The sequence below is a fragment of the Nitratireductor sp. L15S-10 genome (assembly GCF_045011005.1).
Classification (GTDB): domain Bacteria; phylum Pseudomonadota; class Alphaproteobacteria; order Rhizobiales; family Rhizobiaceae; genus Nitratireductor.
In genome coordinates this window covers 1,961,531-2,073,258 of the sequence record NZ_CP120674.1, presented here as the reverse complement: position 1 = coordinate 2,073,258, position 111,728 = coordinate 1,961,531, and the positions used below count along the sequence as shown (strand labels likewise).

Annotated in this window: 117 protein-coding genes and 4 tRNA genes (2 of these 121 running past the window's edge); 35 read left to right on the top strand and 86 right to left on the bottom strand. The window is 58.7% G+C overall.

The features are described from left to right. On the bottom strand, positions 1–294 hold the start of the coding sequence (locus P2W41_RS09935; RefSeq protein ID WP_404933040.1) for a hypothetical protein. Its footprint begins 369 nt before the window's first position; only the first 294 of its 663 coding nucleotides appear in the window; the start codon lies at positions 292–294; its stop codon lies off the left edge, out of view. Positions 295–450: 156 nt separating this feature from the next. On the opposite strand from P2W41_RS09935, the gene P2W41_RS09930 reads away from it, so the two are divergent. The 3 genes from P2W41_RS09930 to P2W41_RS09920 all read left to right on the top strand — a co-directional run bounded on the left by P2W41_RS09930 (position 451) and on the right by P2W41_RS09920 (position 2,970). Next, positions 451–720: a DUF4212 domain-containing protein gene (locus P2W41_RS09930; protein ID WP_292895741.1), complete on the top strand. Its 270-nt coding sequence runs from the start codon at positions 451–453 to the stop codon at positions 718–720. Between the two features lie 12 nt (positions 721–732). Next, positions 733–2,544, top strand: a complete 1,812-nt coding sequence (locus tag P2W41_RS09925) for a sodium:solute symporter family protein (RefSeq protein WP_404933039.1) — start codon at positions 733–735, stop codon at positions 2,542–2,544. 78 nt (positions 2,545–2,622) lie between these two features. Beyond that, complete coding sequence (locus P2W41_RS09920) at positions 2,623–2,970, top strand: hypothetical protein (RefSeq protein ID WP_404933038.1); 348 nt, start codon at positions 2,623–2,625, stop codon at positions 2,968–2,970. 27 nt (positions 2,971–2,997) lie between these two features. Here P2W41_RS09920 and P2W41_RS09915 read toward each other — a convergent pair whose 3' ends face one another. The 37 genes from P2W41_RS09915 to rpsL all read right to left on the bottom strand — a co-directional run bounded on the left by P2W41_RS09915 (position 2,998) and on the right by rpsL (position 27,843). Continuing rightward, a complete protein-coding gene (locus P2W41_RS09915) occupies positions 2,998–3,789 on the bottom strand; it encodes an ATP12 family chaperone protein (protein WP_292895744.1) in 792 nt (263 codons plus the stop codon). Between the two features lie 32 nt (positions 3,790–3,821). Further along, entirely contained in the window at positions 3,822–4,748 is a 927-nt protein-coding gene (locus P2W41_RS09910) for a DMT family transporter (RefSeq protein WP_404933037.1), read from the bottom strand. Continuing rightward, a complete protein-coding gene (locus tag P2W41_RS09905) occupies positions 4,745–5,731 on the bottom strand; it encodes an RluA family pseudouridine synthase (RefSeq protein WP_292895746.1) in 987 nt (328 codons plus the stop codon). Before P2W41_RS09905 ends, P2W41_RS09910 begins: the two co-directional genes overlap by 4 nt. A 27-nt stretch (positions 5,732–5,758) precedes the next feature. Further along, on the bottom strand, positions 5,759–6,136 hold the full coding sequence (gene crcB / locus P2W41_RS09900; protein WP_292895747.1) for a fluoride efflux transporter CrcB: 378 nt from the start codon (positions 6,134–6,136) through the stop codon (positions 5,759–5,761). 46 nt (positions 6,137–6,182) lie between these two features. Continuing rightward, the gene (locus P2W41_RS09895) at positions 6,183–7,496 is read right to left on the bottom strand and encodes a replication-associated recombination protein A (RefSeq protein ID WP_292895748.1); all 1,314 of its coding nucleotides are present in this window, start codon (positions 7,494–7,496) and stop codon (positions 6,183–6,185) included. A gap of 23 nt (positions 7,497–7,519) precedes the next feature. Beyond that, positions 7,520–9,013, bottom strand: coding sequence for a DegQ family serine endoprotease (locus P2W41_RS09890; RefSeq protein WP_404933036.1), 1,494 nt, complete (start codon positions 9,011–9,013; stop codon positions 7,520–7,522). Between the two features lie 179 nt (positions 9,014–9,192). Next, on the bottom strand, positions 9,193–9,624 hold the full coding sequence (gene rplQ, locus P2W41_RS09885) for a 50S ribosomal protein L17 (RefSeq protein WP_292895750.1): 432 nt from the start codon (positions 9,622–9,624) through the stop codon (positions 9,193–9,195). A 50-nt stretch (positions 9,625–9,674) separates the two neighbouring features. After that, positions 9,675–10,685, bottom strand: coding sequence for a DNA-directed RNA polymerase subunit alpha (locus tag P2W41_RS09880; RefSeq protein WP_229446824.1), 1,011 nt, complete (start codon positions 10,683–10,685; stop codon positions 9,675–9,677). Positions 10,686–10,780: 95 nt separating this feature from the next. Further along, entirely contained in the window at positions 10,781–11,170 is a 390-nt protein-coding gene (gene rpsK, locus P2W41_RS09875) for a 30S ribosomal protein S11 (RefSeq protein ID WP_007009537.1), read from the bottom strand. Between the two features lie 135 nt (positions 11,171–11,305). Continuing rightward, positions 11,306–11,674: a 30S ribosomal protein S13 gene (gene rpsM, locus P2W41_RS09870; protein ID WP_292900164.1), complete on the bottom strand. Its 369-nt coding sequence runs from the start codon at positions 11,672–11,674 to the stop codon at positions 11,306–11,308. A gap of 199 nt (positions 11,675–11,873) precedes the next feature. Beyond that, entirely contained in the window at positions 11,874–12,458 is a 585-nt protein-coding gene (locus tag P2W41_RS09865) for an adenylate kinase (RefSeq protein WP_292895751.1), read from the bottom strand. Then, a complete protein-coding gene (secY, locus tag P2W41_RS09860) occupies positions 12,455–13,795 on the bottom strand; it encodes a preprotein translocase subunit SecY (protein WP_229446823.1) in 1,341 nt (446 codons plus the stop codon). Before secY ends, P2W41_RS09865 begins: the two co-directional genes overlap by 4 nt. Positions 13,796–13,929: 134 nt before the next feature. Then, on the bottom strand, positions 13,930–14,406 hold the full coding sequence (rplO, locus tag P2W41_RS09855) for a 50S ribosomal protein L15 (protein ID WP_292895752.1): 477 nt from the start codon (positions 14,404–14,406) through the stop codon (positions 13,930–13,932). Positions 14,407–14,425: 19 nt separating this feature from the next. Next, positions 14,426–14,626: a 50S ribosomal protein L30 gene (gene rpmD, locus P2W41_RS09850; RefSeq protein ID WP_007009532.1), complete on the bottom strand. Its 201-nt coding sequence runs from the start codon at positions 14,624–14,626 to the stop codon at positions 14,426–14,428. A 66-nt stretch (positions 14,627–14,692) separates the two neighbouring features. Beyond that, complete coding sequence (gene rpsE / locus P2W41_RS09845) at positions 14,693–15,250, bottom strand: 30S ribosomal protein S5 (RefSeq protein ID WP_292895753.1); 558 nt, start codon at positions 15,248–15,250, stop codon at positions 14,693–14,695. Between the two features lie 81 nt (positions 15,251–15,331). Beyond that, positions 15,332–15,691 carry a 50S ribosomal protein L18 gene (gene rplR, locus P2W41_RS09840; RefSeq protein ID WP_007009530.1) on the bottom strand — a complete coding sequence of 120 codons (360 nt, stop codon included), beginning with the start codon at positions 15,689–15,691 and terminating at the stop codon, positions 15,332–15,334. An 11-nt stretch (positions 15,692–15,702) separates the two neighbouring features. Continuing rightward, positions 15,703–16,236 carry a 50S ribosomal protein L6 gene (gene rplF / locus P2W41_RS09835; RefSeq protein WP_007009529.1) on the bottom strand — a complete coding sequence of 178 codons (534 nt, stop codon included), beginning with the start codon at positions 16,234–16,236 and terminating at the stop codon, positions 15,703–15,705. Between the two features lie 38 nt (positions 16,237–16,274). Beyond that, positions 16,275–16,673 carry a 30S ribosomal protein S8 gene (rpsH, locus tag P2W41_RS09830; RefSeq protein WP_229446819.1) on the bottom strand — a complete coding sequence of 133 codons (399 nt, stop codon included), beginning with the start codon at positions 16,671–16,673 and terminating at the stop codon, positions 16,275–16,277. Positions 16,674–16,685: 12 nt separating this feature from the next. Then, positions 16,686–16,991 (bottom strand): 30S ribosomal protein S14, encoded by a 306-nt coding sequence (gene rpsN, locus P2W41_RS09825; protein ID WP_007009526.1) that lies wholly within the window; start codon positions 16,989–16,991, stop codon positions 16,686–16,688. A gap of 27 nt (positions 16,992–17,018) precedes the next feature. Next, positions 17,019–17,576 carry a 50S ribosomal protein L5 gene (gene rplE, locus P2W41_RS09820; RefSeq protein WP_065815256.1) on the bottom strand — a complete coding sequence of 186 codons (558 nt, stop codon included), beginning with the start codon at positions 17,574–17,576 and terminating at the stop codon, positions 17,019–17,021. Beyond that, complete coding sequence (rplX, locus tag P2W41_RS09815; protein ID WP_007009524.1) at positions 17,569–17,883, bottom strand: 50S ribosomal protein L24; 315 nt, start codon at positions 17,881–17,883, stop codon at positions 17,569–17,571. The genes rplE and rplX overlap by 8 nt, the downstream gene beginning before the upstream one ends. Positions 17,884–17,895: 12 nt before the next feature. Then, on the bottom strand, positions 17,896–18,264 hold the full coding sequence (gene rplN / locus P2W41_RS09810; RefSeq protein ID WP_007009523.1) for a 50S ribosomal protein L14: 369 nt from the start codon (positions 18,262–18,264) through the stop codon (positions 17,896–17,898). 65 nt (positions 18,265–18,329) lie between these two features. Then, positions 18,330–18,572 (bottom strand): 30S ribosomal protein S17, encoded by a 243-nt coding sequence (gene rpsQ / locus P2W41_RS09805; RefSeq protein ID WP_223020755.1) that lies wholly within the window; start codon positions 18,570–18,572, stop codon positions 18,330–18,332. A gap of 11 nt (positions 18,573–18,583) precedes the next feature. Beyond that, on the bottom strand, positions 18,584–18,784 hold the full coding sequence (gene rpmC / locus P2W41_RS09800; RefSeq protein ID WP_007009521.1) for a 50S ribosomal protein L29: 201 nt from the start codon (positions 18,782–18,784) through the stop codon (positions 18,584–18,586). A gap of 14 nt (positions 18,785–18,798) precedes the next feature. Beyond that, complete coding sequence (rplP, locus tag P2W41_RS09795; RefSeq protein ID WP_007009520.1) at positions 18,799–19,212, bottom strand: 50S ribosomal protein L16; 414 nt, start codon at positions 19,210–19,212, stop codon at positions 18,799–18,801. 20 nt (positions 19,213–19,232) lie between these two features. Further along, positions 19,233–19,940 (bottom strand): 30S ribosomal protein S3, encoded by a 708-nt coding sequence (rpsC, locus tag P2W41_RS09790; RefSeq protein ID WP_223020757.1) that lies wholly within the window; start codon positions 19,938–19,940, stop codon positions 19,233–19,235. Then, a complete protein-coding gene (rplV, locus tag P2W41_RS09785) occupies positions 19,940–20,329 on the bottom strand; it encodes a 50S ribosomal protein L22 (RefSeq protein ID WP_007009518.1) in 390 nt (129 codons plus the stop codon). Before rplV ends, rpsC begins: the two co-directional genes overlap by 1 nt. A gap of 2 nt (positions 20,330–20,331) precedes the next feature. Then, positions 20,332–20,610, bottom strand: coding sequence for a 30S ribosomal protein S19 (gene rpsS / locus P2W41_RS09780; protein WP_009452531.1), 279 nt, complete (start codon positions 20,608–20,610; stop codon positions 20,332–20,334). A 16-nt stretch (positions 20,611–20,626) separates the two neighbouring features. Continuing rightward, positions 20,627–21,463 carry a 50S ribosomal protein L2 gene (gene rplB, locus P2W41_RS09775; RefSeq protein WP_292895762.1) on the bottom strand — a complete coding sequence of 279 codons (837 nt, stop codon included), beginning with the start codon at positions 21,461–21,463 and terminating at the stop codon, positions 20,627–20,629. Between the two features lie 21 nt (positions 21,464–21,484). After that, the gene (locus tag P2W41_RS09770; protein ID WP_007009515.1) at positions 21,485–21,778 is read right to left on the bottom strand and encodes a 50S ribosomal protein L23; all 294 of its coding nucleotides are present in this window, start codon (positions 21,776–21,778) and stop codon (positions 21,485–21,487) included. After that, positions 21,775–22,395 (bottom strand): 50S ribosomal protein L4, encoded by a 621-nt coding sequence (gene rplD / locus P2W41_RS09765; protein WP_229446814.1) that lies wholly within the window; start codon positions 22,393–22,395, stop codon positions 21,775–21,777. Before rplD ends, P2W41_RS09770 begins: the two co-directional genes overlap by 4 nt. Beyond that, on the bottom strand, positions 22,395–23,117 hold the full coding sequence (gene rplC, locus P2W41_RS09760; protein ID WP_007009512.1) for a 50S ribosomal protein L3: 723 nt from the start codon (positions 23,115–23,117) through the stop codon (positions 22,395–22,397). The genes rplD and rplC overlap by 1 nt, the downstream gene beginning before the upstream one ends. Before the next feature lie 84 nt (positions 23,118–23,201). Then, positions 23,202–23,510: a 30S ribosomal protein S10 gene (gene rpsJ, locus P2W41_RS09755; RefSeq protein ID WP_007009511.1), complete on the bottom strand. Its 309-nt coding sequence runs from the start codon at positions 23,508–23,510 to the stop codon at positions 23,202–23,204. A 61-nt stretch (positions 23,511–23,571) separates the two neighbouring features. Next, positions 23,572–24,747, bottom strand: coding sequence for an elongation factor Tu (gene tuf, locus P2W41_RS09750; RefSeq protein ID WP_292895767.1), 1,176 nt, complete (start codon positions 24,745–24,747; stop codon positions 23,572–23,574). Between the two features lie 75 nt (positions 24,748–24,822). Then, positions 24,823–26,913, bottom strand: a complete 2,091-nt coding sequence (gene fusA / locus P2W41_RS09745) for an elongation factor G (RefSeq protein ID WP_292895769.1) — start codon at positions 26,911–26,913, stop codon at positions 24,823–24,825. A gap of 27 nt (positions 26,914–26,940) precedes the next feature. Beyond that, positions 26,941–27,411 (bottom strand): 30S ribosomal protein S7, encoded by a 471-nt coding sequence (gene rpsG, locus P2W41_RS09740; protein WP_229450910.1) that lies wholly within the window; start codon positions 27,409–27,411, stop codon positions 26,941–26,943. Between the two features lie 60 nt (positions 27,412–27,471). Further along, a complete protein-coding gene (gene rpsL, locus P2W41_RS09735; RefSeq protein ID WP_292895774.1) occupies positions 27,472–27,843 on the bottom strand; it encodes a 30S ribosomal protein S12 in 372 nt (123 codons plus the stop codon). A gap of 464 nt (positions 27,844–28,307) precedes the next feature. On the opposite strand from rpsL, the gene P2W41_RS09730 reads away from it, so the two are divergent. Then, positions 28,308–28,589 (top strand): transcriptional regulator, encoded by a 282-nt coding sequence (locus P2W41_RS09730; protein ID WP_292895776.1) that lies wholly within the window; start codon positions 28,308–28,310, stop codon positions 28,587–28,589. 122 nt (positions 28,590–28,711) lie between these two features. Here P2W41_RS09730 and P2W41_RS09725 read toward each other — a convergent pair whose 3' ends face one another. From P2W41_RS09725 to P2W41_RS09665, 13 genes are all read right to left on the bottom strand, one after another. Further along, positions 28,712–29,809: an esterase-like activity of phytase family protein gene (locus P2W41_RS09725; protein WP_404933034.1), complete on the bottom strand. Its 1,098-nt coding sequence runs from the start codon at positions 29,807–29,809 to the stop codon at positions 28,712–28,714. A 147-nt stretch (positions 29,810–29,956) separates the two neighbouring features. After that, positions 29,957–34,156, bottom strand: a complete 4,200-nt coding sequence (gene rpoC / locus P2W41_RS09720) for a DNA-directed RNA polymerase subunit beta' (RefSeq protein ID WP_292895780.1) — start codon at positions 34,154–34,156, stop codon at positions 29,957–29,959. 151 nt (positions 34,157–34,307) lie between these two features. Next, on the bottom strand, positions 34,308–38,447 hold the full coding sequence (gene rpoB / locus P2W41_RS09715; protein WP_404933033.1) for a DNA-directed RNA polymerase subunit beta: 4,140 nt from the start codon (positions 38,445–38,447) through the stop codon (positions 34,308–34,310). Between the two features lie 181 nt (positions 38,448–38,628). Next, on the bottom strand, positions 38,629–39,006 hold the full coding sequence (gene rplL, locus P2W41_RS09710) for a 50S ribosomal protein L7/L12 (protein ID WP_229450906.1): 378 nt from the start codon (positions 39,004–39,006) through the stop codon (positions 38,629–38,631). Positions 39,007–39,057: 51 nt separating this feature from the next. Beyond that, on the bottom strand, positions 39,058–39,576 hold the full coding sequence (rplJ, locus tag P2W41_RS09705) for a 50S ribosomal protein L10 (RefSeq protein ID WP_292895783.1): 519 nt from the start codon (positions 39,574–39,576) through the stop codon (positions 39,058–39,060). A gap of 343 nt (positions 39,577–39,919) precedes the next feature. Next, a complete protein-coding gene (gene rplA, locus P2W41_RS09700; RefSeq protein WP_292895785.1) occupies positions 39,920–40,624 on the bottom strand; it encodes a 50S ribosomal protein L1 in 705 nt (234 codons plus the stop codon). A 4-nt stretch (positions 40,625–40,628) separates the two neighbouring features. Then, positions 40,629–41,057, bottom strand: a complete 429-nt coding sequence (gene rplK / locus P2W41_RS09695; RefSeq protein ID WP_065815247.1) for a 50S ribosomal protein L11 — start codon at positions 41,055–41,057, stop codon at positions 40,629–40,631. 137 nt (positions 41,058–41,194) lie between these two features. Beyond that, positions 41,195–41,722 (bottom strand): transcription termination/antitermination protein NusG, encoded by a 528-nt coding sequence (gene nusG, locus P2W41_RS09690; protein WP_229450902.1) that lies wholly within the window; start codon positions 41,720–41,722, stop codon positions 41,195–41,197. A 29-nt stretch (positions 41,723–41,751) separates the two neighbouring features. After that, positions 41,752–41,955 (bottom strand): preprotein translocase subunit SecE, encoded by a 204-nt coding sequence (gene secE / locus P2W41_RS09685; protein WP_007010606.1) that lies wholly within the window; start codon positions 41,953–41,955, stop codon positions 41,752–41,754. Between the two features lie 301 nt (positions 41,956–42,256). Continuing rightward, positions 42,257–42,332, bottom strand: a tRNA-Trp gene (locus P2W41_RS09680). A gap of 461 nt (positions 42,333–42,793) precedes the next feature. Beyond that, positions 42,794–43,969 carry an elongation factor Tu gene (gene tuf, locus P2W41_RS09675; RefSeq protein WP_292895767.1) on the bottom strand — a complete coding sequence of 392 codons (1,176 nt, stop codon included), beginning with the start codon at positions 43,967–43,969 and terminating at the stop codon, positions 42,794–42,796. A gap of 224 nt (positions 43,970–44,193) precedes the next feature. Further along, positions 44,194–44,267 (bottom strand) — tRNA-Gly (locus tag P2W41_RS09670). Positions 44,268–44,297: 30 nt separating this feature from the next. After that, positions 44,298–44,382: transfer RNA gene (locus P2W41_RS09665), tRNA-Tyr, on the bottom strand. Positions 44,383–44,566: 184 nt separating this feature from the next. On the opposite strand from P2W41_RS09665, the gene P2W41_RS09660 reads away from it, so the two are divergent. Together P2W41_RS09660 and P2W41_RS09655 are read left to right on the top strand one after the other, a co-directional pair. Next, complete coding sequence (locus P2W41_RS09660) at positions 44,567–45,421, top strand: RNA methyltransferase (RefSeq protein WP_292895792.1); 855 nt, start codon at positions 44,567–44,569, stop codon at positions 45,419–45,421. Positions 45,422–45,469: 48 nt separating this feature from the next. After that, complete coding sequence (locus tag P2W41_RS09655) at positions 45,470–45,928, top strand: nuclear transport factor 2 family protein (RefSeq protein WP_404933032.1); 459 nt, start codon at positions 45,470–45,472, stop codon at positions 45,926–45,928. Positions 45,929–46,040: 112 nt separating this feature from the next. Here the strand turns inward: P2W41_RS09655 and P2W41_RS09650 are convergent. Continuing rightward, positions 46,041–46,116 (bottom strand) — tRNA-Thr (locus P2W41_RS09650). A gap of 160 nt (positions 46,117–46,276) precedes the next feature. Between P2W41_RS09650 and P2W41_RS09645 the strand changes: the two genes are divergently transcribed. Both P2W41_RS09645 and P2W41_RS09640 read left to right on the top strand, forming a co-directional pair. Continuing rightward, positions 46,277–47,050 (top strand): NAD kinase, encoded by a 774-nt coding sequence (locus P2W41_RS09645; protein ID WP_292895796.1) that lies wholly within the window; start codon positions 46,277–46,279, stop codon positions 47,048–47,050. A gap of 164 nt (positions 47,051–47,214) precedes the next feature. Further along, positions 47,215–48,615: a DEAD/DEAH box helicase gene (locus P2W41_RS09640; RefSeq protein WP_404934957.1), complete on the top strand. Its 1,401-nt coding sequence runs from the start codon at positions 47,215–47,217 to the stop codon at positions 48,613–48,615. 75 nt (positions 48,616–48,690) lie between these two features. Here P2W41_RS09640 and P2W41_RS09635 read toward each other — a convergent pair whose 3' ends face one another. The 8 genes from P2W41_RS09635 to P2W41_RS09600 all read right to left on the bottom strand — a co-directional run bounded on the left by P2W41_RS09635 (position 48,691) and on the right by P2W41_RS09600 (position 56,143). Continuing rightward, positions 48,691–48,957, bottom strand: a complete 267-nt coding sequence (locus P2W41_RS09635; protein WP_404933031.1) for a TfoX/Sxy family protein — start codon at positions 48,955–48,957, stop codon at positions 48,691–48,693. Between the two features lie 70 nt (positions 48,958–49,027). Continuing rightward, entirely contained in the window at positions 49,028–49,408 is a 381-nt protein-coding gene (gene sufA / locus P2W41_RS09630; protein ID WP_292895800.1) for a Fe-S cluster assembly scaffold SufA, read from the bottom strand. Between the two features lie 89 nt (positions 49,409–49,497). Beyond that, positions 49,498–49,896: an SUF system Fe-S cluster assembly protein gene (locus tag P2W41_RS09625; protein ID WP_404933030.1), complete on the bottom strand. Its 399-nt coding sequence runs from the start codon at positions 49,894–49,896 to the stop codon at positions 49,498–49,500. 5 nt (positions 49,897–49,901) lie between these two features. Then, a complete protein-coding gene (locus P2W41_RS09620) occupies positions 49,902–51,143 on the bottom strand; it encodes a cysteine desulfurase (RefSeq protein WP_292895804.1) in 1,242 nt (413 codons plus the stop codon). Between the two features lie 56 nt (positions 51,144–51,199). Continuing rightward, positions 51,200–52,471, bottom strand: coding sequence for a Fe-S cluster assembly protein SufD (gene sufD, locus P2W41_RS09615; RefSeq protein WP_404933029.1), 1,272 nt, complete (start codon positions 52,469–52,471; stop codon positions 51,200–51,202). 9 nt (positions 52,472–52,480) lie between these two features. Beyond that, positions 52,481–53,236 (bottom strand): Fe-S cluster assembly ATPase SufC, encoded by a 756-nt coding sequence (gene sufC / locus P2W41_RS09610; protein WP_292895808.1) that lies wholly within the window; start codon positions 53,234–53,236, stop codon positions 52,481–52,483. Between the two features lie 27 nt (positions 53,237–53,263). Next, a complete protein-coding gene (sufB, locus tag P2W41_RS09605) occupies positions 53,264–54,787 on the bottom strand; it encodes a Fe-S cluster assembly protein SufB (RefSeq protein ID WP_292895809.1) in 1,524 nt (507 codons plus the stop codon). Positions 54,788–54,967: 180 nt separating this feature from the next. Beyond that, entirely contained in the window at positions 54,968–56,143 is a 1,176-nt protein-coding gene (locus P2W41_RS09600; protein WP_292895811.1) for a cysteine desulfurase family protein, read from the bottom strand. Positions 56,144–56,404: 261 nt separating this feature from the next. On the opposite strand from P2W41_RS09600, the gene P2W41_RS09595 reads away from it, so the two are divergent. Both P2W41_RS09595 and tyrS read left to right on the top strand, forming a co-directional pair. Next, on the top strand, positions 56,405–57,079 hold the full coding sequence (locus P2W41_RS09595) for an alpha/beta hydrolase (protein WP_223004011.1): 675 nt from the start codon (positions 56,405–56,407) through the stop codon (positions 57,077–57,079). 64 nt (positions 57,080–57,143) lie between these two features. Then, positions 57,144–58,397: a tyrosine--tRNA ligase gene (gene tyrS / locus P2W41_RS09590; RefSeq protein WP_292895813.1), complete on the top strand. Its 1,254-nt coding sequence runs from the start codon at positions 57,144–57,146 to the stop codon at positions 58,395–58,397. Positions 58,398–58,454: 57 nt separating this feature from the next. On the opposite strand, the gene P2W41_RS09585 is transcribed toward tyrS, so the two are convergent. Next, a complete protein-coding gene (locus P2W41_RS09585) occupies positions 58,455–61,826 on the bottom strand; it encodes a DUF3971 domain-containing protein (RefSeq protein ID WP_404933028.1) in 3,372 nt (1,123 codons plus the stop codon). A 94-nt stretch (positions 61,827–61,920) separates the two neighbouring features. Here P2W41_RS09585 and P2W41_RS09580 point away from each other — a divergent pair, with 94 nt between their 5' ends. Then, positions 61,921–62,403 carry a peroxiredoxin gene (locus P2W41_RS09580; protein ID WP_404933026.1) on the top strand — a complete coding sequence of 161 codons (483 nt, stop codon included), beginning with the start codon at positions 61,921–61,923 and terminating at the stop codon, positions 62,401–62,403. Positions 62,404–62,581: 178 nt separating this feature from the next. After that, on the top strand, positions 62,582–63,880 hold the full coding sequence (locus tag P2W41_RS09575) for a M23 family metallopeptidase (protein ID WP_292895819.1): 1,299 nt from the start codon (positions 62,582–62,584) through the stop codon (positions 63,878–63,880). Between the two features lie 64 nt (positions 63,881–63,944). Here the strand turns inward: P2W41_RS09575 and prfB are convergent. From prfB to P2W41_RS09560, 3 genes are all read right to left on the bottom strand, one after another. Continuing rightward, positions 63,945–65,076 (bottom strand): peptide chain release factor 2 gene (prfB, locus tag P2W41_RS09570; RefSeq protein ID WP_292895821.1). Its coding sequence is split into 2 segments (ribosomal slippage): positions 63,945–65,006 and positions 65,008–65,076, totalling 1,131 coding nucleotides; the frame shifts between segments, so codons are not numbered across the junction. 119 nt (positions 65,077–65,195) lie between these two features. Further along, positions 65,196–67,652 carry a penicillin-binding protein 1A gene (locus tag P2W41_RS09565; protein ID WP_292895823.1) on the bottom strand — a complete coding sequence of 819 codons (2,457 nt, stop codon included), beginning with the start codon at positions 67,650–67,652 and terminating at the stop codon, positions 65,196–65,198. A 326-nt stretch (positions 67,653–67,978) separates the two neighbouring features. Further along, positions 67,979–69,202 carry an N-acetylmuramoyl-L-alanine amidase gene (locus P2W41_RS09560; RefSeq protein ID WP_404933024.1) on the bottom strand — a complete coding sequence of 408 codons (1,224 nt, stop codon included), beginning with the start codon at positions 69,200–69,202 and terminating at the stop codon, positions 67,979–67,981. 632 nt (positions 69,203–69,834) lie between these two features. Here P2W41_RS09560 and P2W41_RS09555 point away from each other — a divergent pair. The 7 genes from P2W41_RS09555 to aat all read left to right on the top strand — a co-directional run bounded on the left by P2W41_RS09555 (position 69,835) and on the right by aat (position 78,117). Continuing rightward, positions 69,835–72,576, top strand: a complete 2,742-nt coding sequence (locus P2W41_RS09555) for an Rne/Rng family ribonuclease (protein ID WP_404933023.1) — start codon at positions 69,835–69,837, stop codon at positions 72,574–72,576. Positions 72,577–72,815: 239 nt separating this feature from the next. After that, a complete protein-coding gene (locus P2W41_RS09550) occupies positions 72,816–74,186 on the top strand; it encodes a M48 family metalloprotease (RefSeq protein WP_404933022.1) in 1,371 nt (456 codons plus the stop codon). Positions 74,187–74,269: 83 nt separating this feature from the next. Next, the gene (locus tag P2W41_RS09545) at positions 74,270–75,037 is read left to right on the top strand and encodes a DsbA family protein (RefSeq protein ID WP_404933021.1); all 768 of its coding nucleotides are present in this window, start codon (positions 74,270–74,272) and stop codon (positions 75,035–75,037) included. Between the two features lie 119 nt (positions 75,038–75,156). Continuing rightward, a complete protein-coding gene (gene aroQ, locus P2W41_RS09540; RefSeq protein ID WP_404933020.1) occupies positions 75,157–75,600 on the top strand; it encodes a type II 3-dehydroquinate dehydratase in 444 nt (147 codons plus the stop codon). Between the two features lie 21 nt (positions 75,601–75,621). Next, positions 75,622–76,089 (top strand): acetyl-CoA carboxylase biotin carboxyl carrier protein, encoded by a 468-nt coding sequence (gene accB, locus P2W41_RS09535; protein ID WP_292895833.1) that lies wholly within the window; start codon positions 75,622–75,624, stop codon positions 76,087–76,089. A 16-nt stretch (positions 76,090–76,105) separates the two neighbouring features. Then, positions 76,106–77,449 (top strand): acetyl-CoA carboxylase biotin carboxylase subunit, encoded by a 1,344-nt coding sequence (gene accC / locus P2W41_RS09530; protein ID WP_292895835.1) that lies wholly within the window; start codon positions 76,106–76,108, stop codon positions 77,447–77,449. Positions 77,450–77,496: 47 nt separating this feature from the next. Next, positions 77,497–78,117, top strand: a complete 621-nt coding sequence (aat, locus tag P2W41_RS09525) for a leucyl/phenylalanyl-tRNA--protein transferase (protein ID WP_292895837.1) — start codon at positions 77,497–77,499, stop codon at positions 78,115–78,117. Positions 78,118–78,120: 3 nt separating this feature from the next. Here the strand turns inward: aat and P2W41_RS09520 are convergent, their stop codons facing one another. From P2W41_RS09520 to gatB, 5 genes are all read right to left on the bottom strand, one after another. Continuing rightward, positions 78,121–78,501, bottom strand: coding sequence for a DUF2155 domain-containing protein (locus P2W41_RS09520; protein ID WP_246637983.1), 381 nt, complete (start codon positions 78,499–78,501; stop codon positions 78,121–78,123). A gap of 258 nt (positions 78,502–78,759) precedes the next feature. Next, on the bottom strand, positions 78,760–79,158 hold the full coding sequence (locus tag P2W41_RS09515) for an NADH:ubiquinone oxidoreductase subunit NDUFA12 (RefSeq protein ID WP_292895839.1): 399 nt from the start codon (positions 79,156–79,158) through the stop codon (positions 78,760–78,762). Positions 79,159–79,260: 102 nt separating this feature from the next. After that, positions 79,261–79,746 (bottom strand): GNAT family N-acetyltransferase, encoded by a 486-nt coding sequence (locus tag P2W41_RS09510; protein WP_404933019.1) that lies wholly within the window; start codon positions 79,744–79,746, stop codon positions 79,261–79,263. After that, positions 79,746–80,240: an N-acetyltransferase gene (locus P2W41_RS09505; RefSeq protein WP_292895842.1), complete on the bottom strand. Its 495-nt coding sequence runs from the start codon at positions 80,238–80,240 to the stop codon at positions 79,746–79,748. The genes P2W41_RS09510 and P2W41_RS09505 overlap by 1 nt, the downstream gene beginning before the upstream one ends. A gap of 7 nt (positions 80,241–80,247) precedes the next feature. Then, positions 80,248–81,750: an Asp-tRNA(Asn)/Glu-tRNA(Gln) amidotransferase subunit GatB gene (gene gatB / locus P2W41_RS09500; protein ID WP_404933018.1), complete on the bottom strand. Its 1,503-nt coding sequence runs from the start codon at positions 81,748–81,750 to the stop codon at positions 80,248–80,250. A 289-nt stretch (positions 81,751–82,039) separates the two neighbouring features. Between gatB and P2W41_RS09495 the strand changes: the two genes are divergently transcribed. Beyond that, a complete protein-coding gene (locus tag P2W41_RS09495) occupies positions 82,040–82,297 on the top strand; it encodes a YjhX family toxin (protein ID WP_292900174.1) in 258 nt (85 codons plus the stop codon). 35 nt (positions 82,298–82,332) lie between these two features. Here the strand turns inward: P2W41_RS09495 and P2W41_RS09490 are convergent, their stop codons facing one another. Both P2W41_RS09490 and P2W41_RS09485 read right to left on the bottom strand, forming a co-directional pair. Next, positions 82,333–82,764, bottom strand: coding sequence for a CBS domain-containing protein (locus P2W41_RS09490; RefSeq protein WP_292895846.1), 432 nt, complete (start codon positions 82,762–82,764; stop codon positions 82,333–82,335). 97 nt (positions 82,765–82,861) lie between these two features. Beyond that, a complete protein-coding gene (locus tag P2W41_RS09485) occupies positions 82,862–83,611 on the bottom strand; it encodes a rhomboid family intramembrane serine protease (RefSeq protein WP_404933017.1) in 750 nt (249 codons plus the stop codon). A gap of 336 nt (positions 83,612–83,947) precedes the next feature. On the opposite strand from P2W41_RS09485, the gene P2W41_RS09480 reads away from it, so the two are divergent. The 3 genes from P2W41_RS09480 (at position 83,948) to P2W41_RS09470 (ending at position 86,428) form a co-directional block, all read left to right on the top strand. Further along, positions 83,948–84,586, top strand: coding sequence for a PAS domain-containing protein (locus P2W41_RS09480; RefSeq protein WP_292895850.1), 639 nt, complete (start codon positions 83,948–83,950; stop codon positions 84,584–84,586). A gap of 92 nt (positions 84,587–84,678) precedes the next feature. Next, on the top strand, positions 84,679–85,296 hold the full coding sequence (locus P2W41_RS09475; RefSeq protein ID WP_292895852.1) for a PilZ domain-containing protein: 618 nt from the start codon (positions 84,679–84,681) through the stop codon (positions 85,294–85,296). Between the two features lie 517 nt (positions 85,297–85,813). Beyond that, positions 85,814–86,428 carry a transglutaminase-like cysteine peptidase gene (locus tag P2W41_RS09470; RefSeq protein WP_292895854.1) on the top strand — a complete coding sequence of 205 codons (615 nt, stop codon included), beginning with the start codon at positions 85,814–85,816 and terminating at the stop codon, positions 86,426–86,428. A 199-nt stretch (positions 86,429–86,627) separates the two neighbouring features. Here the strand turns inward: P2W41_RS09470 and P2W41_RS09465 are convergent, their stop codons facing one another. Further along, a complete protein-coding gene (locus P2W41_RS09465) occupies positions 86,628–87,155 on the bottom strand; it encodes a gamma carbonic anhydrase family protein (protein WP_404933016.1) in 528 nt (175 codons plus the stop codon). Positions 87,156–87,319: 164 nt separating this feature from the next. On the opposite strand from P2W41_RS09465, the gene P2W41_RS09460 reads away from it, so the two are divergent. Further along, positions 87,320–88,105: a hypothetical protein gene (locus P2W41_RS09460; RefSeq protein WP_404933015.1), complete on the top strand. Its 786-nt coding sequence runs from the start codon at positions 87,320–87,322 to the stop codon at positions 88,103–88,105. 88 nt (positions 88,106–88,193) lie between these two features. Here the strand turns inward: P2W41_RS09460 and P2W41_RS09455 are convergent, their stop codons facing one another. Further along, the gene (locus P2W41_RS09455) at positions 88,194–88,400 is read right to left on the bottom strand and encodes a DUF3126 family protein (protein ID WP_007008028.1); all 207 of its coding nucleotides are present in this window, start codon (positions 88,398–88,400) and stop codon (positions 88,194–88,196) included. A gap of 307 nt (positions 88,401–88,707) precedes the next feature. After that, positions 88,708–89,544, bottom strand: a complete 837-nt coding sequence (gene cysE / locus P2W41_RS09450) for a serine O-acetyltransferase (protein WP_404933014.1) — start codon at positions 89,542–89,544, stop codon at positions 88,708–88,710. A gap of 214 nt (positions 89,545–89,758) precedes the next feature. Here cysE and P2W41_RS09445 point away from each other — a divergent pair, with 214 nt between their 5' ends. After that, on the top strand, positions 89,759–90,559 hold the full coding sequence (locus tag P2W41_RS09445) for an enoyl-CoA hydratase/isomerase family protein (protein WP_404933013.1): 801 nt from the start codon (positions 89,759–89,761) through the stop codon (positions 90,557–90,559). 4 nt (positions 90,560–90,563) lie between these two features. Here the strand turns inward: P2W41_RS09445 and P2W41_RS09440 are convergent, their stop codons facing one another. The 4 genes from P2W41_RS09440 to P2W41_RS09425 all read right to left on the bottom strand — a co-directional run bounded on the left by P2W41_RS09440 (position 90,564) and on the right by P2W41_RS09425 (position 93,344). Continuing rightward, complete coding sequence (locus tag P2W41_RS09440) at positions 90,564–91,433, bottom strand: alpha/beta fold hydrolase (RefSeq protein WP_404933012.1); 870 nt, start codon at positions 91,431–91,433, stop codon at positions 90,564–90,566. Next, positions 91,420–92,184, bottom strand: coding sequence for an alpha/beta fold hydrolase (locus P2W41_RS09435; protein ID WP_404933011.1), 765 nt, complete (start codon positions 92,182–92,184; stop codon positions 91,420–91,422). The genes P2W41_RS09440 and P2W41_RS09435 overlap by 14 nt, the downstream gene beginning before the upstream one ends. Positions 92,185–92,207: 23 nt before the next feature. Then, positions 92,208–92,501: a DUF192 domain-containing protein gene (locus P2W41_RS09430; RefSeq protein ID WP_404934956.1), complete on the bottom strand. Its 294-nt coding sequence runs from the start codon at positions 92,499–92,501 to the stop codon at positions 92,208–92,210. Positions 92,502–92,747: 246 nt separating this feature from the next. Next, positions 92,748–93,344 (bottom strand): cold-shock protein, encoded by a 597-nt coding sequence (locus P2W41_RS09425; RefSeq protein WP_292895870.1) that lies wholly within the window; start codon positions 93,342–93,344, stop codon positions 92,748–92,750. A gap of 226 nt (positions 93,345–93,570) precedes the next feature. Here P2W41_RS09425 and gloA point away from each other — a divergent pair, with 226 nt between their 5' ends. Both gloA and P2W41_RS09415 read left to right on the top strand, forming a co-directional pair. Further along, positions 93,571–94,011: a lactoylglutathione lyase gene (gloA, locus tag P2W41_RS09420; protein ID WP_292895872.1), complete on the top strand. Its 441-nt coding sequence runs from the start codon at positions 93,571–93,573 to the stop codon at positions 94,009–94,011. A 112-nt stretch (positions 94,012–94,123) separates the two neighbouring features. Then, positions 94,124–95,656, top strand: a complete 1,533-nt coding sequence (locus P2W41_RS09415) for an acyl-CoA carboxylase subunit beta (protein WP_292895874.1) — start codon at positions 94,124–94,126, stop codon at positions 95,654–95,656. A gap of 31 nt (positions 95,657–95,687) precedes the next feature. On the opposite strand, the gene P2W41_RS09410 is transcribed toward P2W41_RS09415, so the two are convergent. Further along, entirely contained in the window at positions 95,688–96,026 is a 339-nt protein-coding gene (locus P2W41_RS09410; protein WP_292900177.1) for a hypothetical protein, read from the bottom strand. A gap of 242 nt (positions 96,027–96,268) precedes the next feature. Here P2W41_RS09410 and pncB point away from each other — a divergent pair, with 242 nt between their 5' ends. Further along, the gene (gene pncB, locus P2W41_RS09405; RefSeq protein WP_292895876.1) at positions 96,269–97,573 is read left to right on the top strand and encodes a nicotinate phosphoribosyltransferase; all 1,305 of its coding nucleotides are present in this window, start codon (positions 96,269–96,271) and stop codon (positions 97,571–97,573) included. Positions 97,574–97,621: 48 nt separating this feature from the next. Here pncB and cckA read toward each other — a convergent pair whose 3' ends face one another. Beyond that, entirely contained in the window at positions 97,622–100,204 is a 2,583-nt protein-coding gene (cckA, locus tag P2W41_RS09400; RefSeq protein ID WP_404933010.1) for a cell cycle histidine kinase CckA, read from the bottom strand. A gap of 241 nt (positions 100,205–100,445) precedes the next feature. Between cckA and P2W41_RS09395 the strand changes: the two genes are divergently transcribed. Beyond that, a complete protein-coding gene (locus P2W41_RS09395) occupies positions 100,446–101,309 on the top strand; it encodes a flagellar biosynthetic protein FliO (protein ID WP_292895880.1) in 864 nt (287 codons plus the stop codon). A gap of 123 nt (positions 101,310–101,432) precedes the next feature. Here the strand turns inward: P2W41_RS09395 and dksA are convergent, their stop codons facing one another. Continuing rightward, positions 101,433–101,849 (bottom strand): RNA polymerase-binding protein DksA, encoded by a 417-nt coding sequence (gene dksA, locus P2W41_RS09390; protein ID WP_223020818.1) that lies wholly within the window; start codon positions 101,847–101,849, stop codon positions 101,433–101,435. Positions 101,850–102,114: 265 nt separating this feature from the next. On the opposite strand from dksA, the gene P2W41_RS09385 reads away from it, so the two are divergent. The 4 genes from P2W41_RS09385 (at position 102,115) to P2W41_RS09370 (ending at position 105,974) form a co-directional block, all read left to right on the top strand. Continuing rightward, positions 102,115–102,621, top strand: coding sequence for a histidine phosphatase family protein (locus P2W41_RS09385; protein WP_292895883.1), 507 nt, complete (start codon positions 102,115–102,117; stop codon positions 102,619–102,621). A 70-nt stretch (positions 102,622–102,691) separates the two neighbouring features. Further along, a complete protein-coding gene (locus tag P2W41_RS09380; protein ID WP_404933009.1) occupies positions 102,692–104,173 on the top strand; it encodes a YcjX family protein in 1,482 nt (493 codons plus the stop codon). Beyond that, the gene (locus P2W41_RS09375) at positions 104,170–105,228 is read left to right on the top strand and encodes a YcjF family protein (protein WP_404933008.1); all 1,059 of its coding nucleotides are present in this window, start codon (positions 104,170–104,172) and stop codon (positions 105,226–105,228) included. The genes P2W41_RS09380 and P2W41_RS09375 overlap by 4 nt, the downstream gene beginning before the upstream one ends. A 200-nt stretch (positions 105,229–105,428) precedes the next feature. After that, complete coding sequence (locus P2W41_RS09370; protein ID WP_404933007.1) at positions 105,429–105,974, top strand: hypothetical protein; 546 nt, start codon at positions 105,429–105,431, stop codon at positions 105,972–105,974. A gap of 63 nt (positions 105,975–106,037) precedes the next feature. On the opposite strand, the gene folK is transcribed toward P2W41_RS09370, so the two are convergent. The 3 genes from folK to folP are packed head-to-tail and all read right to left on the bottom strand — an operon-like array spanning position 106,038 to position 107,760. Continuing rightward, complete coding sequence (gene folK, locus P2W41_RS09365; protein WP_404933006.1) at positions 106,038–106,547, bottom strand: 2-amino-4-hydroxy-6-hydroxymethyldihydropteridine diphosphokinase; 510 nt, start codon at positions 106,545–106,547, stop codon at positions 106,038–106,040. A 1-nt stretch (position 106,548) separates the two neighbouring features. Beyond that, a complete protein-coding gene (gene folB / locus P2W41_RS09360; RefSeq protein WP_229449254.1) occupies positions 106,549–106,908 on the bottom strand; it encodes a dihydroneopterin aldolase in 360 nt (119 codons plus the stop codon). A gap of 15 nt (positions 106,909–106,923) precedes the next feature. Beyond that, positions 106,924–107,760 carry a dihydropteroate synthase gene (gene folP, locus P2W41_RS09355; RefSeq protein WP_404933005.1) on the bottom strand — a complete coding sequence of 279 codons (837 nt, stop codon included), beginning with the start codon at positions 107,758–107,760 and terminating at the stop codon, positions 106,924–106,926. Positions 107,761–107,912: 152 nt separating this feature from the next. On the opposite strand from folP, the gene P2W41_RS09350 reads away from it, so the two are divergent. Further along, entirely contained in the window at positions 107,913–108,527 is a 615-nt protein-coding gene (locus P2W41_RS09350) for a DUF922 domain-containing Zn-dependent protease (protein ID WP_404933004.1), read from the top strand. Between the two features lie 40 nt (positions 108,528–108,567). On the opposite strand, the gene P2W41_RS09345 is transcribed toward P2W41_RS09350, so the two are convergent. Next, positions 108,568–108,888, bottom strand: a complete 321-nt coding sequence (locus P2W41_RS09345) for a 2Fe-2S iron-sulfur cluster-binding protein (RefSeq protein WP_292895895.1) — start codon at positions 108,886–108,888, stop codon at positions 108,568–108,570. A 149-nt stretch (positions 108,889–109,037) separates the two neighbouring features. Next, positions 109,038–109,391 carry an Hpt domain-containing protein gene (locus P2W41_RS09340; protein WP_404933003.1) on the bottom strand — a complete coding sequence of 118 codons (354 nt, stop codon included), beginning with the start codon at positions 109,389–109,391 and terminating at the stop codon, positions 109,038–109,040. A gap of 269 nt (positions 109,392–109,660) precedes the next feature. Here P2W41_RS09340 and P2W41_RS09335 point away from each other — a divergent pair, with 269 nt between their 5' ends. Then, positions 109,661–111,728, top strand: the start of a protein-coding gene (locus tag P2W41_RS09335; RefSeq protein ID WP_292895899.1) for a hypothetical protein. 2,738 nt of this gene lie beyond the right edge of the window; 2,068 of the gene's 4,806 nt are visible here — the first part of the coding sequence; it begins with the start codon at positions 109,661–109,663; its stop codon lies off the right edge, out of view.

The following is a 111,728-nucleotide window of genomic DNA, read 5'->3' as shown; positions in this document are numbered from 1 at the left end:
AACCTTCGCGACGGTGTGAAGCGTGAGATCGGAGAGGCAGGCCGCGAAGACATGAAGTTTGGCCACGTTGATGGACTGGACGAAGACATCATCCTCGAACATCGACGGATAGCGCGTACCCATGCGCGCCTTCAGATAGCCGTAGAGCTTTTTCTGAGCGACAAACGAGGAACGCGTGGCAATGAAGGTGCAAAGCGCGTCCACCGTATCAATCGGCGCGTGGTCCCGTTTGAGCGTCAGTCTTGCCGCCGCTTCACGCAGAAACGCTACCCCCCTGGTCCACGCAATCCCCATAAGACATATCCTCCTGTCATACGACCAATGTCTCGATTTTCATTGCTCAGAAGATGCCCAATGCTTGAGACATGCCATTGTGATTCCTAATCCATAGAACCGCAATGGCGGCAGTTAACGACTTTCGTCGCTGACGTTTTTAGGGAGGAGGACACCATGTCCGCTAATGACGCAGGTGATGTGAGGGATCGTTACTGGGCCAAAACCAGGAACCTGACTATCGTGGTTCTGGCCTTGTGGGCTTTCTTCTCACTTGTCGTTCCAGCAATGGTTTCGACACTCAACGAATTCACATTTCTTGGCTTCCCCTTCGGCTTCTACATGATCGCCCAGGGTTCGCTGATCGCCTTCGTCGTCATCATCTGGGTGCAGAACTGGCGCCAGGATGCCATCGACGACGAGTTCGGCTTCGGCGAAGAAGAATAGGGAGGAACCGGCATGGCTTTGATTCAGGGACGGTTCATCGATAATATCGGCCGGGTGTATGCGATATACACCGGTGGGTTCCTTGCCTTCATCCTGTTGATGGCGGTTCTGGAACAATTAGGCGTGGGGGCCGACACGATCGGCATCCTGTTCGTCGCCTTCACCATCGCGATCTACGCCCTTATCGGGTGGCTTTCGCGCACCATGGAAGTGGACGCCTATTATGTAGCCGGGCGGCAGGTTCCCGCCGTTTATAACGGCATGGCGACCGCGGCCGACTGGATGTCTGGCGCATCGTTTGTCGCCCTTGCCGGCGGCGTCTATTTCGGCGGTTACGGCTATATGGCCTTCATCGTCGGCTGGACCGGTGGCTATGTTCTCGTCAACTCGCTGATGGCGCCTTATCTGCGCAAGTTCGGCTGCTACACGGTCCCGGACTTTATCGGCACCCGATATGGCGGCAATCTTGCGCGCCTGTGCGCCGTGATCGTTCTGGTCGTGGCATCCTTCACCTATGTGACGGCACAGATCAACGCAACCGGCACCATCGCCGCGCGCGCGCTTCACATTCCATTCTCTTATGGTGTCTGGTTCGGCCTTCTGGGCATCCTGTTATGTTCCATGCTCGGTGGCATGCGCGCCGTCACGTGGACGCAGGTGGCGCAGTACATCGTGCTGATCATTGCCTATCTGGTTCCGGTGATCTGGATGTCGAATGCCCAGGGATTCGGTCTCATCCCGCATTTCACCTATGGCGAAGCGGCAGCAAACATGGCGAATTTCGAGGCCCAGTACGGCCTGAACCCGCCAGCCGAAGCCATACCCGGCCTCTCAGTGCTCACAACCCCGCATACCGGCCCGGTGGGTGACTATGCAGAATGGAAGTTCATCACACTCGCGCTGTGCATGATGTGCGGAACGGCTTCCCTGCCCCACATTCTGATGCGCTATTTCACAACCCCGACCGTGCGGTCGGCGCGCAAATCCGTGGCATGGTCGCTGCTGTTCATTTTCCTTCTGTACTTTACGGCACCGGCACTGGCGACACTCACCAAACTGCAGCTTCTTGATCCGAACCTGCCAACTGCCATCATCGGCAAGCCATTTGAAGAGGTGGCGTCGCTGGCATGGATTCAGAACTGGTCAAGTGTGGGCTTCCTTGCGATTGCCGACCAGAACGCTGACGGCATATTGCAGCTCAACGAGTTCTTCATGCGGCCTGACATCGTTGTGCTTGCGACACCAGAGATCGCGGGGCTTCCCTATGTGATTTCCGGCCTGGTGGCAGCCGGCGGCATGGCAGCAGCCATGTCAACCGCCGACGGTCTGCTTCTGGCGATCGCCAACGCGCTCAGCCACGATCTCTATTACAAGATGATCGATCCGAAAGCGGATACGGCGGTTCGGCTCATCGTTGCCCGCATCCTGCTCGTCGGCATCGGTGCCCTGGGCGCCCTGATCGCTTCGCTGCAGCTAACGGGCATCCTTGGTGCCGTGGCCTGGGCATTCTGCTTTGCCTGTTCCGGCCTTTTCTTCCCGCTCGCCCTCGGTGTGTGGTGGAAACGGGCGAACAGGCCTGGCGCGGTCGCCGGGATGGCCGCGGGCTTCATCGCAGGCAGCCTTTACCTCTATTATGTCTACACTGGCGGAACGCCCTGGTTCGGTCTCGACCATCTGCGCTTCGGCATAGTCGGCATGGCGGTGAGCCTGGTTGCCATGGTTGTGGTAACGCTGCTCACACCAGCACCGGATGAAGAAATCCAGCGCATGGTGGAAGAAACCCGTGTGCCGACAGGCCCGGCTATCCTTTCGGACAAGCACTGACCACGTTATGGTCGCATATCGGGGGCGGGATAACCCGCCCCCGAATCGTGTCCTGGGAGAGACTTGATGCAGGAAAGCATGGCTGCATTTCCAATCTGGGTATTGGTACTGGACTACGTATTGGGCGTCGTCATGTGGACGCTGATCGGGCGTGCTGCCATGGGCATTTTCCTGCCCGAAGACTCCAGCTTTTTCTTCATGCGCTTTTTCGTGCGCGTTACCAATCCGATACTGAAGCTGTTTCGGCCCATCACGCCGGGTTTCCTGCTGGAACCGCTGGTGCCAGTCTACGTCGCCTGGTTCTTCTTCATGATCCGGTTTTATTTGATGCCCTGGCTGCTTGGATACTCGGTCATGGGCATGCTCTCGTTCCCACTGGAAAGCGAAATCGCCGGCGTCATCTATCAGATGTTTGGGGGACGGTAGCCCCTGGCGAGAGCCCTGCTACCCGCATCAATCGAGCGCGGCCAGAAGCTTTGCGGCGGCCATCATGTCCCGTTCGCGAAAGGCGCGGCGCTGTGCAGCCTCGCCATCCTCTCCCCACATCGAGATGTTCCAGTCTTCGTCCACATGGGCGGCCTTCCACGCGGCCCGGGGGTCGAGTGCGCCGGCATCAACCGCAAGTGCCAGCAGCGCCGATCCCATCAAAGTGGTCATCACGTGCAGAGCGGCAAGCCGGAAGGGCTCGTTTTTCTGGCGTAGATAGGCGCTGACAGCGGCAACTGCCTCTCGGGGTTGCTCCACATGGATCACCCCCTCCGCCAGCACGAAATGCGCGCCGATATGTTCCTGAGCCCAGTCCAGAACCGGATCCCAGGCCTCTGCCTGCAATGCCACCAGTCGCTCCGGAGAAGCTGCACGGTAACAGACAAGATCGCCTGTGCTGTAGCGCAGAACATCCTCCAATACAGCCTGGCTGTGAACGGCAACGCCGTCTATCGCCGTGTTGACGAGCCGCGTCACAGGCATCGTTGCCGGGTCGATATGCTCACCCTGCGCCTCGTATTCCGCAGCCACCAGCAGCGCTGTCGCCTCGTTGGGCAGAAGAACAGCGCCTGCCCCCGGGGTTCGGACTGTCTTGCCGTCGAGCCGAACCGCAAAACCACCCACCTCCTCGGCATTTACCGACACTTCCTTGTAGAACCGTCTGGGTAATGGTTTGCGAATGGTGCTCTGGGCTCGGCGGATCGGGTCGAGCTCCGCCGGGGTTTTTCCACTTTCAAGATCGTTCAAAAGGTCACGCATGGGCCTACATATAGTGTGTGTTTGTCTTTTCGCTATGCGGGTACGACGCGACGGCGCGGCCGATTGACCACGGTCAGTCCAAGCGCGATCAGACAGAGAGCCAGAAGGATTTTGATGGTCAGGGGTTCGCCCAAAAGGAGGCCGCCCGACATAACGCCAAAGACAGGCGTCAGGAATGCGAAACTGGAGAGCCCCGATGCCGGGTAACGACGCATCAGCCAGAACCAGACCAGATAGGTGAAGGAGACAACGAACACCGCCTGAAAAACCAGCGCGCCGGTTGCCAGAGCGCTTACCTCACGCAAAAGCGCCCCACCGAAAGGGATGAACGGAATAGTGACAACGGCAGAGACGGACAGCTGATAGAGCAGTGTCTTTTCCGCTCCCGCATTGGACAGGCTGGACTGCTTGATAACGACAATCGTTGCAGCCCATGCAATGCCTGCGACAAGACACAGAACATCGCCAAAGAGCGCATCGGGTCCCGGCAGGCTGAGACTGTCCGAGAAGACAAGCACGACGCCTGCAAAGGCAAGAAGAAGCCCGCCAACTTTCAGCGCCGACATCTTTTCGCCTAGGAAGAAGTGGCCGCCAAGCAGCACCCAGAACGGCATGGTGTTGAGCATCAGGGCTCCGCGAGCCGCTGATGTATAATCGAGGCCGAAGAAGACGAGGATGAATTCAAATCCGAACAGAAGGCCCGCCAGAACTCCGGGCCACAGAGTTCCGTCGCGCTCGAACAGGCGAATGCCACGATAGCGGCACCACAGAAAGACGAGCAGTGTGGCCACGGCTGACCGCAGAAACATGGACAACATCGGGTTGAAACCGATATTGGCCAGCTTGATGGCAACCTGATTGACGCCCCATGTCAGGGTCAGACCGAGCATGATGATGGTGGCGAACGCGTCAATTGCATCGTGGCGGCCGGAAGTCGAACCGGGAGAGAGGGCCGTCATGTGCCCTCCTCTGCGGATGCTTCATCAAACCCGAGAAGGTTCCAGCTCTGGCGCATATGGGGAGACAGCGGCGCCGTCACATCGATCTTGCCACCACCAGGGTTCGGAATGATGATGCGGCGCGCATGCAGATGCAGGCGCTTCTGGATGCCGCCGGGAAACTCCCAGTTCTGGTCCGCCTCAAAATATTTGGGATCACCGATGATCGGGCACCCGATATGAGCTGCGTGAACACGAAGCTGGTGCGTGCGGCCCGTATAGGGTTCCATCTCCAGCCAAGAGAGCTCAGACCCCGCACGCTCCACCACACGATAGTTCGAGACCGCGTGATCGGAATCCGGTTCGCCATGTTTGACCACACGCATGCGGTCTCCCTCCGGCGTCTGCTCCTTTGCAAGCCAGGTAGAGATGCGCGCCTCATCCCTGTTGGGTACACCCTTCACGAGTGCCCAATAGGTCTTTTTTGTATCGCGAGCGCGAAAAGCTTCGGCGAGCCGCATGGCCGCCTGGCGGGTACGCGCCACCACAAGCACGCCCGACGTGTCACGGTCGAGGCGATGCACCAGGCGCGGCTTCTCGCCCTTCTTGTTGCGGAGCGCTTCCAGCATGCCATCCACGTGGCGGTTCACGCCCGAACCACCCTGAACGGCAAGGCCGGCCGGCTTGTTGAACACAAAAACCTTGGGGTCTTCGTAAAGCAGCATCTGTGAAAGCGCTTCGGCATCGCCGGTATTGCGCAGGCTGTGGGCGGTGGCCTGTCCATCGCCCTTGCGGTCCACATCGAGAGGAGGCACGCGCACCACCTGCCCTGGCTCAAGACGGGTATCGGCCTTGGCGCGGCTGCCACTCACGCGGATCTGGCCGGAGCGCAGGAGCTTTTGCAAATGGCCGAAACCGAGGCCTGGGAAATGCGTCTTGAACCAACGGTCAAGCCGCATACCACCTTCGTCCCTGTCCACTTCGATCTGCTGTACGCCAGCCATTTCACCTATCCATTAAAAATCATCGCCTCAGGCGAAATGCCGAACCAGATAAAGCCCCGCGAACAGTGCGGCTATGGCGCCGCAGACGCTCAAGAGCACATAAGATGCGGCCAGAAACCCCTCGCCCCGTTCCCATAAAACGGCAACATCGAGCGAAAAGGCCGAAAACGTCGTGAACCCACCGAGCAGCCCTGTCGCCATGAACAGTCGCAATTCCGGCGAAGCGCCTGCCCGTCGTGCAAGCCACTCGACGAACACCCCCATCACGAACGAGCCGACCAGATTGACCGTCAGCGTTCCCCAGGGAAAGGCAGCCCCAAGCAACCGCATGGCAGCAAGGCCGGTCAGATGTCTCAGGCTGGCACCGATTGCCCCGCCGGCAGCAACGATCAGCAGATGGTTCATGTCGCCCTTTTCGCAGAAGTTGCGCAAAAATCAACAAGCGTTGACATCACGGCTCTCCCCGCTCCTTGCGCAGCCGCGCCCAATAGTCCAGCCGCTTGCGAACCTCCCGTTCGAAACCGCGCTCCGGCGGGTCGTAATAGCGCCTGCGCCCCATCTCTTCGGGAAAGTAGTTTTGCCCGGAGAACGCATCCGGCTGATCGTGATCATATGCATAACCGGCCCCGTAACCGGTCTCTTTCATGAGTTTGGTCGGCGCGTTGAGGATGTGCTTCGGTGGAAGCAGAGACCCATTGGCCTTCGCATCGGCAAAGGCCTGCTTGAAAGCGGTGTAGACGCCATTCGATTTCGGTGCCGTCGCCAGATAGACACACGCTTGCGCCAGAGCGAGCTCGCCCTCCGGCGATCCGAGATACTCGTAGGCGTCCTTGGCCGCGTTGGCGATGACAAGAGCCTGCGGGTCGGCAAGACCGATGTCTTCCACAGCCATGCGCACCAGCCTGCGGCCGATATAAAGCGGCGTCTCGCCCGCATCGAACATGCGGCAAAGATAATAGAGCGCGGCGTCGGGATCGGATCCGCGCACGGATTTGTGCAGGGCGGAAATCAGATTGTAGTGCCCATCCTGCCCCTTGTCGTAGACGGGCGCACGGCGCTGGGCGACACGCTGCAGCCCCTCCGCATCGAATACCTCGCCTTCACGAGCGGCACGCCACACTTCCTCGGCAAGCGTCAGCGAAGCACGTCCGTCACCATCGGCCATGCGTACCAAAACCGCCCGCGCTTCTTCATCCAGTGGCAGAGGTTTTTCTTCCAGCGCTTCAGCGCGTTCGAGCAGGCGCGAGAGGCTCTCGGACCCAAGTGTGTTGAAATTCAGCACACGCGCCCGCGACAAGAGAGCGGCGTTGAGCTCAAAAGACGGGTTTTCCGTCGTCGCTCCGACGAGCACGACAGTGCCATCCTCCATCACCGGCAAAAAGGAATCCTGCTGCGAGCGATTGAAGCGATGGATTTCGTCGACGAACAAAAGCGTCTGCCGCCCCTGACTTCGCCTGAGACGGGCCGCCTCGAACACCTTCTTCAAGTCGGCAACGCCTGAGAAGATCGCCGAGATCTGCTCGAAGGCCAGATCCGTTTCACCCGCCAGAAGGCGCGCGACGGTGGTCTTGCCGGTACCCGGTGGGCCCCAGAAGATGAGTGATCCCAACGAGCGGCTTGCGATCATCCGGGTGAGAACCCCGTCGGGGCCTGTCAGGTGCTCCTGCCCCACCACCTCTTCGAGCTTTTGTGGACGCAGGCGATCAGCCAGCGGGCGGCTGACGCGCAAGCCGCTTTCATCGGGATTGGAAAAGAGATCACTCATCGGTTATTCATCGAACAGGCAGATCAGAAGCGCAGGCGCTGACGCAGTATGCGCCCGTCCCGCTCAACGGCAAAGGCCCAGCGGCGGCTTGTATCGCCCGCGACGACCCGCATCGTCTCCACATCCTCAATGTCGATACCATTGACTTCACGGATAATATCGCCCGGGCGCAAACCTACGCTGGCCGCGGGTGAACGCCGGTCGACCTCCAGAACGACGACCCCCTTCTTGTTCAGGGGCAGTTTCAGACGCTGGGCGAGACGCGGTTCGAGGGTGGCGACCGCCGCTCCGGCAAATGGCCCCCGCCCTTCAAGCGTGATAGGCGTCGGTCCATCGCCATCGGACAGGCGCTCGAGCTCGAAGCCCAGTTCCAGCGTCTGCCCGTCGCGCAAAACGCCAATAACACCTTCTTCCTCGAGCGGATGCGTGACGAGGCGATACTCAAGCGCATCGGGATGTTGAATATCAGCGCCATCCATGGCGACCACCACGTCGCCGGGACGCAGACCGGCGCGCTCGGCAGGACTGTCCGGTGCCACTTCACGGACCAGTGCGCCAACGGGACGATCCATGCCAAGCGCCTCGGCAATCTGCGCCGTTACCGGATCGAAGGACGCACCGAAGAAGGGCCGCTCAAAGGTCTCCGCACCAGAAAGAGCTGCGTTCACCACCGCTCGCACCATGTTGGCAGGAATTGCAAAACCGATGCCGATGGAACCGCCGCTGCGGCTGACAATGGCCGTATTGATGCCGATAACCTGGCCGCGCATGTCGATCAGTGCACCGCCGGAATTGCCGGGGTTGATGGCCGCATCGGTCTGGATGAAGAAACCGAAATCGGACACGCCCACATGACTGCGCGCGAGCGCTGAAACGATGCCGCTGGTTGTTGTCTGGCCGACACCGAAGGGATTGCCGATGGCAAGCACGAGGTCACCCACTTCCAGACGGTCGGAATCCCCCAATCCAACGGCCGGAAAGGCTTCATCGCCGGAAATCTTCAGGACCGCGAGATCGAGCGCCTTGTCCTTCAGCAGGATCTCGCTTTCAAACTCCCGCCCGTCAGCAAGCGCAACTTTGACCTCATCGGCATCGCTGATGACGTGATTGTTGGTCACGATCACGCCGCTCGGGTCGACAAGCACGCCGGAGCCGAGGGAAGAACGCACCCGCGGCGGCATCTGCGGACGGCCAAAAAACTGTTCGAAGAATGGATCGCCCATGAAAGGCGAACGCACCTGAACGGTGGAAGAAGCGTAGACGTTCACCACGGCAGGCGAAGTTTCCTTGACCAGCGGCGCGAAGGACAACTGAATATCGGCCCGTCCGAACGGAACCCGGCGCTCTGTCCCCCCATCCCGTGGGATAGCGAGCTCGTTGCGCGCATCCCCACTTAACAGATCGGACAGAAATCCGCGCAGGGTCCCCCCCTCATCCTGCTGCGCCTGAACCGAGCCCGTTAAAACGGTCCCGGCAAAAGACGCCAAAAGAACGACGCTTAGGAAAACAGAACGCATCCGCATATGCCTGGCCTCTATCCGATTCTCGAAAATGCAAATGATTGAGCACTGACGCAAAAAGCTTTTCTCAGAGCATTGTGCACATTGAAAGGCTCTGCCCTAGGAAGAACAGAAACTGCGCAACAAAAAAGGGGCCACGGAGCCCCTTTTTCAAGAACGTTCAAGGCAAGCCGGAATTACGCGGCTTCCGCCTCTTCGTTGCCGCCCTCGGCTTCAACACGCGCACGGTCTGCAGCGCCCTTCGCCTCGACATCGCGGTCGACGAACTCGATGACAGCCATCGGTGCATTGTCGCCATGGCGGAAGCCCGCCTTCATGATGCGGGTGTAGCCGCCGTTGCGCTCAGCGTAGCGCGGAGCAAGCGTGTCGAACAGGCGCTTGACCAGGCTTTCGTCGCGAATGGCCGAAATGGCCTGCCGACGGGCGTGCAGGTCGCCGCGCTTGCCGAGCGTCACCAGCTTCTCCACGATCGGGCGAAGTTCTTTCGCCTTGGGCAGAGTGGTGACGATCTGTTCATGTTCGATCAGTGAAGCCGCCATGTTGGCAAAAAGCGCCTTGCGGTGGCTTGCCGTCCTGTTCAGCTTGCGGCCGGATTTTCCGTGACGCATGGCCTTTCTCCTTCAATCCCCGTCGCCCGAACCTTGCGGGCTTTGCGGGCCTAGTATTGGTCTTCGTAGCGCTTGGCGAGTTCTTCGATGTTTTCCGGCGGCCAGTCCTCGACATCCATGCCGAGGTGGAGCCCCATCGAAGCCAGCACTTCCTTGATTTCGTTGAGCGACTTGCGGCCGAAATTCGGCGTGCGCAGCATCTCGGCTTCCGTCTTCTGGATCAGGTCGCCGATGTAAACGATGTTGTCGTTCTTCAGGCAGTTTGCAGAGCGAACCGAAAGCTCCAGCTCGTCCACCTTCTTGAGAAGTGCCGGATTGAAGGCAAGCTCGGCCACCTGTTCAGCGGGCTGCTCCTTCTGCGGCTCTTCGAAGTTGACGAACAGCGCAAGCTGGTCCTGCAGGATGCGTGCAGCGAAAGCCACTGCGTCCTCGCCCGTCACCGAACCGTTGGTCTCGATGGTCATGGTAAGCTTGTCATAGTCGAGAACCTGGCCCTCGCGGGTGTTTTCGACCTTGTAGGAGACCTTCTTTACCGGCGAGTAAAGGCTGTCGACCGGGATCAGACCGATGGGCGCATCTTCGGCACGGTTGCGCTCGGCCGGCACATAGCCCTTGCCGTTGTCGACCGTGAATTCCATGCGGATTTCCGCTCCCTCGTCCAGCGTGCACAGCACGTGGTCGGGGTTGAGAACCTCCACATCGCCAACAGTCTGGATATCGCCAGCCGTCACGGTGCCGGGTCCCTGCTTGCGCACAACCATGCGCTTGGGTCCCTCGCCCTCCATCGACAGCGCGATTTCCTTGATGTTCAGGACGATGTCCGTCACATCTTCGCGCACGCCGGGGATCGACGAGAATTCGTGCAGAACACCGTCAATCTGCACGGCGGTCACAGCCGCGCCGCGCAGTGACGAAAGCAGCACGCGCCGCAGCGCATTGCCGAGCGTCAGACCAAAGCCACGCTCAAGAGGCTCAGCCACCAGCGTGGTGACCGTGCGGCCCTTGGACGAAAACTCGACCTTGTTCGGCTTGATAAGCTCTTGCCAGTTCTTCTGGATCATTCCGGGTTCCTTCCGTTACCCCGCCACCATCCATTCGTGACGGGCGCTCTGGAAACCACAGAGGAGCGCCATAACGCTCTTGCGGAAAACTCTGATTAAACGCGGCGCTTCTTGCGTGGACGGCAACCATTGTGCGGGATCGGCGTCACATCGCGAATGGAGGTGATGGTGAAGCCAGCAGCCTGCAGCGCGCGAAGCGCGGACTCGCGACCCGAACCAGGGCCGGAAACCTCGACTTCAAGCGTGCGCATGCCATGTTCGGCAGCCTTGCGCGCGCAATCTTCCGCAGCAACCTGGGCGGCAAACGGCGTCGACTTGCGCGAGCCCTTGAAACCCTGTGCGCCTGCAGACGACCAGGCAATCGCATTGCCCTGCGCATCCGTGATGGTGATCATCGTGTTGTTGAAGCTCGAATTGACATGAGCAACACCCGACGAGATATTCTTGCGTTCACGACGCCGAACGCGTGCGGCTTCCTTAGCCATATTGTTCCTTTCAGTCGATCTCTACACCGCCGTAGCACCAGCGGCTCCACCTGGAGAAGCGAATAGTGGTTAGCGAGTAGCGAGTAGAAACAAGATCGGCTTCTATTCGCTATTCGCTATTCGCTACTCACTCAATTACTTCTTCTTGCCGGCGATTGCCTTGGCGGGGCCCTTGCGGGTGCGCGCATTGGTGTGCGTGCGCTGGCCGCGGACCGGAAGCGAACGACGGTGACGCAGGCCGCGGTAGCAGCCCAGATCCATCAGACGCTTGATGTTCATCGAAACTTCGCGGCGAAGATCACCCTCAACGCGCAGATCGCGGTCGATCGTCTCGCGGATGGCGAGGATCTCGGCATCGGTGAGCTCGCTGACGCGACGCTCAGCCGGAATGTTCACCTGCTTCACGATATCCCCGGCGGTCTTCGGACCGATGCCGTGGATGTACTGAAGCGCAATCACGACGCGCTTGTTAGTCGGAATATTGACGCCTGCAATACGGGCCATCTTCTTCTCCATGTGAGCCGGTCTCCCGGCGCTTCGTTTACCCGCGTCCGGTGGAGGCCGGCCCTTGCGGGAGATGATTGTTCCTACAAACAAGAAGGCCGAGCCTGATGGCCCGACCAACGATTCGTTCGATCAGGAGACCGAGTGGCATTAATCGATAAACACCACACAGTCAAGCGCTGCCGGAAAAAGCGAAGGTTCAAAGCGAAGCGAGAACCTGCTCGATCTCCACTGTCACCTCGTCGATCGACTTCATTCCATCGACCCGCCGCAGGAAACCCTTGGCATGGTAATAGCCGATGAGCGCTGCAGTCTTCTTGTAATATTCGCGCAATCGCTCGTCGAAGACCGCCGCATTGTCATCCTTGCGCGGTGCCTGACCGGCAGCTATGGCATCCTGCGCGCGCTTTTCGATGCGCCCCACCAAAGCGGCGTCATCGACAACCAGCTCAATCGTCGCGTCAAGCTTGACCTCACGTTCAGCCAGCATCGCCTCAACGGCATCAGCCTGTGCAAGGGTGCGTGGATATCCGTCGAGAATAAAACCGTTCGAGCAATCCGGCTGATCAATTCGCTCCGCCACGATTGCGTTCACGATCTCGTCGGACACCAGCTCCCCGGCATCCATCACCGCTTTCGCGCGTTTGCCAACTTCCGTTCCGGCCGCAACCGCGGCCCGCAACATGTCACCTGTGGAGAGTTGCGGAACGCCGTGCTTCTCGACCAGCCGCTGGGCCTGCGTGCCCTTACCCGCTCCCGGCGGTCCAAGAAGTATAAGCCTCATCGTCCCCTCTTACCCCCACGCAATTTGGATTTCTTGATCAGCCCTTCGTACTGATGGGCAATGAGATGTCCCTGCATCTGGGCAACCGTGTCGAGCGTAACGCTCACCACGATCAGAAGCGACGTGCCGCCAAGATAGAAGGGAACGCCGGTAGCCGAAATCAGGAACTCAGGCAGAAGGCAGATCAAGACAAGATAAATGGCACCGATAACGGTGATACGCGTCAACACATAGTCGATATATTCAGCCGTGCGCTCACCGGGGCGATAGCCCGGAATGAAGCCCGAATGCTTCTTCAACTGATCGGCTGTGTCCTTTGGATTGAACACGATGGCCGTGTAAAAGAACGCGAAGAAAGCAATGAGCGCAGCATAGAGGAACATGAACAGCGGCTGACCGTGACCGAGCGAGGCCAGCATGGTAGATGCCCAGCCAGGGAGCTGTGTCGTATCGGAAAAACCGGCGACAGTCGCAGGCAGCAGGAGCAGCGACGACGCGAAGATCGGCGGGATAACGCCAGCGGTGTTGAGCTTTAGCGGCAGGTGTGAGGTATCGCCCTGGAACATGCGGTTGCCGACCTGGCGCTTGGGGTACTGGATCAGCAAGCGGCGCTGGGCGCGTTCGAAAAACACGATCACGGCAATGACCGCCACAACCAGAACGATGATCGCAAGGATCAGGCCGGTCGACAGAGCGCCGGTGCGACCAAGCTCAAGCGTACCGCCAATGGCCGAAGGCAGACCAGCGACAATACCGGAGAAAATGATGAGCGAGATGCCGTTGCCGATGCCACGAGCGGTGATCTGCTCGCCAAGCCACATCAGGAACATGGTGCCGCCAACCAGCGTGATGACGGCCGAAATACGGAAGAACCAGCCCGGATCGGCAACAATGTTCGCGCCGCCCTCCAGCCCCACGGCGATGCCATAAGCCTGAACTGTCGCAAGAATGACAGTGCCATAACGGGTATACTGGTTGATGACCTTGCGGCCCTGCTCGCCTTCCTTCTTGAGCTGTTCAAGCGACGGAACGACCGACGTCATGAGCTGCATGATGATGGAGGCGGAAATGTAAGGCATGATGCCGAGGGCGAAAATCGCCATACGCTCTACCGCGCCGCCGGCAAACATGTTGAACATGCCCAGCACGCCGCCAGACTGCTGCTGGAAGGCCTGAGCAAAAGCATCAGGATTGATGCCCGGCATCGGGATGTAGGTACCAAGTCGGTACACCAGCAACGCGCCGAGCGTGAACCAGATGCGCTTCTTGAGATCCTCGGCCTTCGCGAAGGCCGCGAAATTGAGATTGGACGCAAGCTGTTCCGCTGCCGATGCCATGAAGTATTCTCCGCTTCGTCGTGCCCCTCGCAGATATCCGAATCGACACGGGCGCACGTTGTCGAAAACCCGAAATAGGGTCTGACAGGCATAGATGCAAGCGGCGGACAATCGCCCGCCGCTTGTGGATCAGATTACTCGGCCTTGGCCGCTGCTTCGAGCAGCTTGACCGTTCCGCCGGCCTTCTCGATCTTTTCGACGGCGGCTTTGGAGGCGCCGGCAACTTCGAGCGTAACCTTTGTCTTCAGTTCACCGTCGCTGAGGACGCGAACACCATCCTTCGCGCGGCGAAGAACACCGGCAGCCACAAGCGCAGCCACATCGATGACGGCTTTGCCGTCAAGCTTCTTGGCGTCGATCGCGGCCTGGATGCGGCCAAGCGACACTTCATTGAAGTCGTTGCCGAAGATGTTCTTGAAGCCGCGCTTGGGCAGGCGCCGATAGAGCGGCATCTGACCACCCTCGAAGCCGTTGATTGACACGCCTGAGCGTGACTTCTGGCCCTTTACGCCGCGACCACCGGTCTTGCCGGTACCCGAACCGATGCCACGCCCTACGCGCTTGCGCGACTTGGTGGCGCCTTCTTTATCCCTGAGTTCATTCAGTTTCATAATATCGCTCCTGGGATCCTCAGGCCTCGTCCACGACGCGGACGAGATGCTGCACCGACGCGATCATACCGCGCACGGACGGTGTGTCCTCGAGCGTGGAACGGCGGTGCATCTTGTTCAAACCAAGGCCGATCAGCGTCTGACGCTGGCTGGCCGGGCGGCGAATCGGGCTGCCGATCTGTTCAACGGTGACCGTCTTGCCCTTCTTCTTCTCTGCCATTTTCATCAATCCTTGCAAACCTGGCGATCAAAGCCCGTCAGTAAACGGGCCGACCTGCCGTGATCCTTATTCCTCGCTGCCTGCAGCAGCGCCGCGGCGCTGCTGGAGCGTGGAATATTTAATGCCGCGCTGGGCAGCAACGTCCTTGGGATGCAACTGATGCTTCAGGGCATCGAAAGTGGCACGAACCATGTTGTAGGGGTTCGAGGAACCGAGCGATTTGGCCACCACGTCCTGAACGCCGAGGGTCTCGAACACAGCACGCATCGGACCACCGGCGATGATGCCGGTACCGGGCTTGGCGGCACGCAGGAGAACACGACCGGCGCCATGACGGCCCGAAACATCGTGATGCAGCGTACGGCCCCCGCGCAGCGGAACGAAAACCATGTCGCGCTTGGCACTTTCGGTCGCCTTGCGGATGGCCTCCGGCACCTCACGGGCCTTGCCATGACCGAAGCCGACGCGGCCCTTCTGGTCGCCGACCACGACGAGTGCGGCGAAACCGAAACGACGGCCGCCCTTCACCACCTTGGCGACGCGATTGATATGTACAAGCTTGTCGACGAATTCGCTATCGCGCTCTTCGCGGTCGCGACGATCGTCCCTACGTCCTTGTGCCATTGCCCTTTTCCTTGTTCTTTTCCGGAAGCACGGGGTTGAAAATGATAATCCGGGCGCTCCGTTTAGAAGCGCCCGAACAGTTTAGAACTTCAGACCACCCTCACGGGCGGCATCGGCAAGAGCCTTGACGCGACCGTGGAAGAGGTAAGGACCGCGGTCAAAGACCACTTCCTCTACGCCTGCCTTCTTGGCCCGCTCTGCAACCAGCTTGCCAACGGCTGCAGCAGCAGCGGAATCGGCGCCGGTCTTGATCTGGCCTTTGAGATCCTTGTCGAGGGTCGAAGCAGCCGCGAGCGTATGGCCCTTGGCGTCGTCGATAACCTGAACGTAGATGTTCTTGGAGGAACGGTAGACCGAAAGACGGGGCTGGCCATTGGAGACTGCCTTGATCTTCCGGCGAACACGTCCCGCACGCCGCTTGACGGAGACTTTCGAGACCATGGTTCGAGTTCCTACTTCTTCTTGCCTTCTTTGCGAACGATCGTCTCGTCCGCATATTTGACGCCCTTGCCCTTATACGGCTCGGGGCCACGCTTCTTGCGAATCTCGGCCGCAACCTGACCAACGACCTGCTTGTCGATGCCTGCGATCACGATCTCGGTGGGCTTCGGACAGCTGATGCTGATTCCTTCCGGAGCCTCGTAAATCACTTCGTGGCTGTAGCCAAGCGAAAGCTGCAGGTTTTTTCCCTGCATCGCGGCACGATAACCAACGCCGTTGATCTCAAGACGCTTTTCGAAACCATCCTTCACACCCTGAAGGATGTTTGCGATCTGCGTGCGCGACATACCCCATTTGGAGCGCGCGTCCTTGGACTGGTCGCGCGGGTCGACAGCGATCGCGTCATTCTCGAGCTTCACCAGAACCTCGTCGTTGACGACGAACTTCAGTTCACCCTTCGGCCCCTTCGCCGTCACGGTCTGGCCCTCGACCTGAGCGGTGACGCCCTGCGGAACCGGGACCGGCTTTTTGCCAATGCGAGACATTTGTCTGCCCTCGTTCTTTGCGTGTGCCTGCTGCCGGATCAGAAGATCTGGCAGAGCACCTCGCCGCCCACATTCTGTTCGCGCGCCTCATGATCGGCCATCACGCCCTTGGGCGTCGAAAGGATGGCGATACCAAGACCATTGGCGACCTGCGGGATGGATTTCACCGACACATACACGCGACGGCCCGGCTTCGAAACACGCGCAATCTCGCGGATCACGGAGCCACCTTCGGCGTATTTGAGTTCGATTTCGATCTCGGACTTGCCATTGTCGTAGTCGACCTGGCTGTAGTCGCGGATATACCCTTCGGCCTTGAGAACATCGAGCACACGGGCGCGCAGACGCGAAGCCGGGGTAGAAACCTTCGGCTTGTTACGGCCGATGGCGTTGCGGATACGGGTCAGCATATCGCCGAGCGGATCATTCACGGACATCGTTCTTACCCCTTACCAGCTCGACTTGACCAGGCCCGGGATCAACCCGTTATTGCCCAGTTCACGCAATGCAACACGCGACATCTTCAGCTTGCGATAATACGCACGCGGACGTCCGGTCACATCGCAGCGGTTGCGAATGCGAGTCTTGGACGAGTTGCGCGGGAGAGCAGCAAGCTTGAGCTGCGCCTGGAAGCGCTCCTCGATGGGCTTGGACTGATCCTTGACGATCGCCTTCAGCTCTGCGCGCTTGGCAGCGTAGCGATCGACCATCTTGCGTCGACGCTTGTTCTTTTCGACTGCGCTGACTTTTGCCATTTAAAGTGTCCTTCTTCTCGCCTGCCGTTACTGCCGGAACGGGAAGTTAAAGGCCTTGAGCAAGGCCCGCGCTTCGTCGTCGGTTTTTGCAGTCGTACAAACGATGATGTCCATTCCCCAGATCTGATCTACCTGATCGTAATTGATCTCGGGGAACACGATATGCTCCTTCAGGCCCATGGCGAAGTTGCCACGTCCGTCAAAGCTCTTCGGGTTCAGACCGCGGAAATCGCGGACGCGCGGTAGCGCGATCGTCACGAGGCGGTCCAGAAATTCATACATACGGTCCTTGCGGAGCGTCACCTTGGCGCCGAGCGGCATGCCCTCACGCACCTTGAAGCCGGCAATCGACTTCGAAGCACGCGTGATGACCGGCTTCTGACCGGCGATCTTGGCGAGATCCTCAGCAGCCGAGGTCGGCTTTTTGGAATCGCCCGTCGCCTCACCAACACCCATGTTGATGACGATCTTGTCGATGCGCGGCACCTGCATCTCATTGTCGTACTTGAAAGTATCGAGGAGTTCCTTGCGGATCACCTCATCATACTTCTTCTTCCAGCGCGGCTGGTACTGAGCATTAGCCATCGATCAATTCTCCAGAGCGCTTCGCCACGCGCACCTTCTTGCCGTCTTCCTGGACCTTGAAGCCAACGCGGGTCGGCTTGCCATCCTTCGGGTCGGCCAGCGCCAGGTTCGACAGGTGGATTGGCGCTTCCTTCGTAATGATACCGCCCTCTGCCTGGGCGGACTGCTTCTGATGGCGGCGAACCAGGTTGACACCGCGCACGAGCGCCTTGTCTTCCTTTGGCATCACCTTCACCACTTCGCCGGTACGGCCCTTGTCCTTGCCGGCGAGAACGACGACATTGTCGCCTTTTTTAATCTTCTGCATATCCCCGGCCTCCTAGAGCACTTCCGGCGCGAGTGAAATGATTTTCATGTGGTTTTTGGCGCGAAGCTCGCGCGGAACCGGTCCGAAAATACGCGTGCCAACGGGCTCTTTCTTGTTGTCGACGAGAACGGCTGCGTTCTTGTCGAAACGGATGACGCTGCCGTCAGCGCGGCGAATATCCTTCGCCGTACGCACAACAACCGCCTTCATCACGTCGCCCTTCTTCACGCGGCCGCGCGGGATCGCCTCTTTCACGGAGACGACAATGATGTCGCCCACGGAGGCATACTTCCGCTTCGAACCGCCAAGCACCTTGATGCACATGACACGACGGGCGCCGGAATTATCCGCCACATCGAGGTTTGTTTGCATCTGAATCATGACTGGCCGCCTTCTCGTTCAATGGAAAGCGGTTCAGATACTCCGCTTTCCGGCAATTTCAATGTTTATTGTGCCTGGGCGTCTTTAAGGACGACCCAATTCTTGTCCTTCGAAATCGGCGCGGTCTCCTGAATCATGACCACATCGCCGACCTTGCACGCATTCTCTTCGTCATGCGCCTTGTACTTCTTGGACATACGCACCGTCTTTTTCATCATCGGATGGGTAAAGCGACGCTCGACGCGGACGACAACAGTCTTGTCGTTCTTGTCGCTCACCACGGTGCCCTGCAAAACGCGCTTTGGCATGTTCGCTGTCCTCAGGCCTTGCTGCCGGCCGACTTCTCGGCCGCGATTGTCTTGATGCGCGCAATATCCCTACGGATTTCTTTCACGCGCGCGGTTTTTTCGAGCTGTCCGGTCGCTTTCTGGAAGCGGAGGTTGAACTGCTCTTTCTTGAGTTTTGTCAGCTCGTCGGTGAGCTGGTCCGGCGTCATCGCCCTGACATCAACAGCCTTCATAGCGTTCGCCTTTCCTACTCTGCAATACGCTGCACGAAGCGCGTCTTGACCGGCAGCTTTGCAGCGCCCAGACGCAGCGCCTCACGCGCAATGTCTGCACCAACGCCATCGATCTCAAACATGACGCGGCCGGGCTTAACACGGCAGGCCCAATAGTCAACGGAGCCTTTGCCCTTACCCATACGAACCTCGGTCGGTTTCGAAGTGACCGGGAGGTCCGGGAAAATGCGGATCCAGACGCGACCCTGACGCTTCATGTAGCGGGTGATCGCGCGGCGGGCCGCTTCAATCTGGCGCGCGGTAACGCGCTCCGGCTCGAGAGCCTTCAGACCGAAGGACCCGAAGTTGAGTTCCGTGCCGCCCTTGGCAGCGCCGTGGATACGGCCCTTGAACTGCTTGCGGAACTTTGTGCGCTTTGGTTGCAGCATCGTTCTCTACTCCAAAATTCCTAAGCGTTCTCGCGACGCCGGTTGCTGCTACCGCCCTGGTCACCCTCGGTGGCACGGCGTTCGGAAGCCATCGGGTCATGCTCGAGGATCTCGCCTTTGAACACCCAGACTTTCACACCGCAAATGCCATAAGCGGTCTTTGCTTCGGCCGTGCCGTAGTCGACATCGGCGCGCAGCGTGTGCAGCGGAACACGGCCCTCGCGGTACCATTCCATACGGGCGATTTCCGCACCGCCGAGACGACCCGCACAATTGATGCGGATACCCTCGGCACCGAGACGCATGGCCGACTGAACGGCACGCTTCATGGCGCGGCGGAACGCGACGCGGCGCTCCAACTGCTGAGCGATCGACTGAGCGATCAGTGTGGCATCGATCTCCGGCTTGCGGACCTCGACGATGTTCAGATGCGTTTCCGCATTCGTCATCTGCGAGACCTTGCGGCGCAGCTTCTCGATGTCCGCACCCTTCTTGCCGATGATAAGGCCCGGACGCGCAGAGTGAATGGTCACGCGGCACTTCTTGTGGGGACGCTCGATCACGACCTTCGAGATGGCAGCCTGCTTGAGCTCCTTCTCGATATAGTTACGGATCTTGAAATCCTCGTGCAGAAGATCGCCGTATTCGCCATCATTGGCGTACCAACGAGAGTCCCACGTGCGGTTGATACCGAGACGGAACCCGATCGGATTAATTTTCTGACCCATCAGGCGGCCTCCACTTTCTCTTCCACTTCACGCACGACAATCGTCAGATGCGAAAATGGCTTCTCGATGCGGCTGGCGCGGCCACGGCCACGCGCATGGAACCGCTTCATCACGATCGACTTGCCGACATGGGCTTCGGCCACGACCAGCGCATCCACGTCCAGGTCGTGATTGTTTTCCGCATTCGCAATTGCCGATTCCAGCGTCTTCTTGACAGTCTCGGCGATCCGCTTGCGCGAAAACTCCAGGTCGGCGAGCGCGGTCGCCACCTTCTTGCCGCGGATCATCGCAGCAACGAGGTTCAGCTTCTGCGGGCTGACGCGGATCGTGCGCAATACGGCACGGGCCTCATTGTCAGCAAGCCTGCGCGGCGCTTTGGCCTTGCCCATTGTTATTTCCTCTTTGCCTTCTTGTCCGCCCCATGGCCGTAATAGGTGCGGGTCGGAGCAAATTCACCAAACTTGTGACCGACCATCTCCTCGGAGACGGAAACGGGAATGTGTTTCTGGCCGTTGTAAACACCGAAGGTCAAACCCACGAACTGGGGCAGAATGGTGGAGCGACGGCTCCACATCTTGATGACCTCGTTACGGCCGCTATCGCGCACCTTCTCGGCCTTCTTCAGAAGATAGCCGTCGACGAAGGGGCCTTTCCAGACTGAACGGGACACTTGCCGCTACCTTTCCTTAGCTCTTGCGCTTGTGGCGCGAGCGCATGATGAACTTGTCGGTCGACTTGTTCGACCGGGTCTTCATGCCCTTTGTGGGTTTGCCCCAGGGCGACACAGGGTGACGGCCACCGGAGGTACGGCCCTCACCACCACCATGGGGGTGATCGACCGGGTTCATGACGACACCGCGGTTGTGCGGGCGTTTGCCCATCCAGCGCTTACGACCGGCCTTGCCCAGGCTGACATTGCCATGGTCCGGGTTGGACACGGCGCCGACGGTTGCAAAGCAGCGACCAGAGACCAGGCGTTGTTCGCCCGAATTAAGGCGAAGGATCGCCATGCCCTGATCACGACCGACGAGCTGAACATAAGCGCCGGCAGAGCGTGCGATCTGTCCGCCCTTTTCGGGCTTCATCTCGACGTTGTGCACGATCGTGCCGATCGGCATTGCCGAAAGAGGCATCGCATTGCCCGGCTTTACGTCGACCGCCTTGTCGCTGGCGATGATCTTGTCGCCGGCAGCCAGGCGCTGCGGAGCCAGAATATAAGACAGCTCGCCATCTTCGTAACGCACCAGCGCGATGAACGCGGTACGGTTCGGATCGTACTCGATACGCTCCACCGTCGCCGAGATATCAAGCTTGCGACGCTTGAAGTCGATCAGACGATAAGTGCGCTTGTGACCGCCGCCCTGGAAACGAGCGGTGATGCGACCCGTGTTGTTGCGGCCGCCCTTGCCCGTCAGACCCTGGGTCAGGCCCTTCACGGGCTTGCCCTTGTGAAGGCCGGAGCGGTCAACGATGACCAGCTGGCGCTGGCCTGGGGTTACCGGTTTAAACTTCTTCAGTGCCATTGTCTCTTCCTCGCCGCCCGATTAGAGGCCAGTCGCGATGTCGATGGAATGACCTTCGGCCAGCGTGACGATCGCTTTCTTCACGTCGCTCTGGCGGCCAATCGTTCCGCGAAAACGCTTCACCTTGCCCTTGCGAACAAGCGTGTTGACACCGGTCACCTTGACGCCGAAGAGCGCCTCGACAGCAGCCTTAATTTCCGGCTTCGTCGCCTTGCGGTCCACATTGAAGACCACCTGGTTGTTTTCCGACGCCATTGTCGATTTCTCGGTGATCGCCGGGCTGACGATCACGTCATAGTGGCGAAGCTCCGTCATTTGAAACGCTCCTCAAGGGCCTCGACGGCGGCCTTGGAAAGGACCAGCGTGCCGCGGCGCAGAATGTCGTAAACATTGATGCCCTGCACCGGCAGAACGTCGATGTTGGCGATGTTTTGAGCAGCACGCTTGAAGCCGGCATCGACTTCCGCGCCGCCGATCAGCAGAGCGTTGCTCAGGCCGAGCTTGGCGAAGCTCTCCACCAGGGACTTCGTCTTGCCGTCAGCGAGGGCCAGATCATCGATAATGATAAGGCTGGAGTCCTTCGCCTTGGCCGACAGAGCGTGCTTCAGACCGAGCGCACGGACCTTCTTGGGAAGATCGTGGCTATGGTCGCGAACGACCGGGCCATGAGCACGGCCACCGCCGCGGAACTGCGGTACACGAGCCGACGAGTGACGGGCGCGGCCCGTACCTTTCTGGCGGTACATCTTTGCACCGGTACGCGCAATCTCGGAGCGTCCCTTGGTCTTGTGCGTGCCCTGCTGCTTCTTGGCGAGCTGCCAGCGCACGACGCGGTGCAGGATATCTTCGCGGGGATCAAGTCCGAAAATCTCGTCGGAGATCTTCAGCTTACCGGCATCCTTGCCTGCGAGGGTCGTAACTTTAATGTCCATTATTCAGCCCCCTCAGTGGCGGCAGCTTCTTCAGCCTTTGCAGCGCCATTGCTACGGATAGCGGCCGGCATCGGCACGTTGTCTGGCAGCGGAGCCTTGACGGCGTCGCGCACTGTAATCCAGGCGCCCTTGGAACCGGGAACGGCACCGCGAACGAGGATAAGACCGCGCTCGGTATCCGTGGACACGATTTCCAGGTTCTGCGTGGTCACGCGGTGCGCGCCCATGTGTCCGGCCATCTTCTTGCCCTTGAACACCTTGCCGGGATCCTGGCGCTGACCGGTTGAACCATGCGAGCGGTGCGAGACCGAGTTACCATGGGTTGCACGGCCGCCACCGAAATTGTGACGCTTCATGACACCCTGGAAGCCCTTACCGATCGAGGTGCCCGTCACATCGACCTTCTGGCCGGGGACGAAATGCTCGACCGTGATCTCTGCGCCGACATCCAGAAGGTTGTCGGGCGACACACGAAATTCGGCCACCTTGGCCTTCGGCTCGACGGAAGCGGTCGCGAAATGGCCGCGCAACGCTTTCGACGTGTTCTTCACCTTGGCCAGTCCAACGCCAAGCTGAACAGCCGTGTAGCCGTTCTTCTCCTCGGTACGCTGCGCAACGACCTGACAGTTCTCCATGCGCAGAACCGTCACGGGCACATGCTCGCCCGCTTCGTTGTAGACGCGTGTCATACCGATCTTTTGTGCGATAACACCTGAACGCATCGGTTCGATTTCCTTTCGGGGTTCCCAGCCCCTCACCCGTTTTCACGGTCAGAGGCTCGGGTTCCTGACTTTTTGTCTTGCGCCCTAGAGCTTGATCTCGACATCCACACCAGCAGCGAGGTCGAGCTTCATCAGCGCGTCGACCGTCTGCGGCGTCGGATCGACAATATCGAGCAGCCGCTTGTGGGTGCGCATCTCGAACTGCTCGCGGCTCTTCTTGTCGATATGAGGAGACCGGTTAACAGTAAACTTCTCGATGCGCGTGGGCAGCGGCACCGGGCCGCGCACGTTCGCGCCCGTGCGTTTTGCCGTAGACACGATTTCCCGCGTCGAGGCATCAAGAACGCGATGATCAAACGCCTTGAGGCGGATACGGATATTCTGTCCGTTCATGTGTCACTTCCTTGTTCCGCTGCGACGCGGGTAACCGCGCCGCGCCGGAAGGTTGCCGTTCTTACTCAGTGATCGATGCGACGATGCCGGCACCGACGGTGCGGCCGCCTTCACGGATAGCGAAGCGCAGCTTCTCTTCCATGGCGATCGGCACGATCAGCTCGACGTCGACCGTCACATTGTCGCCCGGCATCACCATTTCCGTGCCTTCCGGAAGGTGAACGATGCCCGTCACGTCCGTCGTACGGAAGTAGAACTGCGGGCGGTAGTTCGTGAAGAACGGCGTATGACGGCCGCCCTCTTCCTTCGTCAGGATGTAGGCTTCTGCCTTGAACTTCGTGTGCGGCGTCACCGAACCGGGCTTGGCCAGAACCTGACCGCGCTCAACGCCCTCACGCTCGACACCGCGCAGAAGCGCACCGATGTTGTCGCCGGCCTGACCCTGGTCGAGAAGCTTGCGGAACATCTCAACGCCCGTGCAGGTCGTCTTCGTCGTCGGACGGATGCCGACGATCTCGATTTCCTCGCCGACCTTGATGATGCCGCGCTCGACGCGACCCGTAACAACCGTGCCGCGGCCCGAAATCGAGAACACGTCCTCGATCGGCATCAGGAACGGCTGGTCAACCGGACGCTCGGGCGTCGGAATGTAGGCGTCAACCTCGGCCATCAGCTTGCGGATCGCGTCCTCGCCGATCTCCTTGTTGGAGTCTTCAAGAGCAGCAAGCGCCGAACCCTTCACGATCGGAATGTCGTCGCCCGGGAAATCGTAGGACGAAAGAAGCTCGCGAACCTCAAGCTCAACAAGCTCCAGAAGCTCTTCATCGTCAACCTGGTCCACCTTGTTCAGGAAAACCACGATCGCCGGAACGCCAACCTGGCGGGCAAGAAGAATGTGCTCGCGCGTCTGCGGCATCGGGCCATCGGCAGCCGAAACAACCAGGATCGCGCCGTCCATCTGAGCCGCACCCGTGATCATGTTCTTCACATAGTCGGCGTGGCCGGGGCAGTCCACGTGCGCGTAGTGACGCGCATCCGTCTCATACTCCACATGCGCCGTCGAAATCGTGATCCCGCGCGCCTTCTCTTCCGGTGCGCCATCAATCTGGTCATAGGCGCGGAACTCGCCGAAATACTTCGTGATCGCTGCCGTCAATGACGTCTTGCCGTGGTCAACGTGACCAATCGTGCCGATGTTCACATGCGGCTTCGTACGCTCAAATTTACCTTTGGCCATGTGAGCTCTCCATTCCTTGTGCCCGTTCGGGCTCTTTCAACTGTCGATAATCCGTAACGAACGTGTCTGAGCGGATTACGCGTATTTCTTCTGGATCTCCTGCGCCACCGCGCTGGGAACCGGCTCGTAGTGATCGAACTGCATCGTGTACTGGGCGCGGCCCTGAGACATCGAACGCAGCGTATCGACGTATTTGAACATGTTGGCCAGCGGCACCATGGCGTTGATAACCGTGGCGATACCGCGTGCTTCCTGGCCCTGAATCTGGCCACGACGCCCGTTCAGGTCACCAATGATGCTGCCCACATACTCTTCCGGCGTCACGACTTCGACCTTCATGATCGGCTCGAGCAGCTGAGCGCCAGCTTTCTGGGCGCCTTCACGGAATGCCGCGCGAGCGGCGATTTCGAAGGCGAGAACCGAGGAGTCAACGTCGTGATAGGCACCATCGATCAGCGTGGCTTTCACGCCGAGCATCGGGAAGCCTGCAACCGGACCGGAAGAAAGAACGCTCTCGATGCCCTTCTGGACGCCGGGAATGTATTCCTTCGGGACCGAACCGCCGACGATCTTGGATTCGAACTCGAATTCCTCGCTCTCGGTGTTCGGCGCGAACACGATCTTGACGCGGGCGAACTGACCCGAACCACCGGACTGCTTCTTGTGCGTGTAGTCGATTTCGGCTTCGCGGGTGATCGTCTCGCGGTATGCAACCTGCGGAGCGCCCACATTGGCCTCAACCTTGAATTCACGCTTCAGGCGGTCGACGATGATGTCGAGGTGAAGCTCGCCCATGCCGGCGATAATGGTCTGACCGGATTCCTCGTCGGACTTGACGCGGAAGGACGGATCCTCGGCTGCCAGACGATTGAGCGCGAGGCCCATCTTTTCCTGGTCGCCCTTGGTCTTCGGCTCGATGGCGATCTGGATCACCGGATCGGGGAACTCCATGCGCTCGAGAATGACCGGCTTGGTCGGATCGCAAAGCGTGTCGCCCGTCGTGGTCTCCTTGAGGCCGGCCAGGGCGACGATGTCGCCTGCGTAAGCCACTTCGAGATCGGAACGCGAATTGGAATGCATCTGCAGCATACGGCCAATACGCTCGCGCTTGTCCTTCACCGTGTTGGCGAGTGACGCACCCTTGTTCAGCACACCCGAATAGATGCGGCAGAAGGTGAGCGAGCCAACGAACGGATCGTTCATGATCTTGAAGGCCAGCATGGAGACAGGCTCTTCGTCAGACGACTTGCGAGCAATCTCTGCTTCGGTCTTGGGGTCGATGCCCTTGATCGACGGTACGTCCATCGGAGACGGCAGGAAGTCGACGACGGCGTCGAGCAGCGGCTGCACACCCTTGTTCTTGAAGGCAGAGCCACAGAACATCGGGAAGAACTTGACCTCGATCGTGCCCTTGCGGATCAGCTTGCGGATCTCGTCATTCGACGGCATCTCGCCTTCGAGGTAACGCTCCATCGCGGCTTCGTCCATCTCGACAGCCGCCTCGATGAGAGCCTCGCGATACTCCTCCGCCTTCTCCTGAAGATCGGCAGGAATGTCGACCACGTCCCAGGCAGCGCCGAGGTTTTCGGACTGCCAGACAAGCGCCTTCATCTCGATGAGGTCCACGACACCGGCAAAATCGTTCTCGGCGCCAATCGGGAGCTGCATCACGACAGCCTGCGCACCAAGACGGGTCTTGACCATCTCCGCCGAACGGTAGAAGTCGGCGCCGATCTTGTCCATCTTGTTACAGAAGATCATGCGCGGCACGCGATACTTGTCAGCCTGACGCCAAACGGTTTCCGTCTGCGGCTCCACACCGGCATTTGCATCGAGCAGCGCAACGGCGCCGTCGAGAACGCGCAGCGAACGCTCAACCTCAATGGTGAAGTCGACGTGCCCGGGCGTGTCGATGATATTGAAGCGGCGCTTCTTGCCGTCACGGCCTTCCCAGAAGGTGGTCGTGGCAGCAGACGTGATCGTAATCCCGCGCTCCTGCTCCTGCTCCATCCAGTCCATCGTCGCAGCGCCGTCATGCACTTCGCCGATCTTGTGAGACTTGCCGGTGTAGAAAAGAATGCGCTCGGTCGTCGTCGTCTTGCCGGCGTCGATATGCGCCATGATACCGAAGTTGCGGTAGTCTTCGAGCTTATATTCGCGGGACATCGTCGTGTACCTCTTCGATCCGTAAGGCTACCAGCGGTAGTGCGAGAACGCGCGGTTGGCTTCAGCCATCTTGTGCGTGTCTTCGCGCTTCTTGACGGCAGTGCCGCGATTGTTGGCTGCATCGAGCAACTCGCCGGAAAGGCGATCGACCATGGTCGTCTCGTTGCGCTTGCGTGCCGCAGAAATCAGCCAGCGGATGGCCAGCGCCTGACGACGCTCGGGACGAACATCGACCGGCACCTGGTAGGTCGCACCACCAACACGGCGCGAGCGAACCTCAACGTGCGGAGCAACATTCTCCAGCGCCTGGTGGAACACACCCACAGGCTCCTGCTTCAGCTTCTCTTCCACCTGCTCGAATGCACCGTAAACGATACGCTCGGCAGCGGATTTTTTACCATCAAGCATGATGGCATTCATGAATTTCGTAACAACCGTGTCACCGAATTTCGGATCGGGGTTGATCTCTCGCTTTTCTGCGCGATGGCGTCGGGACATGTTTTTCGTCTCTTACCTTCGAAGGCCCGGCTCAAAAACAAAGCGCCGAAGCCGGGAAACCTACTTCGGACGCTTGGCGCCGTATTTGGAACGACGCTGCTTGCGGTTCTTGACACCCTGCGTGTCGAGCACACCACGGATAATGTGGTAGCGCACACCCGGAAGGTCCTTCACACGGCCGCCGCGGATCATCACCACGGAGTGCTCCTGAAGATTATGCCCCTCACCCGGGATATAACCGATGACCTCAAACCCGTTGGCGAGGCGGATCTTTGCCACCTTACGCATAGCCGAGTTCGGCTTCTTCGGCGTCGTTGTGTAAACGCGCGTACAAACGCCCCGCTTCTGCGGGTTGGCCTGCATGGCCGGAACCTTATTGCGCTTAACCGGCGCAACGCGCGGCTTGCGGATCAACTGGTTAACGGTAGGCATCAAACCTTCCCTTGTTACAATTCCGTGTCTCAAGCCCGAGGGCCGCTTCAAGAACAGTCTGCGTTCATGCATAAATCCGGGCTGCAAACCGCATCAACGGTCTTGCCCGGACATACAGCAGAGGAAGCGTTTCCGCTTCATGCGCCGCAAATTCTGTCGCTCGCAAAAACGAACCCTGTTTGAGACCTGATCCAGGGCGCGTCGCCCCGAAAGAAAAAGCCTCACATCGGCTCGGACGAAGCGGGTATTACTCGCATGTCGGTTAACCGTCAACCCCACCCGCCCAAATATCTGGCGCACAGACGTGCATTGAAGCACTTGCTTGTCACGACGACAGATTATTGCTCCATCAGGCCGGTTTTCGAAGCGAAACCACACCATGCCTCTGTCATTCTAACAGGCTCCGTGCGAAAAACAGGCTCGCAACCGGGGCCCACGCTGCCCTGCAAGAATCAGGAAAGACTATGGACGAATCTGAAGAGCGGGCAGTCACCATCATCACCGGTCGTGTCTGGCGCGAGAAGGGCGAGGAAAGCGAAGGCGTTCACATCATGCTGCTTGCTCCCGATGACGATACCGCGGTGCGACTCGCGCTGGAAGCCCTCGCTCGCGAAGGCTATGCGGAAGCTGAGCTTGATCGCATCGGTGACATGGAAGGCGAGCCCGACGAGGAGCCACATCTCTCAGCCTGGCAGGGGGCGCTTGAAGGCGAAATCGCGATCGTTACGTTTGACGAACCAATTTAGGTGCTTGCAGTCGGGTGTGATCGCATGACAGCCAAAGGCGTAGGAAAGCAGTTGCCGCGTTGAAGCAGCACCCGAAAAGGCCCGGCTCATGCCCGGGCCTTTTCGGCAGGCAAAGCTTTATTTCAGTTTAGCCCCGGCTCCAGCGTAAACACGACAAACTGCGTGAACTGTCCGTTGGGATTGAAGTTGTTGTCGGAGGCCATCACGAGGGTCTGTTTGCCGCCAACCTCCGGCCCCTCGGTGATCGCTTCGATATTGTCCACGTCGAGACCGAAATCCCCTTCGCCGATCGTCAGGACATGCGTCTTCCTGAGTGTCGCAACGTCAACATCAAGGTCGGCAATTCTTTCTGCGCCGAGAATGTCGCTCGCACCCGCCGTCTCCACAAGATAAAGATTGATTTCGTTACCTGCCCCCAGCGCAAAGGAACGCTCGACCGCAAGAAACCGGCCGGCGTCGATCTCCAGGATCTCCGTCAGGCCGTTGTCGTTGTAGTAGGGCTCCGTGTCCGACTTCCGGTGGATCGGGCCGGTTTCGTAGACATACTCGGCGACCGGTTCCCCGCTTTCCACGTCAAAACCCAGGATGCGCGACAGGCTTCCCGCTTCAGGCGTCGCCTTTGGCCCGTCCTGTGCAAGCGCATTTTCGGTCGCCACCCAGGCAGTCTTTCCGTCGACGGAAAGCGCCAGCCCTTCAAATGCCAGATTGTTGCGGATGCCGCGTTCACCGGCAGCATCCGGCAGGTATGCTCCAGGGATCGTAAAGCTGCGCTTGAACGCGCCGTCCGCTCTGGCTTCGTAGAGCGCCGGATTGCCCGCGGCGTCGCGCTCGCTCGACCAGAACACGCTCTGCCGCGTACCGTCGAAGCGGATCGCTTCCGGATCGATGGTCTTGGGTGCGAACGGCGCGCCATCCTCTCCCTGGAGCACATGGCTCGAGATAATGTCCGCCCCCTTCACGCCGTCTTCCTCGATCAGAAGCTTCAGCCGATAGAAACGCGCCGGTGCTTTCTCCGACCGGTCATCAGAAATCGCATAAAACACCTCCGTCTCCGCATCGTAATCGAGACCCGATATGCCACCGAATTCGATGCCGGAAATCATGAGGCCGCTGGGAAGGACGATTTCGCCGAGAAAGGCTGGCTTTATCACGGCGTCTGCGTGGGCGAGAGACTGCGCCAAAATGGACATTGTTGCAGCGAAAACTAGCTTCCTGAACATGAGATCTTCTCCATAAACCGGGCGAAAGGGGCGCCCGGGGGTCTCATGATCCGGTTGGGTAACAGGCACGCGACAACGCCGGTGGATCGACCAAAGAAAAGCCGGGCACAGGGCCCGGCTTTGCATTTTTGAGATGAGCGCTGCCGATTACTCGGCGGGGCTCGTCGTCATGTCGGCGATCATAGGATCGGCTATTTCGGCACCGGAGCTCTTGCGTCGCTCGTCCAGGATCAGATCGTCGCGCGAACGTGCGATGCGGCGAACCTGGCTCATGGCGCCACCCGTACCGGCCGGGATAAGGCGACCCACGATGACGTTTTCCTTCAGGCCCTGCAGCGTGTCGATCTTGCCGGCTACAGCCGCCTCGGTCAGCACGCGGGTGGTCTCCTGGAAGGAGGCCGCGGAAATGAAGGACGGCGTCTGCAGAGATGCCTTGGTGATGCCGAGCAGAACCGGCTGACCTTCGGCTGGCTTCTTGCCCTCTTCCACCAGGCGCTCGTTGATCTCCTCGAACTCGACCGAGTCAACATGGTCGCCCGGAATATAGGTCGAATCGCCCTGTGTCGTAATCTCGACCTTCTGCAGCATCTGGCGAACGATCACCTCGATGTGCTTGTCGTTGATCAACACGCCCTGCAAACGATAGACCTCCTGGATTTCGTTGACCAGGTAAGAAGCCAGAGCCTCCACGCCCTTGATCGCCAGAATGTCATGCGGTGCCGGATTACCGTCGAGGATGAAATCGCCCTTTTCGATCTGGTCACCATCCTGGAGATGGAACGGCTTGCCCTTGGGAATGAGATATTCCGCGGGCTCCAGTGTCGAGTCATGCGGCTCGATGACGATACGGCGCTTGTTCTTGTAGTCCCTACCGAAACGGATCGTGCCATCGATCTCGGCAATGATGGCGTGATCCTTCGGACGACGCGCCTCGAACAGCTCTGCCACACGCGGCAGACCACCGGTAATGTCCTTGGTGCGCGCGCTCTCGGTCGGAATACGGGCAATCACGTCGCCCGGCTTGACCTTGGAGCCCGGCTCAACGGACAGAACCGTTTCAACCGACATAAGGAAGCGTGCATCGCCACCACGGGCGAGCTTTGCCACCTTGCCCTTGGAATCGAGCACCGTCAGCGCCGGCTTCAGGTCCGCACCGCGCGGCGTCGACCGCCAATCGATGACCTCGCGCTTGGTGATACCGGTCGACTCATCGGCTGTTTCCTGAACGGAAACGCCATCCACCAGATCCTCGAACGCCACGGTGCCTTCCACTTCGGTGAGCATCGGACGGGTGTAAGGATCCCACTCGGCGATGCGCTGACCGCGCTTGACCTTGTCGCCCTCGTCGATGAAGAGCCGCGAACCGTAGGTAAGGCGGTGGCTTGCACGCTCCTCGCCGTTCTCGTCAAGGATCAGAACCGCCATGTTGCGGCCCATCACGATGAGATCGCCTTCAGAGTTGCGCACCACATTGCGGTTGCGGATCTTGACGGTGCCCTCAAAGGACGCCTCCAGGAACGACTGGTCAACCACCTGCGCCGTTCCGCCCATGTGGAAGGTACGCATGGTGAGCTGGGTGCCCGGTTCGCCGATGGACTGGGCCGCAATAACGCCGACCGCCTCACCGATGTTGACCGGCGTGCCGCGCGCCAGATCGCGCCCATAACAAACCGCACATACGCCGCTGCGAACCTCACAGGTAAGCGCGGAGCGGATACGCACCGTCTGGATGCCCGCTTTCTCGATCGCTTCAACATCGCGTTCATCGATCAGGCGCCCTGCCGAAACGATGACTTCATCGGTAGCCGGATTGATGATGTCGTCGAGAGCCGTACGGCCAAGGACACGCTGACCGATGGAGGCAACCACCTGCCCTGCGTCCACGATGGGCTGCATGGTCAGGCCCTTCTCGGTGCCGCAATCAGGCACGGTGACAATGCAGTCCTGTGCAACATCGACGAGACGACGAGTCAGGTAGCCCGAGTTTGCTGTCTTCAAGGCAGTGTCGGCCAGACCCTTACGGGCGCCGTGGGTGGAGTTGAAGTACTCCATCACGGTCAGGCCTTCCTTGAAGTTCGAGATGATCGGCGTCTCGATGATGGAGCCATCCGGTCGGGCCATGAGGCCACGCATACCGGCAAGCTGACGCATCTGCGCCGGCGAACCGCGGGCACCGGAGTGCGACATCATGTAAACCGAGTTCATCGGCTTCTGGCGGCCGTCTTCATTGAACTCGACTGCCTTGATGCGCTTCATCATCTCGTCGGCGACCTTCTCCGAGCACTTGGCCCAGGCGTCGACGACCTTGTTGTACTTCTCGCCCTGCGTGATCAGGCCGTCATTGTACTGCTGCTCATATTCCTTGGCGAGCGCCTCGGTCTCGGCCACCAGCTTTTCCTTGGTGTCCGGAATGACCATGTCGTCCTTGCCGAAGGAAATACCTGCGCGGCAGGCATGGCTAAAGCCGAGCTGCATCACGCGGTCACAGAAGATGACTGTCTCTTTCTGACCGCAGTGACGATAGACCGTGTCGATCATCTTGGAGATGTTCTTCTTGGTCAGTTCCTGATTGCAGATGTCGAAGGGCACGTTGTGGTTCTTCGGCAGAAGCTCGCCAACAATCATGCGTCCGGGCGTCGTCTCATGGATCTGCGAGACGGGATTGCCATCCGCATCGACGGTCTTAAACCGCCCCTTGATCTTGGTGTGCAGCGTGACGACCTTGTTCTCCAGAGCATGGTGCAGTTCGCCCATGTCGGCAAAGACCATGCCCTCACCCGGCTCGTTCTGGTTCATGATGGACAGATAGTAGAGTCCGAGAACCATGTCCTGCGACGGCACGATGATCGGTGCGCCGGAGGCCGGGTGCAGGATGTTGTTGGTCGACATCATGAGCACACGCGCTTCAAGCTGGGCTTCCAGCGAAAGCGGCACGTGAACAGCCATCTGATCACCGTCGAAGTCGGCGTTGAATGCCGTGCAGACCAGCGGGTGAAGCTGGATCGCCTTGCCTTCGATCAGCACGGGCTCGAACGCCTGGATGCCCAGACGGTGCAGCGTCGGCGCGCGGTTCAGAAGAACGGGATGCTCGCGGATAACCTCATCGAGGATATCCCACACCTCTGGCTTTTCCTTCTCGACCAGCTTCTTCGCCTGCTTGACGGTGGACGAGTAGCCTTTTGCATCAAGACGCGCATAGATAAACGGCTTGAAGAGCTCAAGCGCCATCTTCTTCGGCAGGCCGCACTGGTGCAGCTTGAGCTCGGGTCCGGTCACGATCACCGAACGGCCAGAGTAATCGACGCGCTTGCCGAGCAGGTTCTGACGGAACCGGCCCTGCTTGCCCTTCAACATGTCGGAGAGCGACTTCAGCGGACGCTTGTTGGCACCGGTGATAACGCGCCCACGGCGACCGTTGTCGAACAGTGCGTCGACGGCCTCCTGAAGCATGCGCTTCTCGTTGCGAATGATGATGCCCGGCGCGCGCAGCTCGATAAGGCGCTTCAGACGGTTGTTTCGGTTGATCACACGACGATAAAGGTCGTTGAGATCGGAGGTCGCGAAGCGGCCGCCATCCAGCGGCACCAGTGGACGCAGATCCGGCGGAATGACCGGGACGATCTTCATGATCATCCACTCAGGGCGATTACCGGACTCGAGGAAGTTCTCGACCACCTTGAGACGCTTCAGAAGCTTCTTCTGCTTCAGCTCGGATGTTGTGGATGCGAGCTCCGAACGCAGATCACCGGCGATCTTGTCGAGGTCCATCGATTCCAGAAGGTGATGAATAGCCTCGGCACCGATCATGGCGGTGAACTGGTCCTCGCCATACTCGTCAACCGCAATCAGATACTCTTCTTCGGAAAGGAGCTGGTTTTCCTTGAGCGCCGTCAGCCCCGGTTCGGTCACGATGTAGTTCTCGAAATAGAGAACGCGCTCGATGTCCTTCAGGGTCATGTCGAGCAGCGTGCCGATGCGCGAAGGCAGCGACTTCAGAAACCAGATATGAGCGACAGGTGCTGCCAGCTCGATATGGCCCATACGCTCGCGACGAACACGTGACAGCGTGACTTCCACGCCGCACTTCTCGCAGATGACGCCCTTGTACTTCATGCGCTTGTACTTGCCGCAGAGGCACTCATAGTCCTTGATGGGACCGAAGATGCGCGCGCAGAAGAGACCGTCACGCTCAGGCTTGAACGTACGATAGTTGATGGTCTCGGGCTTTTTGATCTCGCCATACGACCAGGACAGAATTTTCTCGGGGCTAGCCAGAGAAATCCTGATCGAGTCGAAAGTCTGTGCCGGCGCCTGAGGGTTGAAAAGATTCATGACCTCTTGGTTCATGCCGATCTCCTTTTCGGGACGCCTTGTCCCTTTTAAACTTCGGTGAAGACTGCCGCCGCGTGTCCCACCGGTTCAAATGCTTGGCCGCTAAGCTGCCTTGCGAACGACGATTGCGTGTCGCGAGAGTGTACCCCGCGACACGCGATAACGCTTATTCCGCAGCGTCGGGCAGTTGCTCTGTCTCGCCGGTGTCAATGCGGGAGTTTTCGAGCTCCACATTGAGACCAAGAGAGCGCATTTCCTTGACGAGAACATTGAAGCTCTCCGGAATGCCCGCCTCGAACGTATCGTCGCCGCGCACGATGGCTTCATAAACCTTGGTACGGCCCGCCACGTCATCCGACTTCACGGTCAGCATTTCCTGCAGCGTGTAGGCAGCGCCATAAGCTTCCAGCGCCCAGACCTCCATCTCACCGAAACGCTGTCCGCCGAACTGCGCCTTACCGCCCAGCGGCTGCTGGGTCACGAGCGAATACGGTCCAATCGAACGGGCGTGGATCTTGTCGTCCACCAGGTGGTGCAGCTTCAGCATGTAGATGTAGCCGACAGTGACCTGACGATCGAACGGCTCACCCGTACGCCCGTCGTAAAGTGTCACCTGCCCGCTCGTCTGCATGCCTGCCTGTTCCAGCATGATGTTGACGTCAGCCTCATGCGCGCCGTCGAAGACAGGCGTTGCGATGGACACGCCGCGACGCATCTGCTCGCCAAGGCGAACAATGCTCTCATCGTCGTACTGACGTACCGGCTCGTTACGGTCGTTGTCCGGAATGATCGACTCGATCGTCTGGCGCAGCGGCTTGATGTCTCCGCTCTCCTTATAACTGTCGATCAGATCTCCGATCTGCTGCCCCATGCCGGCACACGCCCAGCCCAGATGGGTCTCCAGAATCTGGCCGACGTTCATGCGGCTCGGCACACCCAGTGGGTTGAGCACGATATCCACATGCTGGCCATCTTCAAGAAACGGCATATCCTCGACCGGCACGATGCGCGAAACCACACCCTTGTTACCGTGACGGCCAGCCATCTTGTCGCCGGGCTGCATCTTGCGCTTCACGGCAACGAAGACCTTGACCATCTTCATGACGCCGGGCGGCATCTCGTCGCCGCGCTGCACCTTTTCGACCTTGTCCATGAAGCGCTGTTCAAGCGCCTTCTTCGACTCGTCATACTGGGCACGCATGGCTTCGAGAGCTTCCTGAAGCTTCTCGTCCTCGACAGCAAACTGCCACCACTGCGAACGCGGATACTCGTCCAGAACCTCGGCGGAAAGGGTCGCCCCCTTCTTGAAGCCTTTCGGCCCAGCGATCGCCTGCTTGCCCTCGAGCATTTCGGCGAGACGCGCATAGACGTTGCGATCCAGAATCGACTGCTCGTCGTCGCGGTCCTTGGCAAGGCGTTCGATTTCCTCGCGCTCGATGGCCATCGCACGCTCGTCCTTCTCGACGCCGTGACGGTTGAAGACGCGCACCTCGACGACCGTTCCGTACGTGCCGGGTGGCATGCGCATGGACGTGTCGCGAACATCCGAAGCCTTCTCACCGAAGATGGCGCGCAATAGCTTTTCTTCCGGCGTCATCGGGCTTTCGCCCTTCGGTGTGATCTTGCCAACCAGAATGTCGCCCGGCTGAACTTCGGCACCGATATAGGTGATGCCGGCTTCGTCGAGGTTCTTCAGCGCTTCTTCCGAAACGTTCGGAATGTCACGCGTGATTTCTTCCGGTCCAAGCTTCGTATCACGCGCCATCACCTCGAATTCCTCGATGTGAATGGAAGTGAAGACGTCATCGCGAACGATACGCTCGGACAGGAGGATGGAATCCTCGTAGTTGTAGCCGTTCCAGGGCATGAACGCGACGAGCACGTTCCGGCCAAGTGCGAGATCGCCCAGATCCGTAGAAGGACCGTCCGCGATGATATCGCCCTTGTTGACCCGGTCGCCCACGCGCACCAGCGGACGCTGGTTGACGCAGGTGTTCTGGTTCGAACGCTGGAACTTCATCAGGCGGTAGATGTCAACGCCCGAACGCGATGCGTCCACGTCTTCCGTCGCACGGATAACGATACGGGTCGCATCCACCTGATCGACGACACCGGTCCGGCGGGCAGCAATCGCAGCACCGGAATCGCGCGCAACGATCGGCTCCATGCCGGTGCCGACGAACGGCGCCTCGGCACGCACCAGAGGCACGGCCTGACGCTGCATGTTCGAACCCATGAGAGCGCGGTTGGCGTCGTCGTTTTCCAGGAACGGGATGAGTGCTGCCGCAACCGACACAAGCTGTTTCGGCGACACGTCCATCAGGTCGACATTCTCACGCGGTGCCATCATCACTTCGCCGGCATGGCGGCAGATAACGAACTCATCCGTGAAGCTGCCATCCTCGCCGATGGAAGCGTTGGCCTGAGCAACGTAGTGCTTGGCCTCTTCCATTGCGGACAGGTAGACAACGTCCTGGGTCACCTTGCCGTCGACAATCTTGCGATACGGGCTCTCGATGAAACCGTATTTGTTGACGCGGGCGAATGTGGCGAGCGAGTTGATCAGACCGATATTCGGGCCTTCCGGCGTCTCAATCGGGCAGATACGGCCATAGTGGGTCGGGTGCACGTCGCGCACCTCAAAGCCAGCACGCTCACGCGTCAGACCGCCCGGTCCAAGTGCCGAAAGACGACGCTTGTGGGTGATCTCTGACAGCGGGTTGGTCTGGTCCATGAACTGCGAGAGCTGCGAGGAACCGAAGAACTCGCGCACGGCGGCAGCAGCCGGCTTGGCGTTGATCAGGTCCTGCGGCATCACCGTGTCTATCTCGATCGAGGACATACGCTCCTTGATCGCACGCTCCATGCGCAGGAGGCCGACACGGTACTGGTTTTCCATCAGCTCGCCGACGGAACGCACACGGCGGTTGCCGAGATTGTCGATGTCGTCGATCTCGCCCTTGCCATCGCGCAGCTCGACAAGCGTCTTGACCACGGCAACGATGTCTTCCTTGCGCAGAACGCGCACGGTGTCTTCCGCGTCCAGTTCGAGACGCATGTTCATCTTGACGCGGCCAACGGCCGAAAGGTCGTAGCGCTCGGCATCGAAGAACAGCGAATGGAACATCGCTTCCGCCGTTTCGAGCGTGGGCGGCTCGCCCGGACGCATGACACGATAGATGTCGAACAGCGCATCCTGGCGGGACTCGTTCTTGTCGGCAGCAAGCGTGTTGCGGATGTAGCCGCCAACATTAACGTGGTCGATGTCGAGAAAATGCACTTCGGTCGCGCCCGTCTCGAGCAGAACCTTCAGCGTCTTCTCATCGATCTCGTCACCGGCCTCGAGGAAAATCTCGCCCGTTTCCGGATTGACGATGTCTTCCGCCAGATAATTGCCCAGCAGGTCGTCTTCCGTCGCACGAATGGCCTTCAGGCCCTTCTCGGCGAGCTGCTTTGCCTGACGCGCCGTGATCTTTTTGCCAGCCTCAACGACAACCTCGCCGCTGTCGGCGTCGATCAGGTCCGTCGTGGCTTTCAGACCCTTGAACCGATCAACCGAGTAGGGAACACGCCAATTGTCACCATCGCGCACATAGGTGAGCTGATCGTAGAAGGTGGACAGGATCTCTTCAGCATCCATGCCAAGCGCCATCAGAAGCGACGTCGCTGGCAGTTTGCGGCGGCGGTCGATGCGCGCATGGACAATGTCCTTGGCATCAAACTCGATGTCGAGCCAGGAACCGCGATACGGGATCACACGCGCGGCAAACAGAAGCTTGCCCGACGAATGCGACTTGCCTTTGTCGTGGTCGAAGAACACACCCGGCGAACGGTGCATCTGCGAGACGATAACGCGCTCGGTGCCATTGACGATAAAGGTGCCATTGGACGTCATGAGCGGCATATCGCCCATATAGACGTCCTGCTCCTTGATGTCCTTGATTGACTTGGCGCCGGTGTCCTCATCGACATCAAAGACGATCAGGCGCAACGTCACCTTGAGCGGCGCAGCGAAGGTCAGATCGCGCTGCCGGCACTCGTCAACATCGAACTTGGGATCCTCGAATTCGTACTTCACGAATTCAAGCATCGCCGTTCCGGCGAAGTCCGAAATCGGGAAAACCGACTTGAACACCGCCTGCAGCCCCTCGTCAGGACGCCCGCCCTCGGGCTCCTCGACCATCAGGAACTGGTCATAGGATGCCTTCTGAACCTCGATAAGGTTCGGCATCTCCGCAACTTCCGGAATCTTTCCGAAGAACTTGCGTACCCGCCTGCGACCATTAAACGTTTGGGTCTCGGCCATCGTCGCTCCTTGCCCTGCCTGGCTTGCATGCACCACGTGAACCGCCGTTCCGGCGGTCAATCCAAACGGATAAAAACCCGTTTCCTGAAAGCCGCTTGCGGCCTACAGGAAAGAGGTTTGGATTCCGTCTTCAGTGTTCCGGCCCGCACAGATCGGAAATCCGTGCGGCCCGGACGCCGAATTACTTCAGCTCAACCTTGGCGCCAGCGCCTTCGAGCTGCTCTTTGATCTTCTCGGCTTCGTCCTTGGACACGCCTTCCTTGATCGCCTTCGGAGCGGACTCAACGAGGTCCTTGGCTTCCTTCAGGCCGAGACCCGTGATGCCGCGAACTTCCTTGATGACGTTGATCTTCTGGGCGCCTGCATCGGCGAGAACGACGTCGAATTCGGTCTTCTCTTCGGCAGCTTCGCCACCGGCAGCACCGCCTGCAGCAGCGGCAACAGCCACCGGAGCAGCAGCGGAGACGCCCCACTTCTCTTCAAGCATCTTCGAAAGCTCAGCCGCCTCGAGGACGGTAAGGCTCGACAGGTCTTCAACGATCTTAGCAAGATCAGCCATTGTACATTTCCTTTTGTGTTCGAACTGTGTTGTTGGTCTTGAGGACCGGCATCACGCCGCCTCGTCCTTCTTGGAATAGGCGCCGAAGACGCGCGCGAGCTGACCCGCGGGCGCGTTGACGACCTGTGCGATCCGGGTAGCCGGCGTCGAAATCATGCCGACCAGCTTCGCCCTGAGCTCGTCCAGCGACGGCAGCGAGGCGAGTGCCTTCACACCGTCGGCGTCGAGCGCGGTCTCACCCATGGCACCGCCGAGAATGACAAGCCTGTCATTGCCCTTGGCGAAGTCATTGGCGACCCTAGGAGCGACAACCGGATCGTCCGAATAGGCAATCAGGGTCTGGCCTTCGAAAAGGGCCTGAATGCCTTCGGACGGGGTTCCCTGAAGGGCGATTTTGGCGAGACGGTTTTTCGCAACCTTGACTGTGCCACCTGCGCCGCGCATCTTCGAACGAAGATCGTTCATCTGTGCGACGGTCAGACCGGCATAGTGGGCCACGACGACCGAACCGGTGTTGCTGAACACCTGATTCAGATCCGCGACGAATTCGCGTTTTTCCGCTCTGTCCACTGCCTTCTCCATTTGACGGAAAGTCCCGAAAGACGCATCCGCCGGTTTGCCTTTTGCCGCAGGGCATCCGCAAACTCGGATCACCCAAGCGACGCTCGAGGATCCTGTCCCCTTTCGCCAACCGGAATTCCGGCATCGGACAAAAGGCCAACACGGTTCGAACCTTCAAACGGGGCAAGCCCCGGTCTCCGGTCCCACCCGTCTCATGCAGACCCCGAAAAGGGATTAAGGCGAACCGCCTGCAATCTCGGACAGGATGTTCCGGAAGTTTCCTTCCGGCTTCCACACCCGAGGGTGCGGAAAGTCTTGGGGAAGGCGCCAGAGCGCCCTCCCCGAAATCTTATCAGGACGCAGCCGTCAGGCTCGCCACATCAATGCGCAGGCCAGGGCCCATGGTCGAGGTGATGGCAACCTTCTTCAGGTAGTTGCCCTTGGCACCCGCCGGCTTCGCCTTGATCACGGCATCCGCAAAAGCGCGTACATTCTCAGCGATGGCCTTGGCATCAAAAGAAGCCTTGCCGACGCCGGCATGCACGATACCGGCCTTCTCGACGCGGAACTCGACAGCGCCGCCCTTGGAAGCCTTGACCGCAGCCGTAACGTCCGGCGTCACGGTGCCAACCTTCGGGTTCGGCATCAGGCCACGCGGACCGAGCACCTTACCGAGACGACCGACCAGCGGCATCATGTCCGGCGTCGCGATACAGCGATCGAAATCGATCTCGCCCTTCTGGACGATCTCCACCAGATCCTCGGCACCGACGATGTCGGCACCGGCAGCCTTGGCCTCATCTGCCTTGTCGCCCTTGGCGAACACGGCAACGCGAACCGTACGGCCCGTGCCGTTCGGCAGATTGACGACGCCGCGAACCATCTGGTCCGCATGACGCGGGTCGACGCCGAGGTTCATCGCGATCTCGATGGTCTCGTCGAACTTCGCGGTTGCACGGTCCTTCAGAAGCGCAACGGCCTCATCGAGAGCGTATTCCTTGTCACGGTCGATGCCTTCGCGCGCCTTTGCGATGCGCTTGGAAAGTTTCGTCGCCATATCGTCAGCCCTCCACTTCCAGGCCCATGGAACGCGCGGAACCCTCGACCATGCGCATGGCCGCATCGACGTCGTTCGCGTTCAGGTCTTTCATTTTGGCTTCTGCGATTTCACGCACCTTGTCGCGCGAAATCTTGCCAGCAACCGACTTGCCCGGCTCCTTGGAACCCGACTTCAGGTTGATCGCCTTCTTGAGGAAGTAGCTCACCGGCGGAGTCTTCATCGTGAAGGTGAAAGACTTGTCCTGATAGTAGGTCACGACGACCGGGATCGGCGACCCCTTCTCCATCTCCTGGGTCTGCGCATTGAATGCCTTGCAGAACTCCATGATGTTGATGCCACGCTGACCAAGCGCAGGACCGATCGGGGGCGACGGCGTCGCCGAACCCGCGGGAACCTGAAGCTTGAGCAGGCCTGCAACTTTCTTAGCCATATCTCATCTGCCTTGTCGTTCACGCCGACCATCCTGCAAAGGATCGGCCGGCACCTGCAGTTTGGTGGTCCGGAAATCAGCAGCCGGCTAAGCCACCCTTCCCTTCCACCGACGAAGCCCCTCAAAGGGCAACACGGTCAGCCCTTTTCGACCTGACCGAATTCCAGATCGACGGGCACGGCCCGTCCAAAAATCGAAACCTCGACCTTGAGTCGCGAGCGCTCCTCGTCCACTTCCTGAACGGAACCGTTGAACGAAGCAAAGGGGCCGTCGGCCACACGCACCTGTTCGCCGATTTCGAAGGTGACCGAGGGCTTGGGGCGTTCAACACCCTCCTGAACCTGGGTCAGGATGCGCTCGGCCTCCGCCTCGGTGATCGGCACCGGCTTGGAATCGCCAAGAAAGCCGGTCACTTTCGGCGTGTTCTTGATCATCGAGAAGACGGCATCGGTGAGCTGCGCCTTGACGAGAACATAGCCGGGGAAAAACTTGCGCTCGGCATCGACCTTGCGGCCACGGCGCACTTCCACCACCTTCTCGGTCGGAACGACAACCTGCTCGATCTTGCCGGTCAGCCCTTTCTGGCGGGCCTGCTCCTCAATGGATTCGGCAACCTTCTTCTCAAAGTTGGAATAGGCGTGGACGATGTACCAACGCGCAGTCATTTCAATCGCACTCCGTCAATCGTCCAGTGTCAGGCGCCAATGCCAAGGATGAGCTCGATACCGTAGGCCATGAGCTGGTCGGCAGCGAAGAAGAAAATCGCCGCCAGTGTGGCGAATGCGATGACCATCACTGTAGAGATCAGTGTCTCACGCCGCGAGGGCCACGTTACTTTCGCGGTTTCGGACCGAACCTGCTGAAGAAACGTGAAAGGATTCGTGGTTTTCGACGCCATATGCCGCTCTTGGTTCTGAAGCCTGGCAAGCCAGGTTATTTATTGTCCCCGATCGGATCGGGAGAGATGCAAGGGGCTGACAAAGCCGCCCCAAAAGCCGCGGAAGAAACATAAAAACCGAATCGATTCTCATATTCCACCCATACGACAAAGGCGCGTAAAGCCGCTTTCCCGGCTCCACGCACCGCGTGTCTGTTTGACCTACATAGAACCGAAGTCCGATTCTTGCAAGCCCCCACTGGAGATTGTGGCTGCAAGCCGCCCAAAAGGCGATCCGGTCCGGTTCTTCAATGCGATGTCCTGGCAGGGGCAGAGGGGCTCGAACCCCCGACCTGCGGTTTTGGAGACCGCCGCTCTACCAACTGAGCTATACCCCTATCGGCGCCCTTATTGCCCAAACGCATTTTCAGTTCAAGAAGTAGTTTGCCTTCATTCGCCGAAAACCTCACTTTTTTCGCGGACTTTTCAACGCGCAGCTTTTGTTCGCTCCCGTGCCTGGGGCGTTTTCAAAGATACAGCGTTTTTCAGGCGGCGTGCCGCATTTGCGGTGGAGATTTTTGAAACTGACGCACTTCCCATCCGGTGCGCGATATCCGGGACCGCCCTTACAGCCGCACCCTTTGCACGGCGGGCGTTCGGGACAGTTTCGCGCCGCCGATACCTGCGGCAGGCCCGCAAACACGAAAACGATCAACAGGCCAAGAAGCACTCTCGCCATTGTCCCTCACCCTTCAGTCCCCTCACCCTTCAGGCACAAAAAACGGGGCGCTGTATCCAGCGCCCCGCCTGAAAATCATAGGTGTCGCCATCGTCATTTGTGACAATGGCTCCTGCCTGATCACTCAGTGATCGATGCGACGATGCCGGCACCGACGGTGCGGCCGCCTTCACGGATAGCGAAGCGCAGCTTCTCTTCCATGGCGATCGGCACGATCAGCTCGACGTCGACCGTCACATTGTCGCCCGGCATCACCATTTCCGTGCCTTCCGGAAGGTGAACGATGCCCGTCACGTCCGTCGTACGGAAGTAGAACTGCGGGCGGTAGTTCGTGAAGAACGGCGTATGACGGCCGCCCTCTTCCTTCGTCAGGATGTAGGCTTCTGCCTTGAACTTCGTGTGCGGCGTCACCGAACCGGGCTTGGCCAGAACCTGACCGCGCTCAACGCCCTCACGCTCGACACCGCGCAGAAGCGCACCGATGTTGTCGCCGGCCTGACCCTGGTCGAGAAGCTTGCGGAACATCTCAACGCCCGTGCAGGTCGTCTTCGTCGTCGGACGGATGCCGACGATCTCGATTTCCTCGCCGACCTTGATGATGCCGCGCTCGACGCGACCCGTAACAACCGTGCCGCGGCCCGAAATCGAGAACACGTCCTCGATCGGCATCAGGAACGGCTGGTCAACCGGACGCTCGGGCGTCGGAATGTAGGCGTCAACCTCGGCCATCAGCTTGCGGATCGCGTCCTCGCCGATCTCCTTGTTGGAGTCTTCAAGAGCAGCAAGCGCCGAACCCTTCACGATCGGAATGTCGTCGCCCGGGAAATCGTAGGACGAAAGAAGCTCGCGAACCTCAAGCTCAACAAGCTCCAGAAGCTCTTCATCGTCAACCTGGTCCACCTTGTTCAGGAAAACCACGATCGCCGGAACGCCAACCTGGCGGGCAAGAAGAATGTGCTCGCGCGTCTGCGGCATCGGGCCATCGGCAGCCGAAACAACCAGGATCGCGCCGTCCATCTGAGCCGCACCCGTGATCATGTTCTTCACATAGTCGGCGTGGCCGGGGCAGTCCACGTGCGCGTAGTGACGCGCATCCGTCTCATACTCCACATGCGCCGTCGAAATCGTGATCCCGCGCGCCTTCTCTTCCGGTGCGCCATCAATCTGGTCATAGGCGCGGAACTCGCCGAAATACTTCGTGATCGCTGCCGTCAATGACGTCTTGCCGTGGTCAACGTGACCAATCGTGCCGATGTTCACATGCGGCTTCGTACGCTCAAATTTACCTTTGGCCATTGCAACTTCCTTTGGCGCCGTGGATGCGTTTGGGTTTTAGATGCGGGGCGATTACCGACAAAGTCGATAAATTACAAGCCCCTTTACCATCTCAGGGGTCATCGCGCGCCTTTTGGCTGCGCAAACGCCACGAAGCCACCCGCTGCGGCTGAACATTCTCGCCGATGCCAAGAGAGACAGGCAACGCAAAGACGTTCAAACGAAGTCGAAAACACGGAGTAAGCTGGAGCGGGTAGCGGGAATCGAACCCGCATATTCAGCTTGGAAGGCTGCTGCTCTACCATTGAGCTATACCCGCCGGGTTCGCTTCGCTGGCTCTGATCGACGGTGGTGGAGGGGGCTGGATTCGAACCAGCGTACGCATAGCGAACGGATTTACAGTCCGTCTCCTTTAACCACTCGGACACCCCTCCGTTTCCGTCGGAGCTTCAGCGACGTGGCGGAATTTCGAAAGGCAAATCGCCCTGCTCCGTTCCGCGATGCGCCTTATGACGAGGCCGCTCACCGGTGTCAACCGCCTGTCGCAATTCTTCGTCGAAAAACTTTCATCCTGTAAATCCGGTTTCCAGAATGCCGCCGCCGGACTATAGAAACGCCATGAGCGACGATCAAAATTCCAGAACCCCGAAAGACAGCCATTATGCCCGCCTGCGGCGCGCGCACAGAGAGCGCGCCGCGCAGAAGCGCGGAGGAAAAGCCCCTGTTCACGCCGACATCAATACCGACGATGGCATTGTCCGCCTCTACGGCCTCCATACCGTTCGCGCAGCTCTCGAAAACCCGCAACGTCGAATCAGGCGCCTCTATGTCACCCGAAACGCTTCCGCGCGTCTGGAACTGAATGACCTGACGTCCCTGCCCTTTCCGGTCGAAACGGTCGAACCGCGCGAGATTGACCGGCTTGTCGGGCCTGATGCGGTCCATCAGGGGGTGCTCCTGGAAGCCGAGCCTCTGAGCCACAAGCCGCTTCGGGATCTGGACGGGGCCGCTCTCGTCCTCGTGCTTGATCAGGTCACGGATCCGCACAATGTCGGCGCCATCATGCGTTCTGCCGTGGCTTTCGGCGTGAACGCCCTGGTGACGACTGCGCGCCACAGCCCGGCCGAATCCGGCGTTCTTGCCAAGGCAGCCTCCGGCGCGCTCGAACATATCGACCATCTGACGGTCCGCAATCTCGCCGAGGCACTCGAGGAGCTTTCCCAGGCCGGATTTCAGACAATTGGGCTCGATTCCGAAGGCCCCGAGCCGCTGGAAAACACGTTCCAGGCGGACCGGATCGCTCTGGTGCTGGGGGCAGAAGGAAAAGGCCTTCGGCAAAAAACCCGTGAAACCGTCTCCGCCCTGGCGCGCCTGGACATGCCTGGAGCCATCAGATCGTTGAATGTGTCGAATGCGGCCGCGGTCTCACTCTACGCTGCCTGCAGGCATCTGAACATCATTTCAGGCGGATGAAACCCTGGCATCGGTGCGGGATTTCCGTATTGCCCCGTTGCCGATAGAATGGCGGCGTTGACAGAACACAATCGTACGGGACTGGGGATGCCAATGAGGCTGCACCGCTTACAGTTGATCATTGCCGCCATGGCCTTGACCGTCTCCCAATCCCTGGGTGAGGAGAACAAGGTCCTGGCAGGTTGGTTCGATGCCCTGCGCACCGCGGACCAGCAGGCGCTCTCCGACCTGTTGTCCGATGATGCTCTGATCATTCTCAACGACATCGGAATTGAACAGACAAAGGAAGAATTTCTCGAATCCATCGACGCGTGGGAGGAAGCCACTGGTAACGGCTCCGGCATCCGTTATCGTGTAGACGAGGAAACGAACGATGAAGCAGTCGTCACCGTCTGCTATGATTTTCCCAGCAACTCCGTTCTCACGAACGAACGGTTTATCATCAGGGAAGCAAAGATAAAGGAAAGCCGTCAGACCCAGATCGGCGAGAGCTGCGACGAATTCTAAGCGACCTGCTTCTAGGCGTTCTGCTGCGCACCGCTGCTTTCGGCACGAGGTTGTCACCCATGTCCTGGGTACGATCTGTTACCCATGTCTCCGGGCCGGACAACGGAAAGGATGGTGCCCCCGGACGGACTCGAACCGCCGACCCCCTGATTACAAATCAGGTGCTCTACCAACTGAGCTACAAGGGCATCCGGCGCTCCGTTAGCACAAAGTGCGCGAGAGTAAAATCAAAACTGGCATCGACCATATACGATCCCCACATGAATGCGAGTTCGATTGCCTTTGCAGGCGAACCTTCACGTGCTAACCGATAGCAGCCCGCCGCTAATCCAAGGCAGTCCGATTGCCATGACCCAACAACCAATGGCCCTCGCCTTCGTTTCCGCCGACACCGACAATGCCCGGGAAGCGGCGAAGCGGTTGTCAGCGCTCTACGGCCAGGAACGCCCCGAGGACGCCGACGTCATCGTGGCGCTCGGCGGTGATGGCTTCATGCTGCATATACTCCGTGAAACGATGGGAGCGGGAAAGCGCATCTATGGGATGAATCGCGGCTCGATCGGCTTTTTGATGAACGAATACCGTGAGAACGGTTTACGAGAGCGGGTCGCCGCAGCAATTCCTGAAACCGTACGCCCCCTCCAGATGGAGGCTCTGGACGCCGATGGCAACAAGGTCAGGGCAGTTGCCGTCAACGAGGTTTCACTTCTGCGTCAGTCTTACCAGGCGGCCAAGATCCGGATTGCCATCGATGACAAGGTACGCCTCGAAGAGCTGATATGTGACGGCGTAATGGTTGCAACGCCCGCCGGCTCCACAGCCTATAATCTTTCCGCGCACGGCCCAATCCTTCCGCTTGATGCGCCGCTTCTTGCACTCACTCCGGTCAGTCCGTTTCGTCCGCGCCGCTGGCGTGGCGCACTGCTCTCCAACCAGGCGACCGTGCGTTTTGACATTCTCGAGCCTGAAAAGCGGCCGGTGAATGCGGTCGCCGACCATACCGAGATCAAGTCGGTCGTGTCAGTCATGGTTCGCGAATCGCACGAGGAAACCGTTACCGTGCTGTTCGACGAAAGCCATTCGTGGAACGAACGCATCCTTTCCGAGCAGTTCCGTTACTGAACAATAGCTGACTTTACGGCAAGTGATCTGTTGACATCGAACGCTCCAAGCCGTACGCCCTCGAGGGATTCGAGGTTCCAAGGCCTCACAAGGCGGCACTACGCCGCAGAAACAAAGACAGCCGAAACGTGCCAGCAGAAGAACAAGACACCGCTCAGGAAGCGTTGACATTTTCCGATCTGGGTCTGTCCCAGAAGGTCCTCTCCGCCGTGGCCGATGCGGGCTACACGCAACCCACACCGATCCAGGCAGGCGCAATACCGCATGCTCTGGGCGGCAAGGATGTTCTGGGGATTGCTCAGACGGGCACCGGAAAGACAGCATCCTTCGTCCTGCCCATGCTTACGCGACTGGAGCGCGGACGCGCCAGGGCACGCATGCCCCGGACACTCATTCTGGAACCGACACGGGAACTCGCCGCGCAGGTCGAGGAGAATTTTGTCAAATATGGCAAAAACCACCGGCTCAACATCGCGCTTCTGATCGGTGGCGTTTCATTCGACGAGCAGGAGAAAAAGCTGGAGCGCGGCGCCGATGTGCTGATCGCAACACCTGGTCGCCTTCTTGATCACTTCGAGCGCGGAAAACTGCTTCTGACGGGTGTCGAGATTCTTGTTATCGACGAGGCAGACCGTATGCTCGACATGGGCTTCATCCCCGACATCGAGCGCATCTGCAAGCTGATACCCTTCACACGGCAGACCCTCTTCTTCTCGGCCACCATGCCGCCTGAGATCACCAAGCTCACCGAGCAGTTTCTACAGGCGCCGGTGCGTGTCGAGGTCTCGCGCCCGGCGACCACCGCCACGAACATCACCCAGCGTTTTGTCAAATGCGGCGCGAAGCCCTGGGAGAAACGCGAGCGCCTGCGGTCGCTGATCGATTCTCAGGGCGACACGCTGAAGAACGCGATCATCTTCTGCAACCGCAAGAGTGAAGTGGCGACGCTCTTCCGCTCTCTCGTTCGTCACGAGTATGACGCCGGCGCGCTCCATGGAGACATGGATCAGCGTGCGCGAATGACGATGCTGGAGAACTTCCGCAAGGGCAATCTGAAGCTGCTCGTCGCGTCTGACGTTGCCGCGCGCGGACTCGATATCCCCGCTGTGAGCCACGTGTTCAATTTCGACATTCCCACCCACGCCGATGACTATGTGCACCGGATCGGCCGTACCGGTCGTGCAGGCCGCGAGGGCGCTGCCTTCACGCTGATCACCAAGGCTGATCGCAAATACATGGATTCAATCGAAAAACTGATTGGCCAGGAAGTCGAATGGCTGGACGGTGATTTGTCCACATTGCGCGCGGACGAAAGTGCCGACGACGACAAGCGCGGCCGCGGAACAAAGCGCAGTGGGAAAGCCGATACGGCAGGGGACGAGAGAAAGTCCTCCGGAAAGAAATCGCGCAAGCGCGACATCAAATCCGAAAACGCCGAACGCAAGGCGAAACAGGACAAGCCGGAGCAGCCCAAAGAGCAGCGTCGCCATCAACGCGAGGACGACACAACAGTCGGCTTCGGTGAGGATGTGCCCGCTTTCATGAAGATCCCGGTGAAGACCTGAATCAGAGCTGCATCATTCGATAAACAACGCCGTTGCCGGTATTTTCCTGCAGCGGCTTTTTTTTTACGAGACGAGCTACTTTTTCCCGCTTCGCACGCTCGCCTCGAAGGCGCGGTGAGCCCAGAGCGTCATTTCATCAGGATCATCAATCGCGCTCTCAGGGATCGACCAGTAAGGCATGGCGACTGGTCCGCGCCCTCTCCCGCCGACAGGTATCCATTGCCTGGAACCACTGGTCAGGAACATCGGGACGGTCTGGGCGTCAGCCTTCAGCAATATCTCGCCATTGACCTGCAATGCGAAGACGATGCCCTGATGGTAAATTCCCTTGCCGCCGAACATGGGTCGGATCGTAACCGGGCCAAGGCCCGCAAACATATCACGTATGGCGTCGTCGTCCACAGAGAGTCTGTCAGGCAGTACCGCGCGCTTCGGCAAGCGCCTTCAGGTCTGCAGGCTTCAACTCGATGGACTCGCCGCAACCACAGGCCGATGTCTGGTTGGGATTGTTGAACGTGAAGCCGGTGCGAAGCTTGGTGACCTCGAAGTCAAGCTCGGTGCCAAGCAGAAAAAGGGCAGCCTCCGGGGCGACATAAACATGCGCACCCTCATGTTCCACATGGTCATCCTTGGGGTCCGCCTCGGTGACGAGGTCCACCGTGTATTCCATGCCCGCGCAGCCGCCCTTCTTGATGCCGACGCGCACACCGATCGCGCCTTCACGGACGGCAACGATCTCGCGTACGCGGCTAGCAGCCGCGTCGGTCATGGTCATCACTTGAAATCGGCTCATCAAATTCTCCATTCACGGCGAGTGAAAGGCTCGCGGAAAGGTTCTCTTCTCAAGATGGGCAAGAACGCGCAGCGTTGCAAGTGCAGACCTCAGTACCAGCCAACGGCGAACTGGGCTTCCTCGGACATGCGATCGGGTGTCCAGGGCGGATCGAAAACCATCGTCACTTCAACGTCGCTGACACCTTCTACCGTGCTTACGGCATTTTGGACCCAGCCGGGCATTTCTCCGGCCACCGGGCAGCCCGGAGCGGTCAGTGTCATGTCGATTTTTACCGAGCGGTCATCCTCGATATCGACTTTGTAGATCAGGCCGAGCTCATAGATGTCGGCAGGGATTTCGGGGTCGTAGACGGTCTTCAGCGCGCTGACGATGTCATCTGTCAGGCGTGCAAGCTCTTCCTGCGGAATGGACGACGTCCTGGCTTCCGTTTCCTGCGGGGCCGTGGTCCCGGCCGTCTGCTCGGTATCCTGCGGTGTTTCAGTCATCTTGTTCACCCGAAAAAACGCCGCGCTTTCTCAAGCGCTTCAGCGAGGGCGTCGACCTCCTCGCGTGTGTTGTACATGCCGAACGATGCACGGCATGTGGAGGTCACGCCAAAATGTTTCAAGAGCGGCTGCGCGCAATGCGTCCCGGCTCTGACGGCAACGCCGGCCCGGTCTATCACCATTGACACGTCGTGCGCATGGATGCCCTGAAGCTCAAAAGAGACTATAGCCCCTTTGCCCGGAGCATTGCCGAAAATACGCAGTGAGTTGATGCGGCCAAGCTGCTCATGCGCGTAGCGCACAAGGTCCGCCTCATAAGCTGCGATCGCCTCCCGGCCAATGCCTTCGATATAGTCCAGTGCCGCGCCAAGCCCGATGGCCTGCACGATCGGCGGCGTGCCCGCCTCGAAGCGGTGCGGCGGATCATTGTAAGTGACATTGTCGAGTGTCACATCCTCAATCATCTCTCCGCCGCCCTGGAAGGGCCGCATGGCCGCAAGGCGATCTTTCTTGCCGTAGAGCACGCCAATGCCCGAAGGACCGTAGAGCTTGTGCCCGGTGCAGACATAGAAATCGCAATCGAGCGCCTGCACGTCGACCGGGAGATGAACGGCCCCCTGGCTGCCATCGACGAGAACCGGAATGCCACGCTCATGCGCGATCTGGATGATCTCTTTGAGAGGTGTGACCGTGCCGAGAACATTCGACATATGCGTGATCGCGACAAGCCGCGTGCGGTCGGTCAGCGTCTTCTCGAAAGCCTCGACCGTGAGCGCGCCTTCCTCATCGACCGGGATCCAGGAAAGCCTGGCGCCATGGCGCTCGCGCAAAAAATGCCATGGCACGATATTGGAGTGATGCTCCATGATCGACAGAACGATTTCATCGCCCTCGCCGATATTGGGCATCGCATGGCCGTAGGCGACGGTGTTGATCGCCTCGGTGGCCGACTTGGTGAAAATGATCTGATCGGTGCTCTCCGCATTCAGGAAGCGCCGAACCGTTTCACGCGCCTTTTCATAGGCGTCCGTGGCAGCGTTCGAGAGAAAGTGCAGGCCGCGATGAACATTGGCGTATTCATTGCTGTAGGCATGCGTAATCGCATCGATGACCGCCTGCGGTTTCTGCGCCGATGCGCCGTTGTCGAGATAAACGAGCGGTTTGCCGTAAACCTCGCGCGCAAGGATGGGGAAATCCCGGCGAACGGCCTCAACGTCATAACGCATAGTTTCGACCTTCTGGTCCATTTCGAACCCCGCGTGCCCGCCCTTCTTCCAGAAAGGCGGGCGTGAGTGGTTTAGAATTAGCCGTGCTCGGCGAACCAGTCGACCAGCCGGGCCTCCAGCGCCTCGATCACGGTTTCGTCCTCGAGCTCCTCGATCACCTCGGCGACGAACGCCTTGACCAGCAGACCGCGTGCGGTTTTCTCGTCGATGCCGCGCGCCATCAGGTAGAAGAGATGCTCTTTCTCAATATCGGTCACTGTCGCGCCGTGGCCGCACGCCACATCGTCGGCGAAGATCTCGAGTTCCGGCTTGGAAGAGAACCCGCCATCATCGGACAGCAACAGCGTGTTGCAGGCCATCTTGGCATCGGTCTTCTGGGCGACCTTCGCAACGCGGATCTGGCCCTGGAACACGCCATTGGCCTTGCCCGTGACAACATTGCGGAAGGTCTCGGTGGAAACCGTGTCGGGTGCCAGGTGATCGAGCACCATGGTCACATCGCAATGGGTCTCACCGCCAAGCAGGTTCACGCCGCGAAGCCTGAACTCGGAGCCCTCGCCCCGCGCTGCAACCTTGACCTCCTGACGAACCAGCCTGCCGCCACTGTTGAGGATGAAGAGCGTAAGGCTCGCATCCTTGCCCAACGAAGCGGTGAACTGGCCAAGATAGGCCGCATCGTCCGGCTGCTCCTGAAGCAGAATCCAGAACACATGCGCGCCATCGGCGACATCCAGGTGGGTGACGGAAGAAGCAAGCGCATCGCCAACACCGGTCTGACGCTCAATAATGGTCGCCTTTGAGCCGGCTGCCGCGTTGACCACGAAACGGCCATGCACCTGACCGCCCGCATGGATATTCTGAAGCTCGACAGGACGATCGAGCTCAGCACCTTCGGCAATGTCGAGCCAGTAGCCATCCGAAACAAAGGCCGCATTGATCGCACCGACTGCATCGAATCGGTCGGAGGGCGTCAGCCATTCGGCAGACAGTGCGCCTTCCTGAAGCTTGTCGGCGAGCGTGGCAACGGTGAGCCCTTCGGGTCCCGCCGGGCGACCATGTGAGGCGCCGTTCAGCACCGGCAGAATGAGCGCGTTTTCGATCAGCGGCGCAACGGCCTCGGCATTGGCGACCGGCTTGAAATCCGGAACCACGGAAAGAAGCCGGCGCAGATCCGTGTAGTGCCAGGCTTCGACACGGCGCGTGGGCAGGCCCTGCTTGAGAAGCTCGAGTGCCTCATCGCGACGGACGGTGACGTCGGCATCACCCGGCAGGTCGGAAAAACGGCTGGAATAGCCGTTGACCAGCGCCGTCTCGGCCTCCGTCAGCGTGTTTTGAGCATGAAGGTTCATCTCATCACCTCAAGCGGCTGCGTCAATGACGCCGGCATATCCGTTCTTCTCCAGCTCCAGCGCCAGATCCTTGTCGCCAGACTTGATGACCTGGCCGCGGTAGAGAACGTGAACCGTGTCCGGAACGATGTAGTCGAGAAGGCGCTGGTAATGGGTGATCACCAGCACGGCGCGATCAGGCGAACGCAGGGCGTTTACGCCATCGGCAACAATCTTCAGCGCATCGATGTCGAGGCCGGAATCGGTCTCGTCAAGAACGCAGAGTTTTGGCTCCAGAAGCTTCATCTGCAGGATTTCAGCCCGCTTCTTCTCGCCACCGGAGAAGCCGACGTTGAGCGGACGCTTGAGCATGTCCATGCTCATCTCCAGCTCGTCGGCGGCAGCACGAACCCGCTTCAGCATCTCAGGGATCTTCAGCTCTTCCTCGCCGCGCGCCTTGCGCTGTGCATTGATGGCGGTCTTGAGGAACTCCATCGTGGCAACGCCCGGGATTTCGAGCGGGTACTGGAAAGCGAGAAAAATGCCGGCGGCAGCACGCTCGGCCGGGTCCATCTCCAGAATGGACTCACCATTGTAGAGGATCTCGCCCTCGGTCACCTCGTAATCGTCACGACCGGCAAGGATGTAAGACAGCGTCGACTTGCCGGAGCCGTTCGGCCCCATGATCGCGGCCACTTCGCCGGCCTTCACAGACAGGTTGAGGCCACGGATGATCTCGGTGCCATCCTCGGCGATGCGGGCGTGCAGGTTTTTGATCTCAAGCATGATTTTTTCCAAACAAATGCGCCGGCCTCAGCCGACCGAACCTTCAAGCGAAATACCGATGAGCTTCTGCGCCTCGACGGCGAACTCCATCGGCAACTCCTGGATGACGTCCTTGACGAAGCCGTTGACGATGAGCGCGATCGCCTCCTCCTCGGGAATGCCGCGCTGCATGACGTAGAACAGCTGATCCTCGGAAATCTTCGACGTAGTCGCCTCGTGCTCGAACTGCGCGGTGGCGTTCTTCGCCTCGATGTAAGGCACCGTGTGCGCGCCGCAGTCATTGCCGATCAGCAGGCTGTCGCACTGGGTGAAGTTGCGGGCGTTGGCCGCCTTGCGGTGGGCCGAAACCTGTCCCCGATAGGTGTTCTGGGAATGGCCGGCGGAAATGCCCTTGGAGATGATGCGGCTCGACGTGTTCTTGCCCAGATGCAGCATCTTGGTGCCGGAATCTATCTGTTGATGGCCGTTGGAAACGGCAATCGAGTAGAACTCGCCGCGGCTGTTGTCGCCACGCAGGATGCAGGACGGGTATTTCCAGGTAATCGCCGAACCGGTCTCGACCTGGGTCCAGGAGATCTTGGAGTTTTTGCCCCTGCAGTCGCCGCGCTTGGTGACGAAGTTGTAGATGCCGCCCTTGCCCTCGGAATCGCCCGGATACCAGTTCTGGACCGTGGAGTACTTGATCTCCGCATCGTCCAGCGCAATGAGCTCGACCACGGCTGCGTGCAACTGGTTCTCGTCGCGCTGCGGCGCGGTGCAGCCTTCCAGATAGGACACATATGCACCCTCTTCCGCGATGATCAGCGTACGCTCGAACTGACCGGTATTTCGCTCGTTGATGCGGAAATAGGTTGATAATTCCATCGGGCAGCGTACGCCCTTCGGCACATACACGAAGGAACCATCCGTGAAGACGGCAGAGTTCAGCGCAGCATAGTAATTGTCCGATACCGGTACGACCGAGCCCAGATATTTCTGGATCAGCTCGGGATGCTCGCGGATCGCCTCGGAGATCGAGCAGAAAATCACGCCGGCCTTGGCAAGCTCTTCCTTGAACGTGGTCACGACCGACACGGAATCGAACACCGCATCAACCGCCACACGTCCGGAGCTATAGACATTGTCGCTCGGGTTTTCTTCCAGTTCGCTTGGCTCGCCCTGCTTGCGCACGCCGGCGAGAATTTCCTGCTCCCTCAAGGGGATACCAAGCTTTTCATAGGTCTTGAGCAACTCCGGATCGACTTCGTCCAGCGACTTCGGGCCGGTCTGATTTTTCGGCGCTGCATAGTAGTGCAGATCCTGAAAATCGATCTTCGGATAGCTGACCCGCGCCCAGCTCGGCTCTACCATGGCCTGCCACCGCTTGTAGGCGTTCAGGCGCCACTCCGTCATCCATTCCGGCTCTTCCTTCTTGGCCGAAATGAAACGGATGATGTCTTCATTCAGGCCTTTGGGCGCCAGATCGCTTTCGATAAGCGTCTCAAAACCATATTTATACTGGTCCACATCGATCATGCGGACCTGATCAATCGTCTCCTGCACGGCAGGCATATGCGTTCTCCATCCATGCCGGGGTCAAGGCCCGGCCGTCTTCAAATTTGCACACCCTGATTGCCTTGTGGCAAACCTGATGTAGTGCTTCGGAGCGGACGTTTCATCCGGTCACATATTAAATATGTGTCTTTTTCTCCATTTTTATTCTCTTCACCCTCGATTTTTCCTTTTGCCGCTTCACGCGGCTTTCATCCCGGCCTTCGGAGAGCTCTTCCTCCGTGTGGCGATATTGGCCAAAACACTGTCAAACAATGCCAGATCATCTTCAGTGGTCGAGTGACCAATGGAGACCCTCAGCGCGCTTGCCTCGTTCCCCAGCCCCATAGCTTCAAGGACATGGCTTGGCCCAACCCGTCCGGATGAACATGCAGACCCCGCAGAAAGCGCCACACCGCCCAGATCAAAAGCTATCTGGGCTGTTTCGGCTTTCATGCCGGGAATGGAAAAGAAACTGGTATTCGCAACACGATTTACATCCCGTCCGTGAATCACGGCATCCGGTATACGTTTCAAAACGGCGCTCTCGAAGCGATCCCGCATCTCGGCCATGAGATCGACACGCTCCAGGTTTCCAAGAGCCTCCGCCGCAGCCGCGCCAAAACCGGCATTGGCGGCGAGATTCTCGGTTCCCGCCCGATGCCCTTTTTCCTGACCGCCACCGACGATCAGCGCCCGCGGCATCATCAGGTCGGCATTCCCGACCACTGCTCCCGCTCCCTTGGGACCGCCGATCTTGTGCGACGATAAAATAAAATAATCAGCGTAACCGGCGGAAATATCCAGAGGAATACGGCCCACGGCCTGTACTGCATCAAAGATCGTCGTGGCGCCATTCGCCTTGGCCAGACGTCCGATTTCCTCAATAGGCTGAATGACGCCCGTTTCGTTGTTCACCGCATGTACGGCAACCAGCGGCAGACCTGCATCGCGATCATGCCCAGCCAGCAGAGAGTTCAACGCGCCAAGATCTATCAATCCATCAGATTGAACAGGTATGATCTTGATTTGATTACATGAAAACCGGCCACCCTTCAAAAAACACGGATGATCCGCAGCACTGACATAAAGCTTTGAAAAGCCGAGTGGTGCGCGTCCCATGGTCCAGTAGGGTGTGAGAAGCATCGCTGCCGCCTCGGTCGCGCCAGAGGTAAAGACAACATCCTCCGCCCGCGCGCCAACGAGACGGGCCACATGCGTGCGAGCCTGTTCCAGTATGCGCCTGGCTTCCCTGCCCTCGGTATGAACGGAAGATGGATTCCCCGGCATGGACAGCGCGTCAAGCACAGCCGCCCTTGCGCGCTCGGTGAGCGGCGCACTGGCATTGAAGTCGAGATATGCTCGAGTTGCCGACATTGATCTTGCGCTTTTCTCCGCGAATCCGCTGTCTGCTTCACGTCATTGAGGCCAAACTTGCCCACCTTGACGTAATTTCCTTGAATTTTCAGGGCGAGCCGTCCTATTTACCCGGCTTGCCGATATGATGGTTGCTTACGCGCCATCAATTTTGAACAATTCTAAACTAGCTTCTATGGAGGCGTCGGCGTCGCGTCAAGGGTTAAGGGGCATCGTTCCCCGTGGAACCTGAAATGCTGCGGCGCCCAATGTGGAGTACTCATGCCTGAGGTCATTTTTGCCGGGCCTGCCGGACGTCTGGAAGGACGATATCAGCCGTCGAAGGAAAAGAACGCTCCGATCGCGCTCATCCTGCATCCGCATCCGCATTTCGGCGGCACGATGAACAACAAGATCGTCTACGATCTTTTCTACATGTTCCAAAGCCGGGGTTTCACCACACTGCGTTTTAACTTCCGTGGCATCGGCCGCAGCCAGGGAGCATTCGATCACGGCACCGGGGAGCTCTCCGATGCAGCCGCGGCGCTCGACTGGGTTCAGTCGCTGCATCCCGATTCGAAAAATTGCTGGATCGCGGGCTACTCCTTCGGTGCCTGGATCGGCATGCAGCTCCTGATGCGCCGTCCCGAGATCGAAGGCTTCATGTCCATCTCGCCGCAGCCAAACCTGTACGACTTCTCCTTCCTCGCGCCTTGCCCATCCTCGGGCCTGATCATTCATGGCGACGCCGACAAGGTTGCACCGCCTGCCGACGTTCAGGGCCTCGTTGACAAACTGCAGTCTCAAAAGGGTATCACCATTACGCAGAAGACCATGCCTGGCGTGAACCACTTCTACACCGATCACGTCGACGAACTGATTGGCGAGTGCTCGGATTATCTTGACCGCCGACTGCGCGGTGAACTTTCCGAGCCCCGCCCCAAACGCCTGAAGTAAACCGTTCTGCGGATACGGCATGCTGTATCGCCGCATCCGCCAAAATCAAAGAGCCTGAAAGACCATGACCGCCTTCAAATCCGACTTCCTGCGCACGCTCAGCGAACGCGGGTTCATTCACCAGACGTCTGACGATGCTGGTCTCGATGAACTCTTTCGGAACGAGACGGTAACGGCCTATATCGGCTTCGACCCCACGGCGCCCAGCCTGCATGCAGGCGGGCTTATCCAGATCATGATGTTGCACTGGCTGCAACAGACAGGGCACCGCCCGATTGCACTGATGGGCGGCGGCACGGGCATGATCGGCGACCCGTCTTTCAAGGACGAGGCGCGCAAGCTGATGACGCCGGAGACGATCGCCGAGAACATTTCCGGCATCAAGAAGGTGTTTTCAAACTACCTCACCTTCGGCGAGGGACCACAGGACGCACTGATGGTCAACAACGCCGACTGGCTTCTGGGCATTAACTATGTCGAGTTCCTGCGTGATGTGGGCCGCCATTTCTCGGTCAACCGAATGCTGTCATTCGATTCCGTGAAACTGCGCCTCGATCGTGAACAGTCTCTCTCTTTCCTAGAATTCAACTACATGATCCTCCAGGCATACGACTATGTGGAGCTGAACAAGCGGCTCGGTTGCCGCCTGCAGATGGGTGGCTCCGATCAGTGGGGCAACATCATCAACGGCATCGATCTCGGCCACCGCATGGGCACGCCGCAGCTCTACGCCCTCACCTCGCCGCTCCTGACCACCGCGTCGGGCGCCAAGATGGGCAAGAGTGCCGAGGGCGCCGTCTGGCTCAACCCGGAGATGCTGGGTGCATATGATTTCTGGCAGTACTGGCGCAACACCGAGGATGCAGATGTCGAGCGCTTCCTGAAACTTTACACCACCATGCCGTTGGACGAGATTGCGCGGCTCGGCGCGCTACAGGGCGCCGAACTCAACGAAGCCAAGAAAATCCTGGCAACCGAAGTGACAGCGATGCTTCACGGCCGCGATGATGCTGAAGAAGCAGCGGAGACCGCGCGCAAGACGTTCGAGGAAGGGGCGCTGGCGCAGACGCTTCCCACAATAGAAGTGGAACGCTCCGCCCTCGAGGATGGGATCGGTGTGCTCTCGCTCTTTGTGACGGCAGGATTGGCCGCGTCCAACGGCGAAGCTCGCCGTCACGTAAAGGGCGGAGCCGTGCGTCTGAACGACCAGCCCGTGAGCGATGACCGACAGGCCGTGACCATCGACAACCTCACAGAGGAAGGCGTAGTGAAACTCTCCCTCGGGAAGAAAAAACACGTGCTTTTGCGTCCGGTCTAGATCGACGCTGTTTAACGCTTCAGAACATTACGGTGCGCCCAGCCGGGCGCACTTTTTTTATCGAAATTCAAATATCTGCCGGAAAATTCCGGGGGCGATGGCCGAGATGGGATTTACTTCCATCTGAGGCTCGGCGAGCTTGCCATACAGTCGATAGGTAATTCCGATCAGTCCGCGATCACGACCGTTTCCAAGGATCTCGCCAAACACCGGTATTTCGCCAAAGATGCGGTTCAGACCGTAGAGTGGCATGAACGTTCCAGTGATCGCAATGTTGTCGTTCGCATCGAACAGCGTCCCCTGGAAGGTCGTGCCGATCAACGGCCCGCGCAGAACACCATCTCTCAACTCCAGTCGCCCCGGACTTTTCAGCACCGTGGCATAGCCGCGTTCAAAGCTGATTCTATTGGCGTCCACCTCGCCATTGCTTTCGGTTGCAGAGACAAGCGAGCGCAGACGGGTTTCATTGACGATAAAAAAGTTTTCTGCCGACACACGGCCACTCAATACACCGCCCTTGCCCTCGCTCAGCGACAGCGCCATCTGCCCGCCTTCCATGTTCTCGTAAAAGTCGACAAAACGCATGACAGCGCCGGCGTCCGACGAATTGGCGGTGATACCGCTTGGGGCACGCGTCAAAGTCACCTTCCCGCCGGACGCCGTTGTGGCCGACATGTCAAGACGGCCCGAGTTCTGCGCGGCAGACGTGTAGTTCAGGATTACATCCCGCAAAACCGCACCGCCGAAACCGGTCACGCTGGCAAGTTTCGCGTCAAGTGTAACGCCGGCGCTAGCCCCTGCTCCGCTTCCGCTATCGGTAGCGCCCCGCCCGGTTGCAAGATAATGCTTGATCATCGCGCGCCCATCCAATGATGCACCACGCACGGTTACCTTGTAGTTCCTGCCCGACCGGTCGACAGAGACAGAAAAATCGTCGCCCCGGTTCAGTCTTGCCTTGTCGAACCGGGCGCTGGAGAGCTCGCCGCCAGCAATAGTAAGGCGCCCTTCGGCTGAAAATGTCTCTCCGGTCAGTCTAAAGTTCGTCAGTTCCATCGACGACGGCGTTTCTTCGAGAATGAAGGACGCCTTCGCAGGGATTCCCGCACCCTTGCTCCAGTTGATCCATGGAAGCGTCAACCGCGCCTTATCCAGCTTTATGGTGAGCGCCTTGCGCCCATCGGCGAGCTCGGAATAGTCCACCGTCATGGGCCCGGAGAGAATACCATCCAGTCCGGGAACCACTTTGTTGCGCATCGTGTCGTCGAGCATCAGCTCGATCTTGCGTGACCGCTTCAGCCCGGACTCTCCGATAGGCTCGACGAGTTCCAGGCGTGCCGGTACGCCGTTCAGCGTTGCGGAGGCGGAAATGTCCGCCCTGCCCGGCTCGACAATCAGCACGCCATTGGCATCAGCGACCATCTGTCCATCAAAAGGCTTCGTGATCGAAAGGTTTTTGTATTCCAGTGTAGCCTGCCAGCCGAGATCTTCGCGCAGAATGCCATCGCTCAAAGGGATATCCGCGACCACATGCCCGGTCACATCACCGGTCACATCCTGAGGCGCAAGGTCAATCTTGTCGGACACATCGATAGGCTCATATGAAGCCAGCTCAACAATGGCAGGCGCCTTACCGGCTACGTCTATTTCAAGTTTGCCGATACGTGGCTTCACATGAGCATTGCGAACCGTGAGCGATCCCTTGCTGGCAGCCACTTTCCGCCCACTCGGCATGAAGACCGTGCCCGCCTCAATCGCGATATCGATGTCTGAGCCCTGAAACGCGATGCGACCGACCGCGTCTCGCACGGGCGGTATGCGGCCGGCGATGTCGAACCGCGCATCAGAGACAGCGAAGGCTCCACTGACTTCTTCATTGTTCAGCGGTTTGCCATTGCCGAAACGCCCCGGAGGCACGCGCAGGCGAAGATTGCCCTCGACAACCCGACCGCCAAAGAGATTTCCCAGCACCCACTCCCTCGCTCCCGAGGCGGCGAACCACGGCCAGAACTGCTTGACCTCATGGGTCGGCATTCCTTCGGTATAGACGGCAAGCGACAGGCCCGGCGTCTTGCCCGCCTGAAAGGTGACCGCAGCACTTGCGGTGATCACGCCGGATGTGGTGGCGATGCGGATCGTGTCCCCGACGATGCGACCATTTCCAGTGTCGATACGCCCGGCAACGCCTGCTACGAAGGGGACCGCGGCTTCAGGCGAATCGATCGGCGCGATCGTGGATTGACCGCTGGCAAGATCAAAACGATAGACCGCACTCCCGGCGCCGGAATTCTCGACAGGAACAATTCGCCCCGTGAAATTGAAAGCAGAACGTCCGACAACCATGTTCGCCTGATTGATGACGATCATGCCCTCATCGTCTCCGACCTCGGCGCGGATGCGGCCAGTTGCGGTCAACACCCCATCGTCCCCAAGATCAAAGGGAGCGTTATCCAGCTCCAGTTCGAATTTCAGCCGGCCATTGCCGATCTTGCGCTCGCCGCCATGCAACGATATGCGAACTGACTCAAGAAGGCCCCTGGTGCGTTCATCACGACCGGAAACGGCCCGCGCAGTCTCCAGAAGCGACGGCGTGGGTGCCGAAATTTCGACATCCACTGACTGGATCGGCCCATCGCGCACGGGGCGCAAGGCAGTTCCAGAAATTTCAATGCCACGGTCGTCGAGCGCGATAGTGCTTTTGAAATCAAGCTTTCCTGAAGGCGCCATGGAAGCATTGATATCGATCTTCATACTCCGCCTGGAGGTGTCATCCAGGATCACCTCAACATCACGCAGGCGCAGGTATCGAGTTCCCATGCGTTCGGTCAGTGCGTAGACACGTCTGAGACCGTCAAAAACATCTTTCTCGACCAGACTGGGATCGAGCGGCTTTTTCCAGCGCGCGACCTCGGCCACCTCCTCGGAGCGCGATGAGAGCGCGGCAAGCTGCACACGCGCACCCGCAATATCTGCGCTTCCGACCTTTATCTGCCCTTTGAGCAATGGCAGCAGCCTGATGCCGAATCGGAGAACATCCGCGTCGATCAGTGTTTCACCGGTTTCGGCTTTGGTTAGATGCGCGTCCCTTATCTCAAGGGCAATCAGACTGCGATCGCTCGGGACCAATCGCAAGGCCCCCATGGATGTCTCGACATCGTACCCCGCAAGCGTGGTCAGGGCTCCTTGCGCAGCCGACCGCAACCGCTCCTGGCCGATCGAGCCCGTCCCGACGAGCTGAAGCGTCAGTCCAAGAACAACAACGAGCGCAACCACCCCTGCAAAACCGGCAATAAAGCGCCTCAACCAAAGCCAGAACACGGAACGCCGCAGAACCCGCCGCGCCCTGTCATGGGTAGAGGGGTAAGTTTCCAGAGCCGCTATCTCGCCGCGCTTGAACCTGATCTTTCTGTGAGAAGCACCTTGCTGATCCAAAACCGTTCCCGTCGACACTCGCAGCCATGGACGAATCCACTAACATGATTATATCTCTCCCTTTCATCGCCTATCCACAAACAGGGGAAAGAAAATGACAGGACCCGTCAAAGGAAGCGAAGCACCGGACTTTGCATTGCCCGCAGATGGTGGCAGCGAAATCCGACTGTCGGACTTCCGCGGGAGAAACGTCGTGCTGTTCTTCTATCCCAAAAACGACACCAGCGGCTGCACCGCGGAAGCAATCGACTTTACGGCGCTCAAGCCGGAATTCGATGCTCTCGATACGGTCCTTCTGGGAATGTCGCCAGACAGCCCCAAGAGCCACGACAAGTTTAAGAGCAAACACGCACTCACGGTGGTTCTCGTTTCCGATCAGGAGAAGGAAACGCTTCAGGCATACGGTGTGTGGGTCGAAAAAAGCATGTATGGCCGCAAATATATGGGTGTCGAGCGCTCAACTTTCCTGATCGGCCGTGACGGTCACGTTGCGGAATCATGGCGCAAAGTAAAAGTGCCAGGCCATGCTCAGTCCGTGCTCGACGCTGTCAAGACGCTTGAAACGGAAGGTCGTTAGATCCCTTCATTGCCAGCCAGTCCCCTGCCGCAACCGCAACCTGTATTCTGACAGGAGCCATGCCGCACCAGCTATTGTGCTTTTGTCCCCCTTCAATCGTAGCGCGAAAAGCTTTGTTAACCCTAATCAAGTGTAATCGGCATCGAACACGGTCCCCTGAACACAAGTTCGATTCTCGATGCACTCACAGCAATCTGCGGTTTTCGGTAAACGCAAGGAACCCCACACGATTATCATCGCGCGGGGCGACACGATCCGGCATTTCACGGTGCGGCCATGGATCGCCGCCCTGGCCGGTTCTGCCATTGCCGCGCTTGCGATAGGATATCTTCTTGCCACCTCCTATCTCGTATTTCGAGACGACCTGATCGGTGCCACCGTTGCACGACAGGCGCGACTTCAGCAGGCCTATGAAGATCGGATTTCCGCCCTGCGCGCTCAACTTGACCGCGTCACCAGCCGCCAGCTTCTCGATCAGCAATTCATGCAGGAAAAGGTCGGCGAGCTGCTTGCACGGCAGGATCAGCTCACCAAGCGTCAAAGCCGGCTCGATCCGGTGCTCAACCGTGCAGGGGCCGATCTGTTGCCGGATAGCGCGCCCGTGCCGGAACCACGGCCGAAAATCAAGGCCGAGATCGAACCACTGCTCGATCCGACGAAGACCGGCAGCATCGCGGTCGCATCATTTGCTCCTGCGCAAACAGGTTCGCCACCCTGGCCGCTCCGTTCACGGTCGGCTCAGAAGAGTGAGCAACTGTCGGCTGCCGACAAGGCAGACTACCTGTTTGTAAAGCTCAATCGCGCACTGGAATCCATCGAGACAGATCAGATCGACAGTGTGAGGTTGCTTGCCGACGACGCCTATCAGACCGCTGATGCCATTGCCGGCACGCTGGAAGATGTCGGTTTGATAATCCCTGGCGACCACCGAGAAGAGAGTGTCGGCGGTCCGCTTCTTGCGTCCACCACCGCTCTCGTTTTTGAGGACCAGGTGCGGGAACTGGATGAAGCCCTGTCCCGTCTGAATGAAATCAAGGCCAAGGCAAGGCGTCTACCTCTGGCGAGCCCGGCACCCGGGGCGCAGGTATCGAGCCGTTTTGGTGCACGCAAGGATCCGTTTCTCGGCCGCCTCGCCCATCATTCGGGCATCGACTTTCGAGCACGGCGCGGCGCGTCTGTCCATGCGACCGGCTCCGGAACAGTGGTAAAAGCGGGCTGGAACGGCGGTTACGGGCGCATGGTAGAGATCGATCACGGAAACGGTCTTACGACGCGCTATGCCCACATGAGCAAGATTCTTGTAAAGACCGGTGACAGGGTGGAGGTCGGTACGAAGGTGGGAAAGGTCGGCTCGAGCGGCCGCTCCACAGGACCACATCTCCATTATGAAGTGCGCAGATCCGGTACCGCCATAAATCCCTCCCGCTTTCTCACCGCAGGGCGCAAGATCGCCAAGTATCTCCAGAACGACACCTGAAAATGAAAACGGGCGAACGCCTCGCGTCCGCCCGTATATCGTAGGGTGCTGAGACGGCAGGAAACTATGCCAGGTCCTCGACCTCCGCGCCATTGCTGCCATGAACCCGTTGTGACAGTGCAGCTTCCATGAACGCATCCAGCTTGCCGTCGAGTACATCCTGGGGGCTCGTACTCTCAACGCCCGTACGCAGGTCCTTCACCAGCTGATAGGGCTGCAGGACGTAGGAGCGAATCTGGTGGCCCCAGCCAATATCCGTCTTGGAAGCTTCTGTGGCACTGGCTGCGTCTTCACGCTTTTTAAGCTCCTCCTCATAGAGGCGCGCGCGCAACATATCCCAGGCGGTAGCGCGGTTCTTGTGCTGTGAGCGCTCCTTTTGACACTGCACCACAATGCCACTCGGGATGTGTGTTATGCGGACAGCCGAGTCTGTTGTATTGACGTGCTGACCGCCCGCGCCTGACGCCCGGTATGTATCGATGCGAACCTCGGAATCGGGAATATCGATGTCGATCGTGTCATCGATAACGGGGTAGACCCAGGCACTGGCGAATGAGGTGTGTCGTCGCGCATTGCTGTCATAGGGGGAGATACGAACAAGGCGGTGCACGCCCGACTCTGTCTTCAGCCACCCATAGGCGTTTCGCCCCTTGATCAGAAGGGTCGCCGACTTGATGCCGGCCTCTTCGCCGTCATGGACCTCCATCACATCGACTTTCATGCCACGGCGCTCTGCCCAGCGCGTGTACATGCGCAGGAGCATTTGCGCCCAGTCCTGGCTCTCCGTACCGCCAGCACCGGCATGAATTTCCAGATAAGTGTCGTTGCCGTCAGCCTCGCCGGAAAGCAAGGTTTCCACCTGGCGGGCGGCGATCTCTTCATTCAGACCTTTGAGAGCGGCTTCTGCTTCCGAAACCACGGAAGTGTCGCCCTCTTCCTCGCCGAGTTCGATCAAGCCGACATTGTCCTCAAGCGCCTGCGAAAGGTTGCGGACACTGGTGATGTTCTCTTCGAGCATCTGACGCTCGCGCATCAGCTTCTGGGCTTCCTGCGGATCATTCCACAGGTCGGCCTCTTCAGCGCGAGCATTGAGATAATCAAGTCTCTTTACCGCTTCATCCCAGTCAAAGATGCCTCCTCAGCAGGCTTATGGCCTGCCTGATTTCGTCGACAAGATTTTCGGTTTCTGCGCGCATTGCAGATCAACACCTCGGTTTTGTTGGATTTTTTCAGAAACAGTGTTCTGAATCGCGTCGGACCATATGGAGCGTGCCCGCTTGTGTAAAGCAGACACGCTCACAATCAGGCAACAATATCAGTAGAGTCCGCCAGCGCCCGAGTTCACGGCACGGTTGGCCTGCGGAGAAATGACCCGGGGGCCTCCAGCTCCCTCGAGATCCTCCATGCCAATCACCCAGTAGCTGTCGGCAGGACCCGTCCCCGGTTTAAAAGCTTCCATTATGACGCCGGGCTGTCCGGCCTGGGCGCGCATTCCCGTCTTGCGATCAATGGGAATGATGTTCATGCCCTCCGGCACCTGAAAATCGACGGGGCGCATATCCTTCAGCGCATTCGCCATGAACTCCTTGAAGATCGGAGCAGCGAGACCACCACCGGTGGAGCCACGCCCCATAGGACGCGGGGTGTCGTAGCCCATGAACACGCCAACGACGAGGTCGGGTGTATAGCCAACGAACCATGCGTCTTTCTCGTCATTCGTCGTCCCTGTCTTACCGGCAATCGGGCGGCCGAGCTCGGAAACTGTCACCGCTGTACCGCGCGACACCACCCCCTGCATCATTGAGGTGATCTGATAAGCGGTCATGGGATCGAGAACCTGATCACGATCATTGATGATCTCTGGTTCCTCCTGCCCTTTCCACTCGCTTGCGACACAACCCACACATTCGCGGCGATCATGCTTGTAGACCGTTTTCCCGTAGCGGTCCTGAATACGGTCAATCAATGACGGAACGATCTGTTTCCCGCCGTTTGCCATCACCGCATAGGCAGAGACCATACGCATGACCGTCGTCTCCCCGGAACCAAGGGACATGGCCAGCACAGGGAGCATCTTGTCATAAAGACCGAAATGCTCCGCGTAGTCAGCCACAAGCTGCATGCCCATGTCCTTTGCCAGGCGCACAGTCATCAGATTGCGCGAACGTTCGATACCAGCTCGCAATGTCGAGGGACCGGCGGATTTTCCACCATAGTTCTTCGGTTCCCAGACCTCGTTGCCGACCTGGATCGAGATTGGCGCATCGAGCACGACCGAAGCCGGCGTATAGCCATTGTCGAGTGCTGCAGCGTAAACGATGGGCTTGAAGGCCGAACCTGGCTGGCGATAGGCCTGCGTCGCCCGATTGAACTGGGAATCGGCATAGGAGAAGCCGCCGACCATCGCCAGAACACGTCCCGTATGGGGATCCATGGCCACCAGGGCGCCTTCGATTTCCGGCACCTGACGCAACTCCCAAGCCCGCTCCGTGTCCGGCTTCTTCTCGACGAAAATCACATCACCGGGCTTCAGAACGTCCGATTGCTTGTTGGCCTTAAGACGTTCGCCATCGACGACATGCCGCATGGCCCACTTCATGTCTTCGAGCGCGATTGTACCTGTTTCGCGTTCTTCCGAGAGTGCGCCGGACACTGTGCGCTCCGGCTTGATGCCTATAGAAATTTTGTCATCTTCAGTTCCAAGAACGACAGCAAGCTTCCATTCTGGAACATCGCTCAACGCCTCGACCTCTCCGAGCGGCACGCCCCAATCGCCGGAGACGTCGATCTGGGTCACCGGTCCGCGATAACCACGCAGCGTATCGTAGCGGATGAGACCGTTTTGCAGCGCCTTGCGGGCATAAAGCTGCAATTTCGGATCGAGTGTCGTCCGGACCGACAGACCGCCTTCGTAAAGCGCGTCTTCGCCATAGCGCGAAATGATGTCGCGACGAACCTCTTCCGTGAAGTACTCACCGGCAAAGAGATAGGTCCCGCGCCGCCGGGGAGAAACATTAAGACCGGTCGCCTTGGCCTTCTCACCCTCCTCGGCAGTTGCATAACCGTTTTCGACCATCTGATCGATCACCCAGTTGCGCCGCTCAATGGCGCGCTCCGTGTACCGGAAAGGGTGGTAATTGGATGGCCCCTTCGGCAGGGCGGCCAGGTAGGCTGCTTCGGCAAGCGTCAGTTCATTGACCGACTTGTCGAAATAAGTCAGGGCCGCTCCGGCGATGCCATAGGAACCAAGGCCGAAAAAGATCTCGTTCAGGTAGAGCTCAAGAATACGGTCCTTGGAATAGGCCTGCTCGATACGGAAGGAGAGCACCATCTCCTTGATCTTGCGCTGCATGGTCTGATCGGAAGTCAGCAGGAAGTTCTTTGCCACCTGCTGCGTAATGGTCGACGCTCCCACGGGGCGGCGACCGGAACCAAAATTCTGAATATTGGTGATCACGGCACGCACAAGACCTGTTACGTCAACGCCCGGGTGCTTGTAGAAGTTCTTGTCTTCGGCAGAGAGAAAGGCAGCCTTGACCCGGTCAGGCACGGCCTGAATGGGAAGATAAAGCCTGCGCTCGCGCGCAAATTCCGCCATCAGTGCGCCGTCGGCGGCATGAACACGGGTGGTTACAGGTGGCTCATACTTCGCCAGGACCTCATAGTCTGGAAGATCTTTTGTAAGATCGCCGACATAAAGCGCGATGCCCGCTGCCACCAGCAACGCCAGCACGATGCCAACGCCAAAGAAATACCCGATGAGACGTACCATGCCCGCTCCAATTCATACTCTGGCGTAGCCCTTTTGCTGCAAAAGCCACAAACCGCCAGAGCCGTCTTTCAAATTCCAACCGCATCGCGAAGACAAATGACGAAACCGCGCCTCGTCATTGCCAGACAGTTCGTCCTCTTCGCCGCCAGCGATTCTATAATACCACTTTTTGTCATGATCTTCCGCCCGGAGCACCCGGTGTTTCCGGAAAATCTTGCATTGGCTCTTACTGCCTTAGTCTTGTGGGCAAAATGCGGCGGTACAAACGGCGGAACCTCTGGCTGAATTAATCATTTCAAGCGTTGCAGACTTGCAACGTCCTTGCGTCATCCACCCGCCGCGCCATTCGCCTTCGCAAAGTAGCCGACAGCTTCAACGATTGCGTCCATCGTCTCGGCACGCCACTCGGGATCCCGAAGCTGCGCTTCATCCTCCGGGTTCGACAGATAGCCAAGTTCCAGAAGCACCGAGGGAATATCGGGCGCGCGAAGGACCCGGAAACCCGCGTATCGGTGCGGATTTTTCACCAGTTGAACCGTATCCGACAATTTGCCGATCAGAGTGCGCGCAAAACGGATGGAGAACGCATGTGTTTCGCGCCGGATAAGATCAACAAGAATATCCTCAACTTCATCCTGCTCCTCTTCGGGCACTTTGCCAGCAATTTCATCCGAGAGATTTTCGCGGGCAGCTGTCGCCGCCGCCTCGGCATCCGAGGCCTTGTCAGACACCGTATAAACGGTTGCGCCTCGCACGCTACGGATGGCGATTGCGTCGGCATGCACCGAGACAAACAGATCCGCGCCCTTCTCACGTGCGATCCGAACCCGCTCGTCAAGACGCAGGAAACGGTCGTCTTCACGTGTAAGGACCACCCGGTAACGCCCCGTTTCTTCCAGTTTCCGGGCCAGCTCGAGCGCGAACAGCAACGTGATCTGCTTTTCGATCGTTCCATTGATACCGCGCGCGCCGCCATCCGCGCCGCCATGTCCCGGATCAAGCGCTACGGTAAAGCGATCCTGTATCGCCGGCGCTCCCTCCCCCGGCTCTTCCGCCCCCGGTTTCAGCATGCTCGCACGCAGCGCTGCATCGAAATCATCAGCCGAACTCGCCCGCAATTCCAAGATCAGGCGAAATCCTTCCGAGGTTTCATTCTTCATAACCTCGGCTTTCTCGACGGAGAACGGCCCCACCGCCCGGAAAAGCAGTCGCGCACGCTCCGCGTCCACTGCACCATACTGGACGGCTGCAACCAGACCGCGTGGACGCAGTTCAAGAGGATCGAAGGAAAATTCCGTCAAGGGCAGGTCAACGACCAAGCGGCTGGGATCCCGTAGAAGAAACCACCGAAACTCGGGCTTTTGGTCGAAACGAACGACAATGCGAGTGTACTGCGCGTCGCCTGCCATCTTGTAGTCATGCGCCTTGAGGGCAGGCTCACCACCGAAAGCGTTGTTGAAAACAAGAGTGATCGCCGCGAGAAAAGCCCCAATGAATAGCGTTGGTCTGTGCAAAACCGCCTCTTTGAGATGCGTTGTGCGAATCTTCATCGAATCGATATCGATTCCCCATGAGAAAAATGGCGTTTTTCCTTCGAATCGCCCGGAAACTCCCAATTTTTATGCGCTCTCCACATCCGTTGGGCAATCGATGACCGGGTTCCCCGTCAGCCTCCAGCCCAGCCCACCAATAGAAATCAGGGTTGCCAATACAACTGTCAAATCATAAAAGCATCTATGAATCATCGCGATAAGCGTCCTTGGTTTGAGTCCCTGCTGACAAACGGCGATGAGCAACGGGGCGAACCTTTTCCGCCGCCGCAAACCGGAACGGGCGGTGATTCAGAAGGAATTTTTCAGGGCATTCTCCAGACATGAGAGCTCTGACGTAGGAAACGGCCGGACCTTAAGAAACGTCCGTGCCGGCTCGCTATGAGCAATAGCTGGCCCGTAAATCCGGGCCTTGGTTGAAACGGTTCTGCCGGGCGATGGAATGGCTTCAGGCGCGATTGGAAATAGATCCGGATTAAAGCGCACCGCGAAATCGGTGTTCCGGTCCAATTTCGCGCGGCCTTCAACGCCGACGAACCTCAGATTATCCGGCACAGATTGTCACACTGGCTTGCGGCGACACACGTGGAGTCCGGCCCGACAATCGCACCCTGCCGGGGAGACAAGAATTTATGCCGAACAAAATGCTAATAGATGCCTCCCATCCGGAGGAAACAAGGGTTGTCGTCCTTCGCGGTAATCGCATCGAAGAGTTCGATTTCGAATCTCAGGATAAGAAGCAGCTTCGCGGAAACATCTATCTGGCGCGTGTAACACGCGTCGAACCTTCACTTCAGGCCGCATTCGTCGAATATGGTGGAAACAGGCATGGCTTTCTCGCCTTCAGCGAGATTCATCCAGATTACTATCAGATTCCTGTAGCGGACCGCCAGGCGCTCATTGAAGCCGAGGCTGCGGAAGCCAAGGCAGATGAGGACGAGGAAGAAGGCGAACAGCGCCAGCCCCAGAAGGGTGGACGGAAACGTCGCCGCGCCAATACCCGGAAGAAGACTGCCAGGCAGGATGACGCTACCGCCGAAGAAGAAAAGATAGATGTCTCCGGAGACGACGACACCTCCGAGGATGAAGGCGGCGAAAAATCGACAACCATGGCTGCTGAAGCGGCCGCAGACGTCGTTTCGGAGGAGCCCCGTGCAAAGCGCTCTCGTCGCGGTCGCTCCAGGGACGATGGCGATAGCGACGACAGCAATGTCGACGAAGAGGAAGACAACGTTGACACCGTTGGCGCCGATGACGCGCTGGAAGAGGTCCAGGCACCACGTCGTGCCGCCCGCAAGAATTACAAGATCCAGGAAGTCATCAAGCGCCGCCAGATACTTCTTGTCCAGGTGGTCAAGGAAGAACGCGGTAACAAGGGCGCGGCGCTGACCACATACCTGTCGCTTGCCGGTCGTTATTCCGTCCTGATGCCGAACACTGCGCGCGGCGGTGGCATCTCACGAAAGATCACCAACGTTCAGGATCGCAAACGTCTTAAGGACGTTGTGAAGCAGCTCGATGTCCCGCAGGGCATGGGTGTAATCCTGCGCACGGCGGGTGCCAACCGCACCAAAGCTGAGATCAAGCGTGATTACGACTATCTGATGCGCCTTTGGGAAAAAGTGCGCAGCCTCACGCTCGAATCGACCGCCCCTGCTCTTGTTTATGAGGAAGGCAGTCTGATCAAGCGTTCCGTGCGCGATCTCTATAACAAGGATATCGGCGAAGTTCTGGTGGCAGGCGAAGAAGGTTATCGCGAAGCCAAGGATTTCATGCGGATGCTCATGCCGAGCCACGCAAAGGTTGTGCAGCCTTATCGTGAGGTGACACCAATCTTTGCAGGCAATGGCATTGAAGCGCAGCTCGACCGGATGCTGCAGCCCCAGGTAACGTTGAAATCTGGCGGCTATATCATCATCAACCAGACCGAAGCGCTGGTCGCGATCGATGTCAATTCCGGCCGTTCAACAAAGGAACACTCCATTGAAGACACCGCGCTCCAGACCAACCTGGAAGCCGCGGAAGAGGTTGCGCGTCAGTTGCGACTGCGGGATCTCGCGGGCCTGATCGTTATCGACTTCATCGATATGGAGGAGAACCGAAACAACCGCGCAGTCGAAAAGCGGCTGAAGGATTGCCTCAAAAACGACCGCGCGCGCATCCAGGTGGGGCGGATCTCGCATTTCGGTCTTCTGGAGATGTCCCGTCAGCGCATTCGTGCAAGCGTTCTTGAAAGCACGATGCAGCCATGCACCCATTGCGGTGGCACAGGGCATATCCGCTCTGATTCCTCGGTGGCGCTTTTCGTTGTTCGCTCTATCGAAGAGTATCTCCTCAAGGATTCCCGCAACAACATTGCTGTTAGGACACCCACGCCGACAGCGCTCTATCTGCTGAACCACAAGCGCGCCAACCTCGTTGAGATGGAAAACCGCTTTGGCGTGCACATCACCGTGGAAGCGGATGATGAGGTCGGAGCGCAGCATTTCGCAATCACAAAACAGCAACCGGCAGACAAGTCCGGCATGGAGCAGCCCGTTCCGACAGCTCCGATCGAGGTCGCGGAACCGGAAGAAGCCGCCGCTCCATCCCACGAAACCACCAATGGTGAGGATGGCGAGCCTCGCAAACGTCGGCGCAAGCGCAAGCGGCGCGGAGGTCGCAATCGCAACAACAACGGCGAGGCTGCGACCGAACAGAGCGCAAACGAGAGCTCCGAGCACGGCGCCGTTGAAGAGAATGCATCCGGCGGGAACACAGGAGATGAGCCTGCAGCTCCGGAAGAAGCCGGCGAGGCCCTGACCGCTGAAAATGCCGAGGGTGAGCGCAAGAAGCGTCATCGCGGCAAACGGGGTGGGCGCAAGAACCGCCGTGAAAGCCAGCCGCAGGATGTCGCGGAGGATGGCGAGAACGTCGCATCCGAAACGGTACAAGCCGATACGTCGGACAACACCGAAGCGGCATCGGCGGAGACTTCTGAACAGGAGGCTCCTGCCGACACGCAGCAGGAACCTGCAGCCGAGGAAAAGCCGGCGAGGAAACCCCGCCGACGGACACGCAAGACGTCTGCTCCTGCCGCTGAGGACAACGCGCCAGACGAAACAGGCAATGGCGCAACGCCCCCTGCAGAGGAGAAGTCTGCCGAAAGCGTGTCTACCGAAACGGTTGCGTCTGAAGAGACTGCGCCCCCGGCTGCGAAGAAACGCAGAACTTCCACGCGTAGGACCGCGGCGAAACCCAAGGCAGAAGAAAACGAAGCTCCCGCGGGTGACAGTGTCGTGGCAGAAGTCGAACCGGTGGTCTCGTCATCAGAATCCTCGGAATCTGATCGGCCGCGCAAAACCGGCTGGTGGCAGCGAAAAAGCTTCTTCTAGATCGCGAACCGGGTATGGGTGTCCAAAAGGCACCCGACCTTCAGTTCGAAGATCAAAGGAAACCGAAATCTGCTTCCAGCTTTCGTTATTTCACCACAGGAAGCCGGCGCCCTGCGCCGGCTTTTTGCGTTTGGTGACATAGCGACGCGATGGATCACAACTCCATGATCACACACGGTTGTGCCTTTCCATTGCCCTCATGCTCGTCTACCACTTTCGCGATGCTTGAGAAAAAAACCATGGCTTACATGACTGTCACGCGAACGATTACGCTATTTCTCGCTGCCGCTTATCTGACCGTCGTCTCGGCCCCTGCCGCATTCGCGCAGGCCCGGGTGACCGTTGTCCGTGACGCGGAAATCGAGGCTCTTATCTCGGAATACGCCCGCCCGATTCTTAAAGCGGCCGGCCTTTCCAGATCCGGTATCGATATCGTCCTGGTCAACGACCGCAGTTTCAATGCGTTCGTCGACGGACGCCGGATCTTCATTCACACCGGCGCCTTGACGGACGCGGACACACCCAACGAGGTAATCGGGGTGATTGCCCATGAAGCCGGCCATATCGCGGGCGGTCACCAGGAGCGTTTGCGCCAACAGTTGAAACGTGCCCAGACCATGGCGATCGTATCGGCCCTCATTGGCATTGGAGCAGGTGTCGCCGGAGCTGCTTCTGACTCGCGCGGTCTGGCCACGGCTGGCGTCGGCATGGCGGCCGGTGGTGCCGAAATGGCGCGGCGCAGCCTGCTTGGCTATCAGCGCTCTGAAGAAGCCACCGCCGACCGGACCGCGATTGATTATCTCAATCGGACCGGACAGTCTGCCAGAGGAATGCTCAAGACATTCGAACGTCTGGCCGGCGGCATGGCTCTCGCGGGTGTAAATGTTGACCCCTACCAGATCAGCCATCCGATGCCGCGCGAGCGCATTGCCAATCTGGAGGAGCTCGCCCGCAAAAGCAGCCACTTTGATCGCAAGGATCCCCCGGAGCTGCAGCTTCGTCATGACATGATGCGAGCCAAGATTGCCGCCTATATGGAGGGCGGTCAGGCTGTGCAACGTCTCTTCCGCAGCGATCCCCGCGGCATCCCTGCGCGCTATGGCGATGCGATCTCCACATATCTCACCGGCAACCCGCGTACCGCTTTGCAAAAGGTCGACGCGTTGATTTCCCAGATGCCCCGCAACCCGTACCTCCAGGAGTTGCGCGGAGATGTTCTCATAAAGGCCAACCGACCCGAGGAAGCAGCTAACGCCTATGCGCGGGCGCTGTCACTTGCGCCTGGGACCCCCGGCCTGCTGCAGGTCGGCTACGGGCAGGCCCTGCTCGCGACGGGCAAGCCGGATCTGGTGAGAAAGGCTGCCTCGGAGCTGCAGACCGGCCTTTCACGCGAGCCCGAATTTGCCAATGGCTATCGCTACCTCGCCCAGGCCTACGGGCAGATCGGCGAAATCGCTGCAGCCGAACTGGCGACGGCGGAAGGCTATTTTCATCTCGGTAAGTATCAGGATGCGAAAATATTCGCGACCCGGGCGCAAAAGCGCATGAAACGCGGCACGCCTGGCTGGCTGCGGGCGCAGGACATCATTCAGTTCAAGAAACCGGGTTAAGATGAACCTTTGTGGCCTCATCCGCACCCATGAGTGACGCATGAGTGCACCCGCTCACCCAAACAGATGAATCGGAACATGACATGATCTTCACGAGAAAAATCCGAGTGCTCGCTGCCACGGCCGCTTTGCTTGCGCCCCTCACGATATTCAGCTCTGCTGCACAGGCCGAGACTGCGGCGCCGCTTGGCAAACCGGAAGTGGAACAGATTATCCGCGACTATCTGCTCAACAATCCCGAACTTCTTCTGGAGGTTCAGGATGCGCTTGAGGCCAAGCAGCGTGAAGAGCAAAAAATGGCTCAGAAAGCCGTGATGGAGGAGAGGAAAGACCAGCTTTTCAATAGCCCCTATGACGGTGTGGTCGGCAATCCGGACGCAGCCATAACGGTCGTTGAATTCTTCGACTACAACTGCGGATATTGCAAGCGCGCCATGGCTGACATGCAGGCACTGGTGGAAGAAAACAATGATGTCCGCTTCGTTCTCAAGGAGTTCCCGATCCTTTCTGCTCAATCACGTGAAGCGCATGTGGTGTCGATGGCGGTGCATGCCATCGCGCCGGAAAAATACGCCGGGTTTCACCAGCAGCTCCTAGGCGCCGAGACACGCGCCGATGGTGAACTGGCCATCAAGATCGCAGTCGAGAATGGGGTCGAAGAAGGAGCGCTGCGCAAGGAAATGGAGAACCCTGCGATTCAAAAGATTTTTTCCGAAACCTACGAATTGGCGAATCAGCTTGCAGTCACAGGAACGCCCGCATATGTGATCGGCGACGAAATTGTGTTCGGCGCCCTCGGCAAGGACGTTCTTGCCGAGAAAATCGACCAGGCACGCTCACAAAGCAACTGATCGGCGCGTTGAGCGCGCTGTGGACAGACAAAGAAGCCCCTTGCCATCTTTGCGGCACGGTCTAAGCCCTCTATAGAGGAGCGTATAGAGCGTGTCGCGAAGGGCCAGGGGACAATTTCATGGCGAAAACAGTCTTCATACTGAACGGGCCCAATCTGAATGCGCTCGGAAAACGTGAGCCCGGCATATACGGCGGCGATACCCTGGCAGGGATCGAAGCATCATGCCACAAGAAGGCTTCAGCACTTGGAATGCATGTCGAGTTCCGCCAGTCCAACCACGAAGGCGACCTCGTTGACTGGATACATGAAGCTGGCGAAAGTGCGGTTGGGATCATCATTAATCCCGGTGCCTATGGGCACACCTCCATTGCCCTTCATGATGCGGTCCGCTCCGTCAGCCCGCTGCCGGTGATCGAGGTGCATATCTCCAACATTCACGCACGCGAGGCCTTTCGCCACGTTTCGATGATCGCTCCGGCCGCAAAAGGCATGATTTGCGGTTTGGGCACAATCGGTTATGTACTCGCGCTGGATGCGGTGGCCGCAAGCCAGCCCGATTGAGAACAAGGCAGGAATAAGAATATGTCGACAAAGAAGACGGGGGTCGATCAGCAACTCATTCGCGAGCTTGCGACGATCTTGAACGACACCAATCTGACTGAAATCGAAGTCGAGCAGGAGGATCTGCGGATTCGCGTGGCCAAACAGGCCGCCGCGGCAGTGCAGACCTATGCAGCACCAGCCCCCGCTCCTGCTCCTGCTGCACCGGTGGCTTCACCGAAGGAAGAAGCTCCCGCGGCAAACCCGGCCGACTCCAAGAATGCCGTTCCCTCTCCGATGGTAGGAACAGCCTACGCGGCGCCCGCACCGGGGGCAAACCCCTTCATCCAGGTCGGTCAGTCCGTGAAGGAAGGCCAGACTCTTCTCATCATCGAAGCGATGAAAACCATGAACCAGATCCCTGCTCCCCGCTCCGGCACAGTGACGGCGATCCTCTTCGAGGATGCCCAGCCGGTCGAGTTCGGCGAGCCGCTGGTTGTGATCGAGTAATCCGGGGCAGGCGCGCATGTTTCATAAAATCCTCATCGCCAATCGCGGCGAAATCGCCCTGCGCGTTCTGCGCGCCGCCAAGGAGCTCGGCATCCAGACCGTCGCCGTCCATTCCACGGCCGACGCGGATGCGATGCATGTGCGCCTTGCCGACGAAAGCGTATGCATTGGGCCGCCGCCCTCGCGCGACAGTTATCTGAATATCCATCAGATTCTGGCTGCATGCGAGATCACCGGCGCGGATGCCGTTCATCCCGGTTACGGTTTCCTCTCCGAAAACGCCAAGTTCTCCGAGATTTTGGCAGCGCACAATCTCACATTCATCGGGCCGTCTGCGGAACATATTCGCATTATGGGCGACAAGATCACTGCCAAGAAAACGGTGAAAGAGCTCGGAATCCCTGTCGTTCCCGGCTCCGAAGGCGCCGTGACGGACGATGTGGAAGCCAAGCGGATTGCCGCTGACATCGGTTATCCAGTGCTCATCAAGGCTTCCGCCGGCGGCGGCGGTCGTGGCATGAAGGTCGCGAAGACGGAAGCCGACCTTGCCGAAGCGCTCTCCACCGCCCGCTCGGAAGCGGGCGCCGCTTTTGGCGACGATGCGGTCTATATCGAGAAATATCTCGAAAAGCCTCGTCACATTGAAGTGCAGGTGATGGGCGACGGCGCCGGCAAAGCCATTCATCTGGGTGAACGTGACTGTTCCCTCCAGCGCCGCCATCAAAAGGTCTGGGAAGAAGCCAATTCGCCTGCCCTCAATGTCGAGCAGCGCAATCGCATCGGCGAGGTCGTGTCAAAGGCAATTGCCGACCTGGGCTATTCGGGGGCCGGCACCATCGAATTTCTCTACGAGAACGGTGAGTTCTACTTTATCGAGATGAACACCCGTCTCCAGGTGGAGCATCCGGTCACCGAGGCCATCACAGGCATCGATCTGGTGCACGAGCAGATTCGCGTCGCCTCTGGCGGCGGTCTTTCCTGCACGCAGGACGAAGTTCGCTTCGAGGGGCACGCTATTGAGTGCCGCATCAATGCCGAAGACCCGCGCACCTTCACGCCCTCGCCTGGCACCATCTCGCATTTCCATACACCAGGCGGTCTGGGAATTCGGGTGGATTCCGGCGTCTATTCGGGCTACCGCATTCCGCCCTATTACGACAGCCTGATCGGCAAGCTGATCGTGCACGGTCGCAACCGGGTAGAGTGCATGATGCGTTTGCGCCGCGCTCTGGACGAGTTTGTGGTTGACGGCATCAAGACCACACTGCCGCTGTTCCAGGATCTTGTGGGCAATCCCGACATCGCCAACGGCGATTACGACATCCACTGGCTGGAGAATTACCTGGCAAAGACGAGCTGAGGCTCGCCGCTCGCTGTGATTCTCCGGCAATTCGCCGGTTGGACACGATGGCACGACCTTTCGCACCAGGATTTCGGATTCCTCCGGATCTTCTTCTTCGCGCCTATGCCACCGGGGTGTTCCCGATGGCGGAAAGCGCGGACGATCCGGAGGTATTCTGGGTGCGGCCGGAGACGCGTGGGATCATTCCCCTGGACGCGTTTCATGTTCCCAAAAGTCTGGCGAAGCGATTGCGTCGCAACACTTTCCGCATTGCTTTCGACACAGACTTTGAGGGTGTGATCGAGGGTTGCGCAGAAGCGCGGCGCGACAGCGACGAGACTTGGATCAACGCTCCCATCCGCGAAGCCTACGGGCTCCTGTTTGAGAACGGGCATTGCCATACAGTGGAAGCCTGGACGGACGACGGATTGGTTGGTGGCCTGTATGGCGTGACACTGGGGCGCGCGTTCTTTGGCGAGAGCATGTTCTCACGCCGCACTGACGCTTCGAAGATTTGCCTCGCTCATCTCGTGAAACGCCTGCGCGCGCAAGGCTTCACGCTTCTCGATACACAATTCACCACGCCGCATCTGAAACAGTTTGGGGCGATAGATGTGCCTCGAGCTCGCTATGAACAACTCCTGCACGAAGCACTGCAGGGCGGTGAAGCCCGCTTCAATCCGTAGCGATCAGTTGGTTTCTGGCGGCGGTACGTCTGTGTCTTCCTTGCAGCCCTTGAGCCACACATCGTAGACCGCGTGCTCGACAGCATTCAGACCGGGGCTTTCTGCGAGCATCCAGCCTGTGAAAATGCGGCGAATCTCTCTGTCCAGAGTGATCTCGTCCACTTCCACAAACGCATCTGTACGCGGCTCTTCGGTTTCTTCTGAAGTGTAACAGACCCGTGGCGTGACCTGTAGTGCACCGAACTGAACCGTCTCGTCCATATAAACGTCAAAGGAGATGATTCGCCCGGTGATCTTGTCGATACCCGTGAACTCGGCGACCGGATGCTTGATTCTGGCGGCCTGAACCGGCGCAGTCGCCAGCATCGCCAGTCCCAATGCCATAATCAGCCCAAAACCGGCGTTTTTCTTCTGGCCTGACTTCATGTGGCTCTACACCCGTCCTGTTCGCTTGCGACCTTTGATGACGGTGCGGAATCGCCCGTCAGCCGGTAAAGCTTACGATTAGAGCATCGGACCGAAAAGTGGAATCCGGTTTTCGGGCTATTCCGATGCTCCATCAATAGTTTAGATCGTCCTTTGTGCGTCCGGATGGACGCAGGGCAATCTAGTACGCAATTGTGGCGAGATCAGCGAGAAGCCTCAGCCACCCGGCGTCCATGCATCGTAATCGCCAGTCACGCGCGGGCGATCTGCGGCAGTGGCGATCGAGCCTTTCGGACGGTAGGCCGCAGGCGATCCGGTCAGATTGGGCAGATGCGGTTTCTGCCATTCGCGCGGCGTGTAGTTCTCGTTGACCGGTGCCACGTCAACTCGATGGTGCAGCCAGCCGTGCCAGCCTGGCGGCACGAGCGAAGCATCGGAAATGCCGTTATAGATCACCCAGCGACGCGTACGCCCCTCGGAATCCTTGCCACCCTCATAATAGGTGTTTCCGAACTCGTCTTCACCGACGCGCGTTCCTTTGCGCCAGGTGTGGAAGCGCGTGCCCAGCGTCTGGCCGTTCCACCAGGTGAAAAACTGAAGCAGAAACTTCTTCATGGCGTCCTCAAGTCGCTCGCTGTCATCGTCAGAGATGGCTCGTGGTTGGCGTTATGGCGTCCGCTGCGCCGGAAGGCAAGACCTCCAGTCGATGCTCCAGAGTCATTTCAGCTTCATCTTGAAACCGACATGGCTTTTGGCAAAGCCAAGCCGCTCATAAAACCCGTGCGCGCGCTTGCGCGTCTCATTGGACATAAGCTGTACCAGGCGGGCGTCGCATGCCCTCGCCTTTTCAACTGCGTGACGGATCATGGACGCCCCTATTCCCTGGCCGCGCAGGTCCTGCCGCGTTTGTACGGCCTCAATCTGAAAACTTGTGCGGCCACGACCCGGCATGCCCGGAATGAGCGTCGTCTGAAAGGTCCCAACCACCGAGCCGTGCAGTTCGGCCACGTAAAGCGTATCGTTCGGGCTACGGCTGATGCGCTCGAATGCCGCAAGATAAGCCCCTGCCGCTTCCGCTTCGGTCGTATCGCCGTGGCCACCCACCGCATCTGCGGCGAAGAGTGCGACGATGGCCGCCACGTCACGCTTTTCGGCGATTCGTATCAACAGCGGTTCAGTGCTTGTCTGGTCGTCCGCCAGCATCAAAGTTCGCGCCGGTAAACGAGAGCGGGCAATTCGAAACCCGCCCCGCCGCAATCGCCGCTTCGCCCAACCTGCTCAAACCCCAGATGTTCGTAAAATGCTCTCGCCCTGCTGTTTGCCTCTTCAACCTCGAGCGTGATTTCACGCGCTTCAGGGAAGCATTGAGCAATTTCGGAGAAAAGCGCCAGTCCAATACCGTTTCCCTGGCAAGAGGGATGCACATAGAGTTGGTGGAGCCTGATACTCCTGCCCTCGTTCTCGGCCACGGCAAACGCCATCCCGCCGATAGTCTGGCCACTGTCGGCCAAAACGAATTCTGAGTCCGGCCTCTTCAATCGTGCTTTCAGCGCCTCAGGGGAATGCCAGGAATTCGTAATCTCCACCACGCGCTCGCGCCCATAGAGAAGATCATAGGTGTCGTGCCAGGTCTCGATGAGGAGCGCACGCACGGCTGGCAAGTCGCGCTCGCTCGCCGTGCGTACGAAAAAATCCATGCCGCTATCAGGCATCGATCCCAAGCTTTTCCTTCACAAGCGCGTTGACCGCCTGTGGATTGGCCTTGCCGCCCGTGGCCTTCATCACCTGTCCCACAAACCAGCCGGCAAGCGTCGGCTTGGCCTTGGCCTGCTCGACCTTGTCGGGGTTGGCCGCGATGACCTCATCCACAGCCTTTTCGATGGCACCCGTGTCTGTCACCTGCTTCATCCCGCGTTCTTCAACGATGACACGCGGATCCCCACCCTCGGTGAAGACGATTTCAAACAAGTCCTTGGCAATCTTGCCGGAAATCGTGCCATCCTTGATCTGGTCGATGATGCCGCCAAGCTGGTCGGGAGTAACGTTTGTGTGCTCGATCCCCTGCCCGGCCTTGTTCAACGCGCCAAGCAGATCGTTGATGACCCAGTTGGCTGCGGCCTTGCCGTCTCGACCTTCGGCAACTTTCTCAAAAAAGTCTGCCGTGGCCTTCTCCGCGATCAACACGGATGCGTCATATTCCGAGAGGCCGAATGTCTTGATGAACCGTGCCTTCTTCTCATCGGGAAGTTCCGTAAGATCGGCTGCAAGCGCATCCACATAGGCCTGATCGAACTCCAGCGGCACCAGATCCGGATCGGGGAAATAGCGATAGTCATGCGCTTCTTCCTTGGAGCGCATTGAGCGGGTCTCGCCCTTTACGGGATCGAAGAGACGCGTCTCCTGATCAATCGTACCGCCATCTTCAAGGACGGCGATCTGGCGGCGCGCTTCCGATTCGATGGCCTGCCCGACGAAACGCACGGAGTTCACATTCTTGATCTCGCAACGCGTACCGAAGGGACCACCCGGCCGGCGTACCGAGACGTTGACATCGGCCCGCATTGACCCTTCATCCATATTGCCATCGCAAGTGCCCAGATAGCGCAGGATGGTGCGTAGCTTGGTCAGGAAAGCCTTGGCCTCGTCTGCCGAACGAATGTCAGGCTTGGAGACAATCTCCATCAGCGCAACGCCGGATCGGTTGAGGTCCACGTAGGACATGGTCGGATGCTGGTCATGCATCGACTTGCCTGCGTCCTGTTCCAGATGCAGACGTTCAATACCGACTTCGATCTCCTCGAACGAGCCATCCTTGGCTGGGCCGACCGAGACAGTCACCTTGCCCTCGCCGACGATCGGCTGCTGGAACTGGGAAATCTGGTAGCCCTGGGGCAGGTCCGGATAGAAGTAGTTTTTGCGGTCGAAAACGGAGCGCAGGTTGATCTGCGCCTTAAGGCCCAGCCCCGTGCGGATTGCCTGCTTTACGCACACTTCATTGATCACCGGAAGCATGCCAGGCATGGCCGCATCCACGAGAGAAACATTGGCATTGGGCTCAGCGCCGAAAGACGTCGAGGCGCCCGAGAAGAGCTTTGCTTCAGAGGTAACCTGCGCATGGATTTCCATGCCGACGATAATTTCCCAGTCGCCAGTGGCTCCGGAGATAAAACGCTTGGGATCGGGCGTGCGCGTATCGATGATTGTCATGGTTCACGGTGCCGTGCAGTCGGATGGTTCGAAGATGGATGCGCATTCGCTAGACCAAACACTCCCATGTGGCAAGCCGAGCGCTTTATTCCTGCCACAGTTTGCATTATGAAAACCCCGAACCAACGGAGTTTTTATGTCCATCAGCCTTGAGGCCCGGTGAGGCCCCGAACCTGAACCAACACAGGATCGGGGCGAGAAAACCTTGAAACCCCGCACCATCGCTAGATGGCGCGGCGATGTTTTGTGGCCATTCGGCCACTGGTTTTTTCCCATGGGAATTCAAGAGATGGACATTTCCCGCGCAGAACAGCGCATCCTGCACATATTGGCGCAGGGTGGCCGCATAGACATCGAGAAAGATGACCGCGGTCAAATCGTCGAACTGAACTGTGTTACCCGCGATGGCTGGTATTTCCCCGGCCTCGACGTGGTCATCTTCAGAAAAATCAAACGCAAACGCGCAATCCAGTCGCGCAATGGTGGTCCGTACCGCATCACAAGACGCGGACTGGAGCTGGTTCGCTCACAGGGAGACAATCGCTAGACTGAAGGAGGCTGCCGAAAGGCAGCCTCTCATTTTCAGGCCGTGGCTATATAGCTGCGGATGTCTTCCGCCTCGCGCTCCACATCCTCGATCCGTTTTTTGACGACGTCTCCAATGGAAATGATGCCGGCGATCTTCCCGTTTTCCTCCACTGGGAGATGGCGAAAGCGACCCGTTGTCATGATCTGCATGACCTCGTTGATGGTGTTCTGTTCATGGCAGCGCTGCACTTTCGACGTCATCACTCTGGAGATCGACTGATCGAGAGCAACGGCACCGTCCCTGCCAATGACGCGCACAATGTCGCGTTCCGACAATATGCCGGCGATCCGACCATCGGCCTCGGTCACCACAACCGCACCGATACCCCGTTGTGACAGAAGCTGCGCTGCGTCCGCGAGTTTCATGTCCGGGGCGATGGTGACGACATTGCGCCCTTTCGCATCCAGAATGGCCTTCACCGTCATGGCAATCTCCTTCTCCTCGCAACAAGCCAATGTTGCGCCGAGCAAGGCGGCTTGGCAAGTGTCGCATTGCCATCAGGTGCTCAACGGGTCACACGATCTAGTGACGGGCGGCGTGGCCGGGTTCAAATGCCCGGATGCCGAAAAATCCCAGAAGAAAGCCGCCGACATGTGCTTCCCAAGCAATTTGAGGTCCGTTGGCAACGGTGTCGCTAAACACGCCCGTTACCAGGTTGGCAATCATCCAAACGCCGAGAAAGACCAGTACCATCCGCGACCTCAAAACCACTGATACAGGCAGGACCGGGCCGGTGAATGCCGGCTTTGATGCCCGGCGGTCGACCCGGAAGGCAAACCGAGCTGCTGCGCCCATCATCGCCGAGATCGAACCGGAAGCACCGACGAGCGGGACCATCGAAGAAGGATAAAGGACGAAGTGGAGCGCCACCGCTGCCAAAGCACCAGCAACCCAGAAAGACAGAAACCGGATCGTGCCAATTCGGTTGGCAAGCGGTGAGCCGAACGCGGCAAGCCAGACCATGTTCACAAGCAAATGGCCCCAGCTCCCATGCAGGAACGAATAGGTAACCGGACTGGTAAAGGCATAGACATCCAGCGCCACCGGTCCCGTGTAACGAAAGGGAAGGAAAGCGAAACGAACCATCAGCCAGATCTGCTGATCGAAGTTGAGCCAAAGTGCTTCCACCGCGTAGATTGCGATGCACAAAAGGCCAAGGCCTGTGACTACGGGCGCCAGATTGAACACGGGTTCGCGTCCGCCATCGCTGTGGTTCGGCATGGTGCCGTGTGCTGCAGCCCGGTTTGCGCGATCTTCTTCTTCTCTATCCATGATTTTGCCTAGCAGACCTGTCAGACGGAAAAAAGCCGTTCAGGTTTACACCCTGAACGGCTTTGTCGAGCCCCCCTGCCGGTTCGTATTCTGTTTAGAACTTCGGCCCAGCCCGTATTTCCCTGCCAATGATTCGGCCCTGCTGTCGGCAGAACACTGTCAGCCGCCGCGAAAGCGCACAATTGAAACTCTTTTTTAACCTTAACAAAACGGTGGGGTGAACAACCCCGGCCACTTTGGCACGCAACCTGCACCCATCCACATGTCGCTATTGAAAATGCCCGCACCTGTCCGCCTATGAGACAGGCCCGGGCCGAAAGTAAGGAGCCAAGAGGCATGAGACATGATGGTTCGGTGACATTGTTCCAATATTGGAACAGGTTGCGTGGCAATCGTCCGGCCCCCAGGCGTACGGAAGTGGAACCTGCAGAGATCAAATCCCTGCTGGCTGACACGTTTATTCTTGAGAAGGATGCGCGGGGTGAAGCTATCTTCCGCCTCGCCGGCACCCGTTTGTGTGCCACTTTTGGAAAAGAACTAAAGGGGCTTTCCTTCGCTTCCTTGTGGACCGGCCGTGACCAGACGGTGGTGGGAAAACTCGCCCGCAGTGTCTTTGACATGAAATCCGTTGTCATTCTTACCTTCGAGGGAAAGAACGGGGCGGGCGACAAGGCATCTTTCGAGCTTTTGTTGCTGCCACTGGAAGGTGGAATGGAAAGTCCCCGCGCCATGGGGTCCCTCCTGGCTTGTGAAAAACCCTTCTGGCTGGGTGCAGAAATCCTCGTCGACTGCGAAGTAACGTCGCTGCGCCTCATCGATGCCGATCGGGAGCCGGTTCTTTTGAAAAATCGACCCGCGGTCGAGGTGCCCCCGCTGGTACCTGAAAAGCGCTCTATCACTGACAGCCTGATTGAACCCGGACAGGGCCGGCGCTTCCGTCATTTGGTGGTTTTTGACGGAGGCCGCAACGCATAGTTGCCTCTTACCGCTTGTTAACCGCTTGGGCGTAACATCGCGCTGCCAATTTAGGGCAGCAAGAACCGCCAGAGCGAAGAGCGCATACCACCATGTCAGCGGCGATAAACCGGTCCAATCTGGACGATGAGCGACGCAGTTTTCAACGCGTGAAAGTGTCGATCTATGGCCGCTTTATGCTGGAGGACCGTAGCGAGCACGCCTGCCGGGTGACCGACATGTCGCCGGGTGATGTCTGCCTTATCGCCCAACGGTCCGGACGCCAGGGCGAGCGCGTTATTGCCTATCTCGATCATGTCGGTCGCATCGAAGGTGAAATTATCCGTGTCAATCGTGACGGTTTCGCCATGACGGTGGTCGCGTCGGAACGCAAGCGCGACAAGCTTGCCGCCCAGCTCACCTGGTTGGCCAACAAACACGAACTGGATCTGCCTGAAGATCGCCGCCACGAGCGCATCGCACCACGCAATCCGATCAGCGTCCTGCGTCTGCCGGACGGTCGTGAATACCGCTGCCGCATTATCGATCTTTCGCTCTCCGGCGCTGCAATTGAGAGCGAAGTCAGGCCCGAACGTGGAACGCAGGTTCATATCGGCACAATGCGTGGTCAGGTGGTCCGCCACTTCGACGACGGCGTCGCCATCGAATTCGCCAGCATACAGGACCGACAGGCCCTTGAAGCCGAATTCTCATTGCCGGCGGATGCCTGAGTTTGATGCCGCGCCGAGCCGTGCAGTCAAGTCATCGAATATTCCGGCCATGACATCTCCGGCCTCTCGGGCACACGGTTTATTGTAAGCCGCCCGCACAAATGAGGGAAAGCCGTTAAGGCTCTCTACAGCCGCAAAGGCATGCATTCGGCCACAAAATCGCTGCTGAACGCCCCTCCCCGGTACCCTTAAGGGACACACCGGTGCAGCCATGGCCGCATCTGCCCCGTATCCCAAGACAGCCCCCCCATCTCTCGCGCAGTTACCGCGCCCCTTCGCCGCCGTAGCTTTAATGAAGAAGACCGCGTTAGCGCGGGCACTCCAGTTAGCGTTCGAAATGCCCTTTGAATTCCGTAAAATTTTATATGAATTTGAATCAAATAAAAATCAAAATACATTCAAGTTTTATTCTTATTAAACCCAAATACAACTCGAATTTAGCGCGATTTATACTATGCAATTTTGCCTGGAATAAATTCCCCTCTGTCATTGTCACCTCAAACGGGGAGACAAGAAAATGGGGACTTCAAAAAGCGCACGGCTTATCGCCGCAGCCGCGGTGGTGATCGGAACGCTCAGCACGAGCGCGTTCGCCACACCCAACTTCATGAAGGTTGGCGGGCTCACCAGTCAGCCGATCGGACACTATGAACTTTGCCAGCGCGAAGCTGACGAATGCCGCCAGACGACAGCGCGCCCGCGGCCGGTGCAGCTCACACGGAAGCTCTGGCAGACGATGATCGATGTCAACAATGCGGTGAACTCGACGGTTCTGCCGCGCACCGACATGGAGATGTGGGGCATAGAAGAATACTGGTCCTACCCGCAAGCCTATGGGGACTGCGAGGACTATGTTCTGGAAAAGCGCCGGCGCCTCATTCGTGCTGGTGTCCCTGCCGGCAATCTTCTGATTACGGTTGTGCGTCAGCCCAATGGTGACGGACATGCGGTGCTGACAGTCGTCACCAGCATGGGAGACTATATTCTGGACAATCTGGAAGCGCGTGTTTCAGTTTGGACCGATACGGACTACACCTATCTGAAACGCCAGTCGGCGTCTCATTCCGGCAAGTGGGTCTCCATCAATGATGGACGTTCCATGGCTGTCGGCAGCGTTGCCTCGAGCCGCTGACACACTCCATACTCATGGGCGCGATGGACGGGATGCGCCCATGACAGACTGACATCCAACGGGCCTTCCTGCGTTTCTGACTTCCGCGCAGGTGGGTCCGTTTTGGGACACCCGGTCGAGTCCCCACCTCCCCGTCCCCAACGACCGGGTTCAGGAGCCGGCCCACCCCATGGGTCGGCTCCGCTTTTTTGTCGGCGCCTCAGACTGGCTTCATCCCTTCCAGAAAACGGCGACCATTTTCCACATAATGAGCCGATGACCATTGAAGGCCTCGCACAGCCTCGTCATCGAGCTCCCTCACCACTTTCGCCGGCGAACCCACGACTAGCGAATTGTCTGGAATCTTCTTGTTCTCAGTCACGAGTGCTCCCGCGCCCACCAGGCAGTTTCTACCGATTTCAGCTCCATTGAGAACAATGGCCCCCATGCCGACCAGGCTGTTTTCGCCAATTCTGCAGCCATGCAGTATCGCCCGGTGACCAATCGTACAGCCAGGTCCAATGGTGAGCGGGAAGCCAATATCCGTGTGCAGAACCGAATGTTCCTGAATGTTGGTGTTCTCCCCGATCTCGATGGGCTCGTTGTCGCCACGCAGCACCGCACCGAACCAGATGCCAGCGTTGCGGCCAAGGCGCACCCGGCCGATGACCGACGCATCCGGCGCAATCCAGTTGGTTTCCCTATCCTCGAAAATCGGGCTTTCACCCGCCAGCGCGTAAATCGGCATAATTCACTCCAGTTCGATGAGTTCGCACTTTGCAACATCCCACCGCAAAGCAGAATACCGTCATCGGATAAATCCCCGACTGCAACCCAGAGGGTATCCCTGAACCTGCTTTTACACTCCCTTTACCATGTCCATCCAAGGCTCCATTAATATTCAGAGGCTTGATGCTGATTCTTTCCGGTGCGGAAGACATGTGTGAGGGCACGATACTGGCGACCGGCGAAAACACAGGAGATCCCCGAGCAGTGATGGATTCACGCAGGAACCGTTTTGCGTTCCGCGTTTTCCAGTTCTGCCTGCTTCTCCTGGTCCTGTCTCTCGGCATCCTCGGCTTCGGACACTGGTATGGAGCTTCTCTTTCCGATGCTGGGCACACCGCTTCGGAACGCCTCCGCGAAATCGTGATCCGGAACAACGTACTAACAGTCCCCGAAAACGCGATACGCTTCAAAAGCGCGCGGATGGACGGTGTGACGCTACGGCTTGACCTATATCTGTCCTGGCCCGAACTCGAAGGATATACATCCGACCGGCGGGACGACTTCAATCATGTCGATGGCTCCCGCAATATCATATTCCTCACATTCGAAGAGCAGGTCATGTCTCGAGACATGAGCAGTCGACTGGAACCTGTCTACCGCCAGATAATCGAAGCCCGCTCAATTGCCGGGCCCGGCAATGTCCGCTTCCATCGTTTCAAGAAGGAATCGGGTTACACGGGGGAGGTTCTTGCAATAGCGGAGGCCAACGATGCAGCACAGCCTTTCGTGGCCCGCTGCTTGACGGGAGCTGCCGCAAAAGAGGCTCTTGCACCCTGCGAACGCGATATCAATCTCGGGAACCGTCTAAGCCTGACCTATCGCTTCCCGGCTTCGCTTCTCGGTGAATGGCAGGTTCTCGACCGGACCATAAGGCGGAAAGCGTCGCGCCTCCTCAACACACCTGATTGATACCGAAACTTCCTCTGGAGCCTGCAGCAAAAAGGCCCACACGCCAGAGCGTGCAGGCCGTTTGAGGATTTATGCTCGCTGGCAGATATCACAGATCGATATCAAGAATGGCCATTGAGAAATTGTAGGAAAGCTCTCCCTCGTCCTCATCCTTGAAGATGATTCCGAGAAACTCGTCTCCAAGATAGAGTTCGCAGGAATCGTCCTTGCGCGGACGCGCCTTCACGCTCAACGCAGGATTGTTGAAGGTGCGTTTGAAATACGCTTCCAGCTTTCTGATTTCCTCGGGATTCAAGAAACATCTCCAGTGCATTGCGCAACGCAGATACGAACATCGAGTGAGACGCTCCGATGCGCAGCTTCAAATTTCGTGCAGTGCCGCCATCAAACCCACTGGTAGTCCACTGGGCGGGCCGGCGGCAATGCTGCGGTCGGGCGCTTCTGACATGAGCCCGGCGCCACTGTAAACCCTGAAACCGGAATTTCAGCCGGAAAGCCCCTGCGGGTCAACAGCCATCGTCCCCGTGCCAGCAAAGCCAACGCCCGCCATCCGAGATACACGCACTGATATGACAGTCCGTCCAGAGGCAGTGAACTTCCTGTCAGTCACCGCCGTGGACTATCTGATCCATGGAGCGGGAGGGTTCGCTGCAGCCGGATTCGCCGACCACTTTGGCGGGAACGCCCGCGACCGTCTTTGCGGAAGGCACATCGTTCAAAACCACGGACCCTGCGGCAACGCGTGCACAATGGCCAACTTCGATATTTCCAAGGATCTTCGCCCCGGCGCCAATCAGAACGCCACGGCGAATTTTCGGATGCCTGTCGCCAGTTTCCTTGCCGGTGCCACCGAGCGTTACCGCATGCAACAGAGAAACGTCGTCCTCAACCACGGCCGTCTCACCGATCACGATCCCTGTCGCATGGTCAATGAAAATTCCTTTCCCCATGCGAGCAGCCGGATTGATGTCGGTCTGAAACACGGCCGAGGAACGGCTCTGCAGGTATAGGGCGAAATCCCGGCGTCCTTCATTCCACAGCCAATGAGCCAGGCGGTGAGTCTGGATCGCATGAAACCCCTTGAAATATAACACCGGCATCAAGAACCGATCGCAGGCCGGATCCCGGTCGTAATACGCCTGAATATCGACACGCACACTCGTGCGCCACTCAGGCCTTGCATCCAACATGGCGTGGAATGTCTGGCGGATCAGGTCCGCGCCCATATCCGGGTGGTCAAGCCGCTCGGCCACCCTGTGTATGACCGCGTTCTCGAGATCATCGTGATTTAAGATCGTCGCGTAGAGAAACGCTGCAAGAAGCGGATCATTGGCAACCGCAGCTTCAGCCTCCTCGCGCACTGCATACCAGATCGGGTCCACAGGCTGCGGTGTGCTTTTCCCGGAACTGCGTTGGCGAATAGCATTGTGTGCATTCATTGGATTTCTCCACCCGGAGCACCACACGTCTCTACCGTCGTGCCTAGGTCGCTCCATCTCAAAATTTTTCTGCATCCGAGCGGTCGTCGCTTGGCGTCACCCGCCAGCAAAGCTCACAAAAAGGCACAAGCTTGCCTTGCACGCAAACATACGTCAGAAGCCGGGGTAGTTGAACCGCAAAAATCCGTGAGCATAGATACAGGAAAATTGATGCATGACCGTGCCAGCGCATCCCAGTGAGCCAGCCCTGCGTGTTTCCTGCACCGAGGGGGTCGCCACGATCCTTCTCTCCCGCCCTGGAAAGATGAATGCCGTCTCACAGGCGATGTGGCACGATCTGGTCAAGGCGATTGAAGAGCTTGAGACCGATGAAACGGTACGCGTCATCATTTTGCGGGGTGCAGGCGATAATTTCTGCGCAGGGGCCGACATCGCGGAATTTGACACTGTGCGCCGGAACGCGGAAACGGCGCGGGCTTATGAGAACCTGAATGCGCGAGCATTCGCCGCCATCCGCAACACGCGCCTGCCGACCATTGCGGCGATCTCCGGTGTCTGTTTTGGTGGTGGCTTCGGTCTGGCCGCTGCGTGCGACCTGCGCATTTCAACACCCGATGCGCTCTTTGCAATTCCCGCAGCACGCCTCGGCCTCGCCTATCCGGTTGAGGCGATGGGAGACATTGTGGCAACCACTGGCGCACAGATGGCGCGCTACCTCACATTCACCGGCGCACGGATCGACGCCGCGCGGGCAAGGGAATGCGGGTTTCTTCTCGAGATCGTTCCCACGGACGTTCTCGTCAGCAGAGCTGATGAGATAGCGGCAATGCTCGCGGTCAACGCTCCATTGTCCATTCACGCCTCCAAGGCTTCCATCGCCGCGGCCCTGACCTCCCGCGCAGAGGACTTCTCGCGTGCCCAGGGACTGGGTGATATCACCTTTGAAAGTGCGGATTACGCGGAGGGGCGCTCGGCATTTCGCGAACGCCGCCCAGCACGTTTTAAGGGTCGTTGAGCGATCAGGCGACCTGGTCGCGGCCCAGAAACTTCAGAATCTCGGCTGCAAACACATCATTTCGATCACCCGCAACCATATGGCCGGCGCCGCCGACATCCACATAGGATGCAGCGGGAGCAAGCGTCACAAACTCCCGGACATGAGCCTCCTGCACCAGCTCAGAGCGCATTCCGCGGACAAGAAGAACAGGAAGCTGCAGTTGCGGCAGACCCGCAATGAGTTCCTGCATCAGCGCTTCGGCACCTGAATTGATATTCGCCGCACCCTTGATAAAGGCTGGATCCCAGTGCCAGCGATAGCGGCCGTCTTCATCCTGACGCAGGTTCTTGCGCAAACCTTCCAGCGAGCGGCGGGGAGCGCGATGCGGAAGATAGGCTGCTATGGCGTCAGCCGCTTCTTCGAGGGATGCAAACCCCTCTTCCATCCGCTCTCCCATAAAACCCTGAATTTTGTTCACGCCAGCCGGATCGAGACGCGGTGTGATATCGACCAGAACCAGCGCGTCCAGCAAGGGACCATCGCGCATTTCAGCCGTCAGGGAGGCCAGCCCTCCAAGCGATGCTCCGACGGCTGCCGGCTGCGTGTGAAACTGCTCCTGGACCTGTCGAAAGATCGCAGCTGCATCCGCGCCATAATGGTGAAAGCCGTAATTCCCGCTATCCACCCAGGCGCTTTCACCGTGACCGCGCTGATCGACCGCTATCGCGCGCATGCCACGGCCGGCCACATCCCGCGCCGTGGCATCCCATGCACGGCGGGTCTGGCCGCCACCGTGCAAAAAAACCACAGGCTGGCCGCCACCATCCCAGATGTCGCCGGTCAAACGATTGTTTTCTGCACCGATAAATGAAATCGCTCTACGTTCGATCAAGAGGGTGCTCCTCCAGAAATGCCAGCGCACGCGCCTTGAATGTGCGGTCCCCCACTGCCAGCATATGGTCCCGTCTCTCAATGGCAAACGCGATGCCATTGGGCAACAGATCCGCCAGACCTTGGGGCGAACCGGCGATGTCATCGCGGGTACCCACGGCAATGAGCGTTGGTGCTGTGATCCTGCCCGCATCCTGGGGGGGCAAAAGTTCACGCGAGGTTGCGATGCAGGCGGCAAGCGCCTCACGATCGCTTTTCGTCTGGTCGGCAAACCTGCGAAACATCTGACCGCGCTCGGATTGGATGCTGGCTGGATCGCGAGCCAATAGCGCTTCGGCAATCTCGTCCCACTCTCCGACGCCCTCAGTCATCCCCAGTCCCAGTCCCCCCAGGATCAAAGTGGCAACCTTTTCCGGGTGCCCCAGAGCGAGGAACGCGGAAATGCGGGCTCCCATTGAATAGCCCATCACATGGGCCTTCGACACATTGAGATGTTCAAGTAGCGCCGCAGCGTCACCAGCCATTTTTGCAGGGGTATAATCGTCCCGGTCATGGCTCTTGGTCGAGCGCCCGTGGCCGCGGTTGTCGAGTGCGATCACGCGGAAGCCGGCATCACGCAGGGTTTTCACCCAGCCGGGTGCCACCCAGTTCACATAATGCGTGGAAGCAAAACCATGTATCAGAAGAATTGGGTCGCCCTGTCCTTCATCTATGAAGAAGAGGTCGAACCCGTCATGTGTGAAAGACTGCATATCCAGGAAAACGCCATTGATGCCTATTGTGCGCCGGCAGTCTCAATCCGCGGATGGCGCAGACGATCACCGACCTCGATACCCACCTTCTGCGCGGTTCCGGCCAGCAGTTCAAGGACGAATTGGGATTCCACGTCGGGCGATATGGACGCCGTGGAGAACGGAATCCCGGGCGCGATTGCCCGGACCTCTCCATCCGCACCTACGAAAAGCAGGTCAAGCGCCAGCGGTGTGTTCTGCATCCAAAACCCTTGTCTGCTTTCCGTCGGGAATACAAAAAGCATGCCACGGTCGGAAGGCATGGACTGCCGGAACATCAACCCGCGCTGGCGCTCCAGCGGCTCATCAGCAATCTCGATACTGAAAGTAACCTCGCCAGCCGATGTCAAAACCACCAATGGGTCTGGATCGACTGGCAATCGCATTGCAGAGTTCTGGGCAACACCACTATTGAGTGCGACTATCAGAAAAAGCAGCGTGAGACCGGACGAACGAACGTAAAGTGGCAGGCGTGAAAGGAAACTCGGCATTCTCGGAACTCTCCAGAGCGCGCCTTGCAAGCGCTAGTGCGTGGGTGGAGGCGTACCGTTGTCCGGATAAATCTCGGCGACCATAAGGCCTTTTTCGCCACGGCCGAAGCGAACAATAACCACTTGCCCGGGCCTTAGTTCTGTCAGTCCGTAACGGCGCAGGGTCTCCATGTGGACAAAGATGTCCTCAGTGCCCTCGCCCCGCGTCAGGAAACCAAACCCCTTCGTGCGGTTGAACCATTTGACAAGCGCCCGCTCCAACCCGCTTTCCGCAACCACCGAAACATGGGTCCGCGGAGCCTGATCCTCGCTGGGATGCGTCGCCGTCGAAAGGTCAATGGAAACGACCTTGAAAGCCTGGAGCCCCTTGTCGCCCTGGCGGGCAAGACATTCTATCCTCGCCCCCTCCAGCGCAGCCTGGAACCCATCCTTGCGCAGGCAAGTTACGTGAAGTAGCACATCACCATGCTCTTCATCGTCAGGGAGGATAAAGCCATAGCCTTTCGCCACGTCGAACCATTTAATGGCCCCGGAGATCTCTACGAGTTCCCCGGCTTCCGCGGCGTCATCCGCCTTGGGCGCCTTATCGCCAGCCTCGTACCTCTTGGTTGTCGAGGACTTGTCGTCCATCCCATCAAGCCTTTTCTCAAGTCCGCCCGACTCACTGTGTGTTTCAAAGATAGCATTGGCGCTTTGTGGCATAGCAAGACCCAGTTTCTGATTTTCAACAGCAGGTGAAATCAGCTGGATTTGAGAGATTTCGGCGAAACGGCACAACCGGTTAACGTGCAACATTGCCGAATAGAACGGGTAGACCCTCCGTACCGTATACGTAAACCAGCAAGCGAGAGACAAGATGCGTTATCTGCACACCATGGTCCGTGTAAAAGACATTGATGAATCGCTCGATTTCTATTGTAACAAACTCGGATTGACTGAAGTTCGCCGCTCGGAGAATGAAAAAGGGCGCTATACCCTCGTTTTCCTCGCCGCGCCTGCGGATCAATCGCGCGCCAGGGAGGACCAGGCGCCGCTTGTCGAGCTCACCTACAACTGGGATCCGGAGAATTATGAGGGCGGCCGAAATTTCGGGCACCTGGCCTATGAAGTAGATGACATTTACGCTTTGTGCGACCGGTTGATGAAGGCAGGCGTCACCATAAACCGCCCCCCTCGCGACGGTCGCATGGCATTTGTTCGTTCGCCCGACGGGATCTCCATTGAACTTCTTCAGAAGGGTGGCGCGAAGGAACCGGCCGAACCCTGGGCCTCCATGGAAAACACCGGCAGCTGGTAAAATCTGCAAACGCGCCGTGCGTCATATGGGACGCACGGCGTATTTGCCTGCCGATGACACCATGCTAACAGCATTGGAGCCGTTGATTGATCGCCTTTGGGGGGAGACAAGCATGAAAGAGGTTCTTCTCGAGCTGGAACGTAGGCGTGCAGCCGCGCGCGAAGGTGGTGGCCAGCGGCGCGTTGATGCCCAGCACGCCAAAGGCAAGTTGACGGCACGAGAACGCATCGAGATCTTCCTCGACGAGGGATCCTTCGAAGAATTCGACATGTTTGTCGAGCATAGATCCACCGATTTCGGCATGGAAAAAACACGTATATCCGGCGACGGTGTCGTGACGGGCTGGGGCACAGTCAATGGCCGCACAGTTTTCGTTTTCGCCAAGGATTTCACAGTGTTCGGCGGCTCTCTTTCCGAGGCGCATGCGGAGAAGGTGGTGAAGGTCCAGGAGATGGCGCTCAAGAACCGCGCGCCCATCATCGGATTTTACGATGCCGGCGGTGCCCGCATCCAGGAAGGCGTGGCGGCGCTCGGCGGCTACGCCGAAATTTTTCAGCGCAATGTCCTCGCATCCGGCGTCATTCCCCAGATTTCGGTCATCATGGGGCCGTGTGCCGGTGGCGATGTCTACTCCCCCGCGATGACCGACTTCATCTTCATGGTTCGCGACACGTCCTACATGTTTGTCACTGGACCGGACGTGGTCAAAACCGTGACCAACGAAACCGTGACAGCGGAAGAACTCGGCGGAGCATCTGTCCACACGGTCAAATCTTCAATAGCTGACGGCGCCTATGACAACGACGTTGAAGCGCTTCTGCAGATGCGTCGCCTGATCGACTTTCTGCCAACCTCGAACACGGGGGAGCTACCTGAGGTGGAGTGCTTCCAGTCCGTGTCCGACCCCGACTATTCCCTGGACCGGCTGGTCCCGGACAATGCCAACAAACCCTACGACATTCGCGAATTGATCCTGAAATCCTGCGACGAGGCGGATTTCTTCGAAATACAGGCATCTTTCGCCAAGAACATCGTCACCGGTTTCGGTCGCGTTGAAGGACGCACGGTTGGTTTCGTTGCCAACCAACCTATGGTGCTGGCAGGTGTTCTGGATTCCGACGCATCCAGAAAAGCCGCCCGTTTCGTCCGCTTCTGCGATTGCTTCAACATTCCGATAATCACCTATGTGGATGTGCCCGGTTTTCTACCCGGCACCGCGCAGGAGTATGGCGGTCTGATCAAGCACGGCGCGAAGCTGCTTTTTGCCTATGCAGAAGCAACCGTCCCGAAGATCACCCTTATCACCCGCAAGGCGTTCGGGGGTGCCTACGACGTGATGGCCTCCAAGCATCTTCGCGGAGACATCAACTACGCCTGGCCTTCGGCCCAGATTGCCGTGATGGGCGCCAAAGGTGCTGTGGAAATCATCTTCCGCAAGGACATCGATGATCCCGAAAAGATCGCCGCACACACCAAAATGTACGAAGACCGCTTCCTTTCCCCCTTCGTGGCAGCCGAACGCGGCTATGTGGACGAGGTGATCATGCCTCATTCCACACGGATGCGCATCGCGCGCGCACTAAGGATGCTGCGCAACAAGGACCTCAAAAACCCCTGGAAAAAGCACGACAACATCCCGCTTTGAGGTCTTGTCCTGCGCCCGGTCTCACAGTCTGTCAGAAGCTGCGCGGCGGCACGAACAGGCAGATGGTGCGACCATCCTTCTTGCCCGCGACGGAGCACCAGTGAAACACCCCGTCAGGCGAATTGCGCACACGCTTGTCCGTATAGGGCAGAACTTCACCTGTCACCTTGATCACATAGCCCTCAGGTCTCTCTTCGATGGCTGCGTTCGAGACCTGCTGACAATCGCGGTCGGAGCAACAGGCATAGGGATATCGCCACCCGCTCGGCGCCTCATGCGCTACAGCCACGGTCCAGGATGAAGTTAAAACCCCCAACAGGAAAGCACCACTGCAAGCCAGTTGTCGCGTGGAAAAGCCAGAGTAGACCATACTCATCTCCTCGAGACTCCTCCCGCAAACAGTCTCCACCCCATCCGTTAACGAAACTTTAACCATCAGTTTCGCAATTGCCTCAAAGCTGAAGAATGGCAACGGTAGAGATCGTTCGACCGCAGCGCGGCGGCGATTGAGGCAAGTTTGACGCCGGCGGTCGTTGACAATTCCGGTTTGCCGGTGTGGTCTGCCGATCAAACGCCGCGAACCGGTGACCGACACACTCAGGAAACGATCCCATGCCGAAAACCGATATCGCGCGCCGCGTCTACAATCACGCCTGGAAACTCGACCCGATTTGCCGCAGCCTTCTCGACACGGACTTTTACAAGCTTCTGATGCTGCAGATGATCTGGGGCCTTTATCCGAACGTGGATGCCACATTCTCCCTCATCAATCGAAACAAATCCGTTCTCCTGGCGGATGAGATCGATGAAGGAGAGCTGCGCGAGCAACTGGACCACGCGCGCGCTATCCGTTTCTCCAAAAAGGAAATGATCTGGCTCGCCGGCAACACGTTTTACGGTCGCAAGCAGATCTTTCAGCCAGAGTTCCTCAACTGGCTCGCAGATTTCCGTTTACCCGAGTACGAGCTCACCCGTCGTGGTGGTCAATACGAGCTGCATTTCCATGGCAAGTGGATGGAAACCACCATGTGGGAAATTCCGGCCCTGGCCATTATCAACGAGTTGCGGTCGCGCGCCGCCATGCGCTCACTCGGTCCATTTGCGCTCGACGTTCTGTATGCACGCGCCAAGGCGAAGGTATGGGCGAAGGTCGAGCGCCTCAAGAAGCTGCCCGAACTCAAGATTTCCGATTTCGGCACAAGGCGGCGGCACTCCTTCCTGTGGCAGCGCTGGTGTGTGGAAGCTCTCAAGGAAGGCATCGGAGATTCGTTCACCGGCACCTCGAATGTGCTCCTTGCCATGGACACTGACTTGGAAGCGCTTGGCACCAACGCTCACGAACTCCCGATGGTGCTGGCTGCCCTGGCCAAAACCGATGCGGAGCTGTTGCAGGCCCCCTATCGGGTACTCGAAGACTGGCAAAGCTATTACGGCGGCAATCTGTTGATCGTGCTTCCCGACGCATTCGGCACGGAAACGTTTCTGCGCAACGCGCCACCATGGGTGGCGGACTGGACTGGCTTCCGCCCCGACAGCGCTCCTCCCATTGAGGGTGGAGAACGCATCATGGAATTCTGGCGCAAGCACGGAAAAGATCCCCGCGACAAACTGCTGATCTTTTCAGACGGCCTCGACGTGGACACGATCGAGAACACCTACCGGCACTTCGAAGGCGAAGTACGCATGGCTTTCGGCTGGGGCACGAATCTCACCAATGATTTCGAAAATTGCGCACCAACCGAAGTCGACGGTCTGAAAGCGATTTCAGTCGTCTGCAAGGTTAGCCGCGCAAACGGCCAACCGGCGGTCAAACTATCCGACAATCCGGAAAAGGCCACCGGCGACCCCGCAGAAATCGAGCGCTACATAAGACTGTTTGGAGCGCAAAACCGCGTCCGACGCAGAGTCTCAGTCTGAGACCCCAACCCACCAGGCCGCGCAAGCGCTGCTTTGCGGCCTCACCGATCAGGTTTCCTCCAGCATTTCCTTCACAACAGTCGCAAGCTGTTTCAGAGAGAATGGCTTGGGCAGGAAGCCAAACTGCGCGTCCTCGGGCAAGTTCTTGGCAAATGCGTCCTCGGCATATCCCGACACAAAGATGAACTTGATGTCGGGTTGCACCTTGCGCAGTTCACCAAGCAGCGTCGGCCCGTCCATTTCAGGCATCACAACGTCGGAAACGACAATATCGATCTTCCCGTCCAGTTCCTCGAATATCTCAAGCGCCTCAACGCCCGAACTCGCCTCGTGCACCTCATAGCCGCGCGAAGAAAGAGCGCGCACACTGCCCATACGCACGGCATCCTCGTCCTCCACCAGAAGCACGCGCGCTGAACCAGAGAGATCACGTTTCTCTTCTCTGGCCTTTGCTGCATCATTTCCACGAACGGCAGCCTCCTCGGCTGTTTTCTCGGCTTCGGTCGGAACATGACGTGGCAGGAATATACGGAACGTCGTGCCCTCACCCAGCTCGGAATCGCAGAAAATGTAGCCACCGGTCTGTTTGACGATGCCATACACCATGGAAAGACCAAGGCCGGTTCCCTTGCCCACCTCCTTGGTCGTGAAGAACGGCTCAAAGATTTTCTTGATGGTTTCGGGATCAATGCCGGTGCCCGTGTCACTCACCTCCACGGCCACATAATCGGCAGCGATCATCTCGCGATAAGGGAATTGGGCACACTCTTCAGCCGAGATGTTACGGGTGCGGACTGCGAGCTTGCCACCGTCCGGCATGGCATCACGAGCATTCACCGTCAAATTAACGACAACCTGTTCAAACTGGCCGATATCCGCCTTCACCGGCCAGAGATCACGCCCATGCTCGATGGACAGGGAAATCTCGCTGCCGACAAGGCGCGCAAGCAGCATTCTCAGATCCGCGAGCACGTCCGTGAGGTTCAGCACTTCCGGACGCAGGGTCTGCCTTCGCGAGAACGCAAGAAGTTGCCGCACGAGCGAAGCCGCGCGATTGGCATTCTGCTTGATGTTCATGATGTCCGGGAAGGAGGGATCGGATGGACGGTGATTGGTCAGCAACAGGTCCGAAGCCATGATGATGGCTGTAAGGACATTGTTGAAATCGTGAGCGATGCCGCCGGCGAGCTGTCCCACTGCCTGCATCTTTTGGCTCTGCGCCATCTGGGCCTCGAGGGCCTTCTGCTCCGTGGTCTCGACGGCGTACACGATTGCGGCTTCCTCAGCGCCTTCGCCGCCTTCGTGATCGACCACAGGATTGACGTAGAAGCGAACGTGACGCTCGGCATCATCCGGCAGCATCGTGTCGATTGGCGCGATTTCTGCCTGGCGCTGCTTCGCCCTTTCGAGTGCTACGGCAAAAGCCTCACGATCATTCTCATGGATAACGGCATCGAGCCGGATATGCCGTTCCACAGCATCGCTGTCCACGACACGCGAGAACAGCGAAAGGAATGGCGCGTTGGTGCGCAGGATTCGTCCTTCATGATCCACAGATGCGATCGCCATCGGTGTGGAATTGAAGAAACGGGTGAAACGCACTTCCGAAGCCCGAAGGTCCGCGGATGCGTCTTCGCCCAGCTGGCGATTTAAAACGATCGTCCTGGTGGCACCTGGAGTTCCCTCGCGGCTGGCAGTTACGCGATGCATGAACCGCACTGGAAGCACCTCGCCATCCACGGTCGACAGGTCGAGATCGATCACGGCATTGCGCGCGGTTCCGGGGTCGGCCTTCACCGCATTGATCAGCGCCATGCCATCGCCCGCAACGATCTGTGGCAAACGCACCGCACCCGGTACAAAGTTGGCGAGGTCAATGCCCAGCCACTCCGCAAGCGTGGCGTTGATGTAAGTCACCCGCCCATCCGGATCGGCAGAGAAAAAGCCAGCCGGCGCATGATCCAGGTGATCAATCGCCTTTTGAAGATCGAGGAAAAAGCGTTCCTGTTCGGCACGCTCTTCCGAGATATCCGCGATTTGCCACGCCGACACAGGCTGGCGATAGCCTGGCAGCTTGAAAATACGCGCCCATGTCCTATACCAGCGCGCGCCCAATGCACCGCCGGGACGGATGGAACGAGAGAGGCGGAACTCTCCATCGCCTGAACGTCCATCACGCAGCCCCGCCGAGAGCTTCTCCACCACCGACGCTGCTTCCGGGTTATCCGCCAGCAGCGCGTCGACGGTCTTGACATCGGCCACCGATGTCGCTCCCGTCATTTGTGCATAAGCATTATTCGCGTAAAGGATGCGGCCCTTGGTGTCCGCAACCACAAGGCCCTCCTCCATGGAATCAACAAAGGCCCTGGAGAGTTCACTGCCTGCCGAACGCGGGGCGACCTGCACGAAGCCAATAGCCGTCGCGAACAGGAAACCCACACCTATCATCGCCAAAACGCCGAGAAGACCAAGCAGGAACGGCTCGCCGAGGCGCTCGCGGAACACGGAAAAAGCGACCGCGGAAAGCGTCAGAATAACAATGAAAATGATCAGACGCGTAATGGCACCTGGTCGAGAGCTCTGGTCTACGATCGGTGCTGCGTGGATTTCTCCCCCGGTCTGCTTGGCCATGCGTTTCCCGTTTGTCGCGCCCAATTCCCGCCGGGCTCCACGCGAACCCGGCCTCACCGGGATATATCAGGGCTCCCGGCATCTGCAAGCGTACACGTGTAATCGAAACGCAAATCGCCATTCTTTGCGCGAATTTTGCTGCTGAAAACCATGGTACCGTGCAGCGGCAGCTCTCCCATGGGTTGCCGCCTACCTGCGGGACGCATAACCTGACGGATCAAATTGAGAGTGGAGTGAACGAATGCGCGATTGGCTTGTGGGAATATTTGGAGAGGCTTACGCAACCGCGGCCTTCTGGACGATCATTCTCGTTGCCGTCGCGATTGTTCTTCTCGTTTTTGTACGGGTCAATCGTCGTTTTACTGCCGGAACCTTCATTTCTGGTACACGGGGCAGGCAGCCACGTCTGGCAGTAACGGACGCCACTCCTGTGGACAATAACAGGCGCCTTGTCCTGGTGCGCCGCGACGAGGTCGAACATCTTATTCTCATAGGCGGACCGACCGATCTGGTGATTGAAGCCAATATCGGAGGAACGCCTTCTGCTCAATCTGAGCCCAGTGTCCATACCCGCGAAGAGCGACCGTCACCGGCGGAACCGGAACCTTTGATCGTCGGTGAACCGGACAGCGAGGGAGATACGACCTCCTCCGCGCCCTCTTCGGGAGAAAAAGAAACGCCGGAGCCCGAGCGCAGGCCTGCAACGCCGCACCGTGAGATCCAGATAGCCAGCCGGCCGACACCAGCGTCCGCTCCGGCCCCAACCCCAGTACCCGCCCCGCGTCGATACCCGGCAGAGGGGGCGCAGCCTCTCCGTGAATCTGTCACATCGATCTCTGCACGGCCCGCCGTTGCTGCAACGTCGGCTGGTACTCTGGCCGCGGTAACGCCCTCCGCCCCAAAGCGCGAGCCAGCAGCCGATCATTTGAGTGAACGCCCGCAAACACAGGACGAGGTGCAGGCGCCCCGCACCAGTGACGCCCCTGTTGTCGACCTCGATGTTTCACGCGCGGAGCGTTCCAGCCCTCAGGAGAGCGCCAGCGAGCACACACTCGAAGATGAAATGAGCAGGCTGCTCGAAGAGCTTTCGGAGCAAAAGCACTGACGATTGGCGACAGCCCTTTTCGGGCACCTCCCATTCGAGCGCATTCCAGGCAAGAAAAAAGCGCCAACCCGGAGGGTGGCGCGTACAAACAAGACAAACTTCCGTCCAAGCCTGTAACAAAAATCAATCGTCGCGATAGACTTTTTCACGACGTTCATGACGTTCCTGTGCCTCAATCGACAACGTGGCGATCGGGCGCGCATCGAGACGTTTCAGTGAAATTGGTTCACCCGTCTCCTCGCAATACCCGTAAGTCCCCTCCTCGATCCGCTGCAGGGCGGCATCGATCTTGGAGATCAGCTTGCGCTGACGGTCACGCGCTCGCAATTCGATTGCACGATCCGTTTCGGACGACGCTCGGTCTGCGAGGTCCGGGTGGTTTGCACTTTCCTGTTGCAGTGCCTCGAGGGTCTCACGCGCTTCTTTCAGAATATCGCTTTTCCAACGCAACAATTTCGCACGGAAATATGAACGTTGGCGCTCATTCATGAAGGGCTCGTCCTCGGTGGGCACGTATTCGGCATTACTGAGCTCATTCATCGAGTCACCCTGAGATGTTGTGACGCCCGCGCCTATATATTCACCCGCCCCCACAACCACAAGCACAAAGGCCGCATGCTTCACGCTTTTGTTAATTGCGGCGGAAAAAGTGGATATCTCCTACTCCAGATGCGCGATGCGTATAAACTCCCGATAAGGCTGGAAGGAGTTCTACGGAGAGTGAAATGACAGAAAAACTTCCCATTCTCGGCTTAATCTGGAGTGTATCAGGCACGTTTCCTCCAGTTTTTTCCGGATTTCTTTAATGTCCCGGCTCCTCCTGCTCCGTCACGCGAAAGCCGGCTGGGCGGCGCCCGGCATGTCGGATTTCGAGCGCGCTTTGACCCATTCGGGACAGACTGACGCCAGAAAACTCGGTCAGCGCATGCGCACCAGCGGATTGATTCCCGATCTGGTTTTGTGTTCGCCGGCAAGGCGTGCCGTCGAAACCCTGGAGTCCGTCGTCTCAACGCTCTTCGAGCAACCGCCCAAAACGAATATGATCCGGGAATTGTACAATTCCGACGCAGCCGATTACCTCCAGGCCGTGCGCGAAGCTCCGGCGGCCAGCACACTGTTGGTGGTAGGGCACAATCCGATGATGGAGGATCTTGCATTCGAACTTCCTGCCGCGGGGGATCAACAGGCCATGCAGGCAACGGCTTCCGGCTTTCCCACTTGCGGCCTCGCGGTGATCAGCTTCGAGGGCCCGCTTTCCAAGGTGCGACGGAACGGCGGGCGCCTCGAAGCCTTCCTGAAACCGGATCGTTGAGGGAACGCTCTTCAATCATGGCTTCGGGTTCCTATATGCAAGGTCTTGCGATTTTTGAGGATTTCGCCATTTGGCTTCATTGACCACATACACAGACGAAGCGCGGATTGCTCTCGACACGCTCGCCGGTCGCGCTGCCGGTCTCGTTTCGCCCTCGCTTAGAATTGGGGTCACCGGGCTTTCGCGCGCAGGCAAGACCGTGTTCATCACCGCATTCGTGCACAATCTGCTGCATGGCGGTCGCCTGCCCCTCTTCGAAGCACAAAGCTCGGGTCGGATTTCAAAAGCCTATCTCGAACATCAGCCCGACGATGCCGTACCTCGTTTTCAATATGAAGATCACATTGCCGCGCTTGTTGAAAACCGCGTCTGGCCAGAATCCACGCGCGCCATCTCCGAACTCCGCCTGACCGTGGAGTTTGAATCCGCATCGGCATGGAATCGACTGCTGTCGCGCGGAAAATTGTCCTTCGATATCGTTGATTATCCTGGAGAATGGCTTCTCGATCTCCCCCTCCTGTTGAAGGATTACGAGACTTTCAGCCGTGAGGCGCTGGAGATGGCAGTCCTGCCTGTACGAGCCGATCTCTCGGAGGAGTGGCGTGGCCAGACGCGCGATTGCGACCCGGACCAACCAGCCGACGAAATGACGGCACGTAGACTCTTCGAGGCTTTCTCATCCTATCTGCGTGCCTGCAAATCCGATCACCGTGCACTCTCGACACTGCCGCCCGGCCGGTTTTTGATGCCTGGCGAGCTTGAAGGTTCTCCAGCCCTGACTTTTGCTCCTCTCAACGTCCAGCCTGGCACAAAGGCCAGGTCCGGTTCACTCCACGCCATGATGGAGCGACGTTACGAGGCCTACAAAACGCATGTAGTTCGCCCATTCTTCCGCGAGCACATCGCCCGGCTCGACCGCCAGATCGTTCTGATCGACGCAATGCAGGCCATGAACGCCGGAGCTGAGGCGGTGACCGACCTCGAACGGGCACTGACGGAGATCCTTTCGTGCTTTCGTCAGGGGCGTGGAAATCTTCTGACCGGGCTGATTTCCCATCGCATTGACCGGATACTCGTCGCTGCGACCAAGGCAGATCATATTCATCATGAGAGCCATGACCGGTTGCAGGCGATCGTGCGAAGGCTCGCCGACCGCGCCATTGCCAGGGCCGATTTCTCCGGCGCCACGGTGGACGTCCTCGCAATGGCAGCCGTACGGGCCACACGCGAAGGAACAGTGAGACAAGGCAGGGAAACACTGCCTGTCATTATCGGAACACCTCTCGAGGGTGAGACCATCGCCGGCGACACATTCGACGGCGAAACGGAAACGGCTGTTTTTCCGGGCGATCTGCCAGAAAAGCCCGGCCTGATCTTTCAACAGCCGAAACCGGATCAAGACAGCAGCAGCCCCGCTCCAGAACAATCGCTTCGTTTTGTGCGGTTCCGTCCACCGCGGCTGGAACGGACGGCAGAAGGCATTACCCTTTCACTACCGCATATCAGACTTGACCGGGCCCTTCAGTTTCTCGTCGGAGACCATCTTGCATGAAGAGAGCGCCCGCTTCATTTCGCATCGATCCACCGAAATCCGCCAATCCCGAAAAGCCGGCGACCAAACGGAAACCCCGGTCAATCGAGCCGGGCAAGGCGGTAGCGGTGGTCGCCGAAAGCGACGATTTCTTTGCCAGCCCGGACCCGGCATTCACTGACCCACCACCCGTCCCGCCTCGCCGCCGATCCCTCCTCGGGCGTGTGTTCTTCGCAGCATTCGGAATTCTCATTTCGTTGGCGATCGGCCTTTGGACCGACCGGTTGATCCGAGATCTTTTCAACCGTGCCGACTGGCTTGGCTGGCTGGCGCTGGGCGTGGCCGCGATCGCTTTGACTGCCTTCGTGGCAATCATCGTTCGGGAGGTGCTCGGCATCATGCGGCTCGCTTCCATCGAAGCCCTGCGTCGGGATGCGACGGATGCGATCCTTCGAAATGACGCCAGAGAAGCCCGGAAAACGGTGGAACATCTCGTGGGTCTTCTTGCGCAAAAGCCCGAGACGGCGGCCGGACGCAAGACTCTCCACGGTCTGAACGATGATGTGATCGACGGCGCGGACCTGCTCGCAGTTGCCGAGAAGGAACTCCTTGCCCCCCTCGATGCGTTGGCGCGCACGCAAGTTTTGAATGCTGCCAAGCGGGTTTCGGTGGTAACAGCCGTCTCCCCCCGTGCACTTGTTGATATCGTCTATGTGCTTTTCGAGGCCGCACGGCTGACGCGACGCATCGCCGACCTCTACGGCGCGCGGCCCGGATTTCTAGGATTCATGCGTCTCGTGCGCAGCATTCTCGCACATCTTGCAATCACCGGCTCCATGGCTGCGGGTGAAACCCTTGTGCAGCAGGTCGTCGGCCACGGGCTCGCTGCGCGCCTGTCTGCAAAACTCGGCGAAGGCGTGGTCAATGGCATGATGACGGCGCGCATCGGCATTGCTGCAATGGATGCAGCCCGGCCGCTGCCCTTCAACGCCATTCCGCGGCCTGGTGTGGGAGATTTCCTAAAAGCGCTGACGAGTTTCACTGCAACCAAGAATGCGAGCAAAGACAGCGCGTAGGCGGAAACGACTCTTCCGCACACACGAGGCAGCCAGGTGAGTCTCAAAAGACACACCCGGCAAACATCATGTCTGGGCGCCAAGGTTTGATGCGCACAGCGGCTGCACCGAATCGCTCCAGTATGGTAGATAAAGCCTTAACCAATCTGCGGCAGGATTCCCGTCAGATTTTGTTTCAACCAGACTTGGTCATTTAGCTCATGCTGAAATTCGCGCTCAAGCTTGCCCTTTTGGCCGCTGCTGCAGCCCCAATGTCCGGAATGGCCGGCGCGGCGGAAGCTTCAGAAAGCGAGAGGCGTTTTTTCCAGTCCGTCGAAGGAAGCTGGTCTGGCCCGGGCGAAATCGTCGCCGGCAAGTACAAGGGAACGAAATTCGTCTGCAATTTCGACGGCGGCACCCCCGAGAAAAATATCGGGATGGCGCTGGACGGAACTTGCCGTGTCGGGGTTTTCACGCAACCAATGAAGGCCAGTGTTGTCCGCGAAAAAGGCGGCTACCGTGGCACATTCCTTGATGGCGCAGCCGGAAAGGGTCTCGATGTTACCGGAGGCAAGGTCATTGGGAACGATGTGGTCTTCGCGCTTCACCGCTCCTCACTGAGCGGTGCCATGCGCGCGCGCATCAGCGACAAAAATACCATGCACATCACGATATCCGTGCAGGTGAACGATGACATGGTTCCTGTGATCGGAATGAAGCTGAAGCGCACGGATTCCGGTGGCATTGAAGCCATCGCTCGCCAATAACCGGCTGCACCATAGAGAGGCGTTCTCGCCTCTATAGAGTGAGAATCCCTTGTCGACTGCCTTCTATGCGCTGCCCTCGCGCCACCACCATCCGTCCCGTGTGATGCGCTCCATGCCGCTCTGATCAAGCGTTTCCAGAAGTGTCCTGACTGATCGTCCGCCGATCTCCAGCGCCGGCGCGATCTCGGCCAGCGGAGCCAGGACAAACGCACGCTCAGCCATGCGCGGATGAGGTATTGTCAACCCGGCGTCATCCACGACCCTGTCTCCATAAAAAAGTACGTCCACGTCGATGGGGCGCGGTCCCCAGCGCTCCTGGCGCACGCGCTTGAGCACGCGCTCAATCGTCAGGCATTGTTCAAGGAGCGGGTGCGGAGCAAGACTGGTGCGCACCCAGGCAACGGCGTTGAGAAAATCAGGCTGATCAAGCTTGCCCCACGGCGGCGTTCGGTAGAGCGATGAAACTAAACGGACTTCAGTATCATCCCTGGCATCCAACGTGGACAAAACCATCTGCATCGCGCGACGTGGATCGCCGACATTGCCACCCAACCCCAAATAGACATCCTGCATCTTATTGGGGCCAGGCCAGGGAAACCTCGACATAGTCCAAGACCCCGGGAACGGGTGCGTTGGGCTTGCGTATCGTGATTTCGGAGCGCGCGATCTGCGGGAAACGGGAAGCAAGGGCCTTCGCTACCTCGAGTGCCAACGCCTCGATCAGAAAGCGGCGTTTGCCGGAAATGATCTCTTCAATGACCTTGAAGGCGGCGCCGTAATCAACTGTCCCCTCAAGGGAATCGTCGCTAAGTGCCCTCCCGGGCTCTACGGTCAGCTCCGCGTCCACATAAAAACGCTGCCCCAGGCGCTCCTCTTCGTCATGCACGCCATGTCGCGCGAAGAAAGCGCAGTTCTTCATCCGGATTACATACATCATCGCCTCACCGGCCTATCTCTGAGCTGCAAGCATAGCATCCGCAATTCTCAGGGAATCCCTGTTGATTGCGACATTGTGCACGCGAAAAACGGCCGCGCCCTTCATTCTCAGCAGCGCACTGGTCGCGGCTGTTCCCACATCCCGCGCTTCGGCACTCTCCCGGCCTGTGACAGCCCCGACAAAGCGCTTCCGCGATGTACCGACAAGGAGAGGAAAGGCAAGCCCTGCCAATTCTTCGAAACGGGCCATGATCTCGACATTCTCCGCCGTATCCTTGGCAAAGCCAAATCCCGGATCCAGTATGATCTGTTCGTCTCTGACACCTGCCTGACGAGCAATCTCCAGAGAGAGCCGCAGGAACGAGAACTGGTCTGCAATTACATCAGGCAGCTTCTCACGCTCGCGGCCCGTGTGCATGATGGCAAGCCCTGCCCCGCTTTTCGCAGCAACAGCCGCAATACCCGGCTCACGCTGGAGCCCCCAGACATCATTGACGATATGCGCTCCCGCCGCGACCGCAAGCCGGGCTGTCTCGGCCCGATAGGTGTCTACAGAGAGTAAAATGTCATCGCGGCCGGCGAGCGCTTCGAACACCGGCAAGATCCGGTCCTGCTCTTCGCTTGCGGACACAGGGGCACCGCCTGGACGCGTCGATTCACCGCCAATATCGACGATATGTGCCCCGTCTCCGATTAATCGCTCGGCCTGACGGAGCGCAGCCTCCAGACTCACAAAAGCGCCACCATCGGAAAAACTGTCCGGTGTAACGTTCAAAATGCCCATGATGATGGCATCTGGTCCGAGAACAAGTTCGCGCCCGTGCGCAAGTCTCCAGACAGGAAAAATCATAGGGCTTTCAGCCTCCGGATCACAATCAGGCGTTTTTGCGGCTCATTGCCGCCAAAATCAACCGCAATGTGTTTGACGGATCGAGTCGGAAACCGCTCAGGCCAGGCTTGTCATCGTGCGGCCGAAGTCGCAGGGTGTTTTTGGGAGACAATATGAAACGCATCACGCTGACATTCGCCCTGCTGGCCTTTGTTGCATGGCCCGCCGAAAGCGCCGACATTTCCCGTACCTATACTTACTTCTCGATCGGCGGGAAAACGCTGAGCGAGATAGAGCAACAGCTCCGTTCACGGGGGCCCCATGTGCAAAGCACCGGGCAACGTCACCCCGGCGCCACGCGTATGGAGTTCAAGACCAAGATTACGTACAAGGAACACAAGCGCCGTTGCCGCATCGCCGACGTGAAAGTCACAGTCGATGCGCGCGTTTTCCTTCCGCGCTGGCGCAACCGCAAGACCGCTGGCCCGGAAACCGCTCTCGTCTGGGACACACTCTCCAAAGACATCAAACGCCATGAAGAGAGCCATCTGGGGATCGCCAAACGCTACGCACGCAGCATAGAACGCGAAATCGGAGATCTTGCCCCGCACGCCTCGTGTGAAACGCTCCAGGCGCGCGCCGAACGCGTGACACAGAAGAAGCTCGAGGAACACGATGCAGCACAAGCGCGATTCGACCGGATCGAAAGCGGCAATTTCGAATGGCGATTGATGCGCCTGCTAAACTACCGGCTGGAGCAGCTCGAAAAAGGGCGAAACCCCGGGTAAAGCGCTTCGATACGCCCCTTGGCTTGCGAAAGCCAACAAGTCAGGCTTGTCGCTCGGGAATGCGAACAACGAGACCGTCCAGTTCGTCGCGCACAATGATCTGACAGGACAAACGTGACGTCGGCTGAACCTCGTAGGCAAAGTCCAGCATGTCCTCTTCCATGGCTTCAGGCTGTCCGACCGTGTCAGACCACTCTTCACCCACATAGACGTGGCAAGTCGCACAGGCGCAGGCCCCGCCACACTCCGCTTCGATGCCGGGCACGGCGTTGCGAATTGCGTTTTCCATGACCGTGGATCCGTTGTCGGCATCGACATCGAAGCGCGTGCCATCGGGGACGATATAGGTGATCTTCGGCATGCGGGCACTCAGCAGTTGGTAGGATTGTCGCAAATTGCGGGGCGAGGCACTGGAGGCAACAGCACATAGGCCACTACGCCCAAGTTTCGCGTTTCACTTATGTTTTTTGGACCGCAAAGGCAATCCATGGCTGCGCCTGCGGTGAAAGATTATCGCAATCTCGAAATGAATTCATTGGCTTCGCAGATTAATTTCGCCAATTGCGTTATGCCTTCATCATTTGCCGGATTCTTTTCGATCGCCGCAGCGCAGGCAGCAATCGCCCCTGCTCCAACTCCTCGCGCAGAACCGACAAGCGCATGTGCCATCTCGCGTCTCGATTGAAGGTCACATCCACGCATGCGCTCGCTCATTCCCTCGATCTGTCGCCGAAACATACCAAGGATTTCCAGCGCCAACATTTCATCGCCCATGGTTTGACGTGCCAGATGCTTCAGATCGAACGGTATCACGCCCGTTGCTGAATGCCCCTCGTCAAAAAGCCCACCTGAAATGATCTGCACCCTGATCCCCGACTTCCTCTACGTCACCTTTCACACCCTATTAATGCCGGATGGACAACGGGTTAACGGCTTCAGTGCAAAGCGACTGTTTCACCATAAACGTCGTTAACCTTATGTTTAAACTTTTACACATCCGACCGATTGCGTGTTTTCAACGGAGCCTTGTCCCATTACGATACGCTTGGCTCATTTTGGGCATAGTGTCGGAGTACGAGGTTCCTCTGGTTTGCGTATGAGGCTCCGGCAGAGAGTAGCTGAGGTTTGGCGGTATGGCGCGTACAGTAGCAAAGAAGAATCAACCCAAGCGCGATTTTGCGAAGGAACTCGAGGATGCCCTCGACCTGGAGCTTGCAGACGGCTTGGAGAATGGCGACCTGGACATCGCCGCCTCCATGGAGGACCTGGAAGCGCAGATTTCTGCAGCGGCCGAGGAACTCGCGCGCGAAAATCGCGATCAGAACGGAGACGAGAAAGTCGCCGTGAGCGAGAAGAAAGACACCGCGCCATCCTCCAAGGAAACGGCTAAAAATGCCCCGGGCGCAAAGGCGAGCACTCCGGTTTCGACCGCCGCTGCGCCTGAGAAAGCCAGCAGCACCGTCGCCAGGCCCGAGAAATCCCAGGAAACCCCTGCCAACCGGAAGAACCTCACACCGGTCGATCCCGAGCCCGAGCACACTGCTGCCCAGCCATTTGCACCCGCCAACGACGACCGGGCCGGCGACTTCAGTGCAGTCATGCGCAAGTTCGACCGTCGCGCCCCGAACACTGCCTATTGGCTCGTCGCCATCCTTTCGGCCCTCTGGATTGGCGGCGGCCTTCTCCTCGGCCAGATGCTCTATGGCCCCGATCTTTGGCAAATCCGCTCTACCGATGCCCTTTTGGCGGCACCGCATGCAATCGCGCTGCTCGTAGGCATTGTCGTACCGGTCATCCTGTTCTGGGGCTTTGCCGTCATGGTGCGCCGCGCTCAGGAGATGAGGCTGGCCGCGCAATCAATGGCTGAGGCAGCCTTCCGCCTTGCCGAACCAGAAAACCTTGCCCACGAACGCATTATGACCGTTGGCCAGGCGGTTCGTCGCGAAGTGCAGGCGATGGGTGACGGCATGGATCGCACCCTCTCGCGCGCCGTGGAACTCGAAACACTGGTACACACCGAGGTAAGTGAACTTGAGCGCGCCTATTCGGAAAACGAAACGCGCATCCGCCATCTGGTGGATGGCCTCGGATCTGAGCGCGAAGGCATTGTAGGCCACGCAGAACGCGTTCGTGCGTCCATTGCCGGCGCACACGAGATTCTGAAAGATGAACTGGATACGGCCGGCGAGCGCATCCGCGCGACCATTGCCGATGCATCCCGACAACTTGCAGCCTCGGTGAACGCATCGAGCGAGGCCCTTCTGAAGCAGCTCGAGGGCACGGGTGGAAACCTCCACAAGGGCATTGACGATCGGATCCAAAGCCTTTCGGAGCGGATCACGACGTCGGGCGATGCCGTGGCAAGCCTTCTCGATACCCGCATCGCCTCCCTGACCAAGGGCACGGAAGATGCGACCCATAACCTCGCCACCTTGTTCGACACACGGATGGCCACCCTCGCGCAGAGGACGGACGAAGCCACCGAGAAGATTGGTGGCCTGCTCGATTCACGCGTCTCCGCGCTTGCCGATGGCGCCGAAGAAGCAGCCACCAAGCTTGGCAGCGTTCTCGACTCGCGCATCTCCACCTTCAGCCAGAACACGCAGGATGCCGAACAGACCCTGACAAAGGTTCTCGATTCGCGTCTCGGCACACTCACGAAGGAAACGCAGGAAGCCGCGCAGACACTCGGCAATCTGTTCGATGAGCGCATGGCTACCCTCGCCGAGCGCACGGACCAGACGACACGCTCGCTCAGTTCGCTGTTCGAGACCCGCAGTTCCGCTCTGATGTCTTCGCTGGGCGAGGCAACCGAATCTCTGACGAGTGAGTTCGACACCCGTCTCGGACAGTTGGAAAACGCCGTCACCGAGCGTGGCCGGGCTCTTATCGCCGAGTTCACCACGCGCGCCGAGGCGCTGGACGCGGGTACTCAGAAGCTGAACTCCGCTCTCGAAGCTCGGGCGCGTAGCATCAACGAGACCCTGGTCGAACGAACCCGGGAGATCGCGAACACCTTCGCCCAGGGCAAGGACGAGGTCTCGGCTGCTGTCGAGGCAGGCAAAACCGCCCTCAGCAGCGAGCTGTCCGACCTTGTGGCCTCGACCAGCATCATGCTGGAAAACACCGCAGGTGAGTTTGGCAAACGTCTCGACCAGAACTGGTCGCAGATGGCTGCCCAGTTCGACGAAGGCATTGAGC

Excerpts from the sequence above, each read along its gene's own strand:
- sufB (WP_292895809.1), bottom strand. The coding sequence starts at position 54,787 with ATGCCTGCCGTGCAGGAGACGATTGATCAGGTCCGCATGATCGATGTG.
- P2W41_RS09560 (WP_404933024.1), bottom strand. The coding sequence starts at position 69,202 with ATGAAGATTCGCACAACGCATCTCAAAGAGGCGGTTTTGCACAGACCA.
- sufA (WP_292895800.1), bottom strand. The coding sequence starts at position 49,408 with ATGAGCCGATTTCAAGTGATGACCATGACCGACGCGGCTGCTAGCCGC.
- P2W41_RS09385 (WP_292895883.1), top strand. The coding sequence starts at position 102,115 with ATGTCCCGGCTCCTCCTGCTCCGTCACGCGAAAGCCGGCTGGGCGGCG.
- rpsJ (WP_007009511.1), bottom strand. The coding sequence starts at position 23,510 with ATGAACGGACAGAATATCCGTATCCGCCTCAAGGCGTTTGATCATCGC.
- rplF (WP_007009529.1), bottom strand. The coding sequence starts at position 16,236 with ATGTCTCGCATTGGCAAAAAGCCGGTCCCGGTTCCGCAGGGCGTCACC.
- P2W41_RS09645 (WP_292895796.1), top strand. The coding sequence starts at position 46,277 with ATGACCCAACAACCAATGGCCCTCGCCTTCGTTTCCGCCGACACCGAC.
- cysE (WP_404933014.1), bottom strand. The coding sequence starts at position 89,544 with ATGAATGCACACAATGCTATTCGCCAACGCAGTTCCGGGAAAAGCACA.
- P2W41_RS09375 (WP_404933008.1), top strand. The coding sequence starts at position 104,170 with ATGAAGAGAGCGCCCGCTTCATTTCGCATCGATCCACCGAAATCCGCC.
- P2W41_RS09730 (WP_292895776.1), top strand. The coding sequence starts at position 28,308 with ATGGACGAATCTGAAGAGCGGGCAGTCACCATCATCACCGGTCGTGTC.
- aroQ (WP_404933020.1), top strand. The coding sequence starts at position 75,157 with ATGGCGAAAACAGTCTTCATACTGAACGGGCCCAATCTGAATGCGCTC.
- sufD (WP_404933029.1), bottom strand. The coding sequence starts at position 52,471 with ATGAACCTTCATGCTCAAAACACGCTGACGGAGGCCGAGACGGCGCTG.
- accB (WP_292895833.1), top strand. The coding sequence starts at position 75,622 with ATGTCGACAAAGAAGACGGGGGTCGATCAGCAACTCATTCGCGAGCTT.
- rplQ (WP_292895750.1), bottom strand. The coding sequence starts at position 9,624 with ATGCGTCACGGAAAATCCGGCCGCAAGCTGAACAGGACGGCAAGCCAC.
- P2W41_RS09370 (WP_404933007.1), top strand. The coding sequence starts at position 105,429 with ATGCTGAAATTCGCGCTCAAGCTTGCCCTTTTGGCCGCTGCTGCAGCC.
- rplR (WP_007009530.1), bottom strand. The coding sequence starts at position 15,691 with ATGGTCTCGAAAGTCTCCGTCAAGCGGCGTGCGGGACGTGTTCGCCGG.
- P2W41_RS09565 (WP_292895823.1), bottom strand. The coding sequence starts at position 67,652 with ATGGTACGTCTCATCGGGTATTTCTTTGGCGTTGGCATCGTGCTGGCG.
- tuf (WP_292895767.1), bottom strand. The coding sequence starts at position 43,969 with ATGGCCAAAGGTAAATTTGAGCGTACGAAGCCGCATGTGAACATCGGC.
- nusG (WP_229450902.1), bottom strand. The coding sequence starts at position 41,722 with ATGACTGCGCGTTGGTACATCGTCCACGCCTATTCCAACTTTGAGAAG.
- P2W41_RS09515 (WP_292895839.1), bottom strand. The coding sequence starts at position 79,158 with ATGAAGAAGTTTCTGCTTCAGTTTTTCACCTGGTGGAACGGCCAGACG.
- P2W41_RS09520 (WP_246637983.1), bottom strand. The coding sequence starts at position 78,501 with ATGGCATTGGGACTGGCGATGCTGGCGACTGCGCCGGTTCAGGCCGCC.
- rpsL (WP_292895774.1), bottom strand. The coding sequence starts at position 27,843 with ATGCCTACCGTTAACCAGTTGATCCGCAAGCCGCGCGTTGCGCCGGTT.
- P2W41_RS09465 (WP_404933016.1), bottom strand. The coding sequence starts at position 87,155 with ATGCCGATTTACGCGCTGGCGGGTGAAAGCCCGATTTTCGAGGATAGG.
- rpsH (WP_229446819.1), bottom strand. The coding sequence starts at position 16,673 with ATGTCCGTGAATGATCCGCTCGGCGATATGCTGACCCGTATCCGCAAC.
- rpsM (WP_292900164.1), bottom strand. The coding sequence starts at position 11,674 with ATGGCCCGTATTGCAGGCGTCAATATTCCGACTAACAAGCGCGTCGTG.
- rplK (WP_065815247.1), bottom strand. The coding sequence starts at position 41,057 with ATGGCTAAGAAAGTTGCAGGCCTGCTCAAGCTTCAGGTTCCCGCGGGT.
- P2W41_RS09580 (WP_404933026.1), top strand. The coding sequence starts at position 61,921 with ATGACAGGACCCGTCAAAGGAAGCGAAGCACCGGACTTTGCATTGCCC.
- tuf (WP_292895767.1), bottom strand. The coding sequence starts at position 24,747 with ATGGCCAAAGGTAAATTTGAGCGTACGAAGCCGCATGTGAACATCGGC.
- P2W41_RS09395 (WP_292895880.1), top strand. The coding sequence starts at position 100,446 with ATGCGCGATTGGCTTGTGGGAATATTTGGAGAGGCTTACGCAACCGCG.
- tyrS (WP_292895813.1), top strand. The coding sequence starts at position 57,144 with ATGACCGCCTTCAAATCCGACTTCCTGCGCACGCTCAGCGAACGCGGG.
- secY (WP_229446823.1), bottom strand. The coding sequence starts at position 13,795 with ATGGCATCGGCAGCGGAACAGCTTGCGTCCAATCTCAATTTCGCGGCC.
- rplC (WP_007009512.1), bottom strand. The coding sequence starts at position 23,117 with ATGCGTTCAGGTGTTATCGCACAAAAGATCGGTATGACACGCGTCTAC.
- P2W41_RS09920 (WP_404933038.1), top strand. The coding sequence starts at position 2,623 with ATGGCTGCATTTCCAATCTGGGTATTGGTACTGGACTACGTATTGGGC.
- rpsC (WP_223020757.1), bottom strand. The coding sequence starts at position 19,940 with ATGGGTCAGAAAATTAATCCGATCGGGTTCCGTCTCGGTATCAACCGC.
- P2W41_RS09925 (WP_404933039.1), top strand. The coding sequence starts at position 733 with ATGGCTTTGATTCAGGGACGGTTCATCGATAATATCGGCCGGGTGTAT.
- rpmC (WP_007009521.1), bottom strand. The coding sequence starts at position 18,784 with ATGAAGGCTGTTGATGTCAGGGCGATGACGCCGGACCAGCTCACCGAC.
- rpoB (WP_404933033.1), bottom strand. The coding sequence starts at position 38,447 with ATGGCCGAGACCCAAACGTTTAATGGTCGCAGGCGGGTACGCAAGTTC.
- P2W41_RS09770 (WP_007009515.1), bottom strand. The coding sequence starts at position 21,778 with ATGACGGAGCTTCGCCACTATGACGTGATCGTCAGCCCGGCGATCACC.
- P2W41_RS09445 (WP_404933013.1), top strand. The coding sequence starts at position 89,759 with ATGACCGTGCCAGCGCATCCCAGTGAGCCAGCCCTGCGTGTTTCCTGC.
- dksA (WP_223020818.1), bottom strand. The coding sequence starts at position 101,849 with ATGAATGAGCTCAGTAATGCCGAATACGTGCCCACCGAGGACGAGCCC.
- rplO (WP_292895752.1), bottom strand. The coding sequence starts at position 14,406 with ATGAAACTGAATGAACTCAGGGATAAAGAAGGCGCCACCAAGTCGCGC.
- rplB (WP_292895762.1), bottom strand. The coding sequence starts at position 21,463 with ATGGCACTGAAGAAGTTTAAACCGGTAACCCCAGGCCAGCGCCAGCTG.
- P2W41_RS09435 (WP_404933011.1), bottom strand. The coding sequence starts at position 92,184 with ATGCAGTCTTTCACACATGACGGGTTCGACCTCTTCTTCATAGATGAA.
- rplL (WP_229450906.1), bottom strand. The coding sequence starts at position 39,006 with ATGGCTGATCTTGCTAAGATCGTTGAAGACCTGTCGAGCCTTACCGTC.
- rpoC (WP_292895780.1), bottom strand. The coding sequence starts at position 34,156 with ATGAACCAAGAGGTCATGAATCTTTTCAACCCTCAGGCGCCGGCACAG.
- sufC (WP_292895808.1), bottom strand. The coding sequence starts at position 53,236 with ATGCTTGAGATCAAAAACCTGCACGCCCGCATCGCCGAGGATGGCACC.
- P2W41_RS09865 (WP_292895751.1), bottom strand. The coding sequence starts at position 12,458 with ATGAGGCTTATACTTCTTGGACCGCCGGGAGCGGGTAAGGGCACGCAG.
- P2W41_RS09485 (WP_404933017.1), bottom strand. The coding sequence starts at position 83,611 with ATGGATAGAGAAGAAGAAGATCGCGCAAACCGGGCTGCAGCACACGGC.
- P2W41_RS09470 (WP_292895854.1), top strand. The coding sequence starts at position 85,814 with ATGGGGACTTCAAAAAGCGCACGGCTTATCGCCGCAGCCGCGGTGGTG.
- P2W41_RS09635 (WP_404933031.1), bottom strand. The coding sequence starts at position 48,957 with ATGTTCGGCGGCAAGGGAATTTACCATCAGGGCATCGTCTTCGCATTG.
- P2W41_RS09460 (WP_404933015.1), top strand. The coding sequence starts at position 87,320 with ATGCTGATTCTTTCCGGTGCGGAAGACATGTGTGAGGGCACGATACTG.
- P2W41_RS09895 (WP_292895748.1), bottom strand. The coding sequence starts at position 7,496 with ATGAGTGATCTCTTTTCCAATCCCGATGAAAGCGGCTTGCGCGTCAGC.
- P2W41_RS09655 (WP_404933032.1), top strand. The coding sequence starts at position 45,470 with ATGGCGGCGTTGACAGAACACAATCGTACGGGACTGGGGATGCCAATG.
- P2W41_RS09880 (WP_229446824.1), bottom strand. The coding sequence starts at position 10,685 with ATGATCCAGAAGAACTGGCAAGAGCTTATCAAGCCGAACAAGGTCGAG.
- P2W41_RS09430 (WP_404934956.1), bottom strand. The coding sequence starts at position 92,501 with ATGTTCCGGCAGTCCATGCCTTCCGACCGTGGCATGCTTTTTGTATTC.
- P2W41_RS09545 (WP_404933021.1), top strand. The coding sequence starts at position 74,270 with ATGATCTTCACGAGAAAAATCCGAGTGCTCGCTGCCACGGCCGCTTTG.
- P2W41_RS09930 (WP_292895741.1), top strand. The coding sequence starts at position 451 with ATGTCCGCTAATGACGCAGGTGATGTGAGGGATCGTTACTGGGCCAAA.
- pncB (WP_292895876.1), top strand. The coding sequence starts at position 96,269 with ATGCCGAAAACCGATATCGCGCGCCGCGTCTACAATCACGCCTGGAAA.
- P2W41_RS09415 (WP_292895874.1), top strand. The coding sequence starts at position 94,124 with ATGAAAGAGGTTCTTCTCGAGCTGGAACGTAGGCGTGCAGCCGCGCGC.
- rplA (WP_292895785.1), bottom strand. The coding sequence starts at position 40,624 with ATGGCGACGAAACTTTCCAAGCGCATCGCAAAGGCGCGCGAAGGCATC.
- rpsK (WP_007009537.1), bottom strand. The coding sequence starts at position 11,170 with ATGGCTAAGGAAGCCGCACGCGTTCGGCGTCGTGAACGCAAGAATATC.
- P2W41_RS09475 (WP_292895852.1), top strand. The coding sequence starts at position 84,679 with ATGTCAGCGGCGATAAACCGGTCCAATCTGGACGATGAGCGACGCAGT.
- P2W41_RS09350 (WP_404933004.1), top strand. The coding sequence starts at position 107,913 with ATGAAACGCATCACGCTGACATTCGCCCTGCTGGCCTTTGTTGCATGG.
- P2W41_RS09425 (WP_292895870.1), bottom strand. The coding sequence starts at position 93,344 with ATGGACGACAAGTCCTCGACAACCAAGAGGTACGAGGCTGGCGATAAG.
- fusA (WP_292895769.1), bottom strand. The coding sequence starts at position 26,913 with ATGTCCCGCGAATATAAGCTCGAAGACTACCGCAACTTCGGTATCATG.
- accC (WP_292895835.1), top strand. The coding sequence starts at position 76,106 with ATGTTTCATAAAATCCTCATCGCCAATCGCGGCGAAATCGCCCTGCGC.
- rplD (WP_229446814.1), bottom strand. The coding sequence starts at position 22,395 with ATGGACATTAAAGTTACGACCCTCGCAGGCAAGGATGCCGGTAAGCTG.
- P2W41_RS09620 (WP_292895804.1), bottom strand. The coding sequence starts at position 51,143 with ATGGACCAGAAGGTCGAAACTATGCGTTATGACGTTGAGGCCGTTCGC.
- P2W41_RS09725 (WP_404933034.1), bottom strand. The coding sequence starts at position 29,809 with ATGTTCAGGAAGCTAGTTTTCGCTGCAACAATGTCCATTTTGGCGCAG.
- P2W41_RS09890 (WP_404933036.1), bottom strand. The coding sequence starts at position 9,013 with ATGCGTTCTGTTTTCCTAAGCGTCGTTCTTTTGGCGTCTTTTGCCGGG.
- folK (WP_404933006.1), bottom strand. The coding sequence starts at position 106,547 with ATGCAGGATGTCTATTTGGGGTTGGGTGGCAATGTCGGCGATCCACGT.
- rpsG (WP_229450910.1), bottom strand. The coding sequence starts at position 27,411 with ATGTCCCGACGCCATCGCGCAGAAAAGCGAGAGATCAACCCCGATCCG.
- gatB (WP_404933018.1), bottom strand. The coding sequence starts at position 81,750 with ATGACAATCATCGATACGCGCACGCCCGATCCCAAGCGTTTTATCTCC.
- gloA (WP_292895872.1), top strand. The coding sequence starts at position 93,571 with ATGCGTTATCTGCACACCATGGTCCGTGTAAAAGACATTGATGAATCG.
- P2W41_RS09555 (WP_404933023.1), top strand. The coding sequence starts at position 69,835 with ATGCCGAACAAAATGCTAATAGATGCCTCCCATCCGGAGGAAACAAGG.
- rplP (WP_007009520.1), bottom strand. The coding sequence starts at position 19,212 with ATGCTGCAACCAAAGCGCACAAAGTTCCGCAAGCAGTTCAAGGGCCGT.
- P2W41_RS09550 (WP_404933022.1), top strand. The coding sequence starts at position 72,816 with ATGGCTTACATGACTGTCACGCGAACGATTACGCTATTTCTCGCTGCC.
- P2W41_RS09495 (WP_292900174.1), top strand. The coding sequence starts at position 82,040 with ATGGACATTTCCCGCGCAGAACAGCGCATCCTGCACATATTGGCGCAG.
- rplE (WP_065815256.1), bottom strand. The coding sequence starts at position 17,576 with ATGGCTAATGCTCAGTACCAGCCGCGCTGGAAGAAGAAGTATGATGAG.
- P2W41_RS09505 (WP_292895842.1), bottom strand. The coding sequence starts at position 80,240 with ATGGATTTTTTCGTACGCACGGCGAGCGAGCGCGACTTGCCAGCCGTG.
- rpsE (WP_292895753.1), bottom strand. The coding sequence starts at position 15,250 with ATGGCACAAGGACGTAGGGACGATCGTCGCGACCGCGAAGAGCGCGAT.
- P2W41_RS09490 (WP_292895846.1), bottom strand. The coding sequence starts at position 82,764 with ATGACGGTGAAGGCCATTCTGGATGCGAAAGGGCGCAATGTCGTCACC.
- folP (WP_404933005.1), bottom strand. The coding sequence starts at position 107,760 with ATGATTTTTCCTGTCTGGAGACTTGCGCACGGGCGCGAACTTGTTCTC.
- P2W41_RS09905 (WP_292895746.1), bottom strand. The coding sequence starts at position 5,731 with ATGGCTGGCGTACAGCAGATCGAAGTGGACAGGGACGAAGGTGGTATG.
- P2W41_RS09625 (WP_404933030.1), bottom strand. The coding sequence starts at position 49,896 with ATGACTGAAACACCGCAGGATACCGAGCAGACGGCCGGGACCACGGCC.
- P2W41_RS09660 (WP_292895792.1), top strand. The coding sequence starts at position 44,567 with ATGAGCGACGATCAAAATTCCAGAACCCCGAAAGACAGCCATTATGCC.
- rplN (WP_007009523.1), bottom strand. The coding sequence starts at position 18,264 with ATGATTCAGATGCAAACAAACCTCGATGTGGCGGATAATTCCGGCGCC.
- P2W41_RS09575 (WP_292895819.1), top strand. The coding sequence starts at position 62,582 with ATGCACTCACAGCAATCTGCGGTTTTCGGTAAACGCAAGGAACCCCAC.
- P2W41_RS09600 (WP_292895811.1), bottom strand. The coding sequence starts at position 56,143 with ATGTCGGCAACTCGAGCATATCTCGACTTCAATGCCAGTGCGCCGCTC.
- rpmD (WP_007009532.1), bottom strand. The coding sequence starts at position 14,626 with ATGGCAGAGAAGAAGAAGGGCAAGACGGTCACCGTTGAACAGATCGGC.
- rpsQ (WP_223020755.1), bottom strand. The coding sequence starts at position 18,572 with ATGCCAAAGCGCGTTTTGCAGGGCACCGTGGTGAGCGACAAGAACGAC.
- P2W41_RS09910 (WP_404933037.1), bottom strand. The coding sequence starts at position 4,748 with ATGACGGCCCTCTCTCCCGGTTCGACTTCCGGCCGCCACGATGCAATT.
- P2W41_RS09510 (WP_404933019.1), bottom strand. The coding sequence starts at position 79,746 with ATGCTGGCGGACGACCAGACAAGCACTGAACCGCTGTTGATACGAATC.
- folB (WP_229449254.1), bottom strand. The coding sequence starts at position 106,908 with ATGTATGTAATCCGGATGAAGAACTGCGCTTTCTTCGCGCGACATGGC.
- rplX (WP_007009524.1), bottom strand. The coding sequence starts at position 17,883 with ATGCAGAAGATTAAAAAAGGCGACAATGTCGTCGTTCTCGCCGGCAAG.
- aat (WP_292895837.1), top strand. The coding sequence starts at position 77,497 with ATGGCACGACCTTTCGCACCAGGATTTCGGATTCCTCCGGATCTTCTT.
- P2W41_RS09480 (WP_292895850.1), top strand. The coding sequence starts at position 83,948 with ATGAGACATGATGGTTCGGTGACATTGTTCCAATATTGGAACAGGTTG.
- crcB (WP_292895747.1), bottom strand. The coding sequence starts at position 6,136 with ATGAACCATCTGCTGATCGTTGCTGCCGGCGGGGCAATCGGTGCCAGC.
- rpsN (WP_007009526.1), bottom strand. The coding sequence starts at position 16,991 with ATGGCAAAAGTCAGCGCAGTCGAAAAGAACAAGCGTCGACGCAAGATG.
- P2W41_RS09595 (WP_223004011.1), top strand. The coding sequence starts at position 56,405 with ATGCCTGAGGTCATTTTTGCCGGGCCTGCCGGACGTCTGGAAGGACGA.
- rplV (WP_007009518.1), bottom strand. The coding sequence starts at position 20,329 with ATGGGCAAGGCCAAAGCGCCGCGCAGGCTTGCTGACAATGAGGCCCGT.
- P2W41_RS09915 (WP_292895744.1), bottom strand. The coding sequence starts at position 3,789 with ATGCGTGACCTTTTGAACGATCTTGAAAGTGGAAAAACCCCGGCGGAG.
- secE (WP_007010606.1), bottom strand. The coding sequence starts at position 41,955 with ATGGCGTCGAAAACCACGAATCCTTTCACGTTTCTTCAGCAGGTTCGG.
- cckA (WP_404933010.1), bottom strand. The coding sequence starts at position 100,204 with ATGGCCAAGCAGACCGGGGGAGAAATCCACGCAGCACCGATCGTAGAC.
- P2W41_RS09345 (WP_292895895.1), bottom strand. The coding sequence starts at position 108,888 with ATGCCGAAGATCACCTATATCGTCCCCGATGGCACGCGCTTCGATGTC.
- P2W41_RS09410 (WP_292900177.1), bottom strand. The coding sequence starts at position 96,026 with ATGGTCTACTCTGGCTTTTCCACGCGACAACTGGCTTGCAGTGGTGCT.